This is a genomic window from Salipaludibacillus sp. CF4.18 (assembly GCF_051262595.1).
In the GTDB taxonomy this organism is placed as follows: domain Bacteria; phylum Bacillota; class Bacilli; order Bacillales; family Salisediminibacteriaceae; genus Salipaludibacillus; species Salipaludibacillus neizhouensis.
The window spans coordinates 1-102,234 of the sequence record NZ_JBIMEV010000013.1; the positions used below are offsets into that span (position 1 = coordinate 1).

93 protein-coding genes and 1 riboswitch are annotated in these 102,234 nt (G+C 37.0%); of the genes, 66 read left to right on the forward strand and 27 right to left on the reverse strand.

Annotation, left to right across the window (positions count from 1 at the left end):
* Nucleotides 1-50 precede the first annotated feature (50 nt).
* Complete coding sequence (locus ACHABW_RS10515; RefSeq protein WP_110936018.1) at nucleotides 51-1,649, reverse strand: ABC-F family ATP-binding cassette domain-containing protein; 1,599 nt, start codon at nucleotides 1,647-1,649, stop codon at nucleotides 51-53.
* A 283-nt stretch (nucleotides 1,650-1,932) separates the two neighbouring features.
* Between ACHABW_RS10515 and ACHABW_RS10520 the strand changes: the two genes are divergently transcribed.
* The 5 genes from ACHABW_RS10520 (at nucleotide 1,933) to ACHABW_RS10540 (ending at nucleotide 8,345) form a co-directional block, all read left to right on the forward strand.
* Nucleotides 1,933-2,889, forward strand: coding sequence for a hypothetical protein (locus ACHABW_RS10520; protein ID WP_435755259.1), 957 nt, complete (start codon nucleotides 1,933-1,935; stop codon nucleotides 2,887-2,889).
* A 243-nt stretch (nucleotides 2,890-3,132) separates the two neighbouring features.
* Nucleotides 3,133-5,736, forward strand: a complete 2,604-nt coding sequence (gene adhE / locus ACHABW_RS10525) for a bifunctional acetaldehyde-CoA/alcohol dehydrogenase (RefSeq protein ID WP_435755260.1) — start codon at nucleotides 3,133-3,135, stop codon at nucleotides 5,734-5,736.
* A 161-nt stretch (nucleotides 5,737-5,897) separates the two neighbouring features.
* The gene (locus ACHABW_RS10530) at nucleotides 5,898-6,833 is read left to right on the forward strand and encodes a hypothetical protein (protein WP_435755261.1); all 936 of its coding nucleotides are present in this window, start codon (nucleotides 5,898-5,900) and stop codon (nucleotides 6,831-6,833) included.
* Nucleotides 6,834-6,883: 50 nt separating this feature from the next.
* On the forward strand, nucleotides 6,884-7,447 hold the full coding sequence (locus ACHABW_RS10535) for a sugar O-acetyltransferase (RefSeq protein ID WP_435755262.1): 564 nt from the start codon (nucleotides 6,884-6,886) through the stop codon (nucleotides 7,445-7,447).
* Between the two features lie 31 nt (nucleotides 7,448-7,478).
* A complete protein-coding gene (locus ACHABW_RS10540) occupies nucleotides 7,479-8,345 on the forward strand; it encodes a gamma-glutamylcyclotransferase (RefSeq protein WP_435755263.1) in 867 nt (288 codons plus the stop codon).
* An 11-nt stretch (nucleotides 8,346-8,356) separates the two neighbouring features.
* Here the strand turns inward: ACHABW_RS10540 and ACHABW_RS10545 are convergent, their stop codons facing one another.
* Nucleotides 8,357-8,881, reverse strand: a complete 525-nt coding sequence (locus ACHABW_RS10545) for a hypothetical protein (RefSeq protein WP_435755264.1) — start codon at nucleotides 8,879-8,881, stop codon at nucleotides 8,357-8,359.
* Between the two features lie 208 nt (nucleotides 8,882-9,089).
* Nucleotides 9,090-9,292, forward strand: a riboswitch (cobalamin riboswitch).
* 233 nt (nucleotides 9,293-9,525) lie between these two features.
* Between ACHABW_RS10545 and ACHABW_RS10550 the strand changes: the two genes are divergently transcribed.
* The 19 genes from ACHABW_RS10550 to ACHABW_RS10640 all read left to right on the forward strand — a co-directional run bounded on the left by ACHABW_RS10550 (nucleotide 9,526) and on the right by ACHABW_RS10640 (nucleotide 34,902).
* On the forward strand, nucleotides 9,526-11,736 hold the full coding sequence (locus ACHABW_RS10550; protein WP_110936024.1) for a ribonucleoside-diphosphate reductase subunit alpha: 2,211 nt from the start codon (nucleotides 9,526-9,528) through the stop codon (nucleotides 11,734-11,736).
* A 30-nt stretch (nucleotides 11,737-11,766) separates the two neighbouring features.
* Nucleotides 11,767-12,804 carry a ribonucleotide-diphosphate reductase subunit beta gene (locus ACHABW_RS10555; protein ID WP_435755265.1) on the forward strand — a complete coding sequence of 346 codons (1,038 nt, stop codon included), beginning with the start codon at nucleotides 11,767-11,769 and terminating at the stop codon, nucleotides 12,802-12,804.
* A 233-nt stretch (nucleotides 12,805-13,037) separates the two neighbouring features.
* Nucleotides 13,038-14,564 (forward strand): prenyltransferase, encoded by a 1,527-nt coding sequence (locus tag ACHABW_RS10560; RefSeq protein ID WP_435755266.1) that lies wholly within the window; start codon nucleotides 13,038-13,040, stop codon nucleotides 14,562-14,564.
* Between the two features lie 101 nt (nucleotides 14,565-14,665).
* Nucleotides 14,666-15,088: an organic hydroperoxide resistance protein gene (locus ACHABW_RS10565; RefSeq protein WP_435755267.1), complete on the forward strand. Its 423-nt coding sequence runs from the start codon at nucleotides 14,666-14,668 to the stop codon at nucleotides 15,086-15,088.
* A 179-nt stretch (nucleotides 15,089-15,267) separates the two neighbouring features.
* Entirely contained in the window at nucleotides 15,268-16,416 is a 1,149-nt protein-coding gene (msrA, locus tag ACHABW_RS10570; protein WP_435755268.1) for a peptide-methionine (S)-S-oxide reductase MsrA, read from the forward strand.
* Between the two features lie 213 nt (nucleotides 16,417-16,629).
* On the forward strand, nucleotides 16,630-17,142 hold the full coding sequence (msrA, locus tag ACHABW_RS10575; RefSeq protein ID WP_435755269.1) for a peptide-methionine (S)-S-oxide reductase MsrA: 513 nt from the start codon (nucleotides 16,630-16,632) through the stop codon (nucleotides 17,140-17,142).
* An 89-nt stretch (nucleotides 17,143-17,231) separates the two neighbouring features.
* Complete coding sequence (locus tag ACHABW_RS10580; protein ID WP_435755270.1) at nucleotides 17,232-18,188, forward strand: serine hydrolase domain-containing protein; 957 nt, start codon at nucleotides 17,232-17,234, stop codon at nucleotides 18,186-18,188.
* Nucleotides 18,189-18,308: 120 nt separating this feature from the next.
* Nucleotides 18,309-19,271 carry a ring-cleaving dioxygenase gene (locus ACHABW_RS10585; protein WP_435755271.1) on the forward strand — a complete coding sequence of 321 codons (963 nt, stop codon included), beginning with the start codon at nucleotides 18,309-18,311 and terminating at the stop codon, nucleotides 19,269-19,271.
* Between the two features lie 76 nt (nucleotides 19,272-19,347).
* Nucleotides 19,348-20,796, forward strand: a complete 1,449-nt coding sequence (gene cls / locus ACHABW_RS10590) for a cardiolipin synthase (RefSeq protein WP_435755272.1) — start codon at nucleotides 19,348-19,350, stop codon at nucleotides 20,794-20,796.
* A gap of 429 nt (nucleotides 20,797-21,225) precedes the next feature.
* Nucleotides 21,226-22,275, forward strand: coding sequence for an N-acetyl-gamma-glutamyl-phosphate reductase (argC, locus tag ACHABW_RS10595; protein WP_435755273.1), 1,050 nt, complete (start codon nucleotides 21,226-21,228; stop codon nucleotides 22,273-22,275).
* Between the two features lie 15 nt (nucleotides 22,276-22,290).
* The gene (gene argJ, locus ACHABW_RS10600) at nucleotides 22,291-23,517 is read left to right on the forward strand and encodes a bifunctional ornithine acetyltransferase/N-acetylglutamate synthase (RefSeq protein ID WP_435755274.1); all 1,227 of its coding nucleotides are present in this window, start codon (nucleotides 22,291-22,293) and stop codon (nucleotides 23,515-23,517) included.
* A gap of 10 nt (nucleotides 23,518-23,527) precedes the next feature.
* Complete coding sequence (argB, locus tag ACHABW_RS10605; protein ID WP_435755275.1) at nucleotides 23,528-24,331, forward strand: acetylglutamate kinase; 804 nt, start codon at nucleotides 23,528-23,530, stop codon at nucleotides 24,329-24,331.
* Nucleotides 24,324-25,529 (forward strand): acetylornithine transaminase, encoded by a 1,206-nt coding sequence (locus ACHABW_RS10610; protein WP_435755276.1) that lies wholly within the window; start codon nucleotides 24,324-24,326, stop codon nucleotides 25,527-25,529. Before argB ends, ACHABW_RS10610 begins: the two co-directional genes overlap by 8 nt.
* Nucleotides 25,526-26,623 carry a carbamoyl phosphate synthase small subunit gene (locus tag ACHABW_RS10615; RefSeq protein ID WP_435755277.1) on the forward strand — a complete coding sequence of 366 codons (1,098 nt, stop codon included), beginning with the start codon at nucleotides 25,526-25,528 and terminating at the stop codon, nucleotides 26,621-26,623. The genes ACHABW_RS10610 and ACHABW_RS10615 overlap by 4 nt, the downstream gene beginning before the upstream one ends.
* Complete coding sequence (carB, locus tag ACHABW_RS10620; RefSeq protein ID WP_435755278.1) at nucleotides 26,602-29,859, forward strand: carbamoyl-phosphate synthase (glutamine-hydrolyzing) large subunit; 3,258 nt, start codon at nucleotides 26,602-26,604, stop codon at nucleotides 29,857-29,859. The genes ACHABW_RS10615 and carB overlap by 22 nt, the downstream gene beginning before the upstream one ends.
* Nucleotides 29,847-30,806 carry an ornithine carbamoyltransferase gene (gene argF / locus ACHABW_RS10625; RefSeq protein ID WP_435755279.1) on the forward strand — a complete coding sequence of 320 codons (960 nt, stop codon included), beginning with the start codon at nucleotides 29,847-29,849 and terminating at the stop codon, nucleotides 30,804-30,806. The genes carB and argF overlap by 13 nt, the downstream gene beginning before the upstream one ends.
* Nucleotides 30,807-30,878: 72 nt before the next feature.
* A complete protein-coding gene (locus tag ACHABW_RS10630) occupies nucleotides 30,879-32,102 on the forward strand; it encodes an argininosuccinate synthase (protein WP_435755280.1) in 1,224 nt (407 codons plus the stop codon).
* Nucleotides 32,103-32,226: 124 nt separating this feature from the next.
* The gene (argH, locus tag ACHABW_RS10635; RefSeq protein ID WP_435755281.1) at nucleotides 32,227-33,597 is read left to right on the forward strand and encodes an argininosuccinate lyase; all 1,371 of its coding nucleotides are present in this window, start codon (nucleotides 32,227-32,229) and stop codon (nucleotides 33,595-33,597) included.
* A 231-nt stretch (nucleotides 33,598-33,828) separates the two neighbouring features.
* Nucleotides 33,829-34,902, forward strand: a complete 1,074-nt coding sequence (locus tag ACHABW_RS10640; RefSeq protein ID WP_435755283.1) for a branched-chain amino acid aminotransferase — start codon at nucleotides 33,829-33,831, stop codon at nucleotides 34,900-34,902.
* Nucleotides 34,903-35,067: 165 nt separating this feature from the next.
* On the opposite strand, the gene ACHABW_RS10645 is transcribed toward ACHABW_RS10640, so the two are convergent.
* Nucleotides 35,068-35,811, reverse strand: coding sequence for an amidohydrolase family protein (locus ACHABW_RS10645; protein ID WP_435755284.1), 744 nt, complete (start codon nucleotides 35,809-35,811; stop codon nucleotides 35,068-35,070).
* Nucleotides 35,812-36,234: 423 nt separating this feature from the next.
* On the opposite strand from ACHABW_RS10645, the gene putP reads away from it, so the two are divergent.
* A complete protein-coding gene (gene putP, locus ACHABW_RS10650; RefSeq protein WP_435755285.1) occupies nucleotides 36,235-37,722 on the forward strand; it encodes a sodium/proline symporter PutP in 1,488 nt (495 codons plus the stop codon).
* A gap of 86 nt (nucleotides 37,723-37,808) precedes the next feature.
* Here the strand turns inward: putP and ACHABW_RS10655 are convergent, their stop codons facing one another.
* Entirely contained in the window at nucleotides 37,809-38,075 is a 267-nt protein-coding gene (locus ACHABW_RS10655; protein ID WP_435755286.1) for a hypothetical protein, read from the reverse strand.
* A 245-nt stretch (nucleotides 38,076-38,320) separates the two neighbouring features.
* Here ACHABW_RS10655 and ACHABW_RS10660 point away from each other — a divergent pair, with 245 nt between their 5' ends.
* The 5 genes from ACHABW_RS10660 to ACHABW_RS10680 all read left to right on the forward strand — a co-directional run bounded on the left by ACHABW_RS10660 (nucleotide 38,321) and on the right by ACHABW_RS10680 (nucleotide 41,298).
* The gene (locus tag ACHABW_RS10660; protein ID WP_435755287.1) at nucleotides 38,321-38,791 is read left to right on the forward strand and encodes a DUF6884 domain-containing protein; all 471 of its coding nucleotides are present in this window, start codon (nucleotides 38,321-38,323) and stop codon (nucleotides 38,789-38,791) included.
* Nucleotides 38,788-39,315: a DNA-deoxyinosine glycosylase gene (locus ACHABW_RS10665; protein ID WP_435755288.1), complete on the forward strand. Its 528-nt coding sequence runs from the start codon at nucleotides 38,788-38,790 to the stop codon at nucleotides 39,313-39,315. Before ACHABW_RS10660 ends, ACHABW_RS10665 begins: the two co-directional genes overlap by 4 nt.
* Nucleotides 39,308-40,192 carry a 5'-3' exonuclease gene (locus ACHABW_RS10670; RefSeq protein WP_435755289.1) on the forward strand — a complete coding sequence of 295 codons (885 nt, stop codon included), beginning with the start codon at nucleotides 39,308-39,310 and terminating at the stop codon, nucleotides 40,190-40,192. Before ACHABW_RS10665 ends, ACHABW_RS10670 begins: the two co-directional genes overlap by 8 nt.
* A 39-nt stretch (nucleotides 40,193-40,231) precedes the next feature.
* A complete protein-coding gene (locus ACHABW_RS10675; RefSeq protein ID WP_183040929.1) occupies nucleotides 40,232-40,381 on the forward strand; it encodes a hypothetical protein in 150 nt (49 codons plus the stop codon).
* Between the two features lie 74 nt (nucleotides 40,382-40,455).
* Nucleotides 40,456-41,298 carry a cobalamin-binding protein gene (locus tag ACHABW_RS10680; RefSeq protein WP_435755290.1) on the forward strand — a complete coding sequence of 281 codons (843 nt, stop codon included), beginning with the start codon at nucleotides 40,456-40,458 and terminating at the stop codon, nucleotides 41,296-41,298.
* 2 nt (nucleotides 41,299-41,300) lie between these two features.
* Here the strand turns inward: ACHABW_RS10680 and ACHABW_RS10685 are convergent, their stop codons facing one another.
* The 6 genes from ACHABW_RS10685 to typA form a co-directional block, all read right to left on the reverse strand.
* Entirely contained in the window at nucleotides 41,301-41,699 is a 399-nt protein-coding gene (locus ACHABW_RS10685) for a thiol-disulfide oxidoreductase DCC family protein (protein ID WP_435755291.1), read from the reverse strand.
* A 25-nt stretch (nucleotides 41,700-41,724) separates the two neighbouring features.
* On the reverse strand, nucleotides 41,725-42,783 hold the full coding sequence (locus ACHABW_RS10690) for an AbrB family transcriptional regulator (RefSeq protein WP_435755292.1): 1,059 nt from the start codon (nucleotides 42,781-42,783) through the stop codon (nucleotides 41,725-41,727).
* A 277-nt stretch (nucleotides 42,784-43,060) separates the two neighbouring features.
* Complete coding sequence (locus ACHABW_RS10695) at nucleotides 43,061-43,447, reverse strand: ectoine synthase (RefSeq protein ID WP_110936049.1); 387 nt, start codon at nucleotides 43,445-43,447, stop codon at nucleotides 43,061-43,063.
* Between the two features lie 42 nt (nucleotides 43,448-43,489).
* Nucleotides 43,490-44,785, reverse strand: coding sequence for a diaminobutyrate--2-oxoglutarate transaminase (gene ectB / locus ACHABW_RS10700; RefSeq protein ID WP_435755293.1), 1,296 nt, complete (start codon nucleotides 44,783-44,785; stop codon nucleotides 43,490-43,492).
* A gap of 52 nt (nucleotides 44,786-44,837) precedes the next feature.
* Nucleotides 44,838-45,347, reverse strand: a complete 510-nt coding sequence (gene ectA / locus ACHABW_RS10705) for a diaminobutyrate acetyltransferase (RefSeq protein WP_435755294.1) — start codon at nucleotides 45,345-45,347, stop codon at nucleotides 44,838-44,840.
* Nucleotides 45,348-45,673: 326 nt separating this feature from the next.
* Nucleotides 45,674-47,515, reverse strand: a complete 1,842-nt coding sequence (gene typA / locus ACHABW_RS10710) for a translational GTPase TypA (protein WP_110936052.1) — start codon at nucleotides 47,513-47,515, stop codon at nucleotides 45,674-45,676.
* A gap of 192 nt (nucleotides 47,516-47,707) precedes the next feature.
* On the opposite strand from typA, the gene ACHABW_RS10715 reads away from it, so the two are divergent.
* On the forward strand, nucleotides 47,708-48,352 hold the full coding sequence (locus ACHABW_RS10715) for a hypothetical protein (RefSeq protein WP_435755295.1): 645 nt from the start codon (nucleotides 47,708-47,710) through the stop codon (nucleotides 48,350-48,352).
* 108 nt (nucleotides 48,353-48,460) lie between these two features.
* Here the strand turns inward: ACHABW_RS10715 and proB are convergent, their stop codons facing one another.
* Nucleotides 48,461-49,552, reverse strand: coding sequence for a glutamate 5-kinase (gene proB, locus ACHABW_RS10720; RefSeq protein WP_435755296.1), 1,092 nt, complete (start codon nucleotides 49,550-49,552; stop codon nucleotides 48,461-48,463).
* Nucleotides 49,553-50,141: 589 nt separating this feature from the next.
* On the opposite strand from proB, the gene ACHABW_RS10725 reads away from it, so the two are divergent.
* Entirely contained in the window at nucleotides 50,142-51,149 is a 1,008-nt protein-coding gene (locus tag ACHABW_RS10725; RefSeq protein WP_435755297.1) for a serine hydrolase domain-containing protein, read from the forward strand.
* 160 nt (nucleotides 51,150-51,309) lie between these two features.
* Here the strand turns inward: ACHABW_RS10725 and ACHABW_RS10730 are convergent, their stop codons facing one another.
* Nucleotides 51,310-52,383 (reverse strand): acyltransferase family protein, encoded by a 1,074-nt coding sequence (locus tag ACHABW_RS10730; protein WP_435755298.1) that lies wholly within the window; start codon nucleotides 52,381-52,383, stop codon nucleotides 51,310-51,312.
* Nucleotides 52,384-52,571: 188 nt separating this feature from the next.
* Between ACHABW_RS10730 and ACHABW_RS10735 the strand changes: the two genes are divergently transcribed.
* The 4 genes from ACHABW_RS10735 to ACHABW_RS10750 all read left to right on the forward strand — a co-directional run bounded on the left by ACHABW_RS10735 (nucleotide 52,572) and on the right by ACHABW_RS10750 (nucleotide 56,706).
* Complete coding sequence (locus tag ACHABW_RS10735; protein WP_435755299.1) at nucleotides 52,572-53,516, forward strand: DMT family transporter; 945 nt, start codon at nucleotides 52,572-52,574, stop codon at nucleotides 53,514-53,516.
* 207 nt (nucleotides 53,517-53,723) lie between these two features.
* A complete protein-coding gene (locus ACHABW_RS10740; protein ID WP_435755300.1) occupies nucleotides 53,724-54,995 on the forward strand; it encodes an ammonium transporter in 1,272 nt (423 codons plus the stop codon).
* Between the two features lie 2 nt (nucleotides 54,996-54,997).
* Nucleotides 54,998-55,999, forward strand: a complete 1,002-nt coding sequence (locus ACHABW_RS10745) for a DUF294 nucleotidyltransferase-like domain-containing protein (protein ID WP_435755301.1) — start codon at nucleotides 54,998-55,000, stop codon at nucleotides 55,997-55,999.
* A complete protein-coding gene (locus tag ACHABW_RS10750) occupies nucleotides 55,996-56,706 on the forward strand; it encodes an exonuclease domain-containing protein (RefSeq protein WP_435755302.1) in 711 nt (236 codons plus the stop codon). The genes ACHABW_RS10745 and ACHABW_RS10750 overlap by 4 nt, the downstream gene beginning before the upstream one ends.
* Before the next feature lie 108 nt (nucleotides 56,707-56,814).
* Here the strand turns inward: ACHABW_RS10750 and ACHABW_RS10755 are convergent, their stop codons facing one another.
* Nucleotides 56,815-57,471 (reverse strand): MtnX-like HAD-IB family phosphatase, encoded by a 657-nt coding sequence (locus tag ACHABW_RS10755; protein WP_435755303.1) that lies wholly within the window; start codon nucleotides 57,469-57,471, stop codon nucleotides 56,815-56,817.
* A gap of 219 nt (nucleotides 57,472-57,690) precedes the next feature.
* Between ACHABW_RS10755 and ilvA the strand changes: the two genes are divergently transcribed.
* The 3 genes from ilvA to ACHABW_RS10770 all read left to right on the forward strand — a co-directional run bounded on the left by ilvA (nucleotide 57,691) and on the right by ACHABW_RS10770 (nucleotide 62,529).
* Nucleotides 57,691-58,953 carry a threonine ammonia-lyase IlvA gene (gene ilvA / locus ACHABW_RS10760; RefSeq protein ID WP_110936060.1) on the forward strand — a complete coding sequence of 421 codons (1,263 nt, stop codon included), beginning with the start codon at nucleotides 57,691-57,693 and terminating at the stop codon, nucleotides 58,951-58,953.
* A gap of 272 nt (nucleotides 58,954-59,225) precedes the next feature.
* Nucleotides 59,226-60,104 carry a CvfB family protein gene (locus ACHABW_RS10765; RefSeq protein WP_435755304.1) on the forward strand — a complete coding sequence of 293 codons (879 nt, stop codon included), beginning with the start codon at nucleotides 59,226-59,228 and terminating at the stop codon, nucleotides 60,102-60,104.
* 214 nt (nucleotides 60,105-60,318) lie between these two features.
* Entirely contained in the window at nucleotides 60,319-62,529 is a 2,211-nt protein-coding gene (locus tag ACHABW_RS10770) for a DNA topoisomerase 3 (RefSeq protein WP_435755305.1), read from the forward strand.
* Here the strand turns inward: ACHABW_RS10770 and ACHABW_RS10775 are convergent.
* A complete protein-coding gene (locus tag ACHABW_RS10775; RefSeq protein WP_435755306.1) occupies nucleotides 62,519-63,631 on the reverse strand; it encodes a metallophosphoesterase in 1,113 nt (370 codons plus the stop codon). The two genes, ACHABW_RS10770 and ACHABW_RS10775, sit on opposite strands and share 11 nt — an antisense overlap.
* A gap of 241 nt (nucleotides 63,632-63,872) precedes the next feature.
* Here ACHABW_RS10775 and ACHABW_RS10780 point away from each other — a divergent pair, with 241 nt between their 5' ends.
* On the forward strand, nucleotides 63,873-64,208 hold the full coding sequence (locus tag ACHABW_RS10780; RefSeq protein ID WP_435755307.1) for an aspartyl protease family protein: 336 nt from the start codon (nucleotides 63,873-63,875) through the stop codon (nucleotides 64,206-64,208).
* Nucleotides 64,209-64,490: 282 nt separating this feature from the next.
* Nucleotides 64,491-64,682 (forward strand): KOW motif domain-containing protein, encoded by a 192-nt coding sequence (locus ACHABW_RS10785; protein ID WP_110936065.1) that lies wholly within the window; start codon nucleotides 64,491-64,493, stop codon nucleotides 64,680-64,682.
* 104 nt (nucleotides 64,683-64,786) lie between these two features.
* On the opposite strand, the gene ACHABW_RS10790 is transcribed toward ACHABW_RS10785, so the two are convergent.
* Nucleotides 64,787-66,154 (reverse strand): hypothetical protein, encoded by a 1,368-nt coding sequence (locus ACHABW_RS10790; protein WP_435755308.1) that lies wholly within the window; start codon nucleotides 66,152-66,154, stop codon nucleotides 64,787-64,789.
* Nucleotides 66,155-66,295: 141 nt separating this feature from the next.
* Between ACHABW_RS10790 and ACHABW_RS10795 the strand changes: the two genes are divergently transcribed.
* From ACHABW_RS10795 to fabF, 4 genes are all read left to right on the forward strand, one after another.
* Nucleotides 66,296-67,135: an SDR family oxidoreductase gene (locus ACHABW_RS10795; protein ID WP_435755309.1), complete on the forward strand. Its 840-nt coding sequence runs from the start codon at nucleotides 66,296-66,298 to the stop codon at nucleotides 67,133-67,135.
* 112 nt (nucleotides 67,136-67,247) lie between these two features.
* On the forward strand, nucleotides 67,248-68,621 hold the full coding sequence (locus ACHABW_RS10800) for a hypothetical protein (protein WP_435755310.1): 1,374 nt from the start codon (nucleotides 67,248-67,250) through the stop codon (nucleotides 68,619-68,621).
* A gap of 182 nt (nucleotides 68,622-68,803) precedes the next feature.
* Nucleotides 68,804-69,739, forward strand: coding sequence for a lysophospholipase (locus tag ACHABW_RS10805; protein ID WP_435755311.1), 936 nt, complete (start codon nucleotides 68,804-68,806; stop codon nucleotides 69,737-69,739).
* A gap of 164 nt (nucleotides 69,740-69,903) precedes the next feature.
* Complete coding sequence (gene fabF, locus ACHABW_RS10810) at nucleotides 69,904-71,145, forward strand: beta-ketoacyl-ACP synthase II (RefSeq protein WP_435755312.1); 1,242 nt, start codon at nucleotides 69,904-69,906, stop codon at nucleotides 71,143-71,145.
* A gap of 170 nt (nucleotides 71,146-71,315) precedes the next feature.
* Here the strand turns inward: fabF and ACHABW_RS10815 are convergent, their stop codons facing one another.
* Nucleotides 71,316-72,338, reverse strand: a complete 1,023-nt coding sequence (locus tag ACHABW_RS10815) for an LLM class flavin-dependent oxidoreductase (RefSeq protein ID WP_435755313.1) — start codon at nucleotides 72,336-72,338, stop codon at nucleotides 71,316-71,318.
* 278 nt (nucleotides 72,339-72,616) lie between these two features.
* On the opposite strand from ACHABW_RS10815, the gene ACHABW_RS10820 reads away from it, so the two are divergent.
* The 14 genes from ACHABW_RS10820 (at nucleotide 72,617) to ACHABW_RS10885 (ending at nucleotide 92,388) form a co-directional block, all read left to right on the forward strand.
* Complete coding sequence (locus tag ACHABW_RS10820; protein WP_435755314.1) at nucleotides 72,617-73,207, forward strand: molybdopterin-dependent oxidoreductase; 591 nt, start codon at nucleotides 72,617-72,619, stop codon at nucleotides 73,205-73,207.
* A gap of 93 nt (nucleotides 73,208-73,300) precedes the next feature.
* Nucleotides 73,301-76,897 (forward strand): dynamin family protein, encoded by a 3,597-nt coding sequence (locus ACHABW_RS10825; RefSeq protein ID WP_435755315.1) that lies wholly within the window; start codon nucleotides 73,301-73,303, stop codon nucleotides 76,895-76,897.
* Between the two features lie 30 nt (nucleotides 76,898-76,927).
* The gene (locus ACHABW_RS10830) at nucleotides 76,928-77,080 is read left to right on the forward strand and encodes a hypothetical protein (RefSeq protein WP_183040928.1); all 153 of its coding nucleotides are present in this window, start codon (nucleotides 76,928-76,930) and stop codon (nucleotides 77,078-77,080) included.
* A 117-nt stretch (nucleotides 77,081-77,197) separates the two neighbouring features.
* Nucleotides 77,198-77,896 (forward strand): class I SAM-dependent methyltransferase, encoded by a 699-nt coding sequence (locus tag ACHABW_RS10835; protein WP_435755316.1) that lies wholly within the window; start codon nucleotides 77,198-77,200, stop codon nucleotides 77,894-77,896.
* Between the two features lie 181 nt (nucleotides 77,897-78,077).
* Complete coding sequence (locus ACHABW_RS10840; protein WP_435755317.1) at nucleotides 78,078-79,076, forward strand: hypothetical protein; 999 nt, start codon at nucleotides 78,078-78,080, stop codon at nucleotides 79,074-79,076.
* 183 nt (nucleotides 79,077-79,259) lie between these two features.
* On the forward strand, nucleotides 79,260-79,979 hold the full coding sequence (locus tag ACHABW_RS10845; protein WP_435755318.1) for a SatD family protein: 720 nt from the start codon (nucleotides 79,260-79,262) through the stop codon (nucleotides 79,977-79,979).
* Nucleotides 79,972-80,961: a DUF3307 domain-containing protein gene (locus tag ACHABW_RS10850; protein ID WP_435755319.1), complete on the forward strand. Its 990-nt coding sequence runs from the start codon at nucleotides 79,972-79,974 to the stop codon at nucleotides 80,959-80,961. Before ACHABW_RS10845 ends, ACHABW_RS10850 begins: the two co-directional genes overlap by 8 nt.
* 299 nt (nucleotides 80,962-81,260) lie before the next feature.
* Nucleotides 81,261-82,106: an ABC transporter ATP-binding protein gene (locus ACHABW_RS10855; RefSeq protein WP_435755320.1), complete on the forward strand. Its 846-nt coding sequence runs from the start codon at nucleotides 81,261-81,263 to the stop codon at nucleotides 82,104-82,106.
* Nucleotides 82,039-82,800 (forward strand): ABC transporter permease, encoded by a 762-nt coding sequence (locus ACHABW_RS10860; protein WP_435755321.1) that lies wholly within the window; start codon nucleotides 82,039-82,041, stop codon nucleotides 82,798-82,800. The genes ACHABW_RS10855 and ACHABW_RS10860 overlap by 68 nt, the downstream gene beginning before the upstream one ends.
* Before the next feature lie 22 nt (nucleotides 82,801-82,822).
* On the forward strand, nucleotides 82,823-83,851 hold the full coding sequence (locus ACHABW_RS10865) for an aliphatic sulfonate ABC transporter substrate-binding protein (protein WP_435755322.1): 1,029 nt from the start codon (nucleotides 82,823-82,825) through the stop codon (nucleotides 83,849-83,851).
* A gap of 361 nt (nucleotides 83,852-84,212) precedes the next feature.
* Nucleotides 84,213-85,169 carry a ribose-phosphate diphosphokinase gene (locus tag ACHABW_RS10870; RefSeq protein WP_110936081.1) on the forward strand — a complete coding sequence of 319 codons (957 nt, stop codon included), beginning with the start codon at nucleotides 84,213-84,215 and terminating at the stop codon, nucleotides 85,167-85,169.
* A 279-nt stretch (nucleotides 85,170-85,448) separates the two neighbouring features.
* Nucleotides 85,449-90,038 carry a glutamate synthase large subunit gene (gene gltB, locus ACHABW_RS10875; RefSeq protein WP_435755323.1) on the forward strand — a complete coding sequence of 1,530 codons (4,590 nt, stop codon included), beginning with the start codon at nucleotides 85,449-85,451 and terminating at the stop codon, nucleotides 90,036-90,038.
* Between the two features lie 20 nt (nucleotides 90,039-90,058).
* The gene (locus ACHABW_RS10880) at nucleotides 90,059-91,546 is read left to right on the forward strand and encodes a glutamate synthase subunit beta (protein ID WP_110936083.1); all 1,488 of its coding nucleotides are present in this window, start codon (nucleotides 90,059-90,061) and stop codon (nucleotides 91,544-91,546) included.
* 101 nt (nucleotides 91,547-91,647) lie between these two features.
* The gene (locus tag ACHABW_RS10885; protein ID WP_435755324.1) at nucleotides 91,648-92,388 is read left to right on the forward strand and encodes a Cof-type HAD-IIB family hydrolase; all 741 of its coding nucleotides are present in this window, start codon (nucleotides 91,648-91,650) and stop codon (nucleotides 92,386-92,388) included.
* Nucleotides 92,389-92,541: 153 nt separating this feature from the next.
* On the opposite strand, the gene ACHABW_RS10890 is transcribed toward ACHABW_RS10885, so the two are convergent.
* A complete protein-coding gene (locus ACHABW_RS10890) occupies nucleotides 92,542-93,225 on the reverse strand; it encodes a M50 family metallopeptidase (protein WP_435755325.1) in 684 nt (227 codons plus the stop codon).
* A 185-nt stretch (nucleotides 93,226-93,410) separates the two neighbouring features.
* On the opposite strand from ACHABW_RS10890, the gene ACHABW_RS10895 reads away from it, so the two are divergent.
* Nucleotides 93,411-93,863, forward strand: coding sequence for a cupredoxin domain-containing protein (locus tag ACHABW_RS10895; RefSeq protein WP_435755326.1), 453 nt, complete (start codon nucleotides 93,411-93,413; stop codon nucleotides 93,861-93,863).
* A 55-nt stretch (nucleotides 93,864-93,918) separates the two neighbouring features.
* On the opposite strand, the gene ACHABW_RS10900 is transcribed toward ACHABW_RS10895, so the two are convergent.
* A complete protein-coding gene (locus ACHABW_RS10900) occupies nucleotides 93,919-94,152 on the reverse strand; it encodes a hypothetical protein (protein WP_435755327.1) in 234 nt (77 codons plus the stop codon).
* 132 nt (nucleotides 94,153-94,284) lie between these two features.
* Between ACHABW_RS10900 and ACHABW_RS10905 the strand changes: the two genes are divergently transcribed.
* The 4 genes from ACHABW_RS10905 (at nucleotide 94,285) to ACHABW_RS10920 (ending at nucleotide 96,681) form a co-directional block, all read left to right on the forward strand.
* Nucleotides 94,285-94,620, forward strand: coding sequence for a hypothetical protein (locus tag ACHABW_RS10905; protein ID WP_435755328.1), 336 nt, complete (start codon nucleotides 94,285-94,287; stop codon nucleotides 94,618-94,620).
* A 25-nt stretch (nucleotides 94,621-94,645) separates the two neighbouring features.
* The gene (locus ACHABW_RS10910) at nucleotides 94,646-95,044 is read left to right on the forward strand and encodes a DUF2203 domain-containing protein (RefSeq protein ID WP_183040926.1); all 399 of its coding nucleotides are present in this window, start codon (nucleotides 94,646-94,648) and stop codon (nucleotides 95,042-95,044) included.
* A 48-nt stretch (nucleotides 95,045-95,092) separates the two neighbouring features.
* Nucleotides 95,093-96,097 (forward strand): LLM class flavin-dependent oxidoreductase, encoded by a 1,005-nt coding sequence (locus ACHABW_RS10915; RefSeq protein ID WP_435755329.1) that lies wholly within the window; start codon nucleotides 95,093-95,095, stop codon nucleotides 96,095-96,097.
* Between the two features lie 89 nt (nucleotides 96,098-96,186).
* Nucleotides 96,187-96,681: an MgtC/SapB family protein gene (locus ACHABW_RS10920; RefSeq protein ID WP_435755330.1), complete on the forward strand. Its 495-nt coding sequence runs from the start codon at nucleotides 96,187-96,189 to the stop codon at nucleotides 96,679-96,681.
* A gap of 51 nt (nucleotides 96,682-96,732) precedes the next feature.
* Here ACHABW_RS10920 and ACHABW_RS10925 read toward each other — a convergent pair whose 3' ends face one another.
* The 9 genes from ACHABW_RS10925 to ACHABW_RS10965 all read right to left on the reverse strand — a co-directional run bounded on the left by ACHABW_RS10925 (nucleotide 96,733) and on the right by ACHABW_RS10965 (nucleotide 100,488).
* Nucleotides 96,733-96,948 (reverse strand): hypothetical protein, encoded by a 216-nt coding sequence (locus tag ACHABW_RS10925; protein WP_435755331.1) that lies wholly within the window; start codon nucleotides 96,946-96,948, stop codon nucleotides 96,733-96,735.
* A gap of 103 nt (nucleotides 96,949-97,051) precedes the next feature.
* Nucleotides 97,052-97,570 (reverse strand): phosphatase PAP2 family protein, encoded by a 519-nt coding sequence (locus ACHABW_RS10930; protein ID WP_435755332.1) that lies wholly within the window; start codon nucleotides 97,568-97,570, stop codon nucleotides 97,052-97,054.
* A gap of 250 nt (nucleotides 97,571-97,820) precedes the next feature.
* The gene (locus tag ACHABW_RS10935; protein ID WP_435755333.1) at nucleotides 97,821-98,252 is read right to left on the reverse strand and encodes an Hsp20/alpha crystallin family protein; all 432 of its coding nucleotides are present in this window, start codon (nucleotides 98,250-98,252) and stop codon (nucleotides 97,821-97,823) included.
* 30 nt (nucleotides 98,253-98,282) lie between these two features.
* Nucleotides 98,283-98,696 (reverse strand): spore germination protein GerPE, encoded by a 414-nt coding sequence (locus ACHABW_RS10940; protein ID WP_435755334.1) that lies wholly within the window; start codon nucleotides 98,694-98,696, stop codon nucleotides 98,283-98,285.
* Nucleotides 98,697-98,709: 13 nt separating this feature from the next.
* Nucleotides 98,710-98,886: a spore gernimation protein GerPD gene (locus tag ACHABW_RS10945; protein ID WP_435755335.1), complete on the reverse strand. Its 177-nt coding sequence runs from the start codon at nucleotides 98,884-98,886 to the stop codon at nucleotides 98,710-98,712.
* 2 nt (nucleotides 98,887-98,888) lie between these two features.
* Entirely contained in the window at nucleotides 98,889-99,506 is a 618-nt protein-coding gene (gene gerPC / locus ACHABW_RS10950; protein ID WP_435755336.1) for a spore germination protein GerPC, read from the reverse strand.
* A 33-nt stretch (nucleotides 99,507-99,539) separates the two neighbouring features.
* Nucleotides 99,540-99,758 (reverse strand): spore germination protein GerPB, encoded by a 219-nt coding sequence (locus tag ACHABW_RS10955; RefSeq protein ID WP_435755337.1) that lies wholly within the window; start codon nucleotides 99,756-99,758, stop codon nucleotides 99,540-99,542.
* Nucleotides 99,759-99,770: 12 nt separating this feature from the next.
* Nucleotides 99,771-99,992 carry a spore germination protein gene (locus ACHABW_RS10960; protein ID WP_110936098.1) on the reverse strand — a complete coding sequence of 74 codons (222 nt, stop codon included), beginning with the start codon at nucleotides 99,990-99,992 and terminating at the stop codon, nucleotides 99,771-99,773.
* A gap of 280 nt (nucleotides 99,993-100,272) precedes the next feature.
* Complete coding sequence (locus ACHABW_RS10965; protein WP_435755338.1) at nucleotides 100,273-100,488, reverse strand: spore germination protein; 216 nt, start codon at nucleotides 100,486-100,488, stop codon at nucleotides 100,273-100,275.
* Between the two features lie 194 nt (nucleotides 100,489-100,682).
* Here ACHABW_RS10965 and ACHABW_RS10970 point away from each other — a divergent pair, with 194 nt between their 5' ends.
* Nucleotides 100,683-101,312 (forward strand): class I SAM-dependent methyltransferase, encoded by a 630-nt coding sequence (locus ACHABW_RS10970; RefSeq protein WP_435755339.1) that lies wholly within the window; start codon nucleotides 100,683-100,685, stop codon nucleotides 101,310-101,312.
* Entirely contained in the window at nucleotides 101,299-102,153 is an 855-nt protein-coding gene (locus ACHABW_RS10975; RefSeq protein ID WP_435755340.1) for a metallophosphoesterase, read from the forward strand. Before ACHABW_RS10970 ends, ACHABW_RS10975 begins: the two co-directional genes overlap by 14 nt.
* Nucleotides 102,154-102,234 lie beyond the last annotated feature (81 nt).

Sequence of the window (102,234 nt, forward strand, 5' to 3'; positions counted from 1 at the left end):
ACAAAAACACCAGAAGGTAAATACCTTTTGGTGTTTGCTCTTTCAATTACCTATTTTTTTACTTTCTTTAACTCAAGATACTCATTATAAGAGATCTCTTTATCTAAGACACCTTCATCTTGTATTTCAATAATGCGATTGGCGATAGATTCATTAAACTGATGGTCATGTGTCGCAAAGATGATAGAACCTTTGAAATTAATTAAGCCATTATTTAATGCTGTAATTGATTCTAAATCCAAGTGGTTTGTCGGTTCATCCAACATAAGCACATTCGCTCCACTTAACATCATTCTGGATAACATGCAGCGAACCTTTTCGCCCCCGGAAAGAACACTCGCTTTCTTCTTAGCTTCTTCTCCTGAAAAGAGCATACGGCCAAGGAAACCACGTAAAAATGTTTCCGTTTGATCCTCCGGTGAATATTGGCGCAGCCAATCAATAAGACTTAACTCAGATCCTTCAAAATACTCTGCGTTATCTTTCGGGAAATACGTTTGAGATGTTGTTACTCCCCATTTATAAGAACCACTGTCCGGTTCCATTTCCCCCGCAAGAATTTTCATTAATACTGTTTTTGCATTCTCGTTAGGCCCTACTAATGATACTTTATCATCTTTATTGAGAATAAAGCTAACGTCATTTAATACCTTTTCACCATCGATCGTTTTAGTTAGGTGGTTGACAGTTAACAAGTCATTTCCAATTTCCCTTTCAGAATTGAAGGCTACATAAGGATATTTCCTTGATGACGGCTTAATGTCGTCCAACTCGATTTTTTCCAATGCTTTTTTACGGGAAGTAGCCTGCTTCGATTTTGAAGCGTTAGCGCTAAATCTAGCAACGAAAGCTTGTAATTCCTCGATTTTTTCTTCCTTTTTCTTGTTCTTTTCTTGAGCTAATTTCAATGCTAGTTGGCTGGATTCATACCAAAAATCATAATTCCCTATAAATACTTTGATCTTACCGAAATCAAGATCAGCTATATGAGTACAAACATTATTTAAAAAGTGTCTATCGTGGGAAACAACAATGACGGTATTCTTAAAATTGAATAGAAAATCCTCTAACCATTGAATAGCTTCAATATCCAGTCCGTTTGTAGGCTCATCAAGGAGAAGTACATCAGGATTACCAAATAACGTTTGAGCTAAAAGTACTTTAACCTTTTGGCCACCAGTTAGTTCTGACATCTTCTTACTTTGAAGATTATCACTGATTCCTAGTCCTTTAAGAAGAACTGCAGCATCAGACTCTGCTTCATAACCGTTCATTTCCGCGAATTCTCCTTCAAGTTCAGCTGCTTTCATACCGTCTTCATCAGAGAAATCTTCTTTCATATAAATAGCATCTTTTTCCTTCATCACGTCATATAAACGTTTATGACCCATCATTACTACTTCAAGTACTATCTGCTCTTCATACTCGAAATGATTTTGCTTTAAAACAGCCATACGATGACCCGGAGGCATGCTCACTTTTCCAGTTTGTGATTCTATTTCTCCAGATAAAACTTTTATAAAGGTAGACTTACCAGCACCGTTTGCACCGATTAATCCATAACAATTTCCTGGAGTGAATTTAATATTAACGTCCTCAAACAGCTTTTGATCTCCAAATTGCAAGCTGACATCTGTTACATTTATCATTTACCTCATCCTTTGCATTAAATTACCTTGAAAATTATATCATTTATTCCATTGAAATACGAGGTTTTAAAAGAATTGTTCTAATCTTAAAAATCGGCGCATACACTATATACAGGGTCCATAAAGAAAGGGAGGAGTGGAAATGCGTTTCGAATATCCTAACTATTTAAGGTATGTGTATTTTCTACTTAGAAGAATAAAAGGTTTATTCCTGACTCATATAGGATAATTTATTTAGTGGGACGCTCAAGTGAGTGACCATTAGAAAGGATGTTCAGAAAAAATGCGACCAGACCAAGACCTAGTAATGCTTATGAAAAAATATCCACAATTAGTTGTTGAATCTAATTTTTCCTTTAAAAATTCAACAACATTTTTTTCGCAAAGGATGACTAAATTAGAGTATACGGACAACCACAAACAAAAAATAGTTTATTTTTTTCACGGAAATCTATCCTCAGAAGAACTAGGTTATTTTATGGATGAGTTTTCAAAAATGTTCCTACAAAAAACAAATATTTCACAAGTCATCCTAGGGGCGAAAAATATACCTACCGCTTATAAAAATATGCTTGATCACTTTAATGTTTCTTGGTACGAAATTGATTTAACACTTGCTAAAAAGGTGATAGAACAACAAGAAAGTACGGAAATAAACCTTAAAAATCGAATTGAAAGATCTAAGTATCATGATGCACTGCTTGTTTTCACAGAAGGATTCTTAGGTGCAGACTTGAACACTTCCTGGGACGACTTTTCCTTACTTGTTTCGGATCAACAAGTCTCTAAAGTAGAGGGTGAGTCCCCCAACTGCAAAGAAAGAGTATTTCAAATTTATTACCGCCACCAACTTCGTTATGAAGGTCTCATTCAAATAACCTATCAGAAACGTCATGAATTGATGCAATGGCCAGATTTGTTAACTGTGTGTATGACAGAAGTTAATTCCTTAAATGAAGATACTCTTAGAAACGATGTATTTAAGTTAAGTATAGATTTCCAAACGTGTGTAGATTGGAATACAGGTTATCTTTTTACAGAAATCCTTTGTGATGATGACATGTTAACAGAAAGAGATGCAGAGAGGATTCAATATATTTTACAAAAATGGAACCTTCATCATAATTACTCTTTTCATTTAGCGGAGTATGAGCAAGCAGATCTGGAATATTTCATTAAGAAACTAATATCAATAACTTTATTAAAAAGTACTGCCAATAGCAAACAGCCTATTTCTTAATGTCAGACGAAATCCTCCAATACACTGGGGGATTTCGTTTACATAAAGCAATAAAAGGTGAGCGTAATTCACTAAATAGCCATAATGAAAACGGAAACATTGTGAATGTGAATATTTTCACAATATAACTATAGCTTTATAAAATTATGTACGATATACTAAATTTGTAAAAGGCTACTACCATTATATTTTTTTAAAAACAATTGTGAAATGCTTCACAATGAATTAAAAGGAGGAATTAAAATGGCCGTTGACGAGAAAAAATTAAAAAATGTGACAGAGGCTGTACAAGAGGTTAACAGGTTGGTGGAAAAAGCTAAAAAAGCCCATAAAGCATTTTTAAATTTTGATCAAAATCACATTGACACCATTGTAAAAGAGATGGCTTTGGCAGGGGCAGATCAACACATGCAGTTAGCTAAGATGGCGGTAGAGGAAACAAACAGAGGCGTCTACGAAGATAAAATTATCAAAAATATGTTCGCAACAGAATACATTTATCATGCCATCAAGTACGATAAAACAGTAGGTATTGTTGCTGAAAACGAACATGAAGAAATGATTGAAATTGCCGAACCAGTAGGAGTTATAGCTGGGGTAACCCCGGTTACGAATCCAACTTCAACGACGTTGTTTAAAATTCTTATATCAATCAAAACAAGAAACCCGATTATTTTTGCTTTTCATCCATCCGCTCAAAAATGCAGTCAAAAAGCAGCCGAAATACTTTATGAAGCAGCACTTAAAGCTGGAGCGCCTGAAGGATGCATTCAATGGATTGAGAAACCATCTATTGAAGCAACGCAACAACTAATGAATCATCCAGGTGTTGCCGTTGTTTTAGCGACAGGTGGAGCTGGAATGGTTAAATCGGCTTATAGTACTGGGAAGCCGGCTTTAGGAGTCGGGCCAGGGAATGTACCTTGCTATATCGAAAGAACAGCAAATATTAAGCAAGCAGTGAATGATTTAATTCTGTCTAAAACATTTGATAACGGTATGATATGTGCTTCCGAACAAGCAGTTATTATTGATCAAGTCATCTACGAACAGACTAAAAATGAGTTAATTAAAAATAATTGTTATTTCTTAACGAACAATGAACGGAAACTAATTGAAGAACTAGCTATCAATGAAAATACATGTGCGGTGAATCCAAAAATTGTAGGGATGCCAGCAGCAGAAATCGCAAAAATGGCAGGATTAAGTGTTCATCCTGATACGAAGATATTAATTGCTGAGTTGAAAACAGTTGGACCAGAATCACCGTTATCAAGAGAAAAGCTAAGCCCGATCCTAGCTTGCTTTAAAGTAAAAGATATAAAAGAAGGGTTTGATCGTGCCGAAGAAATGTTAGAGTTTGGTGGCCTGGGTCACACGGCTGTGATCCACTCAGCCAATGACAATGTCGTTCGTGATTTTGCCTTACGTATGAAAGCCGGAAGAATTATTGCCAATTCTCCATCTTCACAAGGGGCAATAGGCGATATATATAATGGTTACCTTCCATCTTTAACATTAGGTTGCGGCTCATATGGTTCTAACTCTGTGTCTCAGAACGTTGGTACAGTTAATCTTGTGAACTATAAAAAAGTAGGAAACAGGAAAAACAATATGCAATGGTTCAAAGTTCCACCAAAAATCTTCTTTGAAAAAAATTCTACACAGTATTTAGAAAAAATGCCGGATATTTCTCGTGCGATGATCGTTACAGATGCCATGATGATTAAAATGGGGTATGTAGATAAAGTTCTTTATTATTTAAATAAGCGCGAGGAAAAAGTACAATATGAGATTTTTTCAGATGTAGAACCAGACCCATCTATTGAAACTGTAATGGCCGGTGCGGAAGCGATGAAGGCATTTGAGCCTGATGTTATTATAACCCTGGGTGGAGGATCAGCCATGGATGCTGCAAAAGGAATGTGGGTTTTCTATGAGTATCCAGACCTTGATTTCCAAGGCTTAAAACAAAAGTTTCTTGATATTCGTAAACGAGTATATAAATATCCGAAGTTAGGAAACAAAACAAAGTTTGTTGCGATTCCAACGACTTCTGGAACTGGCTCTGAAGTCACCTCATTTGCAGTAATTACTGATAAAAAAAATAACGTCAAATATCCTTTAGCAGACTATGAATTAACTCCTGACGTAGCCATTATCGACCCTGTATACGTACAGTCTGTACCACCGTCTGTAACAGCTGATACAGGAATGGATGTCTTAACACATGCGATAGAAGCCTATGTTTCTGTCATGGCAAACGACTATACAGATGGATTAGCAATGAAAGCAATTCAACTTGTATTTGACTACCTGCCAAGAGCCTATCGAAATGGAAATGATGAACTTGCCCGAGAAAAAGTGCATAATGCTTCTACGATAGCCGGGATGGCATTTGCTAATGCATTCCTAGGGATTAACCATAGTTTAGCACATAAATTAGGTGCAGAATTCCACATCCCTCATGGGCGTTCAAACACGATATTAATGCCCCATGTGATTCGTTACAACGCTGCAAAACCAAATAAATTTACTGCGTTTCCAAAGTACAACCATTTTATAGCAGATGAAAGATACGCAGAAATTGCTAGAATGCTAGGATTACCAGCTAATACTACGGAACAAGGGGTGGACAGTCTTGCCCAAGCCGTAACAGCATTAGCGAAAGAACTAGCTATTCCAATGAGTATTGAAGCGTGTGGTGTAAATAAAAAAGATTTTGAAGCAAAAGTAGATTTACTTGCTGACAGAGCATTTGAAGATCAGTGCACAACAGCAAATCCAAAACTCCCCCTTGTAACCGAACTAGCCGAGATATACAGACTAGCATATAAAGGTCTTTAACACGTTAGACATTGTTGGATCACCTCTGAGTCGAGGTGATTTTTTTCTGTATGTTAATCTTATTACGACAAGCTTTTACATTGATGCAGAGATATATCCTTTTATATTTGCAACTATGTGGTTATCCCGTACAATTAGAAGAAGAGAGGAGAGATACCGAAATGAAAAGTTTAAATGAAGATCTGATGGAAATAAAGGATCAACTTCGAAGACAATTGAAGTGGAAAGAACAAGCGGAAAGACTTCAAACGCAAATTAATAATAAGAAAGAAATCACTTCCATTCTTGCAGAAAAACTTGCAGATGAAAAAGAAGACATCGAAAGCTTAAGAAATCTCTCCATTGCAAATATCTTTTCAACGATCGCTGGCAATAAACAAGAGAAATTATTGGCTCATGAAAAAGAAGTAATCGAAGCGAAATTAAAATACCAAGAAGCCTATAAGGTTTTATCTGAATTAAAAGAAGAGCAACAAGAATATTTATTAAAAATAAAGGAATTGGGAGACCTAAATTCTATTTACTCTAAGATGTTAGACCGGAAAGAAAAGCTCATTCATGATGAGCAGAGTATTTGGAGTCAAGCTCTTTTTGATCTGACCGAAGCTGAGGTTGATGTATTGGGCGGGCTGCAAGAATATGAAGAAGCAATCGAAGCAGGAGGGATTGCCCAGCTGGCACTAGGTGACGCAAAAACCTCTTTTGAGAAAGCTAAAGGTTGGTCAACGTTCGATATGTTTGGTGGAGGCGTTATCTCAACTTCGATGAAGCACAGTCATTTGGATACTGCTAAAAACACGGTTCATGAAGCCGAAAAACGATTAAGACAATTTCAAGATGAATTGTTGGACATTCAAAACCATATGAAAATAGATCTAAATATGAGTGAACTATTAACTTTTGCAGATTATTTTTTCGATGGAATCGTCATAGATTGGATGGTCCACAATAAAATTACCCAAGCAATGACCCAAATTGAAGAAACATTTGACTTAGTGACAAGAACGTTAAAAAAACTGGAAGAAGAACAAATACTACTACGTGAAAAAATCGACGAATTATCATTAGAAAGAATAAAACTTATCGAACAAGCTTAGTTGTCGATAAAATAATTATGTAAACTAAAATAGAATGGGTGAAATGGTAGATGACTGAAAAGGAGAAAATGATCGAGGGAGAGATGTATTTTTCCAATGACCCCGAATTACTTGAGTTAAGAGAAAGAGCCAGAGATTGGATGAAAAACTTTAGTGAACTTCCGATTAGAGCCTATAAACAAAAAGAATTGATGATACAAGAGTTTTTTGGTCATGCTGGAAATACCCCCTTCATCGAAGCGCCTTTACGATGCGACTATGGCTTCAATATATATGTTGGGGATGATTTTTTTGCGAATTTCAATTGTACACTTTTAGACGTCTGCAGAATTGATATAGGGGACCGCTGTATGCTGGCTCCTAATGTTCAACTATATACGGCCACTCATCCCATCGATCCTGTTCAAAGAGCTTCAGGTTTAGAATATGGTAAACCAATAAAAATAGGAAACGATGTTTGGATTGGCGGGGGTGCAATAATTAATCCAGGTATAGTAATTGGAAACAATGTTGTTGTCGCTTCAGGTTCCGTTGTGACGAAGAATGTTCCTGACAATGTAGTAGTCGGGGGCAATCCCGCTGCAGTCATTAGATCCATCGAGCTCTCAGAGTAATATAATTAGAATTTGTATAGGAGGCATACTTGTGAAACTATTTGTTTACGGAACGTTACGAAAAGGACAGAGTAATAATCAAATAATCGAGAATGCAAGTATTTTTTCTGCGCAAGCCCGAATAAAAGGAAAACTATATGACACAGGGTATGGGTATCCAGCCTTGGTTTTAAAAGGAGATACCTATGTGTTTGGTGAAATTCATGAGGTGGATGATAAACTACTCCCTAAATTAGATATGCTTGAAGGTTATGATGAATCAAGGTCAGATAACCTTTATTATCGAACTAAAAAAAAGATTGAAACAGATAAAGGTGCAGTAGAAGCCTGGGTATACGTTATTGAACATCAACACGAACAAGAATCGAACCCGCTTGTTCCGTTCCAAGATTGGAGTATCTACCAATGGTATGCATCTGTAAAAGAAGTTAATTATTTTGCGTACGGTTCGTGTATGGATTTGGAAAGAATCGAGAAGGCTGGAATGAAACAAGAATTTTCAAACGTAGTTGGTATTGGAACATTAGACTCTCATACGATGGATTATTTAATTTCTCAAAATGATGGGGGACGGGCGGATATCATTGAGTCGGATGTTACTGATAAGGTAGAAGGGATCATTTATGCAGTTTCAAAAAAGGCCATCGATTACCTTTTTCATCGGGAAGGCGTGCACTCTGGAAACTACCGCCCTATACTAATTAACATTCAAACAGAACAAGGAACACTTAAGGAGGTCTTGTCATTCACCGTCATACATAAGGAGACCTCCTGTGCACCGCCAAAGCACTATTCAACAGAAATTTTGCGAGGTGCTAAAGACAGATTATCAGCAGGTTATTATAAAAAACTGGAGAAAAACTTAGATATTCTTACTAAAAATTCAAATAATCGTTAAAGAGATGGCTGTCACATAGGTTGCCAAATGATTTCGCCTTTCTTTTCTTCTGGTTCTAATTCCACGTGAAAACGATGTTTTTTATAGAAATACTCTAAACGATCTACATGTCCCCAATCGCGCTTTGAAATCGCACCGGAAATAGCACGTATATTTTTACGTTCCGCTGTGTACTCTTTCAGAAATCTCATACAAACAGAGCCAAAGCCAAGGTTTTCTTTACCACGAATATCATCTATATGGACACAGAAGTCATCTTTGTAATGAGCGTGTATTGAGAAATCCCATTTCCCTTGGTAAGGTTTTTCACAATCATGAGCCATAACTTTACAAATATTTCCGTCATCACTGACATAAATAATGACCCACTTATTTTCTTTTGTTTCATCTATTCCGAGTACATCATGGTGTTTAGAGATTTCCTTCATATTTTGCTGCATACGAAATACTTGAAATTCTAATTCTTCTAATTCACTGAAACGATCTTCTTTCGTTTTTTCCTGCTTTGAATCAAAAGCAGTTGGATAATAAAGCATTAGATTCACCTTTCTTATAAAAATTTCAATTCTACACTCACAAGTTTAGTATTCTACTAAAAACGACACTTAAATTCAAGGGTTAAATTATATTTTTATTTATTAAAAAAGAAAGATTGCATCCCCAAAAAAAGTAAGATAGAATAGTAGGATAATCAAGATATCGTATTTCGTTAAATTATAAATCTATATCTTGTATGTTAATTTCATATTAATAAGAAAATTAGGTGCCTGGATTACTAGGCTTAATCGGGAATTCGGTGTAAATCCGAAGCTGTCCCCGCAACTGTAAATGTGGACGATTTGAGGGAACCACTGTATAAATTTGTCATCTTTTGATGGTGATTATACAGGAAGGCTCAAAGTAGGATGAAGCAAAGTCAGGAGACCTGCCTTATTTTCTTAGTTTCTGATCTTCGGGGGTTGAGCATGAGAAACGGTAGAGGATTCAAGCAGATGATTTTTTCGTGTGATCTTGAACGTCGTTCGTTATCCCCCTCTTACCGTTTTATGTTACCTTCCCACCGATTGGGAAGGTTTTTTTGTTTTAATCTTTTATGCTATCCAGCATCTAAAATAGAGGATTAAACTTCTCCCAGTGAGACGAGACGGTACCGCTTTTCTACTTTGAAAGGATGAGATGAATGGTAAACACAACAGTTATAAGAAATGATATAAAAACAGGAATCAAAAATTTACAAACTCGATTTCCTGATTTATCATGGGAGGCATTTCAAACCCGTATTGATCACATTGATGCCGGCAGTGGTAAAAATAAATCGGCATATGTACTAGGTGCTCTAGATCAATTACATGCAGAGGAATCAAATTGGACATACGTGGCAGCTGATCTTTATGCTAAGCAGTTATACGAAGAAGTGGAATTGAACCGTTCTTTTCCTGCTTATGAGAATTTCTCTGGTTTCATCAACAAGCTGGTTGATGAAGGTTTTTACAAAAAAGAACTAGCCGACAACTATTCAGCAAAAGAACTCATCGAAATTGAAGCAGTAATCAACCATAAGCAGGATGAGTTATTTACATACATTGGACTCAAAACATTAGCTGATCGATATTTAGCTCGTACACACGATGGCAGGCTTTTAGAATTGCCGCAAGAAAGATTTATGGTCATTTCGATGAGTTTAATGATCAAAGAACCAGAATCACAACGATTAGCACTTGTTAAAGAAGCTTATTGGGCATTATCTAATCTTTACATGACCGTTGCTACACCGACTCTCGCTAATGCAGGGAAAACGCATGGTCAGCTTTCTAGTTGCTTCATAGATACAGTGGATGACAGCTTACGAGGAATATTTGATAGCAATACCGATGCAGCTACTGTCAGTAAAAACGGTGGTGGACTTGGTATTTACATGGGTAAAATCCGCGCTAAAGGTTCTTCGATTAAAGGGTTTAAAGGGACGTCTTCAGGTGTACTACCTTGGATGAAGCAATTAAATAATACTGCTGTCAGCGTCGATCAATTAGGCCAGAGACAAGGAGCCATTGCTGTTTATCTTGATGTTTGGCACAAAGATATCTTTTCATTTTTAGATGCAAAGCTTAACAATGGTGATGAGAGACAACGTACCCACGATTTATTTACTGGGGTGACATTGCCTGATTTATTTATGGAAAAAGTCGAAGAACGGGCTGACTGGCATTTATTTGACCCCCATGAAGTTCGAACAGTGATGGGGTTCTCTTTAGAGGATTTTCACGATGAAGAAAAGGGTAAAGGACAATTCCGCCAGCGTTATGAAGAATGTGCAGCAAATGAAAAGTTATCCAAGGACACGGTTCCTGCTATTGACATTATGAAGCGAATTATGGTTTCTCAGCTTGAAACAGGGACTCCTTATATGTTTTATCGTGACACGGTAAACAGAATGAATCCAAATCAGCATAAAGGGATGATATATTCTTCTAATTTATGTACGGAAATTATGCAAAACATGAGTTCCACAACAGTCGAAGAAGAAGTGACCGAAGATGGCATGATGATTACCAAGAAAAATCCAGGTGATTATGTAGTGTGTAATTTAAGTTCTATTTCCCTTGCAAAAGCTGTGCAGGAAAACGTGCTTGAAAGACTGATAAATATTGAAGTTCGGATGCTTGACAATGTGATTGATCTTAACACAATCGAAGTGCCTCAAGCTCAAATCACCAATCAAAAATACCGTGCTATCGGACTAGGCACATTTGGTTGGCATCATTTACTTGCTGAATTGAAAATAACTTGGGAATCAGAGGAAGCTGTCTCTTACGCAGATGAACTTTATGAAAAAATTCACTACTATACGATGAAAGCAAGTATGAAACTAGCAAAAGAAAAAGGACCTTATCCAGCTTTTGACGGCTCTGATTACGCAACCGGCTCTTATTTTAAGAAACGGGGATACGAGTCTGAGAAATGGAGAGAGCTTCAAGAAGAAGTAAGGTTGTCTGGTCTTCGTAATGGATATCTGATGGCGGTGGCACCAAACTCCAGTACTTCCTTAATCGCAGGTTCCTCGGCTTCGATTGATCCTATTTTCAAAAAAGAATATGCCGAGGAGAAAAAGAATTACAAGATTCCTGTCACTGCGCCAAATTTATCAAAGGAAACAACCTGGTACTATAAGCCAGCTCACACGATTGATCAGCATTGGAGTATTAAACAAAATGGTGCCAGACAAAAGCATATTGATCAATCTATTTCATTTAATTTATATGTAAAAAATAATATAAAAGCAAAAGAACTGCTAGGTCTTCATTTAGCTGCTTGGGATAATCAACTGAAAACAACATATTACGTACGTTCCACATCAAGCGAGCTCGAAGATTGTGACAGTTGTTCTAGTTAATCATCTGTTTTACTAATGGAGGAATAGAAAATGACGAAGCTTACACAAAGAAAACTATACGATGTTAATGCTCCTAATGCGTCAACAGGAATTATCCTGGGAGAAAGTTCCAATATTTTAAACTGGGATGATGTACGCTTTAAATGGGCATATCCACTTTATAAAAACATGCTAGGTAACTTTTGGACTCCTTTTGAGATCAATATGAGTACGGACGTAAAGCAATTTAAATCACTTACACCGCCAGAAGAAGATGCTTTTAAGAAAATCATTGGACTACTTGCATTTTTGGATAGTGTTCAAACAGATTATGCGATGCACGTTTCGAAATATTTAACGGATTCCAGTTTAAATGCACTCATGACCGTGCTAGCATTTCAGGAAGTTGTCCACAATCAAAGTTATTCTTATGTCTTATCCAGTCTTGTAAATAAAAATGAACAAGATGAGATTTTCGAGTATTGGAAACATGATCCAATCTTAAGAGAAAGAAATGATTTTATTGCTGAGGGCTATGAAGCATTTGTTGAGAATCCAACGCCACGAACGCTATTAGAATCCATTGTTTATGATGTAATTTTAGAAGGACTTAATTTCTATTCTGGATTTAGTTTCTTTTATCACTTAGCACGAAATCAAAAAATGGTTTCCACATCAACCATGATCAATTATATAAACCGCGATGAGCAGCTACACGTATTTCTTTTTGCGAATATCTTTAAAGAGTTACGAAAAGAAAACCCTGAATTACAAACGGAAGAAATCGATCAGTTTGTAAAAGATACGTTTATTAAAGCTGCCGAACTTGAAATAAAATGGGCTAATTATATTATTGGCGAGAAGATCCCTGAAATTCCAATTCAAGATCTAGAAGATTATATTAAGTTCATGGCAAACAAACGTGTGAACGAACTTGGTATTGAGAGACCTTTTGAAGGATATCGCTCCAATCCGATGAAGTGGATTAAAGTTTATGAAGATGTAAATCAAGGGAAGACCGATTTCTTTGAACAAAAATCCAGACAATATACCAAGGTCTCAGAAGATAACGACTTTGATGATTTATAAGAAAAACGGCATAGCCGTCTTTTATTTAAAATAGCTGCTTTCTTAATCTAACCAGCGATAGCCTCAGTAAAAAAGTTAAAGACATCTAGTGTCTTTAACTTTTTTATATTTTGAAGAAGTTTTTCACGAATTCAGCCTTAGAGTAAATCATGGCAGATTTCTTTACTTTTTGAATCGTCTAGCGTAGCTTTGAGATAGACATCATGATAAAAAATCAAAAGGAGGAAAAAGGAATGACACAGCGATCAAAACAAGAAATTTCAGATTTTTTAAATCGTGCAGAAGTCACTTCTGTAGGGACTTCCAACATGGGTACTCCCAGACAACGAATGATGCATTATGCTGTAGACGAATCTTTTAATGTCTATGTAACGAGTATGAAAGGTGATCCGAAAGTTATTCAATGGAGTAATATTCCAGAAACAGCTATGTTGATCCATCAAGGTCAAACATTTATGGAAATGGAAGAGTGTGAAATTATTGGACGAGCTTCAGTCGTTCGTTCCGAAGAGGAAAGAGCAAAAGCAGCCAAACTTCTTGGACCCAGATCCCCAATTGTTGCACAGTTCCAGGAGCTGGATGCCGTCGATCGACTGGAATTCATAAAAATATTACCATATACAGTAAAATATAGATTTGTCCCTGAAATTCTTCAAGGGGAAGCTCCTACAGTTATTGAATTAAAAGAAAATCAAGCTAAGTCAACAGATAAACAAGATTTAAAATCGCGTTTTAATGCTTGGAAAGAAGCAATTAGACCGCTATCATTAACTGCTTCATTTATTCCTATTGTTATTGGTGGCGCAATGGCCTTCGCACTTACTGATTTCTTTAATTGGTCATTATTTATTCTAACGTTACTTGGAGGTCTTATGGTCCAAGCTGGTACGAATATGATTAACGACTGGAAAGATGCAGAAAGGGATACTGAAAACACTCAAGGAATCCGTCCATTTACTGGTGGTTCAAAAATGATTCAACTAGGTCTTATTTCCAAGGCGGATATGGGGTTTTTCGGCATCCTACTAACTATAATCGCCGGTTTAATAGGTTTATTTCTAACCTTTCAGAGTGGTTGGGGAATAGCACCTTTAATCGGTTACGGATTAATCGCTGGTTTCTTTTATACGAATGGGAAAGATAGGTTTTCATTCATTAATTTATCTGTCGGGGTTGCCGAAGTGTTAATTGCAACTACCTATGGTGTGGCAATGATGCTAGGTGCTTTCTATGTTCAAACAGGAATGTACTCTACAGAGGTATTACTCATTTCTATACCAGTAGCTTTACTAATCACGAACGTTCTGTTAATTAATCAATTTCCAGATGCAACTGCTGATGAAGCAACCGGTAAAAATACCTTGGTAGTCAGGCTTGGCAAAAAAGGGGCAAAGAATGTACTTCTTTCATTATTTATCATTGGATATGGAGTAATTGCCTTTCTTCCACTTGTCGGTTTTGCACCTTATACCATCTTTATTTCGTTTTTATCCTTGCCGTTTATGCTTCAAGCAATTAAGTATGCTCAAAAATATTACGACAAAGCACCTACAGACTTAATTTCCTGTAATGCGCACACAGCAATTCATCATTTATTTACTGGCCTATTATTAGCAATAGGCTATCTCGCATTATCACTCCATGTTTGGGTGATTACGTTTCTATTTATTGGTGCAGTGTTATTTGTCTTATGGGTTTGGAAATATATTGAACGCAGACGACGTGTGATGAGTGACTTTAAGAAAGCCTTCTCTTCCTAATATTATTTTTCTTTGAAACGGATGTTTAGAAAGTTATATTTAAGTGAAAACAGTATTGAGTAGGATAAATTTAGAAAATCTCACTAAGGAGTGATGTACACATGGCAGATATCATGTTAACAACAAAAGCAACAGCTAAAGGTGGACGTGAAGGGCACGTAAAATCTGACAACGGTGTCATAGATCTTGATTTATCAATGCCAAAAGGTGACGAAATTCCTTCTGGTGTTTCAAATCCTGAGCAGTTATTTGCAGCTGGCTATGCAGCGTGTTATGACGGCGCATTAAACTTAATGGCGTCTAAAGAAAAAAAGGAAATTGATTCCTCCATTACTAGTGAAGTTAGTTTAATGAAAGATTCTGCAGACGGTGGCGTAAAAATTGGTGTTGTACTTCATGTGAATATTGAAGGTGTAAGCCAAGGAGAAGCAGAAGAGTTGGCTCATAAAGCACACGATTTTTGCCCTTACTCTAAAGCTACACGAGGAAATATAGATGTAGAATTAGTTGTAACTGCAAAATAAATGTTCTTCAAGGGTCCGGAGGCTTTGCTTTCGGACCCTTTTTTTTATGGCTGCTTTCCGCGGCCAATGCTTCACAAATTATGATATTAATAAAGAATTAGGAAGTCACTTTTCGTGAGAATTCAGTTAAATCACTGTATAATATAAACAAAGGTTACCACTGAAAAGGGGGGACTATTTTGAAAAAGTTAACAATACTATCGTTAACTATCTTATTCTCCATCATTGCACTAATATTTGTACCAATTATATATGACTATTTTACAAAGCGTTCTTATGGTAGTGAACCACTTGAAGTTGATGTCCAAGAAGACACGAGAGAGATAGCTACCTTTGCTGGAGGCTGTTTCTGGTGTATGGAAAAACCATTCGAGTCAATCGAAGGTGTGAATGAAGCTGTAGTAGGCTACATTGGCGGTGAAACTGAAAATCCGTCCTATGAAGACGTCTCTGCTGGAAAGACGGGTCATGTAGAAGCGGTTCAAATTTTATATGATCCAAACTTGGTTAGCTATGAGGATTTGTTGCAAGTTTTGTGGAGACAAATAGATCCGACCGACGAGGAAGGTCAGTTTGTTGACAGAGGTGAACAGTACACTTCAGGAATCTTTTATCATGATGAGGAACAACAAGAAATCGCCAAAGAATCAAAAAAACAATTAGCTGAATCTGGTCGTTTTGATGAAGATATTGTCACCCCTGTAAAATCAGCAACTACTTTTTATAAGGCGGAAGAGTATCACCAGGATTTTTATTTAGAAAACAGTGTACGATATGAGTTTTATCGATCTAATTCTGGCAGAGATGAGTTTATCGATGAGTTTTGGGGCGAAGAACGTGACTATGAAATAACACCACCAGGTGATGGGGAAGTAGTATTCTGGCGTGAATATGAAAAAGAAACGGCAGATGAATTAAAAGCTCGTCTATCTGACATTCAATATAAAGTGACACAAGAAGATGACACGGAAGAAGCCTACAATAATCAGTATTGGGATAACGACGACGAAGGGATATATGTCGATATTGTTTCTCAAGAACCGTTGTTCAGTTCCGTTCATCAATATGAATCTGGTACTGGTTGGCCTAGTTTCACGGAACCCATTATCCAAGAAAATATCGTCGAAATCGATGCATGGGGATTCCTCACAGAAACAAAAGAAGTTAGAAGTCAGTATGGAGATTCTCATCTGGGTCATGTCTTTACGGATGGACCTGAACCAACCGGACTCCGTTATTGCCTGAATTCAGCTGCATTGGATTTTATTCCCAAGGAAGACATGGAAGCGGAAGGTTATGATGAGTTTCTTTATCTCTTTGAAGGTTAAGAAAAACGGCATAGCCATCTTTTAAGTATCAAGGGCGGGTTTCCCGCGATGTGAAGGTAGCTGCCAATTTTATAAATTTTTATCATCTGAGAAACAAAACTTCAAAGCATCATTTATATAAATGGGTACTGGAAAAGTAAACCAACTTTTTCAGTGCCTTCCGTTTTTATAAGGAAAGGAAATAGATTAAATAAGAGATAACGAGGTGTCCACATGAAAAACACTTATAAAAAAGCAACATTTGCTGGAGGATGTTTTTGGTGCATGGTTAAACCATTTGATGAACTTCCGGGGATTGAAAAAGTCGTTTCCGGATATACAGGGGGTTCCGTTAGTAATGGTGAAACCGGCCATTACGAAGCTATTCAGATTACATACGACCCATCGCTTTTCACATACGAAACTTTGTTGAATCTTTACTGGCCCCAAATTGATCCTACTGATGATGGAGGGCAATTTTTTGACCGTGGCAGCCAGTATCGAACGGCAATATTTTATCATGATGAGGAACAAAAAATGCTTGCAGAAAAGTCTCTTGCTAAAATTGAGCAGACTTCTCGTTTTAAAGCACCGATCGTAACAAAAGTATTATCCGCATCCTTCTTTTATGAAGCGGAAGAAGAACACCAGAAGTTTTATAAGAAAGAGCCGGAAAGATATGAGCAGGAAAGAGAAGAGTCCGGCAGAAAAAAATTCATTGAAGAAAATTGGAAGAGCAAAGTATAAGCTTGTGAACAACCTAAGTGATGATTTTTTCTGCATTCGGGAATAGTATCCTTGAATCTCACTAAACTATAAACAATAAAGGAGTTACTATGAATAAAAATAGTTTACATCCTTTTTCAAGATCGACTAAAGAAGAAGAAGGATTACCAAATGAAGCATTATATAAACTTGAAAAAGAGTGTAAACAATTTGAGATGGAAACATGTATTATTTATCATAACAATGCTATTTCCTATACCTATGAACAAAAACAAGGTTCACTTACAGAAAAACACCGATTAAATTCAGTGACTAAATCGATTGTTTCATCTTTAGTTGGTATTGCATTACACGAAAATAAACGATCTTCCATTGACAAAAAATTAATTAGTTATTATGACAAGATTGACAGTGAGTCGATGAGCCAAATTACCATTGGAAACCTTCTGACGATGACTTCAGGTTTTAAACCGGAAGATTGGAAACAAGTAACTGAATCACAGAATTGGATAGACACCATTTTTTCATTATCTTTAGAAGATGAACCCGGTGAACAAATGAATTATAACAACATCGATTCGCATATTTTAAGTGATCTGATTCAACAAATCACCGGTCATTCATCGGCTGAGTTTTTAAAGGAAAAGTTGTTAAAACCAATGGATATCCACGACTATGTTTGGGAAGCAGACCCTAATGACATTCCAATAGGTGGATACGGCATATACTTAACACCAATTGATCTCTTGAAATACGGCGTGTTAATTATGCAAAAAGGGATATGGAACAATCAACAGTTAATTCCTGCATCATGGGTTGAAGAAGCTGTATGTGGGAAAGTAAAGACGGATAAATGGAAACAACAGTATGGATACCATTGGTGGGTAAGTGAGGAAGTAAATGAAAGACAACCAAGCTTTTTCTATGCTGTTGGACGTGGTGGGAAGTTTATATTTATATATCCTGAAAAACATCTTGTAGTTGTATTTACAGGGGCACTATCATCAAAAGATAGCCTGTTACCTTACCAATGGTTTGTAAAATATATATTAAAGAACTTGGACTAGGCGGACATAATAGAACGTGAACAACCTTCACTTAGTATCATCGTAGAAGGTTGTTTCTTGTATCACAAGAGTAAAAGTTTTTTTACTATAAAAAAGTAAGTAGTCATGGAGGGATAAATTATGAAATCACTTAAGGGCATTCATCACGTATCAGCTTTAACTGCAAACGCTCAGGATAATCTACATTTTTACACAAAAATTTTAGGCATGAGACTTGTTAAAAAAACCGTTAACCAAGATGATACAAGTGTCTATCATTTATTTTATGCAGATGAAAGAGGGAATCCTGGAACAGATTTAACTTTTTTTGAAATTCCTCATGCAGCTAAAAATAGAGAAGGAACTCAGAGTATTAGCCAAACAGCACTGAGAGTCTCAAGTGATGAAACACTAAATTACTGGTTAGAACGTTTTATAGAATATAACGTGGATAATAGTGGTATTCAAGAGCGATACGGTAGAAAAGTGATTGATTTTAAAGACTTCGAGGATCAGCGTCTACAATTAATTTCAGATGAAACGAATTCTGGAGTAGAGGGTGGTATACCGTGGGAAAAGAGTCCTGTTCCACAAGAGAAAGGAATCATCGGTTTAGGCCCTGTAAGATTATCAGTTCCGCGACCGGAAAAGACACATAAAGTTTTAACAGATGTCCTAGGATTTCAACAACATACAACGTACCAACTGAATGGTGACGAAGTAACTGTTTTTTCTACTGGTAAAGGAGGAACTGGTGCGGAAGTTCATGTTCACGCCACAAAAGATATGCCACGAGAACGTCCAGGGCGAGGAAGCGTTCATCATGTTGCTTTCAGAGTGGAATCAGAAGAAGAACTTCTTAAATGGGTTGCGCATATTCAAAGCCTAGGTTATATGAATTCAGGATTTGTCGAAAGATACTATTTCCGCTCTCTTTATTTTCGAGAACCGAATGGCATTCTGTTTGAGCTTGCAACAGATGGTCCTGGATTCGAAGGCGATGAACCTTTTGAAAAGCTTGGTGAGAATCTTGCATTACCACCTTATTTTGAAGATCAACGCGAAGAAATCGAAGCAAAATTAAAACCATTGGAAACTAAATAGAAAATTACTATACAGACCGCAAGTAAATAGATTAAAATACAATAAGTGGATCAAGCAATAGTTAACAGGAGGGCTTATGAATATTGTTTCTATATTAGTTGCGGTTTTATTTATTATTAATATGCTTCTTGCCATAATTGTCGTTTTTATAGAAAGAAAAGATGCTTCTGCGACTTGGGCTTGGGTAATGATATTATTTTTCATTCCCTTTTTAGGATTTATATTCTACCTATTTTTTGGTCAAAACCTAACAAGGAGAAGGTTATTTAACTGGGCAGGTATGAGAAAGATTGGTATTGTGGATATAATCACCAAACAAATTGATCAAATCCGCGATCCTGAGTTTCGTTATTACGATGACAATGTTGATCCATACCGAGATCTCATATACATGCACCTAATAAATAACGATGCTATTCTTACTCATGATAATAATGTTCAATTATTAATGGATGGACAGGAAAAATTCGATCACGTTTTTGATGATATTAAACAAGCAGAGGATCACATTCATATTCAATACTATATTTTTAGAAATGATAACTTGGGTAAAAAACTTATTCAAGAGCTAGTTAATAAAGCTAACGAAGGTGTAAAAGTGAGGGTTATGTATGATGAACTCGGTTCAAGAAACCTATCCAGGAAACACTTCAAGAAACTGATAGCTGCGGGTGGAGAAGTGGCTGTATTTTTCCCTTCAAGATTTCCTCTCATTAATCTACGACTAAATTATCGCAATCACCGGAAATTGATTATCATTGATGGTCAGATTGGGTATGTAGGTGGTTTTAATATTGGTGACGAGTACATAGGTACAAGCAAAAAATTTGGTTATTGGAGAGATACTCACCTTAGAATTCAAGGTAATGCCGTTGATCCAATGCAAACAAGATATATCTTAGATTGGAGTCAAGCATCCAAAAAAGCTAATATTGATTATGAATCAAGATATTTCCCGATGAAAAAAAATCTAGGCAACGCAACAATGCAAATCGTATCCAGTGGTCCAGACTCAGAATGGGAACAGATAAAGAACGGATATATCAAGATGATTATGAGTGCAAAAGAATCTATTTTTATTCAAACTCCTTATTTCATTCCAGATCAAAGTTTGCTTGATGTATTAAGGATTGCCTCCTTATCAGGGAAAGATGTTCGTGTCATGATTCCAGACAAACCAGATCATCCTTTTGTGTATTGGGCAACATATTCTCACATCGGCGAATTACTTAAAACAGGTGCAAAAGTGTATATTTATAACAAAGGATTCATTCACGCAAAAACGATTGTTATTGATAGAAAAATGAATTCCGTAGGTACAGCAAACATAGATATGAGAAGTTTTAAGCTAAACTTTGAAGTAAATGCATTTATTTATGATCAAGAAGTTTCAGAAATAGTGGCACAATCTTTTGAAAAGGATATGCTCGATTCAACTAGGTTCACTGAAAAAATGTATGAAAACCGCTCGAAATGGATTCGTGCGAAAGAATCTGTTTCTAGACTTCTATCACCAGTTTTATAGTAAAAAGCACATTTAAATAGTTGTTGATTAAGTCTTCAGAAGAAAGAATGCTAAGATGCTTTAAGAAAAACAGACAATCCCTAGTAATCAGGAGTGTCTGTTTTTTATTGCTTCTATAAGTAAACATTGTTGTTTTAGATAATTAACTTGAAGAAACGAAACACTGTGAAAAGCATTAGCCTATAGCGAATTGGTGTAACTTTCTCAACTGAATTAAAACAGCATTCAAAAGTTATTAAGGCCATTCTAAAAAAAATCGCCCAAAAATAAAAATTTGAGTTATACAACCTACATTCAATAAAAGGGCGTATATACTATACTATTATTAAATATCTTGAATATTTATTTAAAAATACTTATAAATAATCTTGCATAAATATGTTTGAAAGCTTATAATAATAAACAATATACTAAGGAATCGAAAGGAAGATGATTTTCTTGAAACACGTAGCAATTATAGGCGGAACTGGATATGGAGCGATAGAATTAGTTCGAATCCTCCACATGCATAAACACTTGCAAATAACGAAAATCATTTCACAATCTCAACAGGGAGAATATTTAGCATCGATTTATCCGCACTTGATTGAATTCGTAGATACTCCTATGGAAGAGTTGGATATCAACCAATTAAAGGCAGAAATTGATGTCGTGTTCTTTGCCACTCCAGCAGGTGTGAGTAAAGCACTCATTCCTCAGTTCAGCGGGACGAATGTTCAGTGCATTGATCTTTCTGGGGACTTACGATTGAGTAATTCACAGGATTATGAAAAATGGTATGGCGGTGAAGCTGCTCCTGAAGAAACTTTGAAAGAAGCAATCTATGGCTTGCCTGAAATAAATAAAGAAGAAATTAAGAATGCTAGAATCATTTCAAATCCTGGCTGTTATCCAACTTCTGCATTACTTGGATTAATACCAGCTCTGCAGCAACATATTATTCAACCAACACGGATCATTATAGATGGTAAAACAGGAGTCTCCGGAGCCGGTAGAACACCTTCATCCATGACTCACTTTTCAGAAACAAATGATAACCTTAAACCTTATAAGATTGGCAAACATCAACACATACCTGAAATTGAGCAATACTTATCTGAATCAGTAAATAATAAGATTGCCGTTACCTTTACGACACATTTGATTCCTATGACAAGAGGTTTATTATGTACCGCTTATGGTCAATTAACTTCGGATATTACCATTGATGAAGTGATTGAAATCTATCAATCTCATTATGAATCTCATCCGTTTGTAAGAATTAGAAAAAAAGATTCCTATCCAACTACAAAAGACGTATATGGAAGTAATTTTTGCGATATTGGCCTTTTTGTAGATGAACGGACGAATCAGCTTATTATCATGTCCGCCATAGACAACTTAGTTAAGGGAGCTGCCGGTCAGGCAATCCAAAATGTTAATTTAATGAATGGATGGGATGAAACTCATGCATTACATACCATTCCGATGTACCCATAGAAAGGAAGATAATCAATGCTTGCAATCTCAGAAAAAAATATCAAAGTAGTAACCAATGGACATGTGACTAGTCCTATAGGCTTTTCAGCAGGAGGGGTCCATTGCGGATTGCGTAGATCAAAACTTGATTTTGGCTGGATTCATTCCGAAGTACCGGCTGCAACAGCAGGGGTATATACGTTAAACACTTTTGAAGCACCACCCCTTAAAGTCACGAAGGCCAGTATAGCAAAAGAAAAAAAGATACAAACCATCGTTGTTAATTCGGCCATTGCAAACTCCTGTACCGGGAAGCAAGGTATGGATGATGCTTTACAGATGCAACAATTAGCAGCGACTCAAATGGGCGTTAAGCTGGACCACGTTGCAGTAACTTCCACAGGAGTAATCGGGGTAACTTTACCAATGGAAAAAATCCGCCAAGGTATATCTTCCATGAATGAACCGGAGAACTATTCTGCAGAAAAGTTTGAAACTGCAATTTTAACGACTGATACGGTTACGAAACATGTCGCTATTCAATTTGAAATAGATGGAAAAACAATTACAATGGGCGGTGCAGCAAAAGGGTCCGGGATGATTCATCCGAATATGGCTACAATGCTTTCTTTTATTACTACGGATGCACAGGTTGATCCAGACAGTCTTCAAAACGCATTACGTGACGTAACGAATAAAACATTCAATATGATCACTGTTGACGGTGATACAAGTACAAACGACATGGTTTTAGTACTCGCTAACGGATGTCAAAATAATGACACCTTATCAGAAGATCATCCACAATGGCCACAATTTGTTCATGCATTGCGCGTTGTCAGTGAAAACCTGGCTAAGCAAATTGCCCGAGATGGTGAGGGTGCTACTAAGTTAATCGAGGTACAGGTTAAAGGTGCAGCCTCAGAAAAAGTAGCAAGTCAAGTAGGCAAAGCAGTCATTTCTTCTAATCTGGTCAAAACAGCTGTATACGGAGCTGATCCTAACTGGGGAAGAATAGTTTGTGCAGTTGGCTATAGTGAGCAACCAATAGATCCAGATAAAGTCTGTGTCTCGCTAGGACATATTGATGTGGTTAAAAATGGGCTTCCTCTTGAGTTTGATGAATTGGAAGGAAAAAAATATTTAGAGCAAGAACAAGTTAAACTTATCGTTGACTTACAAGATGGTTCCGCAGAAGCAACAGCATGGGGCTGTGACTTAAGCTATGAATACGTCAAAATCAATGCTTCATACAGAACGTGAGGTGTACAGGATGAATGTAATGATTTTAAAAGTTGGTGGAAGTGTTTTGGCAAAACTTCCTCAATCCTTTTATGAAACGGTTGTTCAGTTGAAATTGTCGGGTTTATGCGAACCTATTATCGTTCATGGCGGCGGTCCTGAAATTAACCATGCATTAGAACAGTTAAACGTCGAGAGTTCTTTCGTGAAAGGCCTTCGTAAGACCACGCAGGAAGTACTAGACGTTGCGGAAATGGTTATGAGTGGTTCCATTAACAAACAAATCGTCACAAAGCTTGGAAAAGTTGGCGGAACTGCACTAGGTCTAAGTGGGGTGGATTGTTCTCTTCTGAAAGTATCTCCAGTGGATCCATCGGGAGCATTAGGTTTTGTTGGTCAGGTAGAACAAGTAAATACAGACTGGCTAAAGCTGATTATGAACAATGGCGGGATTCCAGTCATTTCTCCTATCGGAATTGACGAGTTTGGCCAGCGTTATAATGTGAATGGTGATATGGCAGCTGCAGCAGTTGCACAATCATTACAAGGAAAACTGATCCTAATCAGTGACATTCCTGGTGTTATGGAAGACATTGATGGAAAATCAATTATTCATTCAGAGCTCACAAAAACACAAATCGAGAAAATGATTCTCTCCGGAGTTATCTACGGTGGCATGATTCCTAAGGTTCGCTCTGCACTTAAAGGACTCTCTGGTGGTGTCAAAGAATCTATCATACTAAATGGACTCACCCCAATTGACCTAGCTAATTATATCGCTGGAAAACAAGTTGGAACAAAAGTGATTATTGAGAAGGAGGCTCACTATGCCTAAATCAGTTATGTCAACACCATCTGCACGAATAATGAACACATATCAACGTTTTCCTATTACTCTAGTTAAAGGAAAAGGAAGTTATGTATGGGATAAAAACGATACAAAATATTTAGATTACACTTCCGGGATTGCTACATGTAACCTCGGCCATGTGCCGGACAATGTTCAGGAAAAACTGCATGAGCAACTGGATTCTTTATGGCATTGCTCGAACCTGTATGAGATTCCTTCTCAACAAGCACTCGCAAATATACTGACAGAGAATAGCGTTTCCGACCAAGTCTTTTTTTGTAATAGTGGTGCAGAAGCAAATGAAGCTGCTCTCAAGTTAGCTAAAAAATATGCGAAAGACCAGGGACATGCTGAGAGAACAGAAATAGTTACTTTTTCTGATTCTTTTCACGGAAGAACTGGAACAACACTTGCAGCTACTGCACAGACAAAAATACATGAGGGATTCACTCCGATCACACCAGGTTTTCGTTACTTGCCATTTAATCATCTCGAGTCATTAACCGAAGTGAATAATGGTAAAACTACAGCGGTTCTTCTTGAACTAGTACAGGGGGAAGGCGGGGTACGTCCTGCAGATCCATCTTGGATTCAAGAATTAGCAAAAATTTGTAAGGAGAATGATATTTTATTCATGGTCGACGAAATCCAAACAGGCATGGGCAGAACTGGAACTTTGTTTGCTTATGAGCAATTTAATATTGAGCCTGATGTGATAACCTTAGCAAAAGGACTTGGGTCCGGTTTTCCAATCGGAGCAATGATGGCTAAGGAAGCAGTCGCTAACTCCTTTCAACCAGGAACTCACGGTAGTACTTTTGGAGGTAATCCTTTAGCAACAACGGCAGGATTAGCAACTGTAGAAGCGTTAACTTCTCCTGATTTTTTAACAACAGTCACGAATAAAAGTGCCATGCTGACAAAACAACTGCATCAACTAAATGAAGATTTTCCGAGCATCGTTGAAGTTCGTGGCATGGGGTTACTGATCGGAATCGAATTCACTCATCCTGTTAAACGGATCATGGAATCACTCAGAGCGAAGAAGATTCTCGTCCTTATCGCGGGTCCGAAGGTGTTACGTATCCTTCCTCCACTTGTCACGACGACCGAAGAACTCGAATTATTTATGGATGAATTAAAACATACTATTAAAGCCGAAGAACAGGGGGTAACATCATGACAAAAGGATATCTTATGCTGGAAACCGGAGAAGTTTTTGATGGAGATTGGATCGGTTCCAATGACGAAATGACGGGCGAAGTTGTGTTTAATACGAGCATGACAGGCTATCAGGAAATGATGACAGATCCTTCTTATGCAGGGCAAATTTTAACGTTTTGCTATCCCATTATCGGAAGTTACGGAGTGAATGAAGATGACAACGAGAGTCATTCACTAGCTGTCTCAGCTGTCATTATAAGTGATGTTTGTGAAGAACCGAGTCATTATCAATCAACGAGTTCTTTTTCAGCACAATTGGATAAAGCAGGAGTACCCGGCCTAAAAAATGTTGATACAAGAGCACTAGTTGCAGTGATTCGAAAACATCACACAGTTCGTGGAAAACTTGTACAATCAAAAGAAAATGTTATTCCTCTAAATGGATGGGGAAATAAGCATGATGGAGAGTTAGTTTCCCAGGTTACCGTATCCAAAAAAGAGGTTCATGGACAGGGAGAATCGCATGTTGTACTCGTCGATTTCGGTTATAAAAAGTCCATACTGGATGCTTTACTAAAGGAACAGTGCAAGGTTAGTATCGTACCTTATAACACCTCATTCGAAGAGATTGAAGCATTATCACCCGATGGTATTCTTTTAAGTAACGGACCAGGAGATCCAATGGAAATGGCACCTTTTTTCCCTCAAATCCGAGCCTTAACAGAAAAGTATCCGACACTTGGAATTTGTTTAGGTCATCAGCTCATTGCACTCGCTTATGGTGGAAAAACGAAAAAAATGCCTTTCGGTCATCGTGGCGGTAATCACCCTGTCAAAGAGCTTCTTACAGGCAAAGTTCGCATGACATCTCAGAATCATGGCTATGTCGTCGTAGAAGAAAGTATTGACCAACAATCTTTTCAAGTTCTATTTAAAAACGTAAATGACCGGTCTCTTGAGGGGATGAAGCATGTCAGTCTTCCCATTCAAAGTGTGCAGTTTCACCCTGAAGCTCACCCAGGTCCAAGCGACACAGCATATATATTTAATGATTTCATACATCAAGTGGTTACATCAGGAGGGAAACAAGTATGTGGAAGCGTGAATCTCTAAAAAAAGTTCTCGTGATAGGTTCAGGACCGATTGTCATCGGGCAAGCAGCAGAGTTTGATTATGCAGGGACTCAAGCATGTCTTGCATTAAAAGAAGAAGGCATAGAAGTTGTTTTAGTTAATAATAATCCAGCGACCATTATGACAGACAAAACAATCGCAGATCACGTCTATATGGAGCCTCTTGACGTGGAGTCATTAGAACGGATTATTAAGAAAGAGCAACCAGATGGAATGATTGGAAGTTTAGGCGGACAAACAGGACTCAATTTAACTGTCGAACTGTTCGAGAAAGGTATTCTCGAAAAATACAATGTCGAACTGCTTGGTACCTCGGTTAAATCCATTCAAAACGGGGAAGACAGAGAATTATTCCGCCAGCTGATGATAGATATTAAAGAGCCAATTTCAGAATCTAAAATTGTTCAAACACTAGATGATGGTCTTGCTTTCCTCGAAGAAATCGGATTTCCGGTTATTTTAAGACCAGCTTATACCCTTGGGGGAGCAGGCGGCGGTTTTGCTTACAGCGAAGAAGAATTTCTTACACTTTTAAAACATGGTCTTACATTGAGCCCGATCAACCAAGTATTAGTAGAAAAAAGCATTAAGGGTTGGAAAGAAGTCGAATACGAGGTTATGCGTGATGCCAACGACACCTGCGTCATTGTCTGCAACATGGAGAACATGGATCCGGTTGGGGTTCATACAGGTGACTCCATTGTAGTAGCACCTTCACAAACACTGTCAGACGTCCAGTACCAAATGCTGCGCACGTCGTCTCTAAAGGTGATTCGAGCTTTGGATGTCGTTGGGGGTTGTAATATCCAATTTGCACTAAACCCATTATCTAATGAATACTGCATCATTGAGGTAAATCCAAGAGTGAGTAGATCTTCCGCCTTAGCTTCTAAAGCAACAGGATATCCAATCGCTCGTATTGCAGCTAAATGTGCCATTGGATATCCTCTGGATGAAATCCTAAATCCTATAACTGGTAACACCTATGCTTCATTTGAACCAGCTTTAGATTATGTCGTCGTAAAACTACCGAGATTTCCTTTCGATAAATTTACCGAGGCTGATCGCACGTTAGGGACGCAAATGAAAGCCACTGGGGAAGTAATGGCGATTGACCGTACATTTGAAGGAGCCTTGAATAAAGCTTTACGTTCATTGGAAATGAAGGTTTACAGCCTTAAATGGCCAAACATGGATAAAAAGAGCTCAACCGAACTCGATGACTTATTAACGATACCTAATGATTTAAGGATTTTTGCGATCGCGGAAGCTTTTTCAAGAGGCAAAACAGTCGCAGAATTACAACTACTTACTGAAATAGATTATTGGTTTTTGAAGAAAGTCGAGCGTATGGTTCAATGCGAAGAAAAATTGGCAACATATGATTGGCCTGAAATTCCGGAAAACATACTCCGAGAAGCAAAACGGTTTAACGTCAGTGACGAACGGATCGCGGAATTACTGGGTACCTCATCAAAATCAGTCAGAAAAACGCTTAAACAACATGGTATTCAGCCAGTTTATAAATTAGTGGATACTTGCGCCGGTGAATTTGATGCTATTACACCATATTATTACTCAACATGGCACGGCCATGATGAAGTAACGACAAACCATGATCGTAAAAAGATTTTAGTTTTAGGATCAGGACCTATTCGAATTGGCCAGGGGGTTGAATTTGATTACTGCTCTGTTCATGCAGCTTTAGCAGTGAAGAAGATGGGATATGAGGCTGTCGTTATTAATAATAATCCGGAAACCGTCAGCACGGATTACTCTATTGCTGATAGACTGTATTTTGAACCATTAGCATTAGAAGACGTTCTTTCTGTGATAGATAAAGAAAAAGTGGATGGGGTTCTTATTCAATTTGGTGGCCAAACAGCGATTAACTTAGCTAACAGCCTGGAAGAAGAAGGTGTCAATATCCTAGGTACTTCTCCGTTTCACATTGATCAAATGGAAGACAGAGAACAATTTTATGAGGTATTAAATAGATTAGATATTCCTCATATAGCAGGACACATTGTTCATGAAATAGAGGAGTTATCCTCATCAGCATCTGAATTAGGATTTCCAGTCTTGATCCGCCCATCTTATGTTATTGGCGGGCAATCTATGTTTATCTGCTATAGCTATAAAGAACTTAAACAATATGTATCCCGTATACAGAAGGATACAAATGATCAGTGCTGGCCTTTGCTCATTGATCAGTATGTTCCTGGTTTAGAATGTGAAGTCGATGTTATCAGTGATGGTAAAGACATTGTTATACCTGGTATTTTTGAACATTTAGAAAAAGCTGGTGTCCATTCTGGAGACAGTATGACTGTTTTCCCACCTGTTTCGCTATCAGAAGAAGAAAAGAAGACGATTATCGAAATTGCAAGTCAAATCTGTAAAACGGTCCCGATTATTGGAATGATGAATATTCAATTTGTTATTCACAAAGGTATTATCTACGTGTTAGAGGTGAACCCTAGATCTTCAAGAACGGTGCCGATTATGAGTAAAGTAACCGGAATTCCGATGATAGAATGGGCTGTGATGTCGCAACTTGATATACCGTTAGATACATTGTCTGATGAACTCAATTTATTAACTGCACCGGATTATTACACAGTGAAAGCACCTATCTTTTCAGCTAGTAAATTAAAAGGTGTCGATCATGTGCTCGGACCTGAAATGAAATCTACCGGCGAAATCATTGGGCTTGGCTGGACAAGAGATGAAGCACTTAAGAAGGTATCTTCTTTCCTTGGTAAAGTACAACACATCCAAGACGAACCTATTCAATTATTTGCGTCCATCTCAAATCGAATGAAAGAAGAGAGTCTTCCTGTTATTGCTTCCTTCGCAAAGCTTGGTGCTGTAATCACAGCAACTCGAGGTACTTCAGAATTTCTTGCGAAGCATGGTATTTCCACGGTTGCTGTATTAAACACAAAAGAAGAACTTTTGCAGCATTGGAAAGATTCACCACCACATATGGTAGTGAATATACCTAATCAAGGTCGTGAAAAAGAAAAAGTTGGTTTCTATATTCGAGAACTTTCTGTGCGGTATCAAGTTCCTTACTTTACAAGTTTAGAAACTGTCGTAGCGATGACGAATTGGATTACAGGTGAACAAGTCGAGGATTCACCGAACTCTTTACAATATTATGAAAAAACATTAGCGCAAAAAAAAGAGGGGGCGACAGTATGGAAGGCATAGAGCAATTAGAAAAAACAAAGAACCTAAAACATTTTTTAACGATGACCGATTTAACCGGGGACGACATCCACGAGTTAATTGATGATGCCATTTTAATGAAACAACAAGTTAAAGATGGGGTACCTCATCCTCATTTACAAGGAAAAACATTAGGAATGATATTTGAAAAGTCGTCAACTCGTACTCGAGTTTCGTTTGAAGTAGGAATGCTGCAGCTCGGCGGTCACGCTTTGTTTCTTAGTTCACAGGATATACAACTAGGAAGAGGAGAAACAGTCTCTGACACGTCACAGGTACTTTCTAGATATGTAGATGGTTTAATGATTCGAACGTTTGCTCATGCAACAGTGGAGGAATTCGCTGCTTCTTCCTCTGTTCCAGTTATCAACGGGTTAACGGACCCACATCATCCAACCCAGGTATTAGCGGATCTTATGACCATTTATGAGACTAAAGGAAAGCTAGCTGGTTTGAAAATGAGTTATATTGGAGATGGAAATAACAATATGACTCATTCCTTATTAGAGGGTGCAGCACTTGTCGGAATGGATATGGCTGTCTCTAGTCCTAAAGGATTTGAACCTGACAAAGCCATTTTCCAAGCCGCAAAGGCTATTGGTTTAGAAACAGGAGCTAACATCACTTTTCATAAAAAACCAGAAGATGCTGTTCATCAAGCAGACGTCATTGTCACAGATGTTTGGGCTAGCATGGGAGAAGAGGATGAGCTCGAAACTCGGAAACAATTCTTTAAACCGTTTCAAATTAATCAAAAAATAACGGAATATGCAAAAAATGATTATTTATTTTTACACTGTTTACCTGCCCATAGAGGAGAAGAAGTAACAGCCGAAATCATTGATGGAAAGCACTCTAGAGTGTTTGATGAAGCAGAGAACAGATTGCATGCTCAGAAAGCTTTATTAAAGAAATTACTAAAAAATTAATATTTTGTGTAGATTTCTGCATAAAAATACGTTATTATATATAAAAATACTACTTTCGAGGAGAGATTACTAATGAGTAAAGGAAAAGTTGTTTTAGCATACTCTGGGGGATTAGATACCTCCGTTTCTATTAAATGGTTACAGGAACAATATGATTATGAAGTTATTGCATTAGGCTTAGAGATCGGTGAAGGAAAAGACCTTGAATCTATTAAGGCAAAAGCATTAGAGGTTGGCGCAAACAAAGCAGTAATTATTGATGCAAAAGAATTATTAGCAAAAGAATATTTATTACCTGCGTTAAAAGCTAACCTTCTCTATGAAGGAAAGTATCCTTTATCCTCTGCATTATCACGTCCTTTGATTGCGAAACTACTTGTTGAAGTAGCAGAGCAAGAGGGGGCAATTGCTGTTGCTCATGGCTGTACAGGAAAAGGGAATGATCAGGTTCGTTTTGAAGTTTCTATTAAAGCATTAAATCCTGATATTGAAGTCATTGCTCCAGTTAGAGAATGGGGAATGAACCGAGAAGAAGAAATTGCTTACGCAAAGGAAAAAAACATTCCAATCCCGGTTAATTTAGAAAAGCCTTACTCTATTGATGCAAATATTTGGGGAAGAGCTTGCGAAGCAGGAGTATTAGAAGATACTTGGGCAGAAGCACCGGAAGAAGCATTCGATTGGACTGCATCTATCGGAGATGCACCCGATGAGCCTGAATATGTTGAGATCGAATTTAAAAATGGTGAACCTGTTAGTTTAAACGGTGAATCATTACCATTAGTTGATATCATTCAACAGTTAAACAAAATTGGCGGTAAACATGGTATCGGAAGAATTGACCATATTGAGAATCGACTGGTTGGCATCAAAGCAAGAGAAGTTTATGAAAACCCTGGTGCATTAATTTTAATTAATGCTCACAAAGAAATGGAATTCTTAACATTAACGAAAGAAGTAACACAATATAAAACACTAATTGACCAAAAAATGACTCAGCTTGTCTATGATGGGTTATGGTATTCTCCACTTAGAAATGCACTCGAAGCATTTGTTGATGATACACAAACAAGTGTTAACGGTAAGGTCCGAGTTAAGCTATGGAAAGGCACTCAGATGGTTGTAGCAAGAAAGTCTGATAACAGCCTTTACAATGAAGCATTAGCAACGTACTCTAAAGGAGATATGTTCGATCATCACGCGGCCGTAGGTTTTATCAAACTTTGGGGATTATCTACACAAATTCACTCTCAAGTCCACAACAAAAAGCCGGACTTAGTGAACACAGATAAGTAAGCAGATATAAACTTTATAAGCTTGCCTCTTCTCTTAAGAGGGGCAGGCTTTCTTTATGGAAAAGTCTCTGGTATATTTTATTTTCAGGGATTAGTATGAAATATAATAAAGGGAGGACCAATCCATGTCTAAGCTTTGGGGCGGCAGATTTACAAAAGAAACGAATAAATTAGTAGAAGAGCAAACGGCTTCCATTTCATTCGATCAAAAATTAGCGAATGAAGACATTCAAGGAAGTATCGCACATGTTAATATGCTTGCAACCACAGGTATTATTACTGAGGACGAAGGTGCGACAATTACGAAGGGATTAAAAGCTGTTCAAAACAAATTAGCAAATGGAGAATTAACTTTCTCTGTCGAACATGAAGACATCCATATGAATATTGAAAAATTCTTGATTGATGAGATTGGACCCGTTGGCGGAAAACTACATACAGGTCGTAGTAGAAATGACCAAGTAGCTACAGATATGCACCTGTACTTAAAAAATCATACAGAAGACATTATTGAGCTAGTAAAAGGCACTCAAAAAGCGATTCTAAATCAGGCATCAGAGCACATCGACACCATTTTACCAGGTTATACACACCTGCAAAGAGCACAGCCTATTTCATTTTCGCACCATATATTAACCTATTTCTGGATGCTCCAACGAGACAAAGAGAGGCTTCAGGATAGCCTGAAAAGAGTGAGTGGATCTCCTCTTGGCGCGGGTGCTTTAGCTGGGACTACATTCCCTTTAGACAGAAAACAAGTAGCTGATGAATTAGGCTTCGACTATGTATATCCAAACAGTATCGATGCAGTAAGTGATCGTGATTTTATTCTTGAATTCATGTCTGCCGCATCTATAATGATGATGCATATTTCTCGTTTAGCCGAAGAAATGGTCATTTGGAGCAGTCAGGAATTTCAGTTTATTGAATTAGATGATTCCTTTTGTACCGGTTCGAGTATCATGCCACAGAAAAAAAATCCTGATGTTCCTGAATTGCTGCGAGCCAAAACGGGGAGAGTTTACGGAAACTTGATGGGGTTACTAACTGTACTTAAAGGGTTGCCTCTTGCCTATAACAAAGACATGCAGGAAGATAAGGAAGGCATGTTTGATACTGTAGAGACATTAGAAGGGTCCTTAATGATGCTTGCACCGATGATTGATACGATGATGGTGAAAGTAGACAATATGAAGCAAGCTGTCTCCGAGGATTATTCCAATGCAACAGACATTGCTGATTACTTAGTAACAAAAGGTATGCCATTCCGTCAATCGCACGAAGTGATTGGAAAAATCGTTCTTTATGGCATCGATAATAACAAATACCTACTTGATTTAACGATGGAGGAATACAAGAGCTTCAGTGAACTGTTTGAAGACGATATTTATCGTGTCCTAGCTCCTGAAGAAGTAGTTGCAAATCGTCGCAGCTATGGGGGCACATCACAATCACAGGTGAAAGAGCAATTGAAGTTAGCTAAGGGACTCATGTAAGAAAAGTTTTATTTCGATCCCCTAACCCCGATCTGTAATTCAGGTGTGAGTTAGTGGCAAGTATTACAGGTAGTTTTAGCTGATATCCATTTTAAAATTTCTAATTTAAATAGATTGAATCATGATACAATATTAAAATGAAATAAATCTTTTTTATTAATTAACTGTAAACGAAACGCTGGGATTTATTTTGATCCAAGCGTTTTTGTCTAGAAAATAAGGAGTGGAAATATGACAGAGGCAAAGCTAGTTATTAATGAGAATCCTAACAAAAAAACAAAACCGGATCCTGACAACTTGAAATTCGGAAAATTGTTTACAGATCATATGTTTACAATGGAATATTCAAGAGAAAAAGGCTGGTTTCAACCACAAATTGTCCCGTATGCACCGGTTTCTTTAGAGCCAGCATCGATGATCTTTCATTACGGGCAATCAGTATTTGAAGGCTTAAAAGCTTACCGTGACGAAAATAATGATGTATTACTTTTTCGCCCGGATGAGAACTTAAAAAGATTAAATCGTTCTAATGGTCGACTAAGTATTCCTCCGATTAATGAAGAATTGGTCATGGATTACTTAAAACAGTTAATTAGTTTGGAAAAAGATTGGATTCCCCAGGCAGAAGGGACTTCCTTGTATATTCGGCCGTTTATTATTGCAACGGAGCCCAGCTTATCAGTAGCACCTTCTAATAATTATACTTTTTTTATTATTTTATCTCCGGTTGGCTCTTATTACCCAGAAGGCATTCATCCGGTTAGCATTATGGTGGAAGAGCACTTCACTCGAGCAGTACGCGGGGGAATGGGCACAGCAAAAACAGGTGGAAATTATTCAGCAGGTTACAATGCGCAAGAATATGCTGCTAATCAGGGGCATGCACAAGTTATGTGGCTAGACGGAGTAGAGAAAAAATATATTGAAGAAGTCGGTAGCATGAATGTTTTCTTTAAAATTGACGGTCAAGTCATTACGCCAGAGTTAAATGACAGCATCCTTCAAGGGGTAACAAGAAAATCAATTATACAACTTTTAGCGGATTGGGATATCCAAGTCATTGAAAGAAAAATTTCAATGAAAGAAGTATACCAAGCATACGAGGCTGGGACATTAGAGGAAGCGTTTGGTGCAGGAACAGCAGCTGTTGTTTCTCCGATAGGAGAATTAATCTGGAAAGATGAATCTATGATTATTAACGGTCGCCAAACCGGTGAGCTAACGAAATCTCTTTACACGACACTTACAGGGATACAAACAGGGAAAATCCCGGATCCTTTTGAATGGACAGTAAAAGTTAAGTAAGTAAAGGCTAGACTGACTGAAAAATGAAAGAGCGATATGCTGGAAAAAGAAACAAACAGGATAAACGGAATCTTAAATATACATGAAGGTAGCACCTAGGATTAATTTCTAGGTGCTATTTCTATGAGAATTTATTTTTCAGAATTAAAAACCTTTATAATTCAGTTATTTCTTATACCATCTTTGTGCATTCTTTAATAACACTTTCTTTGCTCCATATTCATCTAGTACGTTATAAATAAGATTTATATCTGAATGGTGAAAAGGCCTCTTCGCTCTGGTGGAGGGGAGATCTGTGCCGAACATTAACGCTTCAGGGTTTATGTGATAAATTTCACGAATAGCATCTTCCGGATTAAAATCCAATCTGCCAAATCCAGTAGCTTTCACTTTTACACCATGGTCAACCAAATCCAGCAGTGTGGAGAATCCGTCTCTGGACAAGCCTAGGTGATCAATAGAAACAGCAGGAAGTTCAGTTAATGTACTGGCAATTTCAATAAGAGATCGTGAGTCGATGTACAACTCAGTATGCCAGCCCGCAAGGTCATGAACACGCCGTGAAAAGGAGTCAAGTCGTGCCAACATTTCTGAGCCACCCCGCTTCACATTAAACCGAACAGCCTTGACTCCTTTTTTATCGAGATTAATAATTTTTTCATCCGATGTATCATAAGGTAGTTGTGTAACTCCAGTAAAAGATGGACCTAATATTTTCAAAGCATGTAATAAATATGTTTGGTCATATTCTTGAAAAGAACCAGAGACTAATGCACCCCCGATGATATTTAAATCCTTCGCCTTTTCTAAGTAGTCATAGCTTGTGAACGTATCTGGTAAAAATCCCTGATTTTCAACTAACGGAAATTGTGGATCAATGATATGAAAATGCGCATCAAAAATTTCCATGTAGATCACTCCTCCTATTTTTTAAAAGACAAAAGATTTCCTTTTTGGTATGAAAGTTAAAAAACACCTCTCATACGCAACATGCTTAGAGGGTAGCCCACCCTTCCTTTCGAGTAGAACCAATACTCCATTCATCATTGCTAATCAGGATGACGAAAGTTATCGCTGCAGTTAACAAAAGAAGCTATGCAATTTACTTATATTTCTATTATAACATGTGGTTACTTTTAAAATTGAGAGAAAAATGTTTTTAAAATAGATAAAAGGGTATGGTAAAAAAGTAGTGAATTATTTCCATAGGAGGTGGAATTGTGGAAGACTTTGGATTAACAGGAGCTACGACATTTTGGCTTTTTATTCCAATGGTAACGCTTGTTCTTTTATCCATCATTACATTCTTTACGGAAAGGAGAGAATAATACGTTGAATACAGCTACCTTAATTACGTTTATAGTCTATTTAATAGGGTTATTAATTATAGGAATTATTGCGTATCGAATGACTAGTAATTTGTCTGACTATGTCTTGGGTGGAAGAAGGCTAGGTGGGGGAGTCGCTGCTTTAAGTGCAGGCGCTTCTGATCTAAGCGGCTGGTTGCTTTTAGGCCTGCCTGGTGCGCTTTATGTCGGCGGAATGTCTGAAATGTGGATAGGTGTTGGTCTAGCAGTAGGTGCTTATTTGAACTGGCAGTTCATTGCCAAAAGATTACGGCAATACACAGAGATTGCTGGCGACTCTATTACATTACCAGACTTTTTTGAGAACCGTTTTCGAGATGAATCCAAAATTTTACGTGTTGTTTCCGCTTTATTTATTCTCTTATTTTTTGCCTTCTATACATCCTCTGGTTTAGTTGGTGGGGCATTATTATTTGAAGCTTCGTTTGGATTACCGTATATACAAGCTTTATGGATAGGTGCGATTGTTATTATCTCTTATACTTTCCTTGGTGGATTCCTAGCTGTAAGTTGGACTGATTTCTTCCAAGGTATCCTCATGTTTTTAGCGATCATCATTGTTCCGATCGTTGCTATTCAAAACATGGGTGGTTGGTCAGAGACGATTACGCTGGTCGGAGAGATTGATCCTACCCATTTAAACGCTTTTGCAGATATGTCAACGATTGGTATTATTTCTTTACTTGCATGGGGATTAGGGTACTTTGGACAGCCCCATATTATTACTCGATTTATGTCTGTAAAGTCTTCAAAAGAAATACCAAAGGCTCGTTTAATTGGTATGGTTTGGTTAGTACTGTGTTTATTAGGTGCGATGTTCGTCGGTTTAGTAGGAATTGCATATTTTGAAAACTTTACGGCATCCCCACTGGCTGATGAGGAAACTGTTTTCATACTGTTTACTCAAGTTCTGTTTAATCCGTGGGTATCTGGTTTCTTACTTGCAGCCATTTTATCGGCCATTATGAGCACGATTGATTCGCAGTTGCTTGTTTCCACCAGTGCACTCACTGAAGATTTTTACAAATCTATTCTTCGCAAAACTGCTTCTCAATCCGAACTAGTCTGGGTCGGAAGAGTTGGTGTTCTGCTTATCGCAGGGATTGCAATCGCACTTGCTTATAATCCAGAAAGTTCGGTGCTGGAGCTTGTCAGTTATGCTTGGGCTGGTTTTGGTGCTGCATTTGGTCCTCTTATCATCATGTCTTTATTTTGGAGGCGTGCGACTAGAAATGGGGCACTTGCCGGAATAATTGTAGGTGGAATAACTGTCATTATCTGGTCCAACCTTGGTGAGTGGTTCGGTCTAGAAGGCGGTATTTGGAGTCTCTATGAAATAGTACCAGGATTTGTATTTAGTTTAATTGCCATTGTCGTTTTTAGTTTCCTCGGCAAAGGTCCTTCACGAGAAATTTTAGATGAATTCGATTCCGTAAAAACATCAGAGATTTAATTTTGTTACTAACGATCCTCCTTTGAAAAGGAGGATCGTTTTTCAGATTTGAGCAGCTTTCTCCTTCCTTAGATATTTCCACAAAACTATTTACGCACATCTTTCAATATTAAACGATTTTTATCCATACATATTATTAGATGCTCACCATGTGAAACGGCATTTTCATCGAATTTAAAAGCAACGTCATAATGATAGTCATACTTTTTATTTAACTTTAACTCCTGAAGAGTTATTCGAAAGTCTGAAGCGCCACAACGTTTATTTTTCTTATAACCAATAATAGCGAGAAATTTATTTTGTTTTAACATCAAGGATTCAATGAATACAGCAGCGTCTTTGGAAACATACATAAATACTATCTCCTCCGGTTTGGAAATTCATCTTCTATCATACGGTAATTCCGTACTAATTCCTAAGAAAAACGTTGATAAATATCTCTACATCTTCTATCCAAGTTATAAAAAACACTTGTCAAAGCCTTCATAGATACCCACTATTCCTCGAGAATCATTCAATAACTAAGTTTTCCCTGACTATTGTTGCTATTTTTTATGATAAAATAATTACTAGCGTTAATCTTAAGGAGAATCAGTTGATGAAAGAAATATGTATCATTCCATGTGGAAATAAGAAAATATGGAGTAAATACCCCGAAAGGCAGGCAGTTCCTGCCGCAGAAGCTTATATTGGAACATTTCACAATCTATGTAAGGCATATGCCGAAAAATTCTTTAACACACATCTTATTCTTTCCGCGAAACATGGCTTATTAAGACCGGAAGATGAGGTAGATGGGATGTATGATGTTAGTTTTTCTATGAAAATTCCTGAAGTTATTACAGTAGAAGAGTTACAGCTCCAGATGAAACAAAAGAGTTTATCCATGTACGATAATTACGTCGTTTTAACAGGGAAGAAGTATGTGCCGATTTTAGGGGAAATTATTCCCAGTTCTGCTCAATTAGATTTTCCACTCCTTGACTGTAAAGGTATTGGTTACATGCAACGCAGACTTAAGCAAGCGATTGAGTCTGACACACCGATTCATAAGGTGATCCAAGCATGATTGAGATTACTTCCATGAAACCCGTCATTAGAAAAGATGTAAGGGTCCTTATTTTAGGATCTATGCCTGGTGTAGAGTCGCTAAAGAGACAGCAGTATTACGGAAATCCCAGAAATCATTTTTGGTTAATACTTGGAGAACTATTTAATCAAGAACTACACCAGTTAAACTATACCGAAAAGATTACCTTTCTTCATAAGCATAAGATTGGTGTTTGGGATGTTATAGCTTCTTGTGAACGAATGGGTAGCTTAGACTCAGCTATTAAAAATGAAAAAATGAATGACTTAGCGTCATTAGTTGTTAAATACCCTTCGCTACAGTGGATAGGACTTAACGGGACAAAAGCTTATCAATCATTTAGAAAATACTTAAAACAACATCATTTCAGTATTTTATATGAGAAATTGCCTTCATCAAGTCCAGTTCCGGGACGGAATGTGAAAAACTTTAAAGAAAAAGTAGTGGAATGGGAAAAAATCTTGAACTATTTAGATACTAACGGAGGAATTTACAATGAGTGAGCAAAATTTATTATTAATTGACGGATTTAATTTACTGAGCAGAGGATATTTCGCAACGTCCTATGGAAAGAGCGACGAACAGCTGGCGAAAAATGATCAAGGAGAATATATAAATGCTGTCAGAGTATTCTTCCAAAAACTGTTTCAATTAAAGAGAAACTATAATATCACTCATATTTCCGTGGCCTGGGATGGGAAAAGAGAAGATACAGCAAGAAATCAAAAATACTCTTTTTATAAAGCGCAACGAACAGGACTTCCAGAACCTCTCATTGACCAATATCGTCTAATCGAAAAAATCTTAGCTCGTCTGGGTGTGCATCAACTAGCTGTCCCCGGTTTTGAGGCTGATGACATCATCGGAACATTTTCAACGAATTGGTGTACGCAAAACATTGGTAAAGCATTTATCTATAGTAATGATCATGACTTGTTTCAGTTACTAAATGCAAGTACGTCTCAAATTCTGTCAAAGAAAAAGCAAGAAATTGTTTATTCACTCGATAGCTTTCAAGAAGAATATAATATTTCTCCAACACAGTGGGTGGATGTTAAAGCATTATTAGGTGATCCTAGTGATAATATCCCTGGTTGTGCAGGTGTAGGAGAAAAATCAGCATTGCCGTTGATTAGGCAATATGGTGATCTTAAACAGTTGTTTAAAAATATAGATGTATTAGATGCCTCTTACAATCGCTATAAGAAAAAACTGGTTGCAGGAGAAGAAACTACTTGGATTAGTCGTGAGTTATCCGAGATTGTCACTGATATCGACAGTGTCATAGATATTAATTTTGATAACTTAATTCCACAGTGGGACGACGAACTCATTTTGGAAGAAATGGGCACACAAGGAATCCGTGTTAAACTTAAATAGTATTTTATTTTTTCATCCGAAATAGAAGGGGTGACAGGAATGTTTACTTGGTTTAATAGAAAATGTGATTTTTGTAAAAGAAAATTAAAAAAACCTTCAAAATATATAGATGTGAACGATCGGGAAATCAACGTTTGTTATCAATGTGTTCCACAGGCAGAGCGTAAAGCATTACGTAAGAAAAACTAGGAAAGTTAAACTTAGTTTCAACTGTTTGGAAACGCATAGACTATAGATAGTCAATTTAAAAGAGGAGGAACACGATGCGACTTATCTCACTGTGCCCAAGTAATACAGAAATAGCAGCCTATGTCGGACTGGAAGAATCACTTGTTGGACTTGACAAATATTCCGACTGGCCTGCGTCTATTCAACATTTACCACGTTTAGGTTCTGATTTATCAATAGATATGGACAAGGTAGAAGCGTTGGAACCAGATCTAATCTTGGCTTCTTTATCAGTACCTGGGATGGAGAAAAATATTGAAGAGCTAGAGAAACGCAATCTACCATATGTGATCATGGAGAATCCTAAAACACTGTCGGATATAGGCAAACTTCTATTATGGCTTGGTGAAAAAACCGGGAAGCAAGAACAAGGTCTGAAGGCTCATGATAGATTTTATCAATGGGTAGATAAATATAAAGATTTGAGCACAACAGTGGTTAAACCAAAATCTGTATATTGGGAATGGTGGGCGAAACCCATATTTACTCCTGGTAAGACAAATTGGTTAACGGAGGTTTCAACACTTGCAGGCGGTGAGAATGTGTTTGCCGATATCGATAAGTCAAGTGTTAAAACGGATTGGGAGGATGTCTTTCAACGGGATCCCGATGTGATGGCAATTGTATGGGTAGGAGTCCAACAACACTTAGTAAAACCACATGTGATTAAAAAAAGACCTAACTGGATGGAACTAAGTGCTATTAAAAACAACCAAATGCACATTTTGGAGGAACCTTATTTTTGCAGACCTTCCCCGAGACTCTTGATTGGTCTAATGAAAATAGCAGCGATCCTGCATCCTCAGATTTACCCTGCTTATCCAGATGGATTTGATCCTATGATAGATTCATTAGAAGAGGCAGAGGAGAGCATATAGCTTTATTTGTCTAAAAATCGTTCCCTTTGTTCTAACGTAGGAATCATACATTCGTTTTTCTTGCCAAACCATTTATATCGATTAGCAGCAAAACGATTATAAAAAAAATCTCTCAGAATTGAGGGAATCACTAATAAAATACGTAATAACCTCCAGCCGCCTTTGAGTCTCATTCCTACTCGAAGAGCGGCTGTACTTTTATCGTAGATCAAACCATTATTCTCAATGAGTATCAAACTATCTAAGTCTTTGCTGATATTATTTGATTCTACTAATTCTTGTCCAATTTTACTTTGCAGCGAAGCAAATTTAAATGTGCCTTTAGGGTCACGTTTCATAATAAATTGGACACTTGAGCTGCATACATTACAAACACCATCAAATAAAATGACATGATTCACTTTCTGAAGCCCCCTTAAATAATACCTAAGCCACCGTTTTCTTCATTTTTCTCTTGAAATACCATTTTAATCCAATTGGGACACATACTACAATAAGTAGAATCCTCGTAAGCTGAAGGGAAGTAACGATTGCCGGATCTCCACCAACCATAGATGCGGTTAAAACCATCTCAACTAGACCGCCTGGTGCCATACTCAGCATTGCAGTTGGTAAATCCATTGAAGTAATAAAAGCTAGTACAAAGCCTAGACCAAGGCCAATTAAAATTAACCAAACTGCTAATCCAGCAAATACAAACCCGTATTTTCCAGCAGCTCTCAAGTCGTTTAATGAAATATTCTTACCTAGTCCAATTCCTACACTGAGCTGCGCTGCGAGAAAGAGCCAGGCAGGCACTTGCGGGATTTCAAGTGGACTTATATTCAATAAACCTGTAGTTACAAGGGGAACGATCATGACGCCAGCAGGAATAAATTCCTTAAATCGAAAACCCAGGAGTACCGGTAATAACAATAGCAACGCAGTCCAGGAAAGAAAGGGTGTACTGGCTTGCTCAGATATTACTACTGAGGTATTAGGTTCACCTGAAAAAGCATAAATAATTATAAAAGGAACCGTAAAGAGTACCACTAACAACCGTACGGTTTGAAATATCATCACAAATGAAGTCCTTGCATGAAGGGATTCACTTGCAATAACCATCTCCGTTAACCCACCTGGTATTGATCCGAAGACACTCGTTACTTGATCCACATTGATAAACTTTGAGATAAAAGAACTATTAATGATACTAATCAATATCATTAGGCTAGTTAATAATACATACGGCAGAAAATATGGACCTATAAGCAACATGGATTCAATCGAAAAATAAAGACCGAAAGTAATTCCTAATGTAATTAATCCTATGTTTTTATAGTGCGCCGGCCAGATCATTTTTCGACTTGTAGTGCTTTGCCAAACCATAACAGCTGTTAAAGGGCCTAACATCCAAGGAAGAGGTAGGCTTAATAAAAAAAAGATTAACCCGCCGATACAACCTACTAAAAGTGTTTCTAAAAATGATTTTAAATCTTTTTCCATGTGTTCCAACTCCAATATAATCCTTATGTACATTATAACATTTTTAGATATTATATTTTTAAAAGTTCTAAGAGTGGGGAGGAGGTGGAAGAAAACCAAGTAGCGTCTTTTGTTAATTACTTCGTTAACTTCCGCTACCATCACTTATCATAAATAAAGGGTGGACTTCCCTTGATGCGCGGGATGTATAGAGAGCTGTCGACTAAGCTCTTAAAAAGAAAAAGAGGATGACAATTAAGTCATCCTCTCTTTCATACTGTTTAGCAATACTTTTCGATTAATCTTCGACGATTTCGTACGCGCCTTCTTCATTATGAGTTTCTTTCCCTGTAATAGGTGGATTGAATACACAAACCATTCTCATATCAGTGTTCGCACGAAGCATATGCTCATCATTTTTGTCGAGAGCGTAAATACTATTTGTAGTAATAGGGTGAATTTTGTTATCCGACAATGTTTCAACTTCTCCGTCGCCTTCGATACAATAAACTGCTTCCAGGTGGTTTTGATACCAAATGTGAGTTTCTGTACCTGCTTTAATTAGTGTATCGTGCACAGAATACCCCATGTTATCTTTTTTAAGAAGTAGTCTTCGACTCGTCCAGTTTTCACCTTTTACCTCTTGATCAGTTCCGATGATATCTTCTAATTTTACTACTTTCATGAATGACAGCCTCCTCAGTTGTAATGAATAAAGTTTGATTGTTTAGTTTGATACTGTTTCTTTAGTAGGAAACATTTCTTGCACAGTTGCTTTAATACTATCTTCAATTACCTTAAATCCTTGTTCCAATCCTTGCTCATCTATGTTAATAGGGGGGAACAGCTTAAATACTTCATCATGTCCGCCAGCAGTTTCCATAATAAGTGCGCGTTTGAAAGCATTTTTCGCAACTTTATCACTGAAACCATCCACATCAGAAGAAATACCTTGCATGAAACCACGGCCTTTTAAATGACCTTTCATTTCAGGATACTTCTCAATCATATTTTCTAAGAATTTTGTGATTATAGCTGATTTATCTTGCACACTTTTTTCAAATGCTGGATCTTCCCAATAGGTAAGAGCCTCTGTCGCAGTAATGAATGCATGGTTATTCCCACGGAACGTTCCATTATGCTCACCTGGCTTCCATTGGTCTAAATCAGGACGGATTAAAGTCAACGCTAGTGGAAGACCATAACCTCCAATTGATTTTGATAAACATACGATGTCCGGCTTAATTCCAGCAGGTTCAAACGAGAAGAATGTACCCGTACGCCCAACTCCTGCTTGAACATCGTCTATAATAAGAAGTATTCCCCAACGTTTGCAAATTTCATCAACTTTTTTGATCCATTCGAAACGAGCAGCATTAATACCGCCTTCACCTTGGACTGTCTCGAGAATAATTGCAGCCGGAATAGAAACACCACTACCATTATCTTCTAAAAATCTCTCGAGATACTCCAGAGTGTCGAGATCCTCACTAACAAAATTGTCATAAGGCATAGTCACAGTATGGCTTAAAGGAATTCCAGCACCTTTACGCTTCATAGAATTACCCGTAACGGATAAAGCTCCGATTGTCATACCATGGAATCCATTCGTAAAGCTGATGATATCTGTTCTTCCAGTTACTTTTCTAGCTAGTTTTAAAGCACTTTCTACAGTATTCGTTCCTGTTGGTCCTGGGAACATAATACGATACTCTAGATCACGAGGCTTTAAGATAACATTATTAAATTTATTTAGAAAATCTATTTTAGCTGTTGTAGCTTTATCAAGAGAGTGGGTGATCCCATCATCAAGAATATATTCTACAAGCTTTTTCTTCATATTTGGTTCGTTGTGTCCATAATTCAGTGAACCCGCTCCAGCGAAGAAATCAAGATATTCTTTTCCATTTTCGTCCCACATTTTATATCCTCTTGCTTTTGTGAAAACTGCTGGAAAACTTCTTACATAACTTCTTACACAAGATTCAAGTTCATTAATAGTACTAAGATCGTTAGCTGTCATAGGTTTAAAACCCCTCCGTATTTTTAATTATCTTTTTCAAATAAATATCGTTTTACTTGGAAAAAGGTCCAATTCGATACGTATACTCAGCTTTTTGTCCTTCTTCTGGAAAGACATCCTCAGGAAAACATTCACGTACTTCAAATGACGTATCATGTTCCTTAGCCATTCTCTTAAACAATGACTGAGAAGCCTTATTGTCATTCGTAATTGTTGCTTCCACGTAACGAACGTCCTTACAAGCATCTCTTGCAATGAGTTCGTTTAACATCTTGGAAGCTACCCCTTTACCACGTTGGGACGAATCCACGCCAACTTGCCACACAAATACAACTTCGGGATGGCTTGGTTGAACAAATCCTGTGATAAAACCAACTACTTTGTCTTCTTCGCGAGCAACAACACATGTTTCTGAGAAATACTCGGCAAACATAATGTACTTATATGCTGAGTTTAAATCAAGAGAAGTTTTCTTTGCTAATGCCCACATGTCTTGACCAACATCTTTCGTGGGTTCTTCTAGTGTAAGTGATTCTAGAACTGCAGTCGCATTTTTACTCATTTCTGAATCCCACCTTTGTTAAGTATTTTCATAAAAGAAAGCATTTGTTCCTTTTATTAATCTCACGAATTTATTCAATCAACATTACTAATACTAGGAACTTTTCTCCAATTAATCAAATAGCTTTAAACAGCATGAGACCTTAAATATATGGACCTGTATACCTTAGTGCCGCTTAGACCGTTCTTCTTATTTATTTCTTCCATATCGTATCGATAGCACCAGTTTTGAAAAATAATCTTCCATAAACCTTGGCATAGTGGGGGAAAAGAAAAGGATCTCAACTATAGTAGTTGAGATCCTTGTTATACCGGTGTTTTTGACGATTAATTAGTTTTAACAGTTAGTTTCTTACGTTTTTCATCTCGCTCACGACTACTTTTATCTAATACTTTTTTACGTAATCGGATCGATTCAGGAGTAACTTCACAATATTCATCGTCATTTAAGAACTCTAATGCTTCTTCTAGTGATAGTATTTTCGGCTTCTTCATTGTAACTGTAAAGTCTTTGTTAGCAGACCGAACATTTGTTTGTTGCTTCATTTTTGTAATATTAACAGTTAGATCGCTGTCACGATTGTGTTCTCCAACAATCATACCCTCATATATTTCTACACCAGGCTCTAAGAATAGCATCCCACGATCTTCCACACCCATCATTCCGTATGGAGTTGTTTTACCGTTTTCCATCGAGACTAGCGCGCCTTGACGACGTCCACCAACATAGCCTGTCGCAACAGGTTGGTAGCTGTCAAATGTATGATTGATGATACCATACCCTTTTGTTTGTGCCATGAATTCTGTAGTGTAACCAATTAGTCCTCGGGAAGGGATGAGAAAATCGAGTCGTACTTGGCCTTCACCTTTGTTTACCATATTTAGCATTTCACCTTTACGAGCACCTAATGATTCCATAACAGCACCAGTATATTCTTCAGGTACGTCGATTTGTGTCGCCTCATAAGGTTCACACGCCTTACCATCAACTTCGCGGATAATTACTTCCGGCTTGGATACTTGTAGTTCAAACCCTTCACGACGAAGGTTTTCAATTAAAATAGACAAATGTAATTCACCGCGTCCGGAAACTGTCCAAACATCAGGTGAACTAGTATTTTCTACTCGCAGACTAACATCACTTTCGACTTGTGTCATTAAGCGAGCTTCAATTTTACGACTTGTAACATATTGACCTTCACGACCTGCAAAGGGACTGTTGTTTACTAGGAAAGTCATTTGTAGTGTAGGTTCATCAATACGAACCAATTCCATCGGGTCTATGTTGTCGACCGGACAGATTGTTTCTCCAACGTTGATATCTTCAATCCCGGCAATGGCAATGAGATCCCCAGCTTTTGCTTCTTCAATCTCCAAGCGCTTAAGACCTAAATAACCAAATAGTTTAGATACACGGAATTTTTTCACAGAACCATCTCTATGGATAACTGCAGCCTGATCGCCTTTACGGATCGTTCCTCTAAACACACGTCCAATACCAATACGACCTAAATAGTCGTTATAATCCAACATGGTTACTTGAAACTGGAAAGGCTCCTCAGAATTGTCAATTGGAGCAGGAACAGACTCAATAATAGTGTCAAAAATTACTTTCATAGTACCATCAGTCTGATCTGGAGTTTCACTGGCAGTACCATTAATAGCTGATGCATAAACAACAGGGAAGTCCAGTTGCTGTTCATCTGCACCTAATTCAATAAATAGATCTAGTACCTCATCAACTACCTCTTCAGGACGAGCTGCAGGGCGGTCAATTTTATTTACAACAACTACCGGCGTTAATTTTTGCTCTAACGCCTTCTTTAATACAAATCGTGTTTGAGGCATACAACCTTCATATGCATCTACTACAAGTAGGACACCATCGACCATTTTAAGGATACGCTCTACTTCGCCTCCGAAGTCAGCATGACCTGGTGTGTCCATGATGTTAATTCTTTTATCTTCATAATTTACTGCTGTGTTCTTAGCGAGGATCGTAATACCACGCTCTTTCTCAATGTCATTATTGTCCATCGCACGTTCATTTACCTGTTCATTTTCTCGAAATGTACCTGACTGCTTCAACAATTCATCTACCAACGTTGTCTTTCCGTGGTCAACGTGGGCGATAATTGCAATATTTCTTATGTCTAATCGTTTCTTCATAACTTAAAACGCTCCTGTCTTTTAATAAAAGTACTTCAACTATATAATCATAGCACAAATACTTCAATAAATCATTATTTTCTTTGAAATCCAAAATTGCCCACTACATATTAACTCATATCTATAGTTTCACTTAATCATATAGGGGTATTCTAAATAATATAATAATGCTAAAGAGGGGGGAAGTTTAAAATGAATAAATCATTAATATCTGTCCATGATTTGTCAATTGGGATGAAAACAGAACATGATATTAAAGATAACCTTTATCAACCCCTTTTAATAAAAGGAACCATCCTGAATCTACAAGATATAATCACGCTAACGAACTTGAAACAAACATACTTTATCTATGAAGATCAACTTCGGGAAACACCTAAAGAAATTAAAGATCTGATCAGCCAGATTAATGTTTTTTTAAGGACCAATACGAATATGGAACATTGGGGTGTTAACCTAGACACTGAATTAGACTGTTATACTCCTAGACAAAAGCAAATCAATAATCCTAATTGGGAACAAGTAATTAGTTATGATTATTTTAAACATCTTTTTTTTAAAACATACCAGAGAATTGTTCGATCAAATGGAAATAATGAACAATCCGTATCACTGACTCTTCTAAACAGGGCCTGTGAGTATGTCGTTTCCGAAATGAATAAGTCTTATTGGCAAGGTTCCTTCGATCGCTTATTTTATCATAAAACGTGTCAATCTTGGCTTAAAGTTCATACTAACGCGTTAACGGGTATTTTTGATAAAATGATGCTCCCAAAATCCGGTGCTTCCATTATTAACATCCATTCAAAAAGAGTAAAGGAGAGGAGATATCTATAACTAAAATACTAGCAATAAAGCAATCAAAAAATTTAACCGGGATTAAATGGACTTAATTAATCCATTGTAATTACCTCATTCAAGCTTAGGCTTAACCCTTTTACCAACTTATACTATTATCCATTGATCGCGGTGAATCGCTTCCTTTTTCCCATTTATAGACTGCTTATTTCCTATTGAAATAATTGACCGAAGTTGATCGGAGGAGTAAGTCACTTTCCCTTTACCTAACAATACCCCTGAAGACGCACAAACCTGGACCACATCACCTATATTAAATTCTCCTTGAATACTTGTAATTCCAACAGGTAATAAACTTTTACCTTCTTTTAAAATAGCCTGTGCTGCACCTTCATCAATGATGAGTTTCCCATTTGTTGAAGAGTGATAGGCAATCCACTGTTTTTTCGTCTTCATTATTTTTTTTGCAGTGGGGGTGAGATAGGTTCCATTTCCGTTTCCCGCGAGAATTTCTTCGATCGAATCAGTGGATGATCTTGTCCCTATAAATACATTTACTCCCATTGATAGAGCTGTACGCGCCGCTTGAAGTTTGGATTTCATTCCACCAGTTCCCACTTTAGAAGAAGTATCCTCCGCTTGAGCTAGAAGCTCTTCACTCACACCATTTAAATGATTGTACTTCATTGCACTAGGGTTCTTCAAAGGATTTTCCTGGTATATCCCGTCTATATCAGTAAGAATAATGAGTTGATCAGCATGTAGAAAACCACTTACCAAAGCTGACAGCATGTCATTATCACCAAATGTCAATTCCTCGATCGCAGTAGAATCATTTTCATTAATAATTGGTAAAACTCTTCGCTTCAATAGTTCATCCAGCGTGTTATAAGCATTTTGATATTGTTCCTCTTTGTAAAAATCATTTCTAGTCAGGAGAAGCTGAGCAGTATTGATTTGGTGTTTTTTAAATGACTCCCCGTATTTTTGCATTAATAAATGCTGCCCAACAGCGGCGGCGGCTTGTTTACCTGACGTAGTGACGGGGCGAGTAGAAAGCCCTAATTGTTTTACGCCTGCTGCTACTGCACCGGAAGATATCAATACTACTTCAAAACCTGCCAACATAATACTGGCGATAGCGTCTGCATGGTCGGACACTTTATCATTTGCTAACTGCCCGTCCTTTTCAGTAAGGGAGCTACTTCCAATTTTAATTACGATCCTTTTTATTGCCATTGAAAATAATCCACCTTCTCTTTAATATAGTGTACATTGAAATATTCTCACTAAAAAAACACCCTCGTCCTTAAACAAGGACGAAAGCATTCTGATTCCGCGGTACCACCTTTATTGACACTAATGTGTCCACTTGGATTACTCTTAACGAGAGTAAAACGTAGTTCGCTGAATATGAGCAGCTTCGATGTTAATTGCTAAAGGAATTTTTCAGCCAAAGAATTCCTATCTCTGCTAGTTTTAATTACAAAATAAAGTTTTTATAATTATCTGATAACCTATATAAGAAGTCAAGTCTTTCATTTTTTATGTCACCGTGTGAAACGAACTCTCCAGAATTGGCTCAAGTAATTGTTTTGTCCATAACCATCATTGCTTATATATTTTTGAATAACGTGATATTATCATTTTAGAAAAACTGATCAACGATATCGATAAGGCTTACTTAATTTTCATCAAAGTTAGCAACATGGAAGACAGGGGTATAAAATGATATATTAATGCTATTGATGTTTAAAGGATGATCTGTGTGTTTAATAAAGTCATTGCAATATTAATTATAATAATCATCATACTGGTGGGATTATTCATGTATATCTATTATTCGATGGAATCGGCTCAGGAAACTACCTGGGAGAGTCACGACAGTGTCGATGAAGCTGGATTTAACCCAGATGCTCTTAATGAGGCAAGAAAGTACTATGAGTCTATTAATTCAACGGCTGCCATGGTGATATACAAAGGGAAAATTTTGTTTTCGTGGGGGGGTGTTGCTAAAAGTACTAATGCCCATTCTGTTAGAAAAGGGTTTCTTAGTGCTTTAATTGGCATAGAAGAAAATAAAGGGACTCTTATCTTAAATAACACTTTAGAGGATTATCAAATCGATGATAAACCACCATTGAGTTTTTTGGAGAAACAAGCAATGCTATCACACTTATTGACATCTACTTCCGGGATTTATTTACCTGCAGGGGAAGAGTCTTGGGGGATGCGAATCGCCAGACCAAGCAGAGGAAGTCATTTGCCCGGCGATTTCTATTACTATAATAACTGGGATTTCAATGCTCTAGGCACCATATATAATGACCAAACGGGAAGAGATTTATTCGAAGATTTTGCTGAAAAAATAGCCAAACCACTAGAAATGGAAGATTTTGAATTAAGTCATACAAATTATAAATATGAGAACACAAGATCACAACACCCATCCTATTTATTCCGTATGTCAGCTCGTGATATGGCCCGGTTTGGTCAGCTATATTTACAAGAAGGGGAATGGAACGGAGAACAAATTGTTCCGAAAGAATGGATAAAGAAAAGCACTTCCGCACAGACAGATGTACCATCAAACACAATTTTTGATTACGGTTATTTATGGTGGGTCGCAACAGAAGCCCCTTTCAGTGATTTAAAGATGTATTCCGCTGTCGGTAGATATGGACAATCTATTGATATAATCCCTGAGCTAGATCTTGTTTTTGTCAATCGAGTTGATTCCAACCGAGTTTCATTTAAATTAACCAGAAGCAGTGTGAATGATCTTCAGAGACTTCAATTACTGCAGCTGATTTTAGATGCAAAAAGAGCTGAATAAAAGCGTGCCTATTAGGAAAACAGTTCTCCTGTTAGGCCAAAAAACTGTGGAAGTTTCGCTTATTGCATCAAAAAGTACTGAAAAAGTTATTAAAACACCAACCTTTTAGAAAGGTTGGTGTTTCTTTTTTGAACAATCATTTAAGTAACAAGGGAAAAAGTTATTTTGGCGGCACATAGCCAACTCCAATTTTCCCAATCACTAAATGTCCGTATTTCCATTTATTTAAGAAGTATATACTTGCGATCGAACACCCTATGCTGAATACAAATAGTACGAGTATATAACTAAATCCTATATCAATAGGGTACAATCGGAAAATAGCGTCTCCAAGAAATATAAAAAAATAATGCAATAAATATATTCCAAAAGAATATTGACTTATAAAAACCAGAAATGGAGATGGTCTGTTGAATCTAGTTGTAATATAAAATAAGAACATACTTAACATCGTGGTATGAATTAGGATGTCAGTCCTTTTAGAGCTGTGAACGGACAGAAATCCAGAGTGATAAAAATAAAGTAACATAATACTGGAAAGAACGGGACCAATGATGATAATATAGCGCCACTTTTTTAGAGCTTTGATAAATAATTCATAATAAAGTCCTGCATAAAAACCTAACGCAAAATAAAATATCCAGCCGAATAAAGGAATCCAATAAAATCTTTCCCAAATGTAAGTCGAAAACGGAAGACTCACTGGGGGAAGAGTGAAATTAAATATCATCAAATAAGTTGCATTGATAATAAGTGCAATTGGAAGTACTATTTTTGGAGACCACGCCTTTAAGTACCGGTAAAAATACAAGTGGAATAAGTAAAATTGAAAGATAATCAAAATAAAGTAACCGTGGTAATCTCCAATAAAAATGTTCATTACTAATTTTAAACTCCAGGACTCCCAACCTTGCATAATAAACGGCAGAGAGTAAAAAACAGCCATAACAAAATATGGAATTAAAATAAAGCGCAATCTTTTTTTGAGAAAACCTGGAGGAACGTCTCTATTTCGATAAGAGTAGGAAATCAAAAATTCAGAAATGAATATAAACATCGGTGTACCATAATATAGAAGCATTTGAATGGAATCAAAAGTGATCGCCTCAAGTTCACCCATTTCTCTTATCGGAACAGTCATTAAAGCAGCGTGTACACTATGAAGAAACACAATACTTAAACAACCAATACTTCTTAATACGAAAATCTCCTTAATCATCCCTTGACTTTTCATTTGATTCCCCACCAATACAGTCATATCATATTTACGAACATTACTTTTTTCCCTTTTGTTAACTTTTCAAACCAAGGCTAGATTCTACCATGATTGTCTCATATATTCGAGAGTTACTGAGAAACATATTCCCGTTATATTATATATGTTATGATTTTTTCATCATTCTAATGAGAGAGGGTTAAAAATTGAAGCAAACGGGTACATATGGACTTTTAATACTTGTAATGATGATTTGGGGACTAAATGTCGTCGCCGTAAAATACTTAGTAGAACACTTTCCACCTGTGATGATGCAATCACTTCGTATAGGGATTGCCGGGTTATGCGCAATCAGTATCCTGTATTTTTTAAAAGATTTAAGAAAGCTTACAAAAAAAGAATGGGGACTTACGGCTTTAGCCGCTTTTTTTGGTCAAATTGGCCATCATTCCATGTCAGCCATCGGGTTAGTAGAAACTACTGCCTCAAATGCATCATTAATTTTAGGACTGATCCCTTTAACTACAGCTATTTTTGCTATGATTTTTCTCGGCGATCGACTTACAAAATTACGTTTTACCGGTATCTTATCAGGTTTTACTGGAGTAACCTTCGTCGTCTTAAATCCGGCAGAAGGAGTTGCTGGAATTTCTCAAGGTGACATGTATGTATTTATTGCCATGGTTTCCCAAGTAATATCTTTTATCATTATTAAAGTGGCAACTAAAATGCTATCCTCCCGGCAATTGACTGGCATCATGCTTTTAATCGGGTCAGCGGGGTTATTTCTGCTTAGTTTCTTTTTTGAACCTGGAAGCCTTGGAAAGATGTCTAGTACTAATCAAACCGTTTGGATTGTTTTTTTCTCATCTGCAGTTATTGCAACGGGACTTGGTCACATTATGTACAATGCCGCTATCCAAAAAATAGGGGCAGGTCAAACAGCTGTCTTTAACAATTTTATTCCTCTATTCGCACTAATAGGTTCATTTTTTCTGTTAGGAGAACCGATCTATTTATCTCAATTGATTGGATTCCTGTTTATTGTTTGTGGAGTTCTGTTAGGCACAGGTTATATTGAACAGATCTGGATTGACAGAAAGAGAAAAAAAACCCGAGCTAATCCGGTTGAAAATACCTATTATGACTAAGCATAATCTTTGCTTAGTTTGTTTTTTTTAGTTCTTTACTCACACTAAAACAATGAAAACGCTTCCTGTAATTATCGCGTTAGATAATCTAACATTTTTGTTGTTTGTAAATTTTCTGACGAATATACTGATAATTAACACCAGTTGGAACATTTGCTAACACATACTTTCAACTGAGATAAAATTATTCGAGGAGAGTGACGTAAGATGGACGAGATTTCTTTAATGAATAACGTGTGGGTAATGCTTGGCTTTATTTTAGTTTTATTAATGCAAGGTGGTTTCATTCTCCTTGAAGCAGGTTCAACGAGAATGAAAAACGCAGGTCATATTGCCGGGAAAACAATATTCACTGTTGGTATTGCTTCCATCGTCTTTTGGGCTGTTGGGTACGGATTCATATATGGAGAAGGAAATGCATTTATCGGCTTATCTAACTTCTTTTTCGGAGATTACAGTGAAAGTGAAGGTCTTGTAGGATCTGTTGATTTCATTTTCCAACTTGCTTTCGCAGCAATCGCATTAACGGTTGCATTCGGTGGATTTGCTGAAAGAGCAAAACTATCTGCTTACATTATTTTCGCAATTCTGTTTTCAGCATTTATCTATCCTATTGTAGCACACTGGATTTGGGGTGGCGGTTGGTTATCCGAGCTAGGAAAACAAGATTTTGCCGGTTCAACGGTAGTTCACTTAACTGGTGCTGCAGCTGCACTTGCTGCCACAATTGTACTCGGACCTCGTATCGGTAAATTTAACAAAGACGGCACTTCAAATAATTTAGCAGGACATAACCAAGTTTATACTGCATTAGGTGTTTTACTTCTATGGGTAGGTTGGTTTGGATTTAATGGTGGTAGTACATTCGGTGTTGAGGGTGCATTCTTCGGTTATGTATCATTAACTACACAACTTGCCGCTGCTGCCGGTGCTATTTCCGCAATGTTTATTGTGACTGCGATGACTGGAAAAGCGGATGTACCTACTATGCTTAACGGTGCTTTAGCCGGACTTGTTGCAATTACAGCTTCAACAGCATTTGTAGCTACTTGGGCTGCGGTTGTAATTGGTATTATTGCTGGATTGATCGTTCACTTTAGTATGGTATTTTTCGACCGAGCAAAAATTGATGATCCAATCTTCGCATTATCTGTTCACGGTATTGCTGGTATTTGGGGAACGCTGTCCACAGGGTTCTTCGCAACTCCAGGACTCGCAGCGATGAACGGTGGACTTCCTGGATTATTCTACGGTGGCGGTCTTACTCAGTTAGGTGTTCAGTTAACTGGTGTCGTATCTTCAGGGCTCTATGCTTTTGTGGTAGCTTTTGTTATCTTGAAAGTAATGGATAAAGTTATTCCGGGTGGAATTCGAGTTACTGAAGAAGAAGAAATTATTGGTTTAGATATGAGTGAACACGGTAGTTACGGTTACCCGGAAAATATTACTCCAACTCATAATAAAAAGACAGGTGCTTAATTGTGATAAAAAAAAATCATCTTCCAACGGCTACTTATGAGGATTTAAGAGCTTGGAGAAATGAAGTGATCCAGGAAAAAAAGTCTGATCACGCAAACTTGAACCAATTTCATGATGAACTTATGAAAGAAATTATTTCATTATCACAAAATATCGTAGAAAGTGAGTGGGGGATTCCTCCCGCTCCTTTTACGTTTATATTAATGGGAAGTGGTGGAAGACAAGAACAAGCAATTTGGAGTGACCAGGATCATGGGATTATCTTTGACGGTAATAAAGAGCATGCGGACTACTTTTTAAAATTAGGAGAAGAGATTGTAAAAGGTATGAAAATTTGCGGTTACGAGCTATGTGAAGGTAAAGTGATGGCTAATAATCCAAGATGGTGCAAGTCTAACAATATTTGGGAGAGCCAACTACTTGGTTGGCTGGAAGACAGAGGCTGGGAATCATTACGAAATGCATCCATCTTTTATGATTCAAGAGCATTAGTTGGAGAAAAGTCTCTTTTAACGGAGATCAAGAATAAAGGGTTCGAAAAAATGAAAGAGAATCCGGATATATTAAGTAGACTAGCTGACAACGTTCAATATATAAAAAAAGGCATTGGCTTATTCGGCCAACTTTTACCGGAAACAAAAGGAGAAAATAAAGGAAAACTAGATGTAAAGGAAGTAGTTTTATTTCCATATATTAATGCGATTCGGTTATTAACGTTCCTAGAAAAGATCCAAGAGGCACCTACATTAGAGAGATTTGATTATCTTCCTGACAATTATACGACGATCAAAGCCTTTAAAAAACCTTTTTCTGAAGCACTAGATTTAAGGTTAAAAGTAAATCAAGATGTAGAGAATTATGAAAGTGTTCATTTCATTCCTATGAATTCCTTGTCAAAAAAAGAATATCAGGCTTTAAAATCATGGATAAAGGATGGATCTTCTTTGATGAGAGAAGCGACAAAAATCATTAAGAGAAACAGCAAAGAGAGTGAAAAATCATGAATCCAATGTTGCAGTGGGTCCGTCAATTGTCAGGCAAGGGATCACCTTCTCACGAGCGCGATCCAGCAAAGATTGCCTATATGAGAAGGTTACAAAAAGATTTAAAACAAAATGATTATTTGCGAACGCCTTTTGAAGATCTAACGATGGTTGTTTTTGATATTGAAACGACAGGTTTTAGTCCTAAAAAAGGGGATCGTATCTTGTCAATAGGTGCAATTAAAATCAAAGGCAGCACTGTTCTAGAGGAGGAAACCTTTTACTCTTTTATTAAACATGACCAAGCTCCTTCTGACACAATAACAGAACTGACTGGGATTACACTAGAAGACTTAATTGATGCACCTTCCCAAGAGAATGTGCTACATGATTTTTTGAAATACATCGGCAATGCACCACTTGTTGCCCATCACGCGAAACATGAAATTGATTTTATGCAAGATCTAGCCTGGCAGCTATATAAGACAAGTTTTGACCACAGAATATTGGATACATCATTTTTAACAGCATTGATCCCGGAACTTCGTTATATTAATGTATTAGAAGAATGCTGTTCATTTTTTGACATTGACACATCCAACAGACATCATGCATTACAAGATGCAAAAATGACTGCTGAACTTTGGTCCAACTGCATTCAAATAGTTAAAGAGCAGGGTTATACATGTTTACGCGACGTATACGCTTATATTGCCAGAACTAGATAGGATATAAGGGGAAGAAGTCCGATTAAATTAATATTAAAAGAGGGATCAGCAGAATCTAATTAAATTCTGCTGATCCCTCTTACTTTACTATATTTAAATTTGATATACCTATCCTTTCATGATCCATCCTTCTTCTGTGAGGAACGTCTGTACGTCTTTGAAATCCCGAACAGGAATAAAAGGTTGTTTGTTGTCTATTAACGCATTAATTAATAAATTTTTCGCAAACGTTTGATCCGCATATTTGGCAGGTAGCGCATCGAGCTCGCTATCACCATAATAAAATACGTAATCATAAGGTTCTTTAAGTTTTTTAAATGTCACTTCCATATCAACACCACAATGTTCCGAGTAGTTCCATGCGTTACGATCTATTTCCAAATGAATATTTTTATCTTTAAAAAATCCTTTGTTAGAAAAAACATTAATGTTAGAAAGGTTGTTCTTAGCTAGGATTTGTTGAATATAATAGTCGGTACCTGGACTAAGAATGTAAAAATCTCCGTCATTTTCTAATACTTTGTGAATAAAAGGAATAGCATGTTCATCTAGAGGCATCTCTTGAATTTGCTTCTTAATAATGTCTTCAGACTGATCAATAGAACCAAATACCTTTTTTATAAATTCGATATCTGTTAATTCACCGTTTTTCCAACGGTGATACAATTGTTTCCCTTCTGGAAAATATGTATCTATCAGTATCCAGTAGAATTCTTTTTTAGAAATTGTTCCGTCAAAATCCGAAATAAACGCCCATTTCACCATTCATACATACCCCCAATGATACAATGTATCTTCTATTCCCTTATCATATCATTATCAAACTAATCTATGTACTCTCAATTAAATAGTAAAAACCTTCAATAAATGGTTTTGTATAAATAATCTGATAATATTAATCATTATAAGTAGTTCAATGTTTTCACAAACTCAAGATTGTGTTAAGATAAGTCTTAATATTCTGTAGGAAGAAGGGTTCTGGTGATGGTAAAGACAATGACTAACTCCGTTCAAGTAAAAGACATCTTGATCGCGCACCAAATGTTAAAAGATATTGTGGTTAAAACACCACTACAGCTGGATCCTATCCTTTCTGAGCGATATCAAGCGAATGTATATTTAAAACGAGAAGACCTTCAAGTAGTCAGATCATTTAAACTTCGTGGCGCTTATAACTTGATGCAAAGTTTAAAAAAAGAAGAACTGGAAAATGGGGTAGTTTGCGCCAGTGCTGGTAATCATGCTCAAGGCGTAGCTTACTCTTGCAAAGCCCTTGGTGTGAAAGGGAAAATCTTTATGCCAAGTACAACTCCGCGACAAAAAGTTTCACGAGTAGAATTTTTCGGCGAACCTTTTGTTGATGTTGTTTTAACTGGTGACACATTTGATGATTCCTTCCTTGAAGCCAAGAAGTTTGGCGAGGATCATAAGATGACATTTATTCATCCGTTTGATGACTACCGTACAATTGCTGGCCAGGGAACAGTCGGTATGGAAATACTGGAAGACCTTGAAGTTCCAGTTTCTCATGTGTTCATGAGTATTGGAGGTGGGGGACTCATATCTGGCGTTGGTTCTTATTTCAAGAACATCAGTCCATCCACACACGTTATTGGCGTGGAACCTGCGGGGGCTCCCGGCATGGAAGCTTCTCTTCAAAAAGGAGAAGTCGTTACGTTGGATAAGATCGATAAGTTTGTAGATGGAGCTGCCGTTAAAAAAGTCGGAAATCTTACTTTTGAAATTGCAAAGGAAGTCGTCGATAACGTTGTAGTTGTTCCAGAGGGGAAAGTTTGTTCAACCATGCTTGATTTGTATAATGAAAATGCTATTGTTGCCGAACCGGCAGGTGCATTATCTATTGCAGCATTAGATCAATATAAAGATGAAATCAAAGGAAAAAACATCGTTTGTATTGTAAGTGGCGGAAATAATGATATTGACCGCATGCAAGAAGTAAAAGAGCGTTCACTAATTTATAATGGAATAAAACATTATTTTATCGTGAATTTCCCTCAAAGAGCTGGAGCATTGCGAGAATTTTTAACCGAGGTACTAGGTGAAACAGATGATATCACTCGTTTCGAATATACAAAGAAAAATAATAGAGACAAAGGACCTGTCCTTGTTGGTATTGAATTGAAAGTAAAAGAAGATTATCATCCACTCATTGACCGCATGGATAAAAAAGGGTTCTCTTACGTTGAAATTAATAAGGATCAAGATTTATTTAATCTGCTCATTTAAAATCAATACTGGTGAAAGCTCAGCTTTTGCCAGTTTTTTTATACGAGATAAGAGAATTTATAAGCTGACAGCTATCTTTACGCCACACGCATCTAGGGAACCCTACCCATGATGCTTAAATGATGGTGGCGAAAGCTAACGCCGTATTTAATAAAATACGCTTTGCGTTTTTTTTATGTTCTAATTGAGATAATATGACTGAATATTTTCATCTCAAGCTTTAATTAGTTATAATAGAAATCAAAGTAATGAAATATGAAAGAGGCGTTTAAATGGATAAGTTAAAACCAGGTCTTATAGAGACCACGATAGTAGCACGGAAAATTGAAACTGGTTATGTTTTAAAATTAAATAATCAGGAAATTTTATTACATACTAACGAGACAAAAGAAGAATTATCGCAAGGTCAAGAAGTGGAAGTATTTCTCTATGAAGATAAAAAGGGTCAACTAGTGGCTTCTACGAACATTCCCAAGGTTTCTTTGTACACGTATGATTGGGCAAAAGTAGTCGATGTCGTAGAAGAACTTGGTGTCTTTGTTCACATTGGTCTCCCAAAGGATGTCTTGGTGTCTAAAGATGACCTTCCTTTATTACGCGAGGTCTGGCCAAAAAGAGGCGATAACTTGTTTGTTCGTTTGGATCATGACCGGAGAGAAAAGTTAGTCGCAAAACCTGTGACAGAAGATATTATTGATCAGGAAAGAGATCAAGCACCTAAGGATTTATTAAACCATACAACGAGCGGACATATTTATCGTGCCTCTAAAATCGGTTCCTTTCTCATTACAGAAGAAGGTTTCCGCGGATTTATTCATCAAGATGAAAGAAAGCAGGAACCAAGGTTAGGGGAGTGGGTTAAGGGTAGAATTATTGCTGTAAAAGAAGATGGTACCCTTAATATTTCACTGCGTCCTCTTATTCTGGAAAGCCGCGATAAAGATGCTGAACAAATAGTAGAATATTTAAAAGCTAATGGTGGCGAAATGCCATTTACAGATCGGGCTAAACCGGACGACATTCGGGAAACATTCCAAATGAGTAAGGCTGGTTTCAAACGTGCAATGGGTAAATTGCTAAAAGAAAATTTAGTTCAACAAAAAGAAGGTTCAACATTTCTTATCGAGAATGAAAAGACCGAAGAGTCTTAATTTCTCTTTTGGTTCCGTGGTGGTAGGCATTGCTTATCACCTTTTGTCTGTTCTTTTTTATTCAACACTAAAAAGTCCAGATTGGTCTAAATTTTATCCATAGATAAATTCTTATAGGCATTTAAATGAGGATATGATAAAATGAAACGCACGTTCCCCTTGAATAACCACTCTCTTTATTACTCCCTGAATACATAGAAAATGGTGATCCTTTATGAAATTAATCGTCGCTGAAAAACCAGATCAAGGTGCTAAACTTGCTGCGCCTTTTCCATTTGCAAAACAAAAAAATCATATCACCATTCGGCCTTGTGAAACGTTTCCGCAGGGGGCAGTTGTCACTTGGGCAGTAGGCCATCTATGCGAACTATTGTCCCCGGATGAATATGATGCTTCATGGAAAAAATGGCAGTTGGATATCTTACCAATGATCCCATCAGAATTTCAATACAAAGTTACGAAAACAAAGTGGAAGGCTTTTAAAGTAATCAAAGATTTTGTGCATGATCCTAAAATTAATGAAATCATCATAGCAGGTGATGCGGAACGAGAAGGGGAAGCAATCGTAAGACTTGTTTTACAACAAAGCAAGAATACCAAACCAATGAAAAGGTTATGGATTTCTTCCCTAACACCGAACGCCGTAATAACCGGTTTTCAAAATCTGAAAGATGAAATACATACAAGAGATTTATTCCATGAAGCCATAAGCAGGGCCTATGCAGATTGGCTAGTAGGTATGAATGCATCACGGGCATTTACACTATTGTTACAACAGCAAGGAGCAGAGGATGTTTTTTCTACTGGCCGGGTTCAAACCCCAACCCTCGCTCTTATCGTGAAGCGTGAAACTGAAATAGAAGCTTTTAGATCGGAAAACTTCTGGGAGGTCAAGGCTAACTTTCAAATAAATAATCATATGTATGAAGGCACCTGGCATAAAGACGGGGATACGAGACTTAAAGAGGAACAGATGGCTAAAAAAATTGCTCAATTTTCCGCCGGGAAACCAGCAAAAGTAACCAATATAGATAAAAACACAAAAAATATTCCACCGCCATATTTATTTAACCTTTCCGGATTGCAATCATTGGCAAACAAGCGCTTTAAGTATGCACCGAAGCAAACATTGGATATTGCACAAAAGCTCTATGTGAAGGGAATTATATCCTATCCTAGAACGGACTCTGCTTTTATAACGAAAGAAGAAGCGTCAACTCTACCGGATGTATTGGCGAAATTAAGGGAGTACAGTACGTTTAATGCTTATTTCCCCTTGCCTAATCCGTCAATACTTGTATCCAAACGTTATGTAAATTCTGGTAAAGTAAAGGATCACTATGCCATTATTCCAACAGATCAAACCATAGACCCTGCAAAATTATCACGAGAAGAACAAGTAATCTATGAAATGATCGTTGAACGTGTCATTGCCGCACATTATGATGATTGTAAAATGAGTTATTCGACCATTGATACGTTAGTTGACGAGAGAGCCACCTTTCGTTCGAAAGGAAAACAACTTCTAAATGAAGGTTGGCGAAAAGTTATCCCCTTCTCTCAAGATTCTCAAAAATCAGCAAAAGATAATGATACATCCTTACCTCCTGTCCAAAACGGAGATGAAGGGATTGTCTCTAAGGTAAACACTAAAAAAGGAGAAACAAAACCGCCAAAACGTTATACAGAAGGTGATTTAATTCTAGTCATGAAAACAGCCGGCAAACATATCGATGACGATAGTCTTGTAAAAGTCATGCAGGATACAGAAGGACTTGGCACGGAAGCAACTCGGGCAGGAATTATCGGGATTTTAAAAGATCGCTCTTACATTACAGTCACAAAAAATCAGGTTTTCCCTACAGACAAAGGGCGAATCCTTATTCAAGCTGTTGGGGATTCCATTTTGGCTTCACCAGAAATGACCGCAAAGTGGGAACAAAGGCTAGCAGAAATTGGAGATGGCAAAACGCCCATGGAGCCATTCATTGAACAGGCTAAAAAACTTTCGGCATCAATTATTCAAGATGCACGAATGAACGCTCGATCGTGGCAGTTGGACAAAGAAAAACTAGCTAACATACAATCTACGAGAAAAGGTTGGAAACAAAAAAAAGGAACTGGAAAATACCCGGCTAAAACTCTAGTTGGCGGTTGTCTAAAGTGTGATGGAAAGGTTATAGACAAAGGGAATTTTTATGGTTGTACCAACTATAATCAATCAAAATGTACGTTTACTATATCCAAACGCACGTTAGGGAAAGAAATAAGTATTACACATGTAAAAGAACTGCTGTCAGGCGGTACGACATCGATTGTCCAAGGTTTCGAACGAAATAATAACGTTTTCGACGCCGCATTGAAATGGGATAATAACAAGAAAAAAATAATCTTCATATACGATCAACAACCAATTAATCGGTAAAGGTAATGTCCAATTGTATAATTTCTGAACGACTGCCTATTCTAATTGGAGGACCCCAAAATCCAAATCCAGACGAAACGATAACATTCAGTTGCTCTTTCTTTTTAAAGCCCCAGTCTACTTCAAATATTTTTCGAGTAATGAGGTGATTGGGGGCTATTTGTCCCCGGTGAGTATGTCCTGATAGAACAATATCACTGCCGCTGTCCATGATTTCTTGGAGTTCAGATGGTTGGTGATCAAGAACCAATTTAGGCAACAAGCTATCCGCACCAATCAACAATTCCTCCATTGTTTTCCTATGCTTATCGGTTTTATCTTTTCTGCCGATAATTTGGATGGAACGATCTATTGTCACAATTTCATCTTGCAGAATATGTACATTGACTTTTTTCATTATTTTAGTCAACTCTTTTATTTTCCCCCCGTAATATTCATGATTTCCCAAAACTGCATAAACGCCTAACGGGGCTTGCAGATTCCGCAATGTTTTATCCATTTTTTCTTTTTGAAAAATACCCGGGTCATCATCCACTAAATCTCCTGGAAATACAATTAGATCAGGATCTAACTTATTTATCATTGTAACTAACCGCTTAGCATGATTCTTCCCTGAGAGTCCCCCAAAGTGCATATCGGAAGCCATGGCAACCCTTAAAGTTTTCTTTTTAGCCTGTTTTCTCGGTATTTCAATGTGATACTTTCTTATGACTGGTTGATAAGCATTAAACAAGCCAAATAACATATACACTATAAATAGAATCAGCACTAGAAAACCGGCAGTTGTAATACTTGTATTTAAAGAGATTGTTGTCAGGGAAATTAGCCAAACAAATAAATTTACAACAGGTAAAACGATAAGTGCAAATTGAAAAACTGCCAACCAAAAGGAACCGAGCATTTTAAGCCACATCAGTGATTTTACCATTTGTCCAATGATGTAGGAGTAAGCGAAAAACATCAGGAATACGGAAATTCCCCAACGAGCATCTATTTGGAAGGCATTAAGTAACCAGACATGAATATTCCAGCCAATATAAAAGGAAAGCAGACTGTATATTAATAAAAACGTGCTAAAACTCAACAAAAACTTAACATTCATAAATTACCTCCTTATAAAGATATATCATGCGTGTAATCTTGACTAATAGTAAGCCTATTTTCTGAAATATCCTTGTATTTCCAGTTTTAATCATTCTGAACTTGTAGATTATCCTATTTTTTATTATGATTTAAAACGTCCTCATTTACAAAAATTAAGGGGCAATAATTAAGAGAATTTTTCATTTCATCAATTACTACATGGTACAATGAATACAAACAAGTAAAAAGGGTGAGTAAACTTGAAGAGCATTGAATTTCATGATGGAAAATTATACACGGAAGTACGTTTGAAAGTAAAAGGGAAGGCAGACGTCACTCATTCCATGGTTATTGACACAACATCACCACATACTATTATTTCAGAACGTCTGCAAAAAGAATTAAATTTAGATGTTTCCAAATCCGGTCAAGAAATCACATTAAGCTCCTTTAGTATCGGTCCTTTAAAAGTGAGCGATTTCAGTGTATACAAAGAAGACATTGAAGTAGATGGAATTATCGGCTTAGATTTCCTAAAGTCAGTTGGCGCTAAAATAAATCTTGATTCGATGACAATTTCGAGCTCACGGACGTAAAACTATTTGCTTGACCGTCCTATGGGAAAAGGGTATCATCATATGCGATTAATCATCTTTATTTCATGAGGCTGTGTATAAGAATATTGTTGAATTTATAACCTGTTAAATATTTCTTGACTCTAAACAGAGTAATTCGTCATTGTAAGCGGAACGATACAATGGGCAGAGATAAATTAAGGCTGGCTTAGCAATTTTTTATCGTATTTCGTATGCCACATAATTCTTAACAACGCTTTTAAATATTGCATGATAAAATAGTTTTACTTAGGAGGTATATTTATGCCAGAGGAAGAAGAAGTACCGGTAATAAATCCAGGAGATCTAGTGAATGTGACCTCGGGTGACTACAAAGGAAAGAGCGGAAAAGTAATTGCTGCTTATAATAATTCTATTGCAGTGGAAGTCGAAACCACTCTCGAAGATGGCACAAAACCAAGAACTGTCTTAAAACATAGTGAGTATGAACTTTAGAAAAAGAAAATAAATACAAAAAAGCTCATCTTAGCATTTTGCGAGAATGAGCTTTTTTGTATAGAGATTTTGACAATTGATTATAGAAAGTTTAGTTAACACTTCTACACCCATCCGAAGGCATGAAAACTGTACAACAAACATGATAATACAACAAAAATAATGAGCACGAAAGGGGCATTAGCTTTGGCAATCTTTGGAGTAGACGTGTTCATCAACTTAGAAGCCATTAATACTTGCCCCGAGAAAGGAGAAAGCTGCGTTGCAGTCGTCCAGGCTAATAACAACGTTAAAGCAAGGTATTCTGACGTAATACCAAATGTTTCAGGAGACAAAGAACCACCAATACCAATGACGATGATGATTGGATGAATGCCTATCTGAGCTAATAATACCGCTATCATGATAATAAATATTGTAAATAAATACACAAACCCAAACGAAATATTTAAGAGAAAAGTGGAGATAATTTCACCCATATTTGTATATGATACGGCCACTCCAAAATAACCGGCACTTATAAAAATCGCTAATTCATTTTTCAACTTAAAAAACGAAGCTTGAACCTGAACAGACACATCATTAAGATACGTCCGCAAAACCTTTGATCCAATAGCCCAAATTACCGGTAAAATCAGAGCTAAAATTGACACCACTGTGAGCATATTTATTTCTACAAAGTATTCCAATAAAAACGATAAAGCTAACAATACACCTGAAAATGATAAAACAGGCAGTAGGGAAGGGTTGTTATCAGAATCTAGTGATCTCTTGTTTTCATCTTCTACTAAAATAGGATCGTCAGCAAACTGAATAGCAGGAAGCATGATTATGCTGATTACCGCATAAACCATCGCTAAAACAAAGCCATACCCGCCAATACTAAACCACGACACATCCAAAAGTACAAGGACAAGCCCAACGTTCACAAAATAAGGCGACCACAACACACAAAAACCGAATCCCCTCAAAATATGTAGGGTTAATTTTTTTTCTTGGAATGAAGAAAAGCTTTCGTCTGCAATTTTTTTTACGATAGCCATTGCTCCAAAGTTTAATAAAGTGCCCGTGAAAGTCACAAGAAGGTAACTTAATCTGTAAGGATGTTTTCCACCTTGTTTTTCTTTTAATTGAACTTTTTCTTTTATAGTAGATAAGTAACCTACCGTTGACATAAATGTTCCGATAAGTGGAATAAGTATAAATAAAGAAAGTAGATTAATATTTTCACCAAATCCATGCAGCACTGTGATAAAATGAACGTTTTCAAGATAAAAAATAATCGAACCAACTATGATTAAGATCGAGACTACGAAACGGTTTATCGGCGATATAAGAAAGATCGCATTCGCTAATAAGACAGCACCTAGTAAACTGAATAGATTTTCTATCCAAAGTACATGAAAAAAGTGATTCGTTAAATATAAAATAGCAGTTACATAACAAATAACTCCTAGTATGCGTATATTCATGTTATATTGCGATGTTGACACCACCTTTTTCTAACTATTGCTTAACATTAGTATGGATGAACAGGGAGAATATTACGGTCACACCGAGTAGTATTTCAATAAAACATTTCTAGTATAACAGATCTCAATCGGAGGAGAACCATGAAAGAATCAATCGTATTAGTTACTGGAGCAAATAGTGGATTTGGAATGGGCATAACGTTAGAACTTGCTAATAAAGGATACAAAGTAATTGCAACAATGAGAAGTATTGAAAAGCAAGAACAGCTAAGAATTGAGGCCAATGATCGACTTATTCCAAAGGGAAGAATAGACGTCCAACGGTTAGATGTAACAAACCAAGATGAGATTGATACTATTTACAATTATATACTAAACACTTATGGAACACTTGATATCTTAATTAATAATGCAGGTTATACTCAAGGCGGAGTCATCGAAGAAATGGACGGACTGCAGTGGGAAGAACAATTTAAAACGAATGTATTTGGAGTCGTTTCTCTAACTAAGTCATTTATTCCAGTAATGAGAAAAAACCGCTCCGGGAAAATTATTAATTTAGGAAGTATCAGTGGTCGAATAGGTCTGCCTGGTTTGGGACCATACGCAGCGTCTAAGTTTGCATTAGAAGGGTTTAGCGAATCGTTGCGATTAGAATTGCAACCTTTCAATGTCTATACATCACTCATAGAAGCAGGCTCTTTTAAAACAGGTATTTGGAAAAAAGGATTAGAAAAAGCACCTTTATCAAGGGAACCAGATTATAAAGACTTCATGAATTCCTTAAGTAATCATGTGAAAAAAATGGATAAACAAGCACAAAATCCTCAAATCGTCATGGATACCGTTATCAAAATATGCGAAACCTCTAGACCTCATCTTCGTTACCCTGTTGGAAAGGGAGTCAAAGCAATTACTTTCTTGAAATCTTTTCTTCCTTGGGCTATTGTTGAACGTATCGTTCTTCGCATGATGAAATAGAAAAATGGCATAGCAGTCTTTTGTTAAATACAGAGGAAACTGTCAACTCCTACTGTCTGAATCTTTTAAGAAAATCCTAAACTAAACTCCTAAACGAAAGAAGAATGTTCCAATGAAAACTTTAAAAGGTGTTCCGCAACGTCTTTATCTTATATACTCCTTTCTTATACTGATTTACATGATAAATGTTTTCATAGATTCACCTATCATTACATACATTGCCGGTGCTATCACAATACCAATCCTCATCATTTCCTTTTTTGGAGCATCTAAACTCTTTAGAATTCTTGGCTCTATATTTTTGGCAGTAGGATCCTACCTTTTTGTAGAGTCAAATCTCTCTCTTTTACATGCCTTAACATTTTTCACGACAAACTTAGGCTTAATTGGTTTATTAACTGTTTTACCTTGGATGAATATCGTGGTTCGAGCTGGCAGATTCGACCGAAGAATTAACGAATTAATGAAATCGAACGTGTCAAATATGGGTAGTCTATATGTTCGAAGTACCCTAACCACTTATACACTCTTATCATTTATTAACCTTTCTGCACTTACACTCACTCAAAGTGTACTTAAAGAAAACCTGCAAAAGGTTTCGAAGAAGTTTCGAGATGGTTTTATTAGTCAATCGACACTACGGGCCTTCTCAATGGCACTCGTTTGGAGCCCGATGGAAATTCTTGTTGCAATAAGTGTAGATGCCACAGGCGTGAGCTATTTAACGATGCTTCCTTGGCTCGTTTTATTTTCTGTAATCATGATGACAATGGAATCCGTTCGAGGTAAACGTGCATACGCAACAATGAAGTATGAGGCCCCATACCAACTTACTAGATCGTTTTCTATGAAAGAAATTGTTCTGAATATTTTACAATTATTATTTGCTTTAACCGTATTTCTTACACTGATTGTAGGAATAGGTAATCTACTAGATTTGAGTTTCATATATGCCGTCACATTAGTCATCTTTCCGTTTGCGTGTGCTTGGGCCTTTTTAATGAAACGGTGGGGAAGTTTTTTAGCAATCGGGGTTAAAACGTGGAAAGACAGAACGAATAACATGCAGAACTTTTTCGTGTTATTTGTTACTCTTGCGTTTTTCTCTAATAGTTTGAATGAAACTCCTATTTTACAAGTAATCCAGCAACCGTTTATGGCAGTCTCAGAGTATCCTTTATTAATTCTCATTTTTATGCAGCTAACGTACCTTGTTATGAGTATGTTTGGTATACATCCCATTGCAACTATAGGTGTCTTAATAGAAGTAGTCGCACCACTTTATAGCGTGATGAATCCCTTAAGTATCGGAATTGTTTTCATCACAGGAGCATTAGCCACTGCGAGTGTCGCAACTTATGGGGTAACTGTAACCATAACTTCCATGAATACACAGCAAAACCCATACCGAATCACGTTGACAAACATGCCATTCGCTTTACTCTATGGTTCTGTAGGAACTTTGTTAGCCTACTTTTTGCTTTAAATTCTTCGTTATCCGGTAACACCTGCATCTAACCTAGCAGGTGTTACTCTTTTATTACTTTCCTTTATTATTCCTAGTTTCAAAACTTTCTCACCAGGTTCAATTTTTTCTCGTAGTATAATAAAAACACAAATATTTTTTAATCCAATAGCGTTTTATCTTTTATCAGAAAGGGGAAACTCATGAAAAAAACAACTTTTACGTATTCATCTTTGGATGGGACAAAGATCTTTGCTAGAAAATGGTCCCCCGAAAAGCCGGTTAAACCAAAAGCAGTCATCCAGATTGCTCATGGTATGGCTGAACATTCCGAAAGATACAAGGATTTTGCAGCTTTTTTAGTAGATTCTGGTTATGTTGTATATGCAAATGATCACCGTGGTCACGGATACACGATGGCCTCTATGAAAGAATACGGATATTTTGCTGATGAGAATGGTTTCGACACTGCAACAGATGATCTACTCATATTAACGGAACGAATCGAACAGGAATACAACGGTGTTCCCATTTTTCTATTAGGTCATAGCATGGGTTCATTTTTAGCAAGAAGATATATTCAATTAGCTGGGGACAAGATTAATGGTGTGATCATATCCGGGACTGGCAGCGATCCGGGTTTTCAAGGAAAACTAGGCATAGCCTTAGCAATCGTTGAAAAAAAACTGAAAGGGAACTCTACTCCTAGTCCATTGTTGAATTACCTTACGTTCAGAAGTCATAATCGCTTATTTGAACCTTCGCGTACGATTTATGACTGGCTAAGCTCCGATGAGAAAACCGTTGATCTTTATGTGGACGACCCACTATGCGGCGGGACATGTTCGACCAGTTTCTTCCATGATTTATTTACTGGCTTAGCATCTATTCATAACTTGGAACTTAATCAACTTATTTCTAAAGAGTTGCCTGTATTCATTTTCTCTGGGGACAAAGACCCTGTTGGTAACAATGGCGTAGGGGTAAAAGCCATTTTTGACATGTATCAAAAAATAGGGATGCAGGATATAAGCTATAAACTCTATAAAAATGGCAGGCATGAAATGCTCCATGAAGTTAATAAAACCGAAGTTTATTTAGATGTTAAGAATTGGATAGAAGCACGTCTTAAATACTAATTCAACTGAATAATTCATCTATTCAAGATTTCCCGAGCAATTAATTTAAAAAGATATCTTCATTTCAAGGCTAGGTTAGGATAGAATAATAGGTAGCAGTTATTATGACCAAGTAATAAGTCAAGAAATAGTTCTACAAACCCCATTCATAAGGAGAAGATTAGATGCAGAAACGAGTTGTCGTGACAGGTATAGGGGCAGTATCCCCTTTAGGAAATAACGCTATTACTTCATGGACCAATGCCATAAATGGTGTCTCAGGTATCGCCCCGATGACAAGAGTTGACCCGGATAAATTCCAAGTCAAAGTTTCTGGTGAAGTACGGAACTTCGATGTGAACGACTTCATGGATTTTAAGGAAGCTAGACGTATGGCCAGATTTACTCACCTAGCAATTGCAGCAAGTAAAATGGCGATCAAAGATGCCGGAATAGAAATTGGTAAGGAAATTGAAGCGGAGCGAATTGGGGTTTGGATAGGCTCTGGGATTGGTGGATTAGATGAGTTTGAATCTCAGCACAAGAAGTACTTAGAAAAAGGACCTAGAAAAGTCAGCCCTTTTATTATTCCTATGTTTATACCTGACATGGCGTCTGGAAGAGTATCGATTGAATTAGGAGCAAAAGGGATAAATAATTGCTCTGTCACTGCCTGTGCATCAGGAGCGAATTCCATCGGGGATGCCTTTCGTGTGATTCAACATGGACATGCAGAAATGATGGTAGCTGGTGGGGCGGAATCAGCGATTACTGAAATGACAATTGCAGGATTTACGAACATGACGGCATTGTCCAGAAACCCGGATCCGGTAACTGCAAGCCGGCCTTTTGATAAAAATAGAGACGGGTTTGTGATTGCAGAGGGAGCTGCTACGTTGATATTAGAAGAACTCTCCCATGCAAAAGCTCGCGGAGCCTCTATTTATGGAGAATTAGTTGGGTATGGCGCTACAGGGGATGCGTATCACATAACTACGCCTGCTCCAAAAGGAGAAGGCGCCCAACGAGCAATGAAGTTAGCGATGTCCGACGGAAACGTTAAGCCTGATCAAGTTGATTATATTAATGCCCACGGTACCTCTACCCGATATAATGATTTATATGAAACCATTGCTATTAAAGAGGTCTTCGGTAAACATGCGTATGACGTAGCAATAAGTTCTACTAAATCAATGACAGGGCATTTATTAGGAGCGGCTGGTGCTCTTGAAGCTATTTTTTCACTTATGGCATTAAAGGAGAATATTATTCCTCCTACAATAAATTTTCAGACTCCTGACGAAGAGTTGGATTTAAATTACGTTCCTAATCATGCTCTAGAAAAAAATGTAGATACGGTTCTTTCCAACTCTTTAGGTTTTGGAGGCCATAATGCAACGCTTGTCTTCAGAAAAATAAAAGAATAACCACTTGAAATTTTTTGATCATTTTTCTTAAGGAGTTTCGCGGATTCGAGCCTCTCTGTTCGATGAAAACAAAAATCTCTTAGAAAACCGATAATTTTCATCTTGTAAAAAAGGGACTGAAAAAGTAAATGTTTACTTTTTCAGTCCCTTTCTATAATTAATTGTTTTCACTATTTTTTAATACTAACCTCCGATACAATTTCAAATGATCGAAGACGGGCTTCATGATCAAAAATTTGTGAATTAATCATTATTTCACTTGCTCCGGTTTTGTTTTGAAAATCTTGCAGTTTTTCTTGGATTATAGAAGGAGTACCAACCATTGCGGAACCAAATTGCTTTTCCAGTACCGATTTTTCATAGTCACTCCATATCTCATCCATGTCATCTACAGGAGCTTGTAAAAGATTAGGCGTATTCCGGATAATATTTAAAAACTGTATTTGCATAGAAGTCGCAAGTCGTTGCGCTTCTTTTTCTGTATCAGCAGCAATGACATTGGCAACTACCATGGAGTATGGTTCAGCTAGTACATCAGATGGCTGGAAGTTATTATAATAAAGTTCGAGTGCTGGTATCGTGTTTTCCGGAGAGAAGTGACTCGCAAATGCAAAGGGTAACCCTTTCTCTGCGGCAAGTCGAGCACTAAACCCGCTGGAACCCAATAACCAAATCGGAATAGACAACCCTTCACCTGGAATCGCTCTTACTTTAGGATCAGACTCTTCAGGACTAAAATAGTTTGTCAGTTCCTCTAGTTGTTCTGGAAAATCCTGTCCATCACTTCCTTGTCCCTTTCGTAAAGCAAACGCTGTTCGTTGATCTGTTCCCGGCGCACGTCCTAGCCCTAAATCGATGCGATTAGGGTATAATGATTCTAATGTTCCAAATTGTTCAGCAATCACTAACGGGGCATGATTAGGTAACATGATCCCACCTGAACCAACGCGCATACTCTCAGTTACTTGCGCTACATGTCCAATTAAAACAGACGTAGCTGAACTACCTATTCCAGGCATATTATGATGCTCAGCAAGCCAGTATCTATTAAATCCTAACTTTTCAGCGTGTATTGCCAAATTTGCTGTGTTCTTAAACGAATCGTGAGCTGTACCGCCTTCAACGATAGATGCTAAATCAAGGACAGATAATGGTATTTCTTCTAGTAGTTTGCTACGATTAGCTATAGACATTATTTCAACTTCTTTCTTGTTAAATATTTATTGAGTGAGGAAGCTAGGAATAACTTCTCTGTTATACATATGTTTAGTCTATCAATAGCTATCTTACAATCAAAATATTTTGCTTATAAAAATTGTTTTCCCGGAGAGGCTAAAGTCTTCCCCAAAGAAAGCGTCCGCTTGGAGCGAACCCAGAGGCAAACATTACCTTTTAAATCCAGCAATTATTTAGGGAACAACCTATAACATTCATTAATAACAAAGTCACAATCTTAAAAAGGGTGAACTACATGACAAACAAACTTCCACCAGGACAATTCGAAACACAAAAATGGCCTATTTTACATCAAGGAGATGTTTATCCATTCAATGAATCTACATGGAAATTCAAATTATTTGGTGAAGTAGAGAAAGAACTGGAATTATCTTATCAAGAGGTGATGGAACTTCCCAAAACCATATCGTCTATAGACATGCATTGCGTCACAACTTGGTCGAAATTCGGAAATTCTTTTGAAGGAATTGCTTTTCGAGAATTCTTAAATCTCATCCATATAAATGATGGAGTGAAATACGTTAAAATTTACGGCTACTACAACGGGGATCCTTTTGGATATTCCGCTAACCTTCCATTGAATGCATTATTAGGGGACGATTCTTTATTTATCTATAAGTGGAAAGACGAGCAAAGAAACTGGCAGGAAATCACTCCTAAGCACGGTTATCCATTAAGGTTTATTCCACCGGCCGCTTTTTATCTTTGGAAAGGATCTAAATGGGTATCTGGTATAAGGTTTATGAAAGAAGATGAAGAAGGGTTCTGGGAGGAGCTTGGATATTCTATGACCGCAAACCCTTTTAAAGAAGAACGATACAGGTAGTTTAAACTTTGTCTTGAAATGCATTCATGAGAAGATTGATTGTATCTTCTCATGTTCCAAAATATTTAAGTTAGTAGTGAGGATGGGGAAAGAGTGAAAAACTTAAAGAATGAAACGTTGTCTTTTAGCGAGGTCGAGTTTACGACCGCAGAAACATATCGATATCAGAGATTAGCAGATAAAAAACAAAGTGCGATGTTTGAAGTTGCCTTTTGTGGACACTTTTCAGCCGGGAAATCAACGCTGTTAAATAAAATGCTTCAAGCAGATATCCTGCCGACAAGTCCTATACCTACGAGTGCAAATATCGTTCGAATCCAAAAAGGAGATCTCGCTTTAAAAGTACATTCTCAAGATTCAGATGACGACCATGTGTTTGAAGGGGAAATTCCATGGGACAAAGTTAGACAATGGGGAATGGATGGAAAATCGTTATCAGGGATGACAATTACTGCCCCTTTACCTTTTTTAGGAGACCATGGGTGTATTGTAGATACCCCGGGTGTAGATTCTACCGATGATTCCCATGAAGCAGTGACTGTCGAGCAGCTTTATTCAACAGATGCAATTGTGTATGTCATGGATTACAATCATGTCCAATCAGAAACAAATCTTTCGTTTTTACGGCAATTATCCTTGGAGAAGAAGCCAATTTACCTTGTCGTTAATCAAATAGACAAACATGATGAACGTGAAATAAGTTTAGATACCTTCAGAACATCGGTTACCAAAGTTCTAAAGGAGTGGGATATCACATTCATCGAGCTCTATTTTACATCCATGAAGAAAATGGATCATCCAGCGAATCAATTCACAGAACTTGAAAAAATATTAAAAGGACTCTTGTTTAACAGTGAACGATTATTAGACGATTCTTTGAAACAATTGAACCATGGATTTTACCAGGCGATCGAATCACGATTACTCGTGGAGAAACAAGAATCGCTAAACGAAGTTTATGAAAAAGTAGAGGAAGACGGTTTTGACTCAAAGGATTTAGACAGACAAGAAGAATTAGCGCAAGAGCTTGTAAAGCTTCGTGATTATGATCAGGTCATGAGAGAATCCTATCAAAAGGACATGAGCAGTCTCTTTAAAAATGTTACTCTTTTTCCTTATACTACGACGGAGTTAACAAAGCACTGGTTAGAGGCAATGGAACCTGGTTTTAAGATGGGCTTTTTATTCTCAAAAAAGAAAACAGAAGAAGAGCAAGACAGCAGGTTAATGAAACTCATTGACGAACTAGAGGACAAAGTAAAATCCCAGCTTTTATTTCATGTTCAAGCATACTTTCAAAAGGTAAACCGGGAGGAACTTCTAAACAAACAAGCTTTTGAGAAGGCTTATGAAGATCTTTCCATTGTTTTAGAGATGGATTGGTTTAAAAATCAGATAAATCGAGGCCATAAAAGCAATGATTATGTTTATACATTTACGAAAGACATCACGACTAAAATTGTGAAACACATTCAATCACAATCTGCTGCTTTACTAGAAGTTTGGATCAAAGAAAGAAAAGCATATGTAACGAAGCAAAAGGAGCAGTTAGTCGGAAAACTTCTCTCCCTCGAAAACTTAGACGACTACAAAAAAGAGCTGAACCTTAATAAAACATTGTATGATAATCAATTGAAAGGCATTCAGATACTTAAACCGGAGAAACAAACGTCTCGAGACTTCGAGAAAAAACTTATCGATGTTAGCGTTTTGACCTATCCTAGTGAATCTGTGCAGCAATTTAAAGGAATTTCTCTCCCTACTGACTCTATTATTAATAAGGAGGAAGAGGAGGTTTTAGAAACTCATGAGAACAGCTTTTCTGAAAAGGAAGCGGCTGTATGGTTGGACAAACTTCATGAAGGATTATTGGCATCACAGGATTCTAAAATTCTTACTTCAGAGCGTAACCAATTACTAGAACGTATTAAGCGGTATAAAGATCAAACATTTATCATTTCATTGTTTGGTGCATTTAGTGCAGGAAAATCCAGTTTTGCGAATGCCCTACTCGGAGAAAGAGTAATGCCAGTTTCGCCTAACCCTACAACAGCAACCGTTACTACTGTTCTCGCTCCAACAAACGATAACTCACATGGAACGGCTGTCATAGCGTTGAAATCCAAGCGCGCGTTATCGGACGAAATAAACTCTGTAAGTAGTACACTAGATCTTACGTTAACAGCAGATTCTATCAAAACATGGAAGCCTGATAGAAAATCTTTTGTAACTAGCTGGCAAAAAACAAATGCAGATTATCTAAGCACTATCCAAACCAGCTTACTGGAAAAAAAGTTACCTCTAGGAGAGACGCTCACCGTATCAAACAACGAATTAGCTTCTTATGTTGCTGATGAGCAATACGCCTGTTTAATTGAACAAGTCCATATTTACTATGATTGTAACTTAACAAGACAAGGAATTGTCCTGGTAGACACGCCCGGCGTTAATTCAATACATGCGAGACATACTAACGTTGCATTCAAACAGCTACGTCAGTCGGATGCGATTTTCTATTTAACTTATTACAATCATGCATTTTCTAAAGCCGACCATTATTTTTTACAGCAGATGGGGAAAGTTAATAAAAGCTTTGGCCAAGACAAGTTATATTTTGTGATTAATGCTTCAGATCTTGCTGAAAGTATTGGTGAATTAAATGGTGTTAAACGCCATGTCCGTGATCAACTTAAAAATAATGGGATAGAACAACCAAGGGTTTATCATTTATCCAGTAAGGAAGGTATGGCGCAAAAAGAAAAGAAAACAATCGAGGAAACTAGCTTTTCCCGATTTGAAGAAGCCTTCTATCAACAAACGATTCTTGAACTTAAAACTCTTGCTATTAAAATGATTGAACATCAAGCCGAACAATTCAGTGAAAAATTAAAAGACAGTATTTCCTTTATGACATCAGATAGAGATGTCCAAATTCAAAAACAAACCGAATTAAAAGCAATCGCAGCAGAAGAAATAGAAAGAGTCCAGGAACAAAGGTTTACAGTACCAACTAGGGATGTTCTTCATGAGTTAGATCAGTTTACACTATATTTGCGACAAAGAATCACTTATGTATTAAATGATTATTATCCTATGACGATTAATGTCTCTGTGCTTACTGGTACATCTAAAAAACAACTTCACCAGCAGTTAATAGGAGCGATTCAAGAATGGCGCGGTCATGGTGAACAATTTATGAAACAAGAAATTGAAGCTATTTCAATAAGGTTAGAAAATGTCATCAAACGTTATGTGGAAGCATGGTTAATGGAACAGAAAAACAATGTTTCGAAGAGGCTTCCGTATTTTACGATGGATAGTGAACTAAAAAGTGTAGAATTAAAGGATAATGACCAAGACATCAGTTTTACATTTGATCCACTGCCTTACTTAACTTATTTGAAATCTAAAAAAGATTTTTTTGAAAATGGAAAAGCTAAGGATTTAAAGGAAGCACTAGTGAATGATGGGACAGAAAGAGCAAAAGAGCAAATTTCGAAAGCTGCCGAAAAGTTTCAGGAGTCCGTTAATCAGTCCATGGATTCATTAGAAAAACAGATGCAATCACGACTCACAGAAACCATACAAGAGGAAAGTCAACGCTTAGATGCCCTCTTAGATCGTCAAGAAAAGCAAAGTTTAGAACAAGAGCTCACGATGATAGGTACACTCATAAAATCCTCCTCATAAGTAAACATTATGGGAGTGGAGGTGATGAAGGTGGGCAAACAACGAGGTCATCGGAACAAACAAAGTGGCGATGCACGTACATTAAGCGTAAATCCATTAGGAAGGCCACCTGATGAGAATAGTGCTGCAGGAGAAGTAGTAAGCAGAGGCCAAGAACTCGCGAAGAAGAAAAATACGAGATAATTTTATCCTGAAGCCGTGTTAGGGAGTTTCCCCCTTACACGGTTTTTTTATTGTACAGAAGTTTATATCGGAACAGTGACGCTGTCCTTTGAATAACGTATCACTGAGGTGGAGCTGATGAAAAAGAATTCCTACATGAATATGCTGGCAGAATTAAACGTTTTAAGTGCACATCCTGGAGGAAAACTGCTAACAAAACAAATGATTAATGAGTTGGGGATCACTCCTGACATGACTATTTTAGATGCTGGCTGCGGACTGGGAGAAACAGCTCGTTTTATATCTGAGATGTATGGTTGCAAAGTAAACGCAATTGACAGTCATCCGGTCATGGTAAGCAAAGCTAGGAAAAAGCTTGAAAATAATAAAAATGTTGTTGTTCAATTCACAACAGTACTCGATTTGCCGTTCACGGAAAACTCCTTTCACCACGTTATATGTGAATCTGTCCTTAGTTTCACGCATGCGCCAAAAGCTTTAAAGGAGATTCAACGTGTTTTAAAAGATGCTGGTCAAGTCCTTATTAATGAAATGTGTCTCCGTCAACCCTTTTCTTCCATTGACGAAAAGAAGGTGAAGAACTTTTATGGGGTAGAAACATTGTATACTAACAATGATTGGCTAAATCTTCTTAAGAATTCAGGCTTCTCAAAAGTCACAGAACTGCCATTTAAGCCCTCAGAGGAACCCGCTACTGAAATTCTTCTACCTGACAATATCACTAGGGAACAATTGGATATTTTAGATGAACACGCGGAGATGTTAAATATGATGAGTGGACATGTGGAGCCAATACTTCTAAGTTGTGAAAAATAATGTTGAAATTTGCTTTCTGTCATCGTTTAAACTTAATAGGGGAGGGAATATAAATGATACGTAATCTGAACTTAATAAAAGAACTTCGTTCGACTTTATGCTCAGTCGAACTTTCTTTTATATAGGAATCAGATTACCTCAAGAGTGTTTCTAAAAAAAAGAATAGAAAAAGGTGAATACAATGCCATTCGCTCGACTCCTGATGACAGGTATAGCAAAAATTCTTAGTAAAGTATTTAGTATGGCCACTCTCACTTTTTTTGGCAGGCTACCAACGCAAGACAGCTCAAAAATGAGCTTCATGGGGCTTGTATCGTTGTACTGGATTTACATTATTATTTCTGTTTTTTATCCAACCTTAGCAGAAATGTTAATTCCCTTTCTACCTGATGATGACACGATTATTAGAAACACTTCTATCGCTCTTGTACTTATTCTTCCTTTAACTGTTGGATATACATCATTAAAATTAGAGAACCGCGACTCAGAATGCTCTGTCGTTAAACAATTACTAATGGGATATATCTACTCATTTGTTCTAGGTCTTTTATCGATGGTTTTAGTGATAGTGATCCCAGTAATTAAATTACCTAGCATTTTGAAAATGCATACTCAGCAACAATTCGCTGTCATGATTCGTAAAGGTAAATATGACGCTGTATTAAATGACATTAAAGATATCTTTGAAAAATATGAAATGAAAATTGAAATCCATGATCCCAAAAAACCAATTTGGCTCTGTTACATGTCGCTAACCTATGTATTAGAGCATATTTTCAATAGAGAGATTGCCAAAGAGATGAAATACTTGGTCGTGGATGTACAAGGAAAAAACGTAGAAGTAACTGTTCACGCCACGGATATATCGATACTGGGTCCTAAAAACGAAACGTTACAGGTAAATCATATATTAGCAGAAGAAATGGAGCCTGAACATTTATACTTTTCCTGGGATGATTCTGTTCAAAAAATTGAGGATAATCTTCGGAAGTTAAAAAACCAACAACAGGAAGGTAAAGAGATAGACTTAAAAGAATTGCAAGACGCAACCTTAAATCTTCGAAAAGCTTCACTTGAAATTCAAGATTGGAATGCGATTCGCAGACAAATCTATAAAATCGAACGAGATCATTATTTATTAAAAGTAAAGGACTCGGAGACTACCGTATATGAAGCTTAATAATTTTATAGATAAATAGATACTGAGATATACAGTAACTTTAAAATATTACCTGGAAACCAAGTAAGTTTCATAGATTACTTGATTTTCAGGTAACTTTTTCGTCTACATGATATAATGAAATATATCACCTCATCTTAATTCAGTTAGAAAACGCAAAGCGTCTTTCAAAAAGGAGAGCCAATGACTAAAAAACTAAACCAAGTAACCTGTATAACTGTTGACGTGGTAAATTCGCGCAAACACCGAAAACGAGAAGAGCTAGAAAAAATTATTACCGCAATCAATCAAAAATATCAAGAATCTCTTCTAGTACCTTTTGTGATACGGTCCGGAGATGAACTCTTTGGAATTAGTAAAAATATCGGAAACGGGTATGACGTCTATAAAAGCTTATATGCCTTGACTAAAAAGCACAATACACCTGTCTATATCGGTGTTGGGGTAGGTGATCTTTTTGAAGAGAATCATACGAATTCAGATCTTGTCCAAGGTGATGCTATTTGGCATGCAGCGGATGCTTTGAAATCGCTGAAAGAAAAGAATAAACTGATGAAGACGATTCATCAGCATTCGAATAAAAGCTTCCAATATGAATTTAAAGTAAGTAAAGACATGAATATAAACACTGCAATTAACTATTTCGTATTTTTCATCATGGAAAAAATCAGTAAAAGAACAGAGAAACAACATTATATTATTGACCTCATTGAAAATAACCCGTCAAAGAAATACAAAGAGTTTGCAGAAGAATTAAACTACGACGATAAGCATGTCGTATCTAATGTAAGTAAGTTGCTTAGGAGAGCGGAGTACGATGTTGTAAAAGAAGCGGAAACTTCTTTTATTCACCTTTTACAGTCTTTAACATTATCTGGTGAATCGGGGGATTTAGATGGATAACACCATTCTTATTTTCATGTTAGCCCATCTTATATGCGACTTCATTACACAAACAGATGCAATTATTAAAAAGAAAAATAATTATGACACCAGTTTTTTAAGCAATATGGGATTGATAGAACATGTGATTCACCACGTTGTAGTAACTGTTGTTTTATTGACGGTATTTAATGAACTAACTTGGATCACGTTGCTATGCCTGCTTATTATAGCAATTTTACATTATGTTATTGATCATTTTAAATCTAGCTATTCAGAAGTAATTATAGGGAAATCCATACATAAGCATGAATTTATTGACAAACTATTAGGAAAAAGATCGATACATTTTTTAACGGATCAGGTCATGCATATTGCAATCATTTACGTTGTTTTATTCGTGTTTAACAAGGTTGCCGCCTTGCCCGTGATAATTACCAAAACGTATGAAGTAATCATGGAAGATATCCCATTGTCCCTTACGACAAGTATATTGTTGATAAGTATTTTCGTCGTATTATTAACCTTTACATCAAGTGTGTTGATTGCTGAACTTTTGCAAGATTTGAAACAACAAAAGAATACTGTAAAAGATGAAATAGCTTCCACTCTTGTTAAAAGTGATGATGATTTGTTTTTTCAAAACCACTATGCCCAACTTGAAAAGCTGAATAAAAATGTTTCCATTGAAAGAACCTGGGAAAAGAAAGACAGCAGTAATGGGAAAGAATCGATGACCATGGAATTCCAGCAATTTAATGAGATGGATGATAATTCAGCGGGGAAATATATTGGAATTTTAGAAAGATTGTTAATTGGTTTATTTATTGCTACTGGGGCCTATCAAGGATTAATTGTTATTGCCGCCTTAAAAACATTGACCAGATTTAAGCAATTCGAAGATAAAAACTTTGCAGAATACTATTTAATTGGTACGTTCCTAAGTATTCTTTGTGCACTAGTCATAGGTTTATTAATAAGATCAATTTGGTTCACTGTATAAAACCCGTGCCTGAAGAGAAGTTTCTCTTCAGGTTTTTCCTCGAGTTTTTATGATTTTATCATATTGACAACATTGTGAATCTCGACATATACTTAGAAAAGTGAATTCCGAGTAAAGTCATAGGATAAGGGGATTTCTAGACAATGAACTATCTATATTAACTATTAAAAGAAGTCTCTCTTAAATCTGATTGTTGTAATTGGAACTGGATGAAACTCGAATCCTCCAGATGGATTCAAGCCTTCTTTAAAAAAACACTCAATAATAACTAACTTTTTTAAAAAGTAAGGAGGGGAATAATGGAGTCTGTAACAATAAAGAATGTCGAAAAGACATTTCCTAACCGAGATAATAAAACATTTTTTACTGTATTTAAGGATATTTCTTTAGATATAAAGGAAGGGGAATTTGTTTCATTATTGGGTCCTTCAGGATGTGGTAAGTCAACACTACTGAACATTGTCGCTGGGTTGGATAAACCTACTAGTGGTGAAACCTATGTTGGGGAAACAAAGATTTCAGGTCCTGGTTCTGATCGAGGTGTCGTTTTTCAAGAAGCTGCGCTCATGCCATGGTTGAATGTTGTTGAGAATGTCATGTTTGCACTCAAAAAAACGATGGATAAAGCTACGGCAAAAAAGCACGCCGAGAAATATTTAAAGCTTGTTCACCTAAGTAAATTTCTCCATTCCTATCCTCATGAATTATCAGGAGGAATGAAACAGCGAGTAGCTATTGCAAGAGCGTTATCAATGGATCCGAAAGTACTCTTAATGGATGAACCATTCGGAGCACTCGATGAACAAACTAGAATGATGCTTCATAAAGAAGTGCAATTTATCTGGGAACAAACTAAAAAAACAATTCTGTTCGTGACACATAACATCAGGGAGTCAATCTTATTATCAGATAGAATCGTTCTAATGGGCACGCGGCCAGGCGGGATCATTAAAATTTTCCCTGTAGACTTACCACGACCGAGAATTCCTTCCTCACCGGAATTTATCCAATTAGAAGAAGATATTATGTCCATTCTCGGTGGAGAAATCGAAAAAGTGATGAGGGAGGAAATGGGAGATGACTTTAATTCTAAGAAGGCTAGCCTTCTTTATGGTACTGATAGCGATATGGGAAATCATATATAGAATCTATTCTCAGGATACAACACTTTTCCCATCTCCTTTAGGATCTGTGCAGCAATTATATATAGGCTTATTTGATACAGGTATTTTAGCTACTGCTTTAGCCGAAAGCATGCAACGAATTATTATCGGGTTTTCTATGGCCGTCATCATTGGTGGAATACTAGGTGTTTTACTTGGAGTATCTAAGTTAGCAGATGAAACATTAGGATCTTTAGTGATTGCACTTCAATCTGTTCCGAGCATCGTTTGGTTACCAATTGCACTTGTTGTATTCCAAGGTGGACCAGGCGCTATTTATTTCGTCGTCATCTTAGGTGGTACTTGGGCAATGACTTTAAATATTCGGATGGGTATTAAAAACGTGTCTCCCATTCTAATTCGCGCTGCAAAAACGATGGGATATAAAAATACAGAGCTAGTATGGAGAGTAATGCTTCCAGCCTCCATTCCGTCTGCTTTAACAGGAGCAAGACTGGCATGGGCATTTGGATGGAGAGCATTAATGGCTGCGGAATTAATTGGCCGTGGTGGTCTTGGTAGAACACTAATGGACGCTCGTGATTTTTTCAACATGGATCTAGTTGTCGCTATCATGATTATTATTTCTGTTATTGGATTAATCGTAGAATATTTAATATTTAGTAAAATTGAAAAGAAAGTGCTTTCCCGATGGGGACTAGCTAAAAATGCATAAACTTAGAGGGGGAAATATTATTATGAAGAAATGGATTGGTGGATTATTTATAACAGCCGCAATGGTGTTATCTGCATGTGGCACTGAAGAAGAGGAAACTAGTTCCGGCACAGACTCAACCGAGGCTTCAGGAGGAGAAGTAAACATTGGTTACTTCCCGAACCTTGATCATGCTGCCGCTATTGTTGGGAAAGAAAAAGGATATTTTGAAGATGAAATGGAGAATCAGGATCTAGAATTTATGAATTTTCCAAACGGAAATGATTTTGTTGAAGCACTTGATACAGGAGTCATCGATTTAGGTTACGTCGGTCCAGGTCCTGCAATTAATTACTACCTAACTGGAGGAGATGTTGTTGTAATAGGCTCAGCTGCAAATGGGGCAACTTTAATTGTTTCCCGGGAGGATTCAGGGATTCACAGCTTAGAAGATTTTGCTGGCAGTTCTTTTTGTACTCCAGGTAATGGTTGTACTCACAACGTCCAATTAGAAATTATGCTTCAAGAAATTGGTTTGAAATCAAACAGACGAGGCGGGGAAGTAGAACACCAATCCCGTGTTAATCCTGCTAGCATGGTAGCTATGTTTGAACAAGGTCAAATTGACGCTGCTGCAGCACCTGAACCATGGGGAACACTGTTAGTAGAAGAACATAATGCTAACGTAGTAACGGAATGGAACGAAGTATTTTTGGGTGAGGAGCTTGCGAGTGTTGTTATGGTAACATCAACGGAGTTCTTAGAAGAAAACCCGGAAGTAGTAGAACAAGCTTTGCAAGCTCATAAAAAATCAGTCGAATTTGCGCAAAATAATGAAGCAGAGACGTTAGAAACTGTAAATAACCTTATTTATGACTTAACACAAACAAAGCTTCCAGAAGAGGTTTTAGAAAAAGCGTGGCAGCGAATGGAAATTACTACAGAAACTCATGCTGAAGCGTTGCAAGCATGGGCTGATGCATCTTACGAGTTAGAATTCATGGATGAAGACCCAAATCTGGATGGATTTGTAGATACTTCTATGCTAGATAAAATATTAGAAGAAGAATAACACAAACGTTTATCTAGGAAAAGAGTAAAAGGGCTGTTTGGAGCGTTCATTCCAAACAGCCTTTTTTATTTAGGTATCATTGAAAGTTGAAGAAGGATGTTTTCTAGAAATTTTTTCTTTAAAGAGACATGATATTCCCCAAATACTCTAGGAAGACTTTCTCTGAGCCAGGCTTTTCTTCCGGCGAATCTCAGAGAAGTCAATCGAATTAAACCGCTAACCTAGGAAAAGTGAACAACTATCTTATTTTTCTATCGGTATCAAAATCATTTTGGTTGGCGATTCTAGCTTTGTTATTAATTTAGTCGACAAATGTGGTATGATTATTTCAAATAACCAAATAATTCTTGGAGGAATTTTCATGACCACTAATAGAGAAGTATCAAAAATGAAAATCTTCACCCTAAATTCAAATGCCGATTTGGCACATGAAATCACTGATAAAATCGGAGTAAAAATGGGCAAAAGTATCATTAAAAGGTTCAGCGACGGAGAAGTCCAAATGAATATAGAGGAGACCATCCGTGGCTGCGATACATACCTCGTTCAATCCACATCCGAGCCCGGGAATGAATATCTAATGGAACTTCTCATTATGATTGACGCCTTGAAACGAGCATCAGCTAAAACAATTAATATAGTTATGCCTTATTACGGATATGCTCGTCAGGATCGAAAGGCACGATCAAGAGAACCAATTACAGCAAAACTAATTGCCAATTTATTAGAGGCAGCTGGTGCGTCCAGAGTTATCTCGGTTGATCTTCATGCTCCACAAGTACAAGGGTTTTTCAATATTCCAGTGGACCAGTTAAATGCTAACGCTATAATGTCCAACTATTTTCTTGAAAAGAAATTAGAGGATGTTGTAATCGTTGCTCCAGAAAATGCTGGTTCACTTAGAGCAAGACGGCTCGCAAACAAGTTAGATGCACCTATAGCATTTATAGATAAACAAAGAGGTGTCGATGATCCGTCTGTCCAAGGTTTAAATATTATTGGAGAAATTGAGGGGAAAACGGCAATAATTATTGACGATATTATTGATACAGCCAGAACTATCACTGCCGGAGCTTCAGCATTAATGCAGTTCGGCGCAAAAGAAGTTTATGCATGTTCTACTCATGGAGTTTTATCTGAACCAGCGGTTGATCGAATTCAAGCATCTCCTTTAAAAGAAGTTGTCATTACCAATTCGATATACCAGAGTGAAGAAAAACGTACTAATAAAATAACAACCTTATCTATAGGCTCATTGCTAGCTGAGGGCATCATGAGGGTTCATCATGATGAATCTGTCAGTACCTTATTTGACTAAAACATGAACAATTTACATGTTATAGATCTAATTTTAAGAAGGTTGTTTCGTCATAAAAACTGACGAATCGACCTTTTCTTTTTGCTTGAAAATCCGCTTGTACTAACTGGTGGAAAAGTATAAATAATCAGAATACATCAACTGAATTGTGTTTTTATTCAGTTTTCATTAGCTCTAATTTAAGTTTTTATGTTATAATTACAGAAATGTCGCAAAAATAGCTTGTTATATATTCTGTCGACATCAAATTTGATCACCATTAAGAGGAGGGACGTTATCATGGCTCGAGACAATTATCCTGTTGCACAGGGTTTATATGATCCATCCCAAGAACATGAGGCTTGTGGAATTGGAATAATCGCCAATATTGACGGTAGAAAATCTCATGATATCGTTCAAAACGCAATTACAATACTTTGTAATTTAGAGCACCGAGGTGGCCAGTCAGCAGACACAAGTACTGGTGATGGTGCTGGAATCTTGACTCAAATCCCGCATAGATTCTTTGTGAAGCAATGTGACAAAGAAGACTTTGATCTCCCGCAAGAAGGCGAGTATGGGATAGGAATGATTTTTCTTCCTTATGACTATGATGCACGTAAAAAAGCAAAACAACTTTTCGAAAAAATTATTATTGAAGAAGGACAAAAGGTTTTAGGCTGGCGTACAGTTCCTGTAAATGATGCATTCGTTGGTCATGTTGCCAAAAAATCAAAACCTTTCATTCGCCAAGTATTTATTGCTCCTTCCGAGGACATGAAAGATCAACTTGCTTTTGAAAGAAAATTGTATGTCATTCGCAAACGTACGAAAACAGAAATCTCAAAATTTGAAGAATTTGATGACTTTTACATTAGCAGTTTGTCTACAAGAACAATCACGTACAAAGGTATGTTAATACCTGAACAATTGGATTCTTTTTACATTGACTTAAACCATCCTGATTTTAAATCAGCATTGGCGTTCGTTCACTCTAGATTCAGTACAAATACATTTCCTAGTTGGAAAAGGTCACATCCAAACAGATATTCCATCCATAATGGGGAATTTAATACCCTTCGAGGAAACGTTAACTGGATGAGGGCGAGAGAACAACTTTGCAGTTCAGAGTATTTTAGTGGGGAAGACCTTCAAAAAATATTACCTGTTATTGATACTAACGGCAGTGATTCTTCCATGTTTGATAATGCATTTGAGTTTCTCCATCTGTCTGGACGTTCATTGGCGCACACCGCTATGATGATGGTCCCTGAGCCTTGGTCAAATGATAAAAACATTCACCAAGAGAAAAAAGATTTCTATGAGTATCACAGTACACTTATGGAACCTTGGGATGGACCAGCTGCATTAGCTTTTACAGATGGGAAGCAAATTGCCGCTTGTCTAGACCGCAATGGACTTCGACCTGCAAGATATTATGTTACTAAAAGTGGTCAAATCGTTTTAGGTTCTGAGGTTGGAGCTCTAGATATTTTCGCCGATGACATTGTTTATAAAGAACGACTTCATCCGGGCAAAATGCTGCTTGTTGATTTAGAAAAAGGGAAAATTATCCCTGATGAGGAAATCAAATTACAAATAGCCAGAGAAGAGCCGTATGGCGAATGGTTGAAGGATAACTTAAAAGATCTTGAAGATTTACCACAGCCTTCTTTGAAGGAAAGACCAGTAGTCGAGGACTTAGTTAATCAACAGTTAGCCTTTGGTTATACAACGGAAGAACTTAATAAAATTATTAAACCGCTGGTAACCGATGGAAAAGATCCAGTTGGTTCAATGGGATATGATTCACCAATAGCTGTTTTATCTAAAAAACCACAACTTCTATATAATTACTTTAAACAACTATTTGCACAAGTAACGAATCCGCCTATTGATGCAATTCGTGAAAAAATTGTAACTAGTATAGGAACAACAATTGGTGCTGAAGCAAATCTTGTTAAGCCTACTGCTGAGAGCTGTAAGCATATTAGATTAAACTCACCTGTTTTGTCAAATAAGCAATTGGAAACATTAAGACAGCAAAATCTTGATGGTTTCAAAACTTCCACACTATCCATTCTATTTAATGCTAAAAAGGATTCCTCTGAAATGGAAAAAGCCTTAGAGGAGTTATTTGTCCAAGCTGATACAGTAATAGAAAACGGAAGTACATTATTGATTTTATCAGATAGAGGTGTAGATGCTGAGAATGCAGCAATCCCGGCTTTATTAGCAGTGTCTGGATTACATCATCATCTCATTAGACAAGGATCCAGAACTCGTGTCAGTATTCTATTAGAATCTGCTGAGCCTAGAGAAGTTCATCATTTTGCAAGTCTTCTTGGTTATGGTGCTGAAGGAATTAATCCGTATCTAACCTATGAAACTATCCATGATTTAATACTTAAAGATGACCTAAAGGTAGATACGTTGGAAGAAGCTGTCGATCAATATATTAAATCCGTTACAGACGGCATTGTTAAGATACTTTCAAAAATGGGTATTTCCACCATCCAAAGTTATCGTGGTGCTCAAATTTTTGAAGCAATTGGTATTCATAACGATGTTATTGACAGGTACTTTACTCGAACTTCTTCAAGACTTGGAGGAATCGGTTTAGAGACGATTGAAGAGGAAGTATTACTTCGCCATCACATCGCTTTCGGGGATCACCGTGGAAATAATAAATCTTTGGATGCCGGAGACGAGTTTCAGTACCGAGGAAAAGGTGAAGATCATCAGTATAATCCAAAAACCATTCACCTCCTGCAACATGCTTGTCGCTCAAACAGTTATGACGCATTCAAACAATATACTAAATTATTAACGGACGAAAAGAGCAACTTACAGTCAATTCGGGGATTATTAGCTTTTAAGAAAACATCATCGATTCCAATTGATGAAGTAGAGTCCATTGAAGAAATCTGTAAGAGATTCAAGACTGGTGCAATGTCTTACGGTTCTATTAGTAAAGAGGCTCATGAAGCACTTGCGATTGCAATGAATCGTATCGGCGGAAAAAGTAATACAGGAGAAGGTGGCGAAGATATTGATCGCTTTACTCCTGATGAAAATGGCGATTCCAGAAGAAGCTCTATTAAACAAGTGGCATCTGGTAGATTTGGAGTAGACAGTCATTATTTAGTGAATGCCGATGAGATCCAAATTAAAATTGCCCAGGGTGCAAAACCTGGAGAAGGCGGTCATTTGCCTGGTAAAAAAGTTTATCCATGGATTGCCGACGTGCGTGGATCTACTCCTGGAGTAGAATTAATTTCACCACCACCTCACCATGATATATATTCTATTGAGGATTTAGCTGAACTGATCCACAATCTAAAAAATGCTAATCCTAGAGCAAGAATAAGTGTTAAGTTAGTTTCTGCCGTAGGCGTCGGAACAATTGCTGCAGGGGTTGCAAAAGGAAGAGCTGACCATGTCCTTATTAGTGGATACGATGGCGGTACTGGTGCAGCACCTCGCACAAGTTTGAAGCATACTGGAATGCCTTGGGAAATCGGTTTGGCCGAAACACACCAGACCTTATTATTAAATAGATTAAGAGATCGTATTACTGTTGAAGCTGATGGAAAAATGATGACAGGAAGAGATGTCGTCATAGCAACACTATTAGGAGCTGAGGAATATGGTTTCTCAACTGCACCATTAGTAGTCTTAGGCTGTGTCATGATGCGCGTTTGTCATTTAGATACATGTCCTGTTGGAATAGCAACTCAGAATCCAGAGTTACGCGCTAAATTCACTGGTGATGCAGATGCGGTTGCTAATTTCATGCTATTTATCGCTCAAGAAGTTAGGGAATTAATGGCTGAGCTCGGTTTTAGGACGATCAATGAAATGGTCGGTAGAACGGATGTTTTAGAGACGAATCAAGCAGTTGACCATTGGAAGTCCAAAGGCATTGATTTGTCATCTCTTTTATACCAGCCGGATGTACCTGCTTCTGTTAGTAGATATGCAACTGTCAAACAAGATCATGGTTTAGAAAGATCACTTGATATGTTGGAATTAATACCTCTTTGTAAAGAGGCCATTGAAACAGGAGAACCAATTAAAGCTACTGCTTCTATTCGAAATATAAACCGTGTTACCGGAACTATTCTAGGTAGTGAGGTTACTAGAAGACATGGTAAAGATGGTTTACCCGAAGATACGATTCGACTAACATTTAAAGGATCTGCCGGACAAAGTTTTGGCGCATTTATTCCAAAAGGAATGACGTTAAAATTAGTTGGAGATGCAAACGACTATGTAGGTAAAGGCTTATCTGGCGGTAAAATATACGCTAGACCATCTCGAAAAACAACATTTGTTGCCTCTGAAAATATCATAATTGGAAATGTTGCATTTTATGGTGCATCAGCAGGAGAAGCATATATAAACGGAATCGCCGGAGAACGTTTCTGTGTTAGAAACAGTGGAGCAGAAGTTGTCGTTGAAGGTGTTGGAGATCACGGCTGTGAATATATGACTGGCGGTAAAGTTGTTATCCTAGGGTCAACAGGTAGAAACTTTGCAGCTGGTATGTCAGGCGGAGTAGCTTATGTATTGAATGATAGTCCTGAACCATTTGAAACAAAATGTAATGCAGAACTCGTTCATTTACAATCCTTAACAGATCCAGAGGAAATTGCTGAATTACGTGTGATGATGGAAAAACATGTTGAACACACGTTAAGTTTAAAAGGAACAAAATTACTGGAAGACTGGGACAATACTGTGAAAAAGTTCGTTCGAGTGGTACCTAAACAATATTTAGAAATCCAAACGAAAATTGCACAGTATAAAAAAGATGGATTGAGTCAATTCGATGCAGAAATGAAAGCATTTGAAGATAGTAAAATAAAAGTTGAAGCACTAAAATAAAAAAGAATGGAGGGGATACGATGGGAAAGATAACCGGGTTTATGGAATATGACCGTCAAGCACAACGAGAGCGTGACCCTTCCAAAAGAACGAAGGATTGGTTTGACTATACAATTCCACTGACTGTAGAAGAAGTACAACAACAGGGAGCTCGCTGCATGGATTGCGGCGTGCCAACCTGTCACACTGGCATGGAAATTGACGGAGTAACTACGGGTTGTCCTGTGTATCACCTTATTCCTGAGTGGAATGATCTTGTATACAAAGGGCAGTGGAAAGAAGCATTAAATAAAGAGCATGAAATGAATAACTTCCCTGAATTTACTGGTTTTGCATGTCCCGCACCTTGTGAGGGAGCATGTGTTCTAGGAATTAATGAGCCACCAGTGGCGATCCGAACAGTGGAAAGATCCATCATTGAAAAGGGATTTGATGAAGGTTGGGTAGTACCCGAACCTCCTGAGTCAAGAACCGGTAAAAAGGTTGCTGTTATAGGATCAGGTCCTGCCGGTTTAGCGGCTGCAGCGCAGCTAAATAAAGCAGGACATACTGTAACTGTTTTTGAGCGTAGCGACCGAATCGGTGGTTTACTAACTTATGGTATTCCTGAAATGAAACTGCCGTATGATGTCGTTCAACGACGAGTGAATATCCTTGAACAAGAAGGAATCACGTTTGTTACAAATACAGAAGTAGGTAAAGATTATACCGTTGAAGAGCTTGAAACTAATTTCGATAGCAGTATTCTTTGTGGTGGAGCAACAATTCACCGCGATGTAGAAGTAGAAGGCAGAGAATTGAAAGGTGTTCATTATGCAATGGATTTCCTTCATGCCAATACTAAAAGTCTTTTAGATTCTGAATTGGAAGACGGAAACTTTATTACTGCTAAAGATAAAAATGTTATTGTGATTGGAGGAGGAGACACAGGAACTGACTGTATTTCCACTTCTGTAAGACACGATTGCAAAAGCTTAACTCAATTTGATATTTATGATAAAAAAGTATCTGAACGTAATATGGATGTTAATCCATGGCCACAATGGCCAGTCATTCACCGAATTGAATATGGTCAAAAAGAAGCTGCAGCTGTGTTTGGTGATGATCCAAGAGCTTATGCAGTTCAGACTACTAAATTCGTTGGTGATGAGAATGGACATGTTAAAGAAGTCCACACCATTAACGTAGAGCTAACTTTTGATGAAAAAGGTGCCCGCTTGCGTAAACCGATTCCAGGAACGGAAAAAGTATGGCCGGCAGATTTAGTATTGCTTGCAATTGGTTTTAAGGGTCCTGAACAAGGCCTTCTATCTAAATTAGGTATTAAAACAAAAGCAAATTCTACTGTAGATGCTGAGTATGGAAAATATACGACTAATAAAGAAGGTATTTTCGCAGCCGGAGACATGCGTCGCGGTCAGAGTTTAATTGTATGGGCAATTAATGAAGGAAGAGAAGTTGCCAGGGAATGTGATCGATTCTTGATGGGAACAACGACTTTGCCTTAACCTTAAAAAAGAGTAATGTAAGAAGACCACTGTCTATGTTTAACAGTGGTCTTCTTGTTATATAGGCTATAAAACTAGTAAAACAGAAAGAAGTGTTAAATTTGAGTCTATTAAATAAGAATGTGAAACTTATTGCTTTAGATATGGACGGAACAGTGTTAAATAATGACCTTGAAATCTCAATAAAGAATCAACAAGTTATCGCCGAAGTATTAAATAGAGGAATTCCAGTTGTTTTAAGTACTGGCCGAACAATCATGACTTGCCGTCCGTTTTCAGATTTATTAAACCTGACCTCTTATTTAATTACCGTGAATGGCAGTGAAATCTGGCATACATCAGGAGATCTGATAGAACGTACGACTTTTACGTTAGAGCAAATAGAGATGTTAACATCTCTTAGAAATAAATATAGAACAAAATATTGGTCAACAAGTATTAATCATATATATCGGAATGAAATACCCGAGGAGCTTGCTTTACATGATTGGTTGAAATTTGGGTTTGATGTGGACGACGATCGTATAAGAGAAAAAATAATGACGATTTTAACACAAAACCAAACTTTTGAAATAACAAATTCAAGTTTAACGAATATCGAAGTGAATCCAGCTGGGGTTAACAAGGCAAATGCTTTGAAGAAAATATGTAAAGAGTTAGGTATTCAAATGGATAATGTTATGGCTATGGGAGATAGTCTTAATGACTTAGCCATGATAAAAGAGGCTGGAATTGCGATGGGGAACGCTCAAGAGGCTGTAAAGAATGTAGCTGACTGGACAACGGTTAAAAATACAGATGATGGCGTTGCAGTTGCTATCACTAAATTCGTCCTTCAATAAGTTTGGTTTTTGCTCTGAAAGAACAAGGTAATTCAAATTCTTTGCAGGCTTTCGATCTAGGCAAGCCGCCAGAGCTTTAGTTCCGCTCCAGGAGTCTCGTAGATCGTTCACGGAAAGCGAGTAGTCACGGATAACTTAAAATATATTTGCTGTTCAAAAGACAATTTCTATTATTCGTTTGACTGGATCGAAGCCAAACCAAATTAAACTGCCCATGATAAAAAAGACTGTGCCTTGAGCTAGAAAAATAAACCCCCAAAAGCTAGCTGGTAAAAACGTTGATTTTGCTAACATTGTCGTATCTCCTGCTTGATCGCGTTGTTTCACACTTAAGACGAAAATGATCCAGCATGTAATAAAAGCTTGGACTAAAAGAGATAAACCAATAATATCTAGCACGATCTCATACCAATACATATATTCATTATAATAAAGAAAAGATAATCCAAGTATCACAGTTAAAACCCATATCCAGCCAACTAGGTTTCTGACCCAAAAAAACAAATTGTATGCTAGCAATAAAAAAATAACCATCCCCACATAGAGGAAAAGATCCATCGATAAGGCATATAAATAGGCCACACTAAATACAGAGGCTAACGGGTATCCAGCTGCATAAGTAAGAACACGGCCAAACCAACTTCTATGACGGAATTCAGCAAGACCAGAAGTATTCCTGAAAATAGATATTGCGACAACTTGTCCACCAGTTAACGTAGCTACAAGTGCGTGTGCACTCTCATGAACCATCGTATTGAACATCGAAATATAAGGACCAATAATCGGCACAAATGAAATCGTTGCTATAACAGAAAAAAATAAAATATACTCCAACATAAAACATAACTCCACTCTTTTAAGCATTTCCTTGTTATTATAACAGAGAAAACAATCTATACCCTTAAAAATAATCGTCATAGTTTCCTATAGCATATTTCTTTAGATAAGATTTAGGCTTGCCACAATAATGTAGACAAGTTTTCTTCTCCTTTGAATAGGCTCTTATAAAGGGAGGCTATGAAATGAAAATATTTGTCACTAAAAAAATCTATGTTATTTCTGGACTAATCTGTTTGGCCATTGTGTTAGGATGTTATTTAACTTTCATGAACGCCCAAGGAAGAGCAGACAACGAGGGTGTACCTCACACAAATGAAAAAATGCAGATAAATCTTGTTACTGGTGAATTCAAATCTGAGACAGAAGATGGCGAAGAAATTGAAACGTATCGATGGGATCCTGGACACATTCATTTGCCGAAGGGGGAGCCCATAACGTTAAGCATTTATGGAGTCAATGGAATGGAACACCCTTTTGTCATTGAAGGTACAGATATCAAGGGCACAGTCAAAAAGGGCGAAGAAACTTTATTGAATCTTCAATTTAACGAGGAAGGAACTTACCGGTTAGTTTGTACCTCCCATTCTTCGATTGAAAATAATGGACCTATGGTTGCTTACCTTGAAGTGAAATAAGAGCATTGAAGGTGTCTGGTAAGGTATTTTCACCTTTCCAGACACCTTCTTTAACTCAGTTAGAGCCAAACAAACGTTCCATTTGTTGTTCACGCTCTTTTTTTTCCAGATCTGTCGCCAAGTCATATTTTTTTAATAGGTGGAATGACACATTTAATGTTTCTTGCGTCAAATTTTTCTCGAGAAATGTATGCCATTCTTGAACGACTTCATTTGGTAAAAAACTACTCTGATCTTTTAGTTTCTGCGTGACATCTTCCAACGAATGGTCTAATTTACATTCACCCATTCATCATCACCTCCGATTTAGTTATTATCAATAGTATGGAGGAAAGATGTTGAAAAAGGAAGAGTTTCGGGTATAGTAATAGAAAGATCTTTTTAATTTTATTTTCCTTAAAATCAAGGGGGTGTTGTAATAGTGAATAGTCAAGCTAGATTAGATGCTTTTCTAGTTGCTTTTAATGATAAAGAGGATTATGTCCAAGGACACAATATCGGACGTGATATGTTGTTAAATGGGGAGAACAGAAAACTAGCAAAATTATTTGCTAGCTTATCAGGATTAGCCGAACAATTCTCAAAAGGTAAAAAGCAAGGCTTCCTAAAATTTGAAAAAATGGCCTTAAAACAGTTAGAGGAAATGCCTGAGCATCCTTTCGATGAGAAAGATTTACTTAGACAGATTAATGATCTTAACACTCTTTGTGTAAGTTCAAAGAACCAAACCGTACCACTCAAATTAAGAGTAAAATAATACTATGGAGAAGAAAGGAGAAACCATGATTACACGATATTTTACAATAAAAGAAGCGAATGAACTTTTACCTACTATCATAAAAGAAATTAACGAGCTTAAAATGCTGCAACAAGATTTTGAATCAAAATTAAAAAAACTGGAAAGAGTCAAACATTCTATGCAGCTTGAGGTACGAAATGATACTGACAGTCTTTTTAAAATGGAAAGTGAAATAGAATTTATTGAGATGCAAGTCCAATTACATGTCAATAATGTCCAGTTAACCGGAGCACAACTAAAAGGAATAGAAACTGCCCTAGTGGATTTCCCGGCAATCCATAACGATGAAGAGATTCTCCTATGTTGGAAGGAAGGTGAGTCGCATATTGCGTATTATCACAGTTTACAGGATGGATACTCGGGTAGAAAACCATTAGAATAACAAAAACAATTTCGATTATCTAAACGTATATGTAAAAGGGAGAAAATTATGAATTTAAGTATATTAGATCAATCGCCAGTTTCATCAGGTTCTACCGCTTCAGGTGCTCTTCAAGCATCGATGCTACTTGCTCAGGAAGGAGAAAAGCTTGGTTATAAACGGTACTGGATCGCCGAGCATCACAATTATCCTGCCCTTGCAACCTCTTCTCCTGAGGTGATGTTAGGTTACATTGGTGCTAATACGTCATCCATTAGAATTGGAGCAGGAGCGATTTTACTTCCACATTACAAGCCTTATAAAGTTGCTGAAACTTTCCATTTACTAGCTACACTATTTCCGGGAAGAGTGGATTTAGGAATTGGCAGGTCACCTGGTGGATCAGCAGAAGCAATGATCGCACTATCAGGCAACTTTCTAGAAAATGTCCGAAAAACCCCCCAACTAGTGGAAGAGCTTCTTTACTTCATAAATCGGAATTTTCCTAATGATCATCAGTTTGCCCAATTAAATGCTCTACCAATACCTGATGTCAATCCGGAAACTTGGCTTCTTGGTACAAGTGGAAAGAGTGCTAATCTAGCTGCTGAGAAAGGTCTTTTCTATGCATTTGGGTATTTTATGACCGAAAAAAATGGCCCAAGTATTGTCCAACAGTATCGACAGCATTTTAGAGTAAATAGTTCCGGGCAACCATCACAAGTAATTGTTGCTGTTTCGGTTATATGTGCAGAAACGGAAGAAGAAGCTAATCGTATAGCATTGAGTTGCTTACTTTGGAGTATTCAAGCAAGTAGAGGGGTTACCAGTGGTATCCCATCAGTAGAAGAGGCAAGAGCGTATTCGTTTAATAAGGACGAGAAAAAAATACTCGAAAACGTTCGTTCAAGAATGGTTATCGGAAATGTGAGGAATGTTATAGAGCAACTGCAGAATTTACAATCAACTTACAAGGCTGATGAAATCATGATTGTAACGATTACACATAGTTATAAGGATAGACTTAAATCCTATGAGCTTATAGCTGAAGAACTTGCTCTTTACATAAAGTAATCTCTTCGTTCTAATTTATACGTAAATTCTCTTCATCATATTTTAAATAAACAATGTGTTTAATAAGAGGGAAGGAGAGTTCGTAATGTATGTTCAATGAAATATTTAGCAATATTCATGAGAGTTTTTCCATTTATGGTTCTATGTATTTAAGAATATTAATCAGTGGAATTATTGGTTTTTTAATTGGATTGGACAGATCTTCCAAACAAAAACCTGCCGGGGTAAAAACATATATGTATGTAAGTATAGCTTGCACTCTTATTACTCTAGTTTCAATATATAGTGTAGATAAATTCAGTCAGCCTGACATGGGAACAATGATGGACCCAATGCGTCTAGCGGCTCAAATTGTTACTGGTTTAGGCTTCCTTGGTGCCGGTGTTATTCTGAAGACTGGTTTACATGTCAAAGGTTTAACTTCGGCAGCTATGATTCTCTTTGCAGGAGGTGTAGGGATAGGGATTGGTGCTGGATTTTATGAAATCGTGTTTTTTGCTGTATTCGTAAGTTTTATTCTAGCCCGATTCGGAAATTGGCTTGAAAAATCAAAATGGCTAAGTGAAAAGGATGTGAATGATTAAATAAGAAATAGGAGCCGAAAGAAGTTAGACTTCATTTCGGCTCCAAATAGCCTAGCAGTTATCTTGGTTGTTATTAGCTGCTTGGTTGCTCTTATTGTTTTGATTTAAGAGTTCCTCACTAAATTCTACGTTTGCATTGTCTACGTTTAATTCGTTGTTGCGATTGTTTTTAGCATTTGCTGCGTTTTTAGCATTATTGTTGGCGTTATTAGCATTGTTGTTGCTTGCATTGTTGCTTGCATTGTTGTTTGCATTGTTGTTTGACATCTTATATCACCTCCCGAGAATTATTTTCTCCCCCAAATAGTTTTTAATACAAAAATTTAAGTAAAAGAAATAATCATTTCTGGAAAATGAACGATTCAATGAATTACATAATGATTTGAACTAATAGGGCAGTAAGAAATCCTAAGGTTGCCCCAACTATAATATCAGAAGGGTAATGAAGTCCTAAGGCTACTCTAGAAACACCTACAAGTAAACCAATTATAAGAAGAAATGGTATAAAAACGGGAGCATAAATCATGATAGGGGTAGTGAAAGAAAAAATCGCAGTCGTGTGACCGGACGGAAAAGACGAGTCTTTTAGAGGATTTGCAGCAACAATAGAACACTTGTTAGTAAGGTAAGGTCTTTGTCGTGAGAATTGTTTTTTTATCAGATACACCGTTGTATGACTAACGAGTAACGCCACAGCAGACTGAAAAGCAATAATTTGCCATGCTTCTTGTGCAAATAGCAGAAACAGGCATGCTAATGATACTGTGCAAATGCCCCCTCCTAAATGGGTAACCAATGTCATTCCTTTATGGTACATTGAATGAGATTGATTCATCATCCGAAACAGAACAAGATCTGTGTGAATAATCCACTCCCTTGATCTTATCACGTGTCAAACCTCCTTTTAATTTAACCAGTATTATGTTCATCTTAAGCATATAGAAATTAGTTTAAGATAATATAATATTCATATGAAGGTTTTACAAAGATTGTATAAACGACAGAAAAAAATGTCTATGCGTTGAGTTCTCAAGAAAATAGAAGGATGGGTTCTCTTAGACACGCTTGGCGTAAAGATAGCTCTCCACCTATAAATTATCCATAAATAAAAGCTCATTTCTATAAAATGAGCCAAATGTTTAGTCTTCATCTCGAATGGAAACCCCGTGATTAGACTTATTGTTTTCGATTAAGCGATACAAATGAACCGTTAAAAGCCCACGCTGGTAAAAGGCATCCATTTTATCTCGTCTAACAGAAAAAGGAAGCTCTACAATTCGTTTAAAAGGACCTTCATAAAGTTCTTTTTGAATTAAGTGAAAACCGTTATTTTCGAGACTAGAAGTACCACTGACTTCCAGTGTTTTTTCATTGATATTCAACCGAATATCATCTAGTTTTTTTATTCCTGGCAAGAAAATGAGACAAATTAATTCATTTCCAGATTCATATACGTTTGCTTTTGGTTGATGATGATCATTACCATCAAAAATGCCATTAAAACTACTCCAAAAATCATCTTCGAAAAATTTATTAAAAGGTTTATTCCAATTTTGCGAATAATCTTCCAAAAATCTCACCTCTTTACAGGTTAATTTATTTCAGGCTTTCGCATTCACATTATTGCTCGGCCCTATATCCGAATTTGGATCTCCTTGTAACTGTCTAATATGTTTCACTCTTGATTCTGCGTCAATTACTTTAGTGGACCCGATGTGTAAAACTCCAGAGGCTGAAGCACTCGTAATATCAATTTTGTTCACATAAATCGAAGAGGAATCATTAACTCTAGTAAAATTAATATGCTCGCTAATAAGCGTTTTCGGTAAAGGGATTGTAAAAATAGGATAAGCATCAAAGTCCCCTTCGTCCCCGTAAAACCGTTCAAATTCTCGTTGTACAGCCAAGGCATTTGAACGAGGTTTGATACTCCATGAATCACCAATTTCAAAAACAGAGTTCAGGGAAACATCTGTAACATGAACCTTATTAACAACTGATGTTCTTTTAAACAATTTATCAAGCTCCTTACGACCGGGAAAGTGGAACAAACGGTCCAATAATTAATGATTCTGGTGGTGTATCAAAAACAGAAGATAATGAAATAGAGTCGGTATCTCCTACAAGAAAAACAGAGGAACTGGCAACACCAATAATTCGGACATTATCTACACTTACTTGTTTATTTACGACGGTAAAATTCATGATTATTCATTCTCCCTTCTAGGTAAATGCCTGACAAATTCTTCACATGTATTATGAATGTCTTCTTTTACTTTACTTATTGTCATGTTTTTGAGTCTTTCACTTTCTTCTGGACTTAAACTTTTTAAATCAGTTTTGCTTAAGTAGTGGTGTATTCGACTATCGATTTGTTTTTTAATATCTTCAATAATATATTGACGATAATTACTATTCAATGGCTTGTTATATTGATTTTCAATTAACTCAAGATCCCGATATGACTCTTCGTTAAGGTATTCTTGCACTTGTTCTTGAATGGTTCTGTAAAACTCCGAATTCTGTTGTGTAACGGGGGGGACATTTAAATCTTGCTGGTTAACTGAAAAGTCGTCTATACTCCCTTGACCATGACTTGGACTGAGTCCAATATTCAAAGTTCCCTCCAGTCGCTCAATTTTTAATTGATCAAATTTATAATCAATCCTCTCAACTCGTGAAACATGATTATCTTTTAAAGTCGCCATCTCATTTTTGAGTTGCTCATTGTCTGCCTCAAGCTTCGTAATCCTTTCATATTGGGAGTTCAAATGCCAATACAATTGTTGGATTTGCTGTAAGACATCTGGGTTATTATAATACATACAACCTCCTCCTAAAATTATTATTACTAAAATTTAACCAGTAGGAGGAGCAAGAGGCACGAGCGGTGTTACCTCAGGTGTTTCCTGAGAGGTTTCAGCTCCAGGTGCCGGTTCAGTAAATCCTCCTGTATTATAAAGATTAGATAATGATTTAATAATTCCAGCACTACCAATTTGAAATACAGAAGAGTTCGTTATTCCATCAATTTTCAAATTGTGGATCGTTATATTTTGATTTATGTGGAAGTTCATAGTTTCCTCCTTTTAAATAACTGAACTGACATTTGAATCCGCTACATCTCTGTCATACGTATTCGTGGAACTTTGATTGTTTCTTACCCTTAAACCATCACCTGTGTTAAATGATCCGGATCCTGCAAATGTTTTAGCAGTGCTAACGGGGGCAATCGTAAATACATCACCTATATTAAACACGCCACTGCTCGAGACAGCTATTACTTTTACGGCACCTACCAAAGCTGGCATAAATAATCATCCTTTAATAAACTGTTTAACTTATAGTAGCCTATGTAAATCCGTGAAAATTGTTCATATTAATAAGTAAAAAGGAATAGTCGAGAGGGGAATCATTTTAAGAATTTATCAACGAAGAGATAAAACCAGAAGGAGATGGAGGGGAGAGTAGTAATATTACTTAGTACGGAATTTAATCGATGCGTTTATTCCTACTACCTCCTTTATTACAGCTAATGCTCATTGCTTATCTTCCAGTCTTTAAAGGAGAATTTTGTTTATGTCTATTCCCTTAAGCATTACCAGTTTGATTTTGATCTACAACATCTGGATCTGCTGTATTGTTTATGTTAATTCCGTTATTGGTCACGATAAAATCCCCCGTATTACCTGCTCCAGAACCAGAAACTGATTTTGAAGTGCTTTTTGGAGAAATATTTTGAGTATCGCCGAAGTTAATGACTCCTCCATTTGAGTTAATTTTAAAGGAACCGACAATTGAAGGCATAGAAACACCCTTTTCAATTTCTGTATTTCTATATTTTTATTCTGCCACAGAAAAATGGTTACATCTCAGCTAATAGTTGTATTATCTTTCGCTCACACCTACAATATAAATTTGAATTATGAGAACTTCTTTTAATATTTTGCGCCTTGAACATGTTAGTATTACTATACAATCACTGATTTTGGAGGTAAGGCATGAGCAATTGGTTCCCGAAACTTTATAACCCGCTTATGAAGCCATTGGAAAAAATAGGCTTCGGAAATATCCGAAAAGAACTGCTTTTAAATGCAAAGGGGCAGGTTCTGGAAATAGGTTCTGGAACAGGTTTTAATTTCTCTTATTATAAACATGCCGATAAGGTAGTAGCAGTTGAACCGGCAACGCAAATGAGGGAACAGTCCTTTATCCAGATAAAAAAAGCCTCTGTTCCAATAGAAGTAATATCAGCAAGTGGTGAAAAACTACCATTTGCTGATAATTCTTTTGATACGGTCGTAGGAACTTTGGTCCTGTGCACTATTCCTAATCCTGAGCAAGCTTTAAAAGAAATGCGAAGAGTTTGTAAACCAAATGGAAAAATCCTGCTTTTTGAACATGTCCGCTTAGAAAATAAGTTTCTCGGTTCGCTTCAAGATTGGTTGACCCCTTTTTGGAAACATATATGTGACGGGTGTCATCTAAATCGAAATACACTTCAATTAATCGAACAAACAGGACTTCAAGTCGATATGATAGAAAAACATTATAAGAAAATCTTTCTTGTTATGGAAGCTTCAATAAAAAGTAATAACCCTGAAAGGCGGTCCGAGATTGAAAACATCTAGAAAAAAGTTTGTCACTATAGGTGCAGCGTTAACTTCTATTGTTTGTTTTTCTTATGAGCAAAACAATCGCATTTCAAGCAGTGAAATTACTATTAAGTCAGAGAAGCTTCCGCAAAGCTTTGATAATTTCAACATTGTTCAGCTGTCAGATTTACATAATAAATCTTTCAGAAAAAATCATAGTAAGTTAGTGAAGAAGGTGATTCATGCAAACCCTAATATCATTCTTTTTACAGGCGATTTAGTTGATAAAAGAAGTTACCGTCCAGAGATAAGTTTAATTCTTATGAAGAAATTAGTTAAAATTGCTCCAGTCTATTATGTGACTGGCAACCATGAATGGGCAACAGGACACTTTCATGAATTAGAAAATAGTTTAATCAACCTTGGTGTTCACGTGCTGAGAAACGCCTATACAGAGCTTGTCATTGGAGATGAGGTCATTCATTTACTTGGAATCGATGATCCGTCAAGCTTGGCCGAACCTATTGCAGAAAGACAATCAACTGGCGAGACATTAAGAACCCTTTTGAAAGAAATAGATAATAAGACAGGCTATAAAATATTATTATCACATCGGCCAGAGTTTCTTTCACTATACGCTCAATTTGGCATTGATTTGATATTTTCAGGACATGCTCACGGAGGCCAGTTTAGATTTCCCGTTTTAGGGGGCTTATTTGCTCCTCATCAAGGGATTTTACCTCGTTATACTTCAGGTATCAATATAGAAAAGAATTCCACATTGATTGTCAACAGGGGACTTGGTAACAGTCTTTTTCCGCAAAGAATTTTCAACAGACCGGAAATCATTGTAACAAAATTATCCGGAATGAAATAATTTAGTTTAGATTTAAATTTGTGAAAGATATAGATAAAGGGATGTTTTTTCATTTTTGACATATCCTAAAAAGACTACAAG

Excerpts from the sequence above, each read along its gene's own strand:
- ACHABW_RS10515 (WP_110936018.1), bottom strand. The coding sequence starts at position 1,649 with ATGATAAATGTAACAGATGTCAGCTTGCAATTTGGAGATCAAAAGCTG.
- ACHABW_RS10520 (WP_435755259.1), top strand. The coding sequence starts at position 1,933 with ATGCGACCAGACCAAGACCTAGTAATGCTTATGAAAAAATATCCACAA.
- adhE (WP_435755260.1), top strand. The coding sequence starts at position 3,133 with ATGGCCGTTGACGAGAAAAAATTAAAAAATGTGACAGAGGCTGTACAA.
- ACHABW_RS10530 (WP_435755261.1), top strand. The coding sequence starts at position 5,898 with ATGAAAAGTTTAAATGAAGATCTGATGGAAATAAAGGATCAACTTCGA.
- ACHABW_RS10535 (WP_435755262.1), top strand. The coding sequence starts at position 6,884 with ATGACTGAAAAGGAGAAAATGATCGAGGGAGAGATGTATTTTTCCAAT.
- ACHABW_RS10545 (WP_435755264.1), bottom strand. The coding sequence starts at position 8,881 with ATGCTTTATTATCCAACTGCTTTTGATTCAAAGCAGGAAAAAACGAAA.
- ACHABW_RS10550 (WP_110936024.1), top strand. The coding sequence starts at position 9,526 with ATGGTAAACACAACAGTTATAAGAAATGATATAAAAACAGGAATCAAA.
- ACHABW_RS10555 (WP_435755265.1), top strand. The coding sequence starts at position 11,767 with ATGACGAAGCTTACACAAAGAAAACTATACGATGTTAATGCTCCTAAT.
- ACHABW_RS10560 (WP_435755266.1), top strand. The coding sequence starts at position 13,038 with ATGACACAGCGATCAAAACAAGAAATTTCAGATTTTTTAAATCGTGCA.
- ACHABW_RS10565 (WP_435755267.1), top strand. The coding sequence starts at position 14,666 with ATGGCAGATATCATGTTAACAACAAAAGCAACAGCTAAAGGTGGACGT.
- msrA (WP_435755269.1), top strand. The coding sequence starts at position 16,630 with ATGAAAAACACTTATAAAAAAGCAACATTTGCTGGAGGATGTTTTTGG.
- ACHABW_RS10580 (WP_435755270.1), top strand. The coding sequence starts at position 17,232 with ATGAATAAAAATAGTTTACATCCTTTTTCAAGATCGACTAAAGAAGAA.
- ACHABW_RS10585 (WP_435755271.1), top strand. The coding sequence starts at position 18,309 with ATGAAATCACTTAAGGGCATTCATCACGTATCAGCTTTAACTGCAAAC.
- cls (WP_435755272.1), top strand. The coding sequence starts at position 19,348 with ATGAATATTGTTTCTATATTAGTTGCGGTTTTATTTATTATTAATATG.
- argC (WP_435755273.1), top strand. The coding sequence starts at position 21,226 with ATGATTTTCTTGAAACACGTAGCAATTATAGGCGGAACTGGATATGGA.
- argJ (WP_435755274.1), top strand. The coding sequence starts at position 22,291 with ATGCTTGCAATCTCAGAAAAAAATATCAAAGTAGTAACCAATGGACAT.
- argB (WP_435755275.1), top strand. The coding sequence starts at position 23,528 with ATGAATGTAATGATTTTAAAAGTTGGTGGAAGTGTTTTGGCAAAACTT.
- ACHABW_RS10610 (WP_435755276.1), top strand. The coding sequence starts at position 24,324 with ATGCCTAAATCAGTTATGTCAACACCATCTGCACGAATAATGAACACA.
- ACHABW_RS10615 (WP_435755277.1), top strand. The coding sequence starts at position 25,526 with ATGACAAAAGGATATCTTATGCTGGAAACCGGAGAAGTTTTTGATGGA.
- carB (WP_435755278.1), top strand. The coding sequence starts at position 26,602 with ATGTGGAAGCGTGAATCTCTAAAAAAAGTTCTCGTGATAGGTTCAGGA.
- argF (WP_435755279.1), top strand. The coding sequence starts at position 29,847 with ATGGAAGGCATAGAGCAATTAGAAAAAACAAAGAACCTAAAACATTTT.
- ACHABW_RS10630 (WP_435755280.1), top strand. The coding sequence starts at position 30,879 with ATGAGTAAAGGAAAAGTTGTTTTAGCATACTCTGGGGGATTAGATACC.
- argH (WP_435755281.1), top strand. The coding sequence starts at position 32,227 with ATGTCTAAGCTTTGGGGCGGCAGATTTACAAAAGAAACGAATAAATTA.
- ACHABW_RS10640 (WP_435755283.1), top strand. The coding sequence starts at position 33,829 with ATGACAGAGGCAAAGCTAGTTATTAATGAGAATCCTAACAAAAAAACA.
- ACHABW_RS10645 (WP_435755284.1), bottom strand. The coding sequence starts at position 35,811 with ATGGAAATTTTTGATGCGCATTTTCATATCATTGATCCACAATTTCCG.
- ACHABW_RS10655 (WP_435755286.1), bottom strand. The coding sequence starts at position 38,075 with ATGTATGTTTCCAAAGACGCTGCTGTATTCATTGAATCCTTGATGTTA.
- ACHABW_RS10660 (WP_435755287.1), top strand. The coding sequence starts at position 38,321 with ATGAAAGAAATATGTATCATTCCATGTGGAAATAAGAAAATATGGAGT.
- ACHABW_RS10665 (WP_435755288.1), top strand. The coding sequence starts at position 38,788 with ATGATTGAGATTACTTCCATGAAACCCGTCATTAGAAAAGATGTAAGG.
- ACHABW_RS10670 (WP_435755289.1), top strand. The coding sequence starts at position 39,308 with ATGAGTGAGCAAAATTTATTATTAATTGACGGATTTAATTTACTGAGC.
- ACHABW_RS10675 (WP_183040929.1), top strand. The coding sequence starts at position 40,232 with ATGTTTACTTGGTTTAATAGAAAATGTGATTTTTGTAAAAGAAAATTA.
- ACHABW_RS10680 (WP_435755290.1), top strand. The coding sequence starts at position 40,456 with ATGCGACTTATCTCACTGTGCCCAAGTAATACAGAAATAGCAGCCTAT.
- ACHABW_RS10690 (WP_435755292.1), bottom strand. The coding sequence starts at position 42,783 with ATGGAAAAAGATTTAAAATCATTTTTAGAAACACTTTTAGTAGGTTGT.
- ACHABW_RS10695 (WP_110936049.1), bottom strand. The coding sequence starts at position 43,447 with ATGAAAGTAGTAAAATTAGAAGATATCATCGGAACTGATCAAGAGGTA.
- ectB (WP_435755293.1), bottom strand. The coding sequence starts at position 44,785 with ATGACAGCTAACGATCTTAGTACTATTAATGAACTTGAATCTTGTGTA.
- ectA (WP_435755294.1), bottom strand. The coding sequence starts at position 45,347 with ATGAGTAAAAATGCGACTGCAGTTCTAGAATCACTTACACTAGAAGAA.
- typA (WP_110936052.1), bottom strand. The coding sequence starts at position 47,515 with ATGAAGAAACGATTAGACATAAGAAATATTGCAATTATCGCCCACGTT.
- ACHABW_RS10715 (WP_435755295.1), top strand. The coding sequence starts at position 47,708 with ATGAATAAATCATTAATATCTGTCCATGATTTGTCAATTGGGATGAAA.
- proB (WP_435755296.1), bottom strand. The coding sequence starts at position 49,552 with ATGGCAATAAAAAGGATCGTAATTAAAATTGGAAGTAGCTCCCTTACT.
- ACHABW_RS10725 (WP_435755297.1), top strand. The coding sequence starts at position 50,142 with ATGTATATCTATTATTCGATGGAATCGGCTCAGGAAACTACCTGGGAG.
- ACHABW_RS10730 (WP_435755298.1), bottom strand. The coding sequence starts at position 52,383 with ATGAAAAGTCAAGGGATGATTAAGGAGATTTTCGTATTAAGAAGTATT.
- ACHABW_RS10740 (WP_435755300.1), top strand. The coding sequence starts at position 53,724 with ATGGACGAGATTTCTTTAATGAATAACGTGTGGGTAATGCTTGGCTTT.
- ACHABW_RS10750 (WP_435755302.1), top strand. The coding sequence starts at position 55,996 with ATGAATCCAATGTTGCAGTGGGTCCGTCAATTGTCAGGCAAGGGATCA.
- ACHABW_RS10755 (WP_435755303.1), bottom strand. The coding sequence starts at position 57,471 with ATGGTGAAATGGGCGTTTATTTCGGATTTTGACGGAACAATTTCTAAA.
- ilvA (WP_110936060.1), top strand. The coding sequence starts at position 57,691 with ATGGTAAAGACAATGACTAACTCCGTTCAAGTAAAAGACATCTTGATC.
- ACHABW_RS10765 (WP_435755304.1), top strand. The coding sequence starts at position 59,226 with ATGGATAAGTTAAAACCAGGTCTTATAGAGACCACGATAGTAGCACGG.
- ACHABW_RS10770 (WP_435755305.1), top strand. The coding sequence starts at position 60,319 with ATGAAATTAATCGTCGCTGAAAAACCAGATCAAGGTGCTAAACTTGCT.
- ACHABW_RS10775 (WP_435755306.1), bottom strand. The coding sequence starts at position 63,631 with ATGAATGTTAAGTTTTTGTTGAGTTTTAGCACGTTTTTATTAATATAC.
- ACHABW_RS10785 (WP_110936065.1), top strand. The coding sequence starts at position 64,491 with ATGCCAGAGGAAGAAGAAGTACCGGTAATAAATCCAGGAGATCTAGTG.
- ACHABW_RS10790 (WP_435755308.1), bottom strand. The coding sequence starts at position 66,154 with ATGAATATACGCATACTAGGAGTTATTTGTTATGTAACTGCTATTTTA.
- ACHABW_RS10795 (WP_435755309.1), top strand. The coding sequence starts at position 66,296 with ATGAAAGAATCAATCGTATTAGTTACTGGAGCAAATAGTGGATTTGGA.
- ACHABW_RS10800 (WP_435755310.1), top strand. The coding sequence starts at position 67,248 with ATGAAAACTTTAAAAGGTGTTCCGCAACGTCTTTATCTTATATACTCC.
- ACHABW_RS10805 (WP_435755311.1), top strand. The coding sequence starts at position 68,804 with ATGAAAAAAACAACTTTTACGTATTCATCTTTGGATGGGACAAAGATC.
- fabF (WP_435755312.1), top strand. The coding sequence starts at position 69,904 with ATGCAGAAACGAGTTGTCGTGACAGGTATAGGGGCAGTATCCCCTTTA.
- ACHABW_RS10815 (WP_435755313.1), bottom strand. The coding sequence starts at position 72,338 with ATGTCTATAGCTAATCGTAGCAAACTACTAGAAGAAATACCATTATCT.
- ACHABW_RS10820 (WP_435755314.1), top strand. The coding sequence starts at position 72,617 with ATGACAAACAAACTTCCACCAGGACAATTCGAAACACAAAAATGGCCT.
- ACHABW_RS10835 (WP_435755316.1), top strand. The coding sequence starts at position 77,198 with ATGAAAAAGAATTCCTACATGAATATGCTGGCAGAATTAAACGTTTTA.
- ACHABW_RS10840 (WP_435755317.1), top strand. The coding sequence starts at position 78,078 with ATGCCATTCGCTCGACTCCTGATGACAGGTATAGCAAAAATTCTTAGT.
- ACHABW_RS10845 (WP_435755318.1), top strand. The coding sequence starts at position 79,260 with ATGACTAAAAAACTAAACCAAGTAACCTGTATAACTGTTGACGTGGTA.
- ACHABW_RS10850 (WP_435755319.1), top strand. The coding sequence starts at position 79,972 with ATGGATAACACCATTCTTATTTTCATGTTAGCCCATCTTATATGCGAC.
- ACHABW_RS10855 (WP_435755320.1), top strand. The coding sequence starts at position 81,261 with ATGGAGTCTGTAACAATAAAGAATGTCGAAAAGACATTTCCTAACCGA.
- ACHABW_RS10860 (WP_435755321.1), top strand. The coding sequence starts at position 82,039 with ATGACTTTAATTCTAAGAAGGCTAGCCTTCTTTATGGTACTGATAGCG.
- ACHABW_RS10865 (WP_435755322.1), top strand. The coding sequence starts at position 82,823 with ATGAAGAAATGGATTGGTGGATTATTTATAACAGCCGCAATGGTGTTA.
- ACHABW_RS10870 (WP_110936081.1), top strand. The coding sequence starts at position 84,213 with ATGACCACTAATAGAGAAGTATCAAAAATGAAAATCTTCACCCTAAAT.
- gltB (WP_435755323.1), top strand. The coding sequence starts at position 85,449 with ATGGCTCGAGACAATTATCCTGTTGCACAGGGTTTATATGATCCATCC.
- ACHABW_RS10880 (WP_110936083.1), top strand. The coding sequence starts at position 90,059 with ATGGGAAAGATAACCGGGTTTATGGAATATGACCGTCAAGCACAACGA.
- ACHABW_RS10890 (WP_435755325.1), bottom strand. The coding sequence starts at position 93,225 with ATGTTGGAGTATATTTTATTTTTTTCTGTTATAGCAACGATTTCATTT.
- ACHABW_RS10895 (WP_435755326.1), top strand. The coding sequence starts at position 93,411 with ATGAAAATATTTGTCACTAAAAAAATCTATGTTATTTCTGGACTAATC.
- ACHABW_RS10900 (WP_435755327.1), bottom strand. The coding sequence starts at position 94,152 with ATGGGTGAATGTAAATTAGACCATTCGTTGGAAGATGTCACGCAGAAA.
- ACHABW_RS10910 (WP_183040926.1), top strand. The coding sequence starts at position 94,646 with ATGATTACACGATATTTTACAATAAAAGAAGCGAATGAACTTTTACCT.
- ACHABW_RS10915 (WP_435755329.1), top strand. The coding sequence starts at position 95,093 with ATGAATTTAAGTATATTAGATCAATCGCCAGTTTCATCAGGTTCTACC.
- ACHABW_RS10920 (WP_435755330.1), top strand. The coding sequence starts at position 96,187 with ATGTTCAATGAAATATTTAGCAATATTCATGAGAGTTTTTCCATTTAT.
- ACHABW_RS10925 (WP_435755331.1), bottom strand. The coding sequence starts at position 96,948 with ATGTCAAACAACAATGCAAACAACAATGCAAGCAACAATGCAAGCAAC.
- ACHABW_RS10945 (WP_435755335.1), bottom strand. The coding sequence starts at position 98,886 with ATGAATTTTACCGTCGTAAATAAACAAGTAAGTGTAGATAATGTCCGA.
- gerPC (WP_435755336.1), bottom strand. The coding sequence starts at position 99,506 with ATGTATTATAATAACCCAGATGTCTTACAGCAAATCCAACAATTGTAT.
- ACHABW_RS10955 (WP_435755337.1), bottom strand. The coding sequence starts at position 99,758 with ATGAACTTCCACATAAATCAAAATATAACGATCCACAATTTGAAAATT.
- ACHABW_RS10960 (WP_110936098.1), bottom strand. The coding sequence starts at position 99,992 with ATGCCAGCTTTGGTAGGTGCCGTAAAAGTAATAGCTGTCTCGAGCAGT.
- ACHABW_RS10965 (WP_435755338.1), bottom strand. The coding sequence starts at position 100,488 with ATGCCTTCAATTGTCGGTTCCTTTAAAATTAACTCAAATGGAGGAGTC.
- ACHABW_RS10970 (WP_435755339.1), top strand. The coding sequence starts at position 100,683 with ATGAGCAATTGGTTCCCGAAACTTTATAACCCGCTTATGAAGCCATTG.